This is a genomic window from Caballeronia sp. ATUFL_F2_KS9A (assembly GCF_023630765.1).
In the GTDB taxonomy this organism is placed as follows: Bacteria; Pseudomonadota; Gammaproteobacteria; order Burkholderiales; family Burkholderiaceae; genus Caballeronia; species Caballeronia zhejiangensis.
This window is the reverse complement of sequence record NZ_JALQEK010000012.1, coordinates 1-112378: the sequence shown is the minus strand read 5'-3', so window position 1 is coordinate 112378 and position 112378 is coordinate 1. Positions and strand designations below refer to the sequence as shown.

The window sequence follows — 112378 nt, the reverse complement described above, 5'->3', positions numbered from 1 at the left end:
GGCGTCGGCCCGGAACTGACGGCGGCGGCGCTACGCGAGGCGCGCGAGCGCTGGCCATCGGCGCGCTTCACGGTGCTCGGCGATCGCGATCTGCTCACGTCCCGCGCGGGCGGCGCATGGCCCGACTCGGCCGACATCGAACATCACGCGCTCGCCGTTCCCGCCGAAGCGGGCAAACTGAATGCGGCGAACGGGCGCTACGTGCTCGGTCTGCTCGATGCCGCCATCGACGGCGCGGTCTCCGGCCGGTTCGACGGCATCGTCACCGCGCCGCTGCAAAAGAGCACCATCAACGATGCCGGCGTGCCCTTCACGGGCCACACCGAATACCTCGCCGAGCGCACGCATACGCCGCGCGTCGTGATGATGCTCGCGGGTTCCAGCGAACGTCCGTTGCGCGTCGCGCTCGCGACCACGCATCTGCCGCTGAAGGACGTGTCGGCGGCGCTCAGCATCGACGGTCTCGTCGAAACGCTCACCATCATCGATCACGATCTGCGCGCGCATTTCGGCTTGCCCGCGCCGCGCATTCTCGTCACCGGGCTCAATCCGCACGCGGGCGAAAACGGCTATCTGGGCCGCGAGGAAATCGACGTCATCACGCCTGCGCTCGAACGCGCCCGTGCGCTCGGCATCGATGCGCCCGGTCCGTATCCCGCCGATACGCTGTTCCAGCCGCGCTATCTGAAAGACGCCGATTGCGTGCTCGCGATGTTCCACGACCAGGGCTTGCCGGTGCTGAAGTACGCGACCTTCGGCGAAGGCATCAACGTGACGCTCGGCTTGCCGATCATCCGCACGTCGGTGGATCACGGCACCGCGCTCGATCTCGCCGGCACGGGCCGCGCCGATCCGGGCAGCATGATCGCCGCCATCGATGCCGCCGTTACGATGGCGCGCCACAAGCGCAGCGCCTGAACTCGCGCGCATTCAATTCGAATCAGTATGTCGACCAAACACCAAGGCCATTTCGCGCGCAAGCGCTTCGGGCAAAACTTTCTCGTCGATCAGGGCGTGATCGATTCCATCGTCGATGTGATCGCGCCGAAGCGCGGCGAGCGCATGGTCGAAATCGGGCCGGGCCTCGCGGCGCTCACCGAGCCCCTGATCGAGCGGCTTGCCACGCCCGAGTCGCCGCTGCACGCCGTCGAACTGGATCGCGATCTGATCGGCCGTCTGGAAAAGCGTTTCGGCGACAGGCTCGTCGTGCATTCCGCCGATGCGCTCGACTTCGATTTCGCTTCGCTCGCGCTCGAAAGTGAGAAGCCGACGCTGCGCATCGTCGGCAATCTGCCGTACAACATTTCGAGTCCGCTGCTGTTCCATTTGACGACGTTCGCGCACAAGGTCATCGACCAGCATTTCATGCTGCAGGACGAAGTGGTCGAGCGCATGATCGCCGAACCCGCGAGCAAGGACTACGGGCGTCTTTCGGTGATGCTGCAATACCGCTACGTGATGGACAAGCTGATCGACGTGCCGCCCGAATCGTTCAATCCGCCGCCGAAGGTGAATTCCGCGATCGTGCGGATGATTCCGCTCGCGCCGCACGAGTTGCCCGAAGTCGACGAAACCGTGCTGAGCGACGTCGTCAAAGCCGCGTTCGCGCAGCGCCGCAAGGTATTGCGCAACAACCTGAGCGCGTACCGCGACGCGATCGATTTCGACGCGCTCGGCTTCGATCTCACGCGCCGCGCCGAGGAAGTGCCGGTCGCGGAATTCGTCGCGCTGGCACAAGCCGTTCAGCGCTCGAAGGGCTGAACGCGGCCCGCATCCGACAGCAGTTTCATCAGCCGTTCCAGCCGCACGCGCTGCTCGTGAAGCAGGCCACGCGTCGCGCTCACCTGCTGCACGCGAGTGCGCCAATAAGTCTGGCCGAACAGCGAATTCGCGCCTTCCGCCGACAGCACGCGTTCCAGATGCCCGATTGCGGCATCGACGTTTCCCGGCGTGTAAGGGCTCGTGATCGTGGCGTCTCGTTCGAGTGTTGCGTTCATCGTCTTGTCCTTGTTCGCGTTGAATCCGGACGAGTGATTCTGCGAGCGGGGCGGGACATATCGCGTCCCGAAGACGCATCGTCGATCGGGACACGATGTGTCTTGACCGGCTGCTATGATCGTCGGTCCCATTGAAAGGAGCGAGCGCCATGCGCTTCATACACGCGGCGGACATCCATCTCGACAGCCCGTTGCACGGCCTCTCCGCCTACGCGGACGCGCCCGCGGACATGCTGCGCAACGCCACGCGCGAGGCCTTCTCGAAGCTCGTGTCGGTGGCGGTCGACGAGCAAGTCGACTTCATGGTGATCGCCGGCGATCTCTACGACGGCACCTGGCGCGATCACAACACGGGCATCTTCTTTTGCCGTGAAATGGGGCGGCTGCGTCGCGCGGGCATTCCGGTGTACGTGCTCTTCGGCAATCACGACGCCGAAAGCGAAATGACGAGCCAGCTTCAGTTGCCCGACAACGTCCACACGTTCTCGACGCGAAAGCCGCAGACCTTTCTCATCGAGGATCTGAAGGTCGCGCTTCACGGCCACAGCTTCAAGGAAAAAGCGGTCACGACGAATCTCGTCACCGCGTATCCGGCGCCGGTCGCGGGATATTTCAATATCGGCGTGCTGCATACCGCGCTCGAAGGCGGATCGATGCACGCGAGCTACGCGCCGTGCTCCGTCGCCGAACTGCACGCGAAGGAATATCACTACTGGGCGCTCGGCCATGTGCACGATTACGCGATCTGGCAGGACGCGTCGACCATCGTGTTTCCGGGCAATCTGCAAGGACGCAATATCCGCGAGACGGGACGGCGCGGCGCGGTCATCGTCAATGTTTCGGACGCGGAAGAGGTGAGCGTCGAGCGGCTTTTCATCGACGTGCTGCGTTGGGAAGCCGTGACGGTCGACGCATCGCAGGCGGGTACGCTCGATGAAGTCGCGCTCGCGGTCGGACGTGCGCTCGAAGCGCTCGTCGAATCGTCCGCGGCGCCCGTGCCGCACGCCGTGCGCGTGACGATCGCCGGCGCGACCGCGGCGCACGGCGAACTCTTCGGGCTGGAAGCGCAACTGCGCGCGGAAGTCCTCGCGCAGATCGCCGCGATCAGCCACGACCGGCTCTGGCTCGAAAAAGTGAGGATCGCGACCGAGCCGCTCGCGCACAGCGAGCCCGCCACCGGCCGCACCGATGCGCTCGCCGATCTTCACGGTCTTCTCATCGAAGCGGAATCCGACCCGGAGTTTCTGAGCATGTTGAAGGAAAGGCTGATCGCACTGGCGTCGCAGGCGCCGAGCGAGTTGCAGAAGTCCGTGCCGGAGCTCGAGCGCGTGCGCAATGGCGAAATCGCTAAGCTCGTCGCCGAAGTGCGCTCGGGGCTGATCGCGCAATTATCGGACGCGGAGTAAGGCATGCGTATCGGCAAGCTCGAACTCATCCGCTACGGCAAATTCACCGATCACACGGTGGAGTTTCCGGCGGCGGAACACGATTTTCACTTTGTCGTCGGTCCGAACGAGGCGGGCAAATCCACCATCAAGAATGCGATTTCCGAGTTGCTCTTCGGCATGCCGCATAGCTCGCCGCTTGCGTTCGTGCATCCGCAAAGCGATCTGCGGCTCGGGGCGTCGATCGAAACGGGCGGCGACGCGTTCGCGTTCCATCGCACGAAGAGCCGCAAGTCGTCGCTTTGCACGCCGAACGGCGATGCGCTGCCCGCCGACGCGCTGGCGACGTTTCTGGGCGCATCCGATAAAGGCTTCTTCGAGCAGATGTACTGCCTGAATCACGAGGCGCTGCGGCGCGGCGGCGAAGCCATTCTCGATGCATCGAGCGATGTCGGGCAGGTGCTGTTTCAATCGGCGGCGGGCATCGCGAGTCTCGGCGACGTGCGCCAACGTCTCGCTGACGAGGCCGATCGACTGTGGGCGAAGCGCAAGTCGGGCGATCGCGCGTATTACATCGGCCTGAAGCAATACGACGAAGCCACCGCCGAGCTGAAGACGGCGAGCGTGAGAACGGCGCAGTGGCGTCGCGCGCACGGCGCCGTGGAAGAGGCGGAGGAGAAGCGTCGCGATGAAGACGCGCGCCGCACGGAGTTCGAAACGCAGCGCGCCAAGCTGGAGCGCGTGAGGCGCGTGGCGCCGTACTTGAACGTGTGGCGTGAGAAGGCCGCGGAATTGCGCGAACTGGGCGATGCCGTCGATCTGCCCGCGAACGCCGAGGCGACGCTGCAAAACGCGCTGAAGCGGCTCGCGGCGGCGCAAAGCGCGCTCGACGTCCACACAAGAGCCGCCGCGCAGTTGCAAGCCGATCTCGACGCGATCGTGATCGACGACGCGGTCCTCGCCGCGCAAGCGCGCATTCGCGCGCTCGACGCCACGCGACAGCGCTGTGCCGATCACGCGAACGAAATCGCGCGGCTCGAACAGGAAGTCGCGCTGCGGCTGCGCCAGATTGCGCAGGACGGCGCGCAGCTCGGCTGGCCGCTCGACGAAGCGGGCGTGCGCGGCGCGATGCCCGGCGCGCTCGCGCTTCAGACCGTCACGAGCCTGATGCTCGAACGCGGCGAACTCGAACTCGCCGCGCGCAATGCGGAGCAAGCCGCCGACGCATGCGCCGCGCAGATCGTCACGCTGCAAACGAAGCTCGCGGCGATCGCGAACGGCGATGTGTCGCCGGGTCTGCGCGCTGCATTGCGTGCCGCGCAGAAGTATCGCGATGCGAGCGCGACGCAGCAGCGCCTCGAAGATGCGAAGCGCGACGCGCAACAGTTGCTCGAAGCGGGCATGGCGTCGCTCGGGCGATGGTCGCGTCCGATCGGCGAACTCAAGTCGATGACGCTGCCGGCGGCGGAGCGCATCGCCGCATTGCGCGCGCAGCGGCAGGATCTGTCGTCGCGGCTGACGCTCGCGGCCGATCGCGCGAAGGAAGCGCAGGACGCGCTGCACGCCGTGCGATCGGAACTCGACAGTCTGGTCGAGACGCACGATGTCGTGACGGGCGATCAGGTTCGGGACGCGCGTACGTCGCGCGATGCAGCGTGGCGCGCGATCCGGTCCGGCGACGTCGCGCTCGATCGAGGCGCTTCCGGTTTCGAAACGGCGATGCACGCGGCGGATGGTCTCGCCGATCGTCAGTTGGGTTCCGTGAATCACGCGACGCAACTCGCGGCCTTGAAGCGGCGCGTCGCGAACGAAGAATCGACGCTCGCGCGACGCGAGCAAAGCGTGCGCGAAGCAGAATCGGCGCTGACATCGTTCGACGAATCGTGGCGCGCGCTCGCCGCGCAGTCGCAGATCGCGGACATGTCGCTCGACGATGCGCCGTCGTGGATCGCATCGCGTGACAAGGCGCTGGCCGCGTCGCAGACGCTCGATGCGCGCGCCGAAGAACTCGCGCGCGAAGCCGCCGATTCCCGCGCGCGCCGCGACGAACTCGCGCGGCATCTGGACGACGCGGACGCGCGCGCCGATCTCGACGCGCTCTGCGATCGGGCCGAGGCGAAGATCGCGGCCATCGACGAAGCCGCGGTCACGCGCCGCAACGTATCCGCGCAACTCGACGAAGCGCAAGCCGAGCGCATCGCGCGGCAAGGCGCGGCGAAAGCGGCGCGCGAAGCGTTCGAACGCTGGCAATGCGAGTGGTCGGCGGCGATCGCGAAAGCGGGACTCGCGAACGCAGCGGATTCGCAGGCGGCGGCGGAAGCGGCCATCGACATGGTGAAGAAGATCGGCGCGCAACTGACGCACATCGAAACCGTACGCAACGGCCAGATCGACGCGATGCGCGCGGCGCTAACAGCGCTCGACGCCGAGGCATCGCACCTTGCGCGCGAACTCGACGAATCGCTCGCGGCGCTCGGCGCGAACGCGACTGCGACGGCGTTGTCGGCGCGTCTCGATCTCGCTTGCGCCGCGCATGGCGAGCGTGAGCGTTTGAAGAAGGAGCACGCGTCGGCGGGCGAGCACGTGCGTCACGCTCACGCCGATGTCGAGGAAGCGAAGGCGACGCTGCGTCCGCTCTACGATCTGGCGGGTGTCGATACGCCGGACGTGCTTCAGGCACGCATCGCGCAATCGCAGAAGAAGCGCGAACTGGCCGCCGCCGTCGACGACGCGCGCGCCGCGCTCATCAAGGGCGGCGATGGCCTGACGCTCGACGAACTCATCGCGGAAGTGGAGGGCGCGGACATGTCGAACGTGCAGGCGGAGCTCTCGCGCATCGGCGCGGCGCTGTCGGAATCGGTGAGAATCGCGAGCGAAACGGCGACGGCACTCGACGCCGCGCGCCGCGAACTCAATGCCATTTCAGGCGAAGCGAACGCCGCGCGCGCCGAAGCGAAGCGCCAGGAAGCGCTCGCCACGATGTCCGATGCCGCCGAGCGCTTCGTCAAGGTCGAAACGGCGTCGACGCTGCTCAAGTGGGCGATCGACCGTTATCGCGAGCGCCGTCAGGGACCGATGCTGTCGCGCGCAAGCACGATTTTTTCGGCGCTCACGCTCGACACGTTCTCGCGGCTCGTCGTCGATTACGATCGTCAGCCGATGGCGCTGTCCGCGATTCGCGCGAGCGGCGAGCATGTGGATATCGCCGGCATGAGCGAGGGCACGCGCGATCAGCTGTATCTCGCGCTGCGGCTCGCGGCGCTGGAAGAGCATGGCGAGAAGGCGTCGGCGTTGCCGTTCGTCGCCGACGATCTCTTCATCAACTTCGACGATGGCCGCGCGCGCGCCGGCTTGCGCGTGCTCGCGCAGATCGCGAAACGCACGCAGGTGATCTTTCTGAGCCACCACGATCATCTCGTCGATATCGTGCGCGAGGTGTTCGGGCCGCAGGTGAACGTGCGTTATATGGGTTGATGCGTCAGCTCGTCCGATAGCGCTTCGCCAGCTTGGCGAAATCCTCGGCGAACTCGTCACGCAACGCTTGCGGCGCGAGAATCTCGACCCCCGCGCCGAGCGCGCGCAGCCACCAGCGCAGCTTGAGACTTGGCGTGACGGTGCCGGTGACTTTCATGCGGCCGTCGGGCAACGTGTCGATTTTCTGATCCTTCGACATCGGCGATTCGCGCAACTGATTGCCCGCGTTGCCTTCGAACGCAAGTTCGAGCAGCACCGGCGGCTCGGGCAGAAAGTCGAAGACCTGCTGCGTTTCGATGTATTTGCGCAGCTTGAAATCGTCCGGATACGTGAAAGATTCGCCCGACTCGGAAACCGAGCGAATCCGGTCCAGCCGATACAGCGCGCGCGTCCATTCCGTTTCGCCTTTCTCCGGACGCGGCGCGCGACTCGGATCTTGCGCGACCATATACATCACGCCCGCGGATTCGACCAGCGCGAGCGGCCACAGCTTTTTCGTGCGCGGTTCGTCGCTGCGTTCGCCCCGATATGCCGCGCGATACTGCACGAGCAGTTCGCGCTCGAAGAACGTAGCGGTCGCGACCGTCTGAAAGATTTCCGGACGCAGCTTCGGCCGAATCAGCGTGAAGGCGCCATCGACGGAATCGATCTTGTCGGCCCACGCGCGATAGATGCGGCTGTCCGCCGTTTCCTGCGACAGCCGCGATTCGGCGGCCTTGAACAGCGGATCGATGTCGCGCGTGACGGCATTCGGCAGCTTGTTGCCCGCAAAGCGCTGGAGGATGTGAAACGCCACCGCCTCCGATGCGCTCATCAAACCGCTCATGCCTTCCTGCAAGCCGTGCAGCCACGGCTTGCGCTGCCAGAGCAGCTCGCGGCCGTTGAGCATGGATACGACGCGCGCATCGGCTTCGAGCGCCGTCAGATGACGCTGCACCTTCTTCGTATAGCCGACGCGATGACCGCGCTCTTCGAGACGTCTGCGGACTTCGGGCGTCGATAGCCACGCGGTCGCGTCGCGCTCGGTAGGGAGCACGCGGAGGATGGCTTCGTCGAGGCTGGAGGTCATGATGCGCAGGCGAGGAAAGGTTGCTCCTGATTATAGAAACTATCGAGACAAATCGTGTCTTGATCGGACGGGGCGGCCATCAGGCTTTCGGATTTTTCGGGTGACGGTCTTCGACATAAGCGGAAAGAATAGCGGCGCCGGGGGATGAGGCCCCACCATGTCGAGGAGCGAAAACAATGAGTAGAAGGGAACAGGCCAACGAGGAATTTCTCGCGGGTCTCAAGAACCGAACATCGCGCGCGATCCAGCAATATTTCTTTTCGCACGGGGTCTGCGTGGGGCGTTCGGACGTCCGCAAAGCGATGGCGCTTCCCGAGCATGAGCAGACCTTCGCGTCGTTGGCGCGATCCTTCGCGCAAGTCAACGAATCGATCAGCTTGCTGACGGACATCGGTTCCTTGTCGCTTCCGTCGAAAGAGAAGACGATGCGCGCGGTGTATGAAATCGAAGGGCGGTTGCGGGAGCGCGGCGGTTGCGTCGAAGGACTGGAACGGGCGCTCGCGCGAATCGAGATGGCGCGCAATTCGATACCCGCCGAGCCGAAGCTCTGGCCCTACACGTTCTGGGGCGTGTTGTGCCTGCTCGCGGCGTACTTCGTCTGGCCGAGCGCGTTGGTCGGCGTGATGCTGCTGGGCGCCGGGTTCAACAGACATTCGAGCTACAAGAAGCGCAAGGCCGAAGCGGACCGTGCGTTGAGTGAAGCGAACGATATGTTCGAGGCCGTCGCCGCGCTCGAGCTCACGCCGCGGCTAAGGCTGCTGGACCAGTGATGCGAAGGACCGAACGGCCAAAGCAAAAAGCCCAGTCGCAATGACTGGGCTTTTTACCTGATACTTGGTAGGCCGTACGGGATTCGAACCTGTGACCAACGGATTAAAAGTCCGCTGCTCTACCAGCTGAGCTAACGACCCGAAAGAGGCAAAATTATAAACTTCGATTCGCGAATCTGTCAACCCGCTCGGTTGAAGAATCATCAAATCATCGAAAGAAAAACGCCCGCGGCTCCATTGCCCGCGGGCATTCTCCTCGAGAGGCGCGAAACTCCGAACTTCGGCTTCGCTTACTTCACTTGCGACATCTTGCTCTGCGCGGTCTGCGCGACTTCCGTGCCGGCGTACTGCGAGATGATCTGCTGAAGCGTCTGCTTCGCAGCCGCTTTCTGACCTTGCTCGATCTGGTTGTTCGCGATTGCGAGCAACGCCTCGGGCGCTCGCGGATGCGTCGGATAACTCTTCACCAGGTCCTGCCAGATCGCAGTCGATCCCTTGTAGTCGCGCTGCGCATAGAGCGCATTGCCGAGCCAATACCGCGCCGTCGGCTGATACGGGCTCTGCGGGTACTTCGCCACGAACGCCTTGAACGACGCCGCGGCATTCTTGTAGTCACCGTTACGGAACTGAGTCGACGCTGCGTTGAACGCTTCCGTCTCGCCCGGCTGCACCGAACCCGTCACGCCATCGATCGTCTCTTGCTGCGGCTCGAATTTCTTCAAGCGCGAATCGAGATCGGCGTAATAGTCCTTCTGCTGCTTCTGCAGCGTGGCGACCTGGTTGGCCAGATCCTCGTTCTGGCCACGAACCGTCGCGACCTGCTGATTGAGCTGGTCGATACGATTCTGCTGATCGAGGATCGTGCGCTGCGCGGCCTGCAACTGACTGGACAGGCTGTCAGTCTTCGTGCGCAGATCGAGCACGGCTTTACGCGCTTCGTTGTCGTCGAAGACGCCGGCGTGCGCGGGCGCACTCAACATCGTCGAACCGACTACACACGCGGCTGCGGCCGCGCGCAGCAAGGGAAAGCGATACAACATAGGGCGACTCACCCGTGACTGGTTACGTTAAGTAAATTACTGCTGGTACACGAGGTCCGCACGGCGGTTCTGTGCCCACGACGATTCGTCGTGACCCGTTGCAGTCGGCTTTTCCTTGCCGAGCGACACGGCTTCCATCTGCGAATCGGCGACGCCCATCAGCGACATTGCACGACGCACGGCTTCCGCACGCTTCTGGCCGAGCGCGAGGTTGTACTCGCTCGTGCCGCGTTCGTCGGTGTTGCCTTGAATCAGGACGTGACGCTCCGGATGGCTCTTCAGGTACGACGAGTGTTGTTGCAGCAGCGGCTGATAGTCGTCCTTCACGGCATAGCTGTCGAAGTCGAAATAGATGCTGCGCTTGGCGAGCGGGCTGTTCGGATCGTTCAGTGGGTCGATGTTGACCTGCTTCACGTCCGTCGGGTTCGGCTGCGTGCCGACTGCACCCTTGTTCTGGCCTTCGTCGAGCTTCACGCCCGAGTGACACGCCGCCAATGCGCCGACCATCGCAACTGCCAGGCCGATACGAAGTTTCGACATCATGGTACCTCTCCTTGTGTTGTAGCTGAACGTTGTATGTGAAACGTTATTGCTGGACTTATTGCATGAACGGACCCCAGGACGGCTCGCGCACCACACCGCCCTGAACTGACAAGACTTGCCGCGTGCGACCGTCGGTCGAAACGGCTGCCAACACGCCACGTCCGTTCACTTGGGTGGCGTAGAGGATGTACTGACCATTCGCCGCGAAGCTCGGCGATTCGTCATGCGTCGTGTCGGTCAGCCCCGTCGCCGTGCCGGACGCGAGGTCCTGCAGATACAGCTTGAAGCCGCCGCCAGTGCGCGAAATGTACGCGAGTTGCTTGCCGTCCGGACTCACGCGCGGGCTGGTGTTGTACGCACCCGCAAACGTGACCCGCTGGGCCGCGCCGGCGCTTTCACCCGCCGCCGGCATCTTGTAGATCTGCGGTTGGCCGCCGCGATCGCTCGTGAAATAAATCCAGTTGCCATCAGGAGAGTAGAACGGCTCGGTGTCGATGGAACTGCCTTGTGTCAGACGGCGCAGGCCGGAGCCGTCTGCGTTGACTTCGAAAATCTGCGTGTTGCCCGTGCGCGAGAGCGCGACCGCGAGCTTGCGGCCATCAGGCGACCACGACGGGGCACTGTTGTTGCCCTTCTGATTCGACACGACTACGCGACGTCCCGTCGGCAGGTCGTGGATGTACACCACCGGCTTCTTTTTCTCGAACGACACGTATGCGACCTTCGTGCCGTCCGGCGACCACGCCGGCGAAATGATCGGTTCCGGGCTGGAGAGGGCGATCTTCGCTTCCTGACCGTCCGAATCGGAAATTTGCAATTGATAACGGCCGCCCGTCTGAATGACGTAGGACAGACGCGTTGCGAACACGCCGCGGCCGCCGAGCAGCTTCGCGTAGATGTAGTCGGCGATCTTGTGCGCGCTCATGCGCAGGCCGCTTTCGGCGCTGACGAGCGACAGGCCGCCCAGGTTCTGCTGCTTGACGGTGTCGTAGAGCCGGAAGCGCACTTCGTATTGGCCGTTCGGCAGCTTGTTCACGCTACCCGACACGAACGCGTCCGCGCCTTTTGCCTTCCACGCGCCGAGATCGACCGTATCGGATTCCGCGACCGGCGCGCTGCCGGCGTCGATATTCGTGAACTTGCCGCTGCGCTGCAGATCCTGGCGAATGATCGCGCTGACTTGCTGCGGCGAACTCGCTTCATTGGCGAAATTGGCCGTCGCGATCGGAAACTGGGTCGAACCGACGCCGGTCACGAGTACGTTCAACTGGGCGTGTGCAGCGGTGCCGGCTGCGATCAGGCAGGACGCGACCAGCGTTTTCAGGCCAAGCTTCGTCATCAAACTCATGCTGTATAGGTTCCAGATAAAAGCGTTTTCAAGTGTCCGCGGACTGCAGAACAGACCCGCGGTCGCACATTTCGTTCCCGCTGCTTAATGCGAGCTTTCAAGCGCGCTTCACTGCTGACTAGCGCGTTAACCGCCCGCCGGACGCAGCGTGATCGTGAAGCTCGAAGGCGCCTTGCCGTCGATATCCACCGGCATCGGATCCGAGCGCTGTACCGCGCGCAGTGCCGCCTGATCCCACTGCTCGTTGCCGCTCGAGCGCGTGATATTCGCCGACAGCAGCGTGCCCGACGGCGAGCAGCGCACCGACACGACCGTCTCGAGCCCGGCCGTTTCGCCGGCCCACACGATGTTCGGCCGCACGCGACGCTGCACCTTCTCGGCGTAGCCAGGCGAGGTCGCATTGCCGCCCGCGCCCTTGCCGGTGCCGCTCTTGGCCAGGCCTTCGCCGCTGCCCGCCGTGCCGCCGCCCAACTGCCCTTGCAGTTGCGAGAGACGCGCCTTGCGCTCGGCATCGAGCTTGGCTTTCGCTTCCGCGTCGGCCTTGGCTTTCGCTTGCGCCGCGGCCTTCGCTTTCGCGTCGGACTCAGCCTTGGCCTTGGCTTGCGCGTCGGCCTTCGCCTTGGCTTCCTGCTGTTCCTTCTCCTTCTGCTCCTTGAGCTGTTCCTGCTTCTGCGCTTCGGCTTGCTGCTGCTGACGCTGCTTGTCCTGCTGCGCCTTCTGTTGCTGCTTCTGCAGGTCGGCCTGACGCTGCTGCTCGATCTGCTTCTGCTTGTCCTGCATCGCCTTCTGCTGGGCGGCTTGCGCGGCGAGCTGCTGCTGACGCTTCGCTTCCGCTTCCTGCTTCGCCTCTTCCTGCTGACGGCGCTGCTCGGCGAGTTGCGCTTCGCGCGCGGCGGCTTCCTGCTGCTTGCGCTTCTTCTCCTGCAACGCGATGTCCGCGTCTTCGTCCTTCGCCGGCGGCGGCGCGGGCTGCACCTTCACCGGCGCGGGCGGCGGCGGGGCAGGGCGCGGCGTCGGCGCGGGCGTGTCCGGAATCTCGGTCCAGATTTCCGCTTCCGCGCCCGCCGGCGTGTTGTTCTGCCAGTTGATGCCGTGATACAGGAACCAGCCGAGCAGCAGATGCATCAACGCCGCGAGCGCGAACGCCTTACCCGTGCCGCGTTCACGCGGCGGGCGATTCGGTCGCGCGGACGATGCGCGTGTCGGCCTGTGCGAAAGGGTCATTGCGATTTGACGAGCAATCCGACGCGCTTCACGCCGCGCGCCTTCATATCGGACATCACGTTCATCACGACTTCGTACTTCACGGTCTTGTCCGCCGCGATCACGACGGGCTGATCCGGATGTGATTCCTGACGGTTGAGCACGAAGCTGTTGAGATCGTTCATCGTCATCTTCTGCTCTTGCGTCGCGCCGCCTTCTTCCTTGTAGCGCACGTTCATGCTGCCGTCCGCCTTGATGTTGATGACGAGCGGCGGCTGCTGCTCCTGCGGCTGCGCATTGCCGACGGTCGGCAGATTGATGATCGAGGGCGAAACGAGCGGCGCCGTCACCATGAAGATGACGAGCAGCACGAGCATCACGTCGATGTATGGCACGACGTTGATGTCGGCCATCGCGCGGCGCGAGCCGCCGCGCATGCTGGAACGAATGGGGCCTGCCATCGCGGACTCCTTCTGTTAGTGCGCCTGACGCTGCAGGATGTTCGAGAACTCTTCGATGAAGGTCTCGAAGCGGATCGCCAGACGGTCGATGTCGTGCGCGTAGCGGTTGTACGCGACCACTGCGGGAATCGCGGCGAAGAGGCCGATCGCGGTCGCGACGAGCGCTTCGGCGATGCCGGGCGCCACGTTCGCGAGCGTCGCCTGCTGCACATTGGCGAGACCGCGGAACGAATTCATGATCCCCCACACCGTGCCGAAGAGACCGATATAAGGACTCACGGAACCGACCGACGCGAGGAACGCGAGGTTCGCTTCGAGCACGTCCATTTCGCGCTGGAACGCGGCGCGCATCGCGCGGCGGGAACCGTCGAGAATCGCGCCCGGATCGGTGATCCGGCGCTCCTTGCCCTTCAGGAATTCACGCATGCCGGATTCGAAGATACGCTCGAGCGCGCCGATCGTGTGACGGTTGTTCGCCGCGCTTTGATACAGCGCCTGCAGGTCCCCGCCCGACCAGAAATCGCGCTCGAAGCGCTCGGTCTGCGCGCGCGCGCGGCGAATGGCAAACCACTTGCGGAAAATGAAGGTCCACGACAGGAGCGACAGCAGCAACAGCAGCGCCATCACGGCCTGCGCGAGCAGGCTCGCGTGAACGACGAGGGAAATGATCGACAGGTCTTGTGTATTGTTCATAAAGGTCTGCTGTTACGTCCCGAAAGGGGCGTCCGGTCAAAGCGTCATGCTTTCGTGAAATGGATGTGAATCAAACGAAAGCCGTGCCGTGGCCGGCTCATGCTCGTTAATGCTTCCTCTGTTCCCGATGCCCTGTTTCGCTTCGGTGTGCGATGAGTTCATCGTTCAGGCTCGGTCTTGATCTGCGCCGCGCGATGCCGCGGCGAGCGTCGCGTGCGGGCCGCGCTTCAATCCTTCGATCACCGCATCCGGAATGGCGGCCGGGCGAATCGACGCGCGATCCACCGAGGCAACGCGAATGTCGCCGCTCGCGAGCAGCACGCCGTCGCGCCACGCTTCCTGATGAAAATCCACCGATGCACGGCCGAGGCGCTCGATGCGACTTACAACGCGAATGACGTCATCCAGGCGTGCCGGCGACGAATATTCGACGGCCGTGCGTCTCACGACGAACAGGATGTCGCTCGAATCGGCGAGACGCTGCTGATCGATTCCGCACGCGCGCAGCCATTCGGTGCGCGCCCGTTCGAAGAACTTCAGGTAGTTCGCGTAGAAGACGATGCCGCCGGCGTCGGTGTCCTCGTAATACACCCGAATCGGCCACTCGAAAGTCAACGGATCACTCACCTTTGCGCCGCTCCGCTCGCGCAGAGGCTCATAAACACGATCTGGCTCGCATTTTGACAAATATTCATCGGCGGCATTTTACCGGAACCGGAAGCACCCCCGCCAAATCCTTAGGCAGATATCGGAATCAGCCGCGGTGAATTTGCAACGGTGCGAACGTCTGGGCGACCGGCATCATCTCGATCGCGTTGATGTTCACGTGTGCCGGGCGCGTGGCGATCCAGTAGATCGCGTCGGCGATGTCCTCGGGCGTGAGCGCCTGCACATCCTTATATACAGTCGCGGCTTTGCTGTCGTCGCCCTTGAAGCGCACGTTCGAAAACTCGGTGCCGCCGACGAGCCCCGGCTCGATGTCCGTCACGCGAAGGGCGGTGCCGGCGACGTCCGCGCGCAGGTTCAGGCTGAACTGCCGCACGAACGCCTTCGTCGCGCCGTACACGTTGCCTCCGGCGTACGGATACGTGCCCGCCACCGATCCCATGTTGAACACATGTCCGCGATTGCGCTCGATCATGCCCGGCAAGATCGCGTGCGTGACCGTCACGAGACCCGTGCAGTTCGTGTCGATCATGTTCTTCCAGTCGTCGAGATTCGCGCGTTGCGCGGGTTCGAGGCCGAGCGCGAGTCCGGCGTTGTTCACCAGCACGTCGATCTGCGCGAACGCGTCGGGCAGGGCCGCGACGGCGTTGCGGACGGCGTTTTCGTCCCGTACGTCGAGTTCGACTGGCAGAAGCGCGTCGCCGAGTTCGTTCGACAGCGCGACCAGGCGCTCCTTGCGACGCGCGGCGGCGATCACACGATGGCCGCCTTTGACGAACGTGCGGGCGATGGCGGCGCCGAATCCGGCCGACGCGCCGGTGACAAAAACGATCATGAGCGGACTCCGAATGGACTGAGACGGGCAAAGCCGACGCGCGCAGGGCGACGCGTCCGGCAACGGCGCAAAGCGTACTTCCATTGATGCGGCGCGGCAAGCAACCGTGGGCGCGAACGATCGTGCTTTAAGCGTGGCTGCGCGCCCGTCCGATTGCCCTGTAAGCCGGTTGCCTAAAGCATGGCCGGCCATTACACTACAACGCTCAAACCCCGCGTGACTGGCGATAGAATCTTCGGATTCAAGGTGGAGCAACCCACCAGGAAGCGCGGAGCGTCGTTTTGCCGTTCGCCTGGGCAGCTGAGATCCGCACGCCGTCGCTGCGTTGCTGGTGGCTGTCCGTTCCGCGAAACCGGATTCTTCCTCTATCCGCCGCGCCTGGACTCCATCGGTTTCCAGCGTCTTTTGCGTCTGTTTCGAACGTGGCGCACGCGCGATCCGGTCAACCTGTTTTGATCTCACGGAAAACGTATGTTTGACAGAGCCGAAAGTACCCTCGCCAATGTCGATCCCGAATTGCTCAAGGCGATCGAGCAGGAAAACCGCCGCCAGGAAGATCACATCGAGCTGATCGCGTCGGAAAACTACACGAGCCCGGCCGTAATGGCCGCGCAGGGCTCGCAACTCACGAACAAATACGCCGAAGGCTATCCCGGCAAGCGCTATTACGGCGGTTGCGAATATGTGGACATCGTCGAGCAGCTCGCGATCGACCGCGTGAAGCAACTCTTCGGCGCCGAAGCCGCGAACGTGCAGCCGAACTCCGGCTCGCAGGCGAATCAGGGCGTGTTTTTCGCCGTGCTCAAGCCGGGCGACACGATCATGGGCATGAGCCTTGCCGAAGGCGGTCACCTCACGCACGGCTCGCCGGTCAACATGTCGGGCAAGTGGTTCAACGTCGTGAGCTACGGCCTGAACGAAGCCGAGGACATCGACTACGACAAGACCGAAGCGCTCGCCAAGGAACACAAGCCGAAGCTGATCGTCGCGGGCGCGTCGGCGTTTGCGCTGAAGATCGATTTCGAGCGCCTTTCGAAGATCGCGAAGAGCGTCGGCGCATACTTCATGGTCGACATGGCGCACTACGCCGGTCTCGTCGCGGCTGGCGTGTATCCGAATCCGGTGCCGCACGCGGACTTCGTCACGACGACCACGCACAAGAGCCTGCGCGGCCCGCGCGGCGGCGTCATTCTGATGAAGGCCGAGTTCGAGAAGCAGATCAACTCGGCCATTTTTCCGGGCATTCAGGGCGGTCCGCTGATGCACGTGATCGCCGCGAAGGCCGTCGCGTTCAAGGAAGCGCTGTCGCCGGAATTCAAGGCGTATCAGCAAGCCGTGGTCGATAACGCGCGCGTCCTGGCCGAAACGCTCGTGAAGCGCGGTCTGCGTATCGTCTCGGGCCACACCGAAAGCCATGTGATGCTCGTCGATCTGCGCGCAAAGAAGATCACCGGCAAGGCAGCGGAAGCCGCGCTCGGCGCCGCGCACATCACGGTCAACAAGAACGCCATTCCGAACGATCCGGAAAAGCCGTTCGTCACGAGCGGCGTGCGCCTCGGCTCGCCCGCGATGACCACGCGCGGCTTCGGCACGAAGGAAGCGGAGATCGTGGGCAACCTGATCGCCGACGTGCTCGACAATCCGGAAGACCAGGCGAACCTCGAGCGCGTGCGCGCGCAAGTGGCCGATCTGACCAAGCGTTTCCCGGTCTACCGTTAATTCGCGAGCACACCGCCGATGCGCTGCCCATTTTGCCGACACGAAGATACCCAGGTCGTGGATTCTCGCGTGTCGGAGGATGGCGCGGCCATTCGGCGGCGGCGGCGCTGTCCCGCGTGCGACAAGCGTTTCACCACGTATGAACGCGTCGAACTGGCGCTGCCGAGCGTCGTCAAGAAAGACGGCAGCCGCACCGAGTTCGATCGACGCAAGATCGTCGCGAGCATGCAGCTTGCGCTGCGAAAGCGCCCGGTCGCCGCCGATGCGATCGATGCCGCCGCGTCGCGCATCGAGTATCAGTTGCTCGGCAGCGGCGAGCGCGAAGTGCAGAGCGAGCGTCTCGGCGAGCTCGTCATGAACGAGCTGCGACAACTCGATACCATCGCTTACGTGCGTTTCGCCTCCGTCTACAAGCGTTTCGAAGACGTCTCCGAATTCGAAGACGTGCTCGATGAATTCCGGCGCACCGCTCCGAAGAAGTCGAGTTCGCGCAAGCGCTGATCTTTTCCGCATCGTTTCCTTCCCAAGCCTCGTTTCCTGACATTCGCTCGCGCAGTCTGCCCGGTATCGGAGAACGCGAACACTCGGCCATTCGGCTAATGGCGGCGCGCCTGACTTATCGCTAGATTGAGCTTTTCGGCTCGATTCGATCGATAAGGCATGCAGACGATTCCCGCATCAAATCAAGGTTTCACGCTCGTCGAACTATGCGTGGTGCTCGCCGTCATGGCGATCCTCGCGACGTTCGCCGCGCCTTCGTTCGTCGCGTGGCAGGCGCGCGATCAAGTCGATGCACGGGCGCGCGCGCTCTTTTCCACGCTGTCGCTTGCGCGCGCCGAAGCCGTGCGGCGCGGTGCACGCGTCACGCTTTGCAGGATCGATGCGTCTCGTCATTGCCTCGCATCGGGCCGAAGCTGCGAAAGCGGTGTCACCGACTGGTCGTGCGGATGGGGCTTGTTCGTCGAGCGCGACGGTGTTTCGACGCTTTTGCGCATGCAGCCGGCGATGACATCGGTTTCCATCGCCGGGACATCGACCGAGCTTTCGTTCACGCCGCCTTCGGGGCAGGTGATCGGCGGATTCCGCAGCTTCGAATTCGGTCCGCGCGGCGCCGATTCCGCCGCGAATCCGTCGTCACGTCGATGCATACGGCTCGCGGCAGGCGGCCGGGCGCGCATGACTTCAGGCGGCTGCGGAGCGTCGGCATGAAAGACGTTCAACGTGGAGATTCGCTGATCGAAGTGATGATCGCGCTTACGCTGATGGCGGTGACCGCGCTCGGACTCATCGCGACGCAAAGCGCGCTCGCGCGCGGCGAACGCGCGGCGTTGCTGCACGAACGGGCCGCGATGATCGCAGATTCCGTCGCGGAAGGCATTCGCAGCGATGCGGACCGCGCGGCGATCGTGTCGCAATGGCAGGGGAGAGCGGCCTCGATGCTGCCTGCGGGCGACGTGGCAATATCCGATCGCGCCGATGGCGTGCGCATCGCGACCGTGAGCTGGCGCGCGCAAGACCGCTCCGAGCCGTGCCCCGAACCGCAGGCTAAGCCGCTCACGTCGTGCATCGCCGTGGCGTTTGCGCGATGACTCCGCGCTTGCTCTCATCGCGCGGCCATACGCTGCTGGAAATGACGATTGCGCTCGCGCTCGGCATGCTGATCGTGATCGCTTCGCTGTCGCTCTATCGCGGGCAGCGCGCCGCTTTCGACCGCGCCGCCGATGCCGCGCGCATTCACGACGCCGCGTCCAGCGCTTTGGAAATGCTGGCCCAGCAGATCCAGATGGCCGGATTCGCATTGAGCGTGGAATCGCCGGTCGATGCGTCGATGTTCGGTTGCGCGCAAGGCCGCGTGATTGGAGCGGATACAACCGCATCGTGCGAATCGCTCGCAAGCCATTCGGACGGCCTGCAGGTTCGCTATTCAGCCGACGCCGTCTCGACCTGGCCGTCGACCGCGGGGGCGCCGACCGATTGCCTCGGCCAGGCGGTCTCCGACGCCATCGCCACGAACCGGTTCTACGCAAAGCCGAGCAGTTCCACCGGAGAGCCCGAGTTGTACTGCGAAGGCGGCGGCAGACAGGCGCAGCCGATCGTCGAAGGCATCGAGCGAATGCGGGTGATGTATTGGCTCGCGGGGGCGCCGTCCGCATCGGATGCTTCGGCTATCGCGCGCGAACGCTGGCGCGATGTCCATGCTGCGGACGTATGCATCGTCGTGCGCGGTTTCATCGCACAGGCCAAGCGGAAAGCGAACTATGTGGATTGCAACGGCTTGCCCGTAACCGTCGAGGACGGCCGCGTTCGCCAGGTCTTCTGGCGGCGCGTCGCGATACGGAATTCGGTGGCGTCGCCGTCCGGAGGCGCGCAATGAAGCGACGTTCGCTGACACGCGCAAGCACGTTGCCGATCGTGCTGATCCTCGCCGCGATGATGTTGATCACGGCTGCCGCATGGCTGCAAACGTCGCTCGTAGCGGCGAGCGCGACCGTCGCGACGCGCGAGCGCGTCCACGCGTTTCATGCCGCGGACAGCGCGTTGATCCGATGCAGCCGAATGCTTTCCCTCGCGTTGCCAACGCCGAGTTCGAAGGACGAGCCGTCGCGATGGCGCGCGAAATCCTCGTTCGACGGACCGTCCGCTGCCGCGATCGCGCCGTTCGCTTCGTGGCCGTACGCGCGCCGCGCCCCGCAATGCCTGATCGAATCGCGGGCCAACGCGTCGTATTTGATTACCGCGCGGGGCTTCGGCGCGAATGCCGATTCCGAGGCTTGGCTGCAACTTAGGATCGATATCGCCGATGGCGTGAGCACCCAATATTGGCGGCGCGTCGTCGCCAGGCCGTTTTGAGGATCGATATGAACGAAAAGGGCGTCAGTCTGCTTGAACTGATGATCGCGCTGGGCGTTGCCGCGATCATCGCGACTTTCTCGATCCCGGCGTATCGGGCGCACGTGGTGAAGGCGCATCGGCTCGACGCCGCGTCGGCCTTGCTGCGCGCGGTTCAGTTCGTGGAAACCGCGCGTCTTGCGCAAACATCGGAAAGCGGCGAGGTGATCGCGCTCGCTTCCGGGCTCGATCGCGCGCCGTCGAGCGGGGCGGCCGTGTACAGCGTGGCCGTGCTGCCGGAAACGCCGACGAACGGCGGTTATGCGATCGAAGCCGTGCCGGTCGCGGCGGGCGCGATGCAGGACGATGTCTGCGGCGTGTTCGTCATCGACGCCACCGGGCTGCGCTGGAATCGCCCGCCTGACGCGACCACGCCGCTCGATGCGGCACAGTCGGCGTCATGCTGGGCGGGGAAGAGTTGATGCGGGCGTCAGAAAACGGTCGGATCGACGGCGTCGTTGGAGGTTTCGGGCGCGGCGTGCTTCATCTGCGTGTAGATGCGCCAGCCTTCCCATCCGGCGAGCGCGAGACCGCCCCATTTGAGCACCGGCTTCGCGCTGTGCAACAGCTTCGTCCGCACCGGCTTGGTGAGTACGAACGAGGCGAGCGATCCGATGACCGGATACTGCTTGAACAGCAAGCCGACATTGCCCGAGCCGAGCAGCGAAGCGAGCATGCCGCCAATGCCGCCCGCCGAGCCGCCGCGGCCGCGCTTGCCCCAGCGGCGCGAGCCGCCGCTGCCAGGCATCAGGAAGCGCAGCACGCTGAAATGCGTGACCGACGTGCGCAGATCATAGGTGGCTTGCCGCAGCTCCATGCGCTCGACATCCGCGCGGGCGATCAGCAGTTCCTTGCGCAGCGCGCGCATGTGCGGCGTGCGCAGCTTCTGCATCTTGCCGCGCTTGGGAGGCTTGAAGGTGTCGTCGTGTTGGCTCATGGCTTGATTTGGGCGCGGGAATCAACGGAAGGTATCGCGGTCCTTGCGGAATTCGGCGAGCGTGTCGTCGAACATGTTCGGCGCATCGCGCAGATTGCTGCGCGCACGCAGGCCGCATCCGACCGCGATCAGCGCGTACAGAAGGGTGATGCCGCCGAGCGCCTGCCAGCGATACGTGTCCCAGAAGAAGATGGCGATGAGCACCGTCAGGGAGATGAGCGCCATCATCGCGAGCATCATGGCGGCGAGCCCGAGGAAAAGCACGCCGATGAGCCGCTCCTTTTCTTCCTGAAGCTCGATGCCGATGAGTTCAAGGCGCGTCTCGAAGATGGCGAAGGCGGAGCTCAGAATTCGTCGCAACGGTCCGGGAGACGATTGCTGCGTTGGCCGTTCTGTCGTCATGGCTTGAATGCGAGAGGCGCGTTTGGTGCCGCTGTTTGTGGGTCCGGTCGGCGCTCGAGGCAGCCGGCCGGTGCGAGTGTCGAACCGCGCGCCCGGGCGAGGCGCTCGCGGTTCAGTCCAGCGGGGACCGCGACAGAAAGCTGATTAGCAATCTGCGGGCCATTGAATCGAAGACGGGTGCTTTACTTCCGGTTGATCAGAAGTCCGATCACCATGCCGATGCCAGCCGCGATCCCAATGGACGCCCACGGATGCTCGTGCACGTAATCGTCGGTGGCGCGGGCGGCCTTCTTGCCTCGCTCGATCACGACGACTTGCGCGTCGGCGGCTTTTTCCTTGGCTTGCTTGAGACGGGTGAGTGCGGTCTCGCGCAGTTCGGAGGCGCGTTCGCCGGTGGCGGTAGCTGCTTGCTTCAAGAGATCTTCGGCGTCAGCGAGTACTGATTTGATATCCGACATGAATCGCTCCTTGTTGATTTCTGACATTAAAGGCTCCAATCGGTGAGGTTACGCGAATCGTAACCAAAGATGGGATCGCTGACGAGGAGACGTGCGCCCTGCCGCGCTGAATGTCGCAGTTTCCGTTCCAGTCGCATCGGGCCGTGCGCGACCGCCGACGCCTCGTGATTTCATCGACATCGTTTCGAATTGATACGATCTGGCCCGTAAAAGTTTCAGGCGTAGATCGAAAGTTACACACGCCGATGCGCAAATGCACGCGTGAAAACAAAAAGGGCTGGCGCAACATGCGCCAGCCCTTTTCAATTGTGAATGAAGCTTGTTTAGAAAAACGCCTGAATTCCGGTTTGGGCGCGTCCGAGAATCAACGCGTGAATATCGTGCGTGCCTTCGTACGTGTTCACCACTTCGAGGTTCACGAGATGACGCGCGACACCGAATTCATCGGAGATGCCGTTGCCGCCGAGCATGTCGCGCGCGAGCCGGGCGATGTCGAGCGCCTTGCCGCACGAATTGCGCTTCATGATCGACGTGATCTCGACGGCCGCCGTGCCTTCGTCCTTCATGCGGCCGAGGCGCAGCACGCCTTGCAGGCCGAGCGCGATTTCAGTCTGCATGTCGGCGAGCTTTTTCTGAATCAGTTGATTCGCGGCAAGCGGCCGACCGAATTGCTTGCGATCGAGCGTGTACTGTCGCGCCGTGTGCCAGCACGCTTCGGCCGCGCCGAGCGCGCCCCAGGAAATGCCGTAGCGCGCCGAGTTGAGGCAAGTGAACGGACCTTTGAGGCCGCGCACGTTCGGCAGCATGTTCTCTTCGGGGACGAACACTTCGTCCATCACGATCTCGCCGGTGATCGACGCGCGCAAGCCGACCTTGCCGTGAATCGCCGGCGCCGACAGACCCTTCCAGCCTTTCTCGAGGATAAAGCCGCGGATCTCGTCGCGCCCGTCTTCCTCCAGCTTCGCCCAGACGACGAACACGTCCGCGATCGGCGAGTTCGAGATCCACATCTTCGTGCCCGACAGCGAGAAACCGTTCTGCACTTTCTTCGCGCGCGTCGTCATGCTGGCCGGATCGGAACCCGCGTTCGGCTCGGTGAGACCGAAGCAGCCGATCCACTCGCCGCGCGCGAGCTTCGGCAGATACTTTTCCTTTTGCGCGTCGCTGCCAAACGTGTTGATCGGCACCATCACGAGCGATGACTGCACCGACATCATCGAGCGATAACCCGAATCCACGCGCTCCACTTCACGCGCGATCAGCCCGTAGCACACGTAGTTCAGGCCCGGGCCGCCGTACTGTTCGGGAATCGTCGGTCCGAGCAGGCCCAGTTCGCCCATTTCGCGGAAGATCGCCGGATCGGTCTTCTCCTCGCGAAACGCCTGCATGACGCGCGGCTGCAGCTTGTCCTGCGCGTACGCGCGCGCGGCGTCGCGCACCATGCGTTCGTCTTCGGTCAGTTGCTGATCCAGCAAGAGCGGATCTTCCCAGTTGAAACGGGCGGCGTCGGCCATGTGCAATCTCCTGATTTCATCGTGAAGCGCCGTGCGCCGACCGGCTCGCGTGATCGGCCGAAGCGCGTGGCGCTTGACGTGAGTTCCGCTACGCGGAACAATGTTTTGCAAATCAGCTTCGAGTCTATCACCCGATGTCGACAGATTCCAATCGAAATTCCGGGCGCCTCATCTCGTCGGAAGATGTCGACGAGCGCAAGTTCGTCGTCGCGCTCGCTCGCGGGCTCGACCTGCTGCGCACGTTTCGTCCCGGCGAGACGCTGCTCGGCAATCGCGATTTCGTCGACCGCACGGGATTGCCGAAGGCGACGGTCAATCGTCTCGCCTACACGCTGACGACGCTCGGCTATCTGCGTTTCGACGAACCCGCGGGCAAATACGCGCTCGATACCGGCGTGCTGTCGCTTGGCTTCACGCTGCTCGCGGGCGCGGACACGCTCGAACTCGCGCGTCCGCACATGCGCGCGCTGGCGCGGGAGATCGGCGCGGCGGTGTCGCTCGGCTGCCGCGACGGGCTCGACATGATCTATCTGGAAACCATCCGCAGCGAGACGGCGCTGACGCTCGGCCTCGCGCCCGGCTCGCGTCTGTCGATGCTCACGAGTTCGATGGGCCGCGCCTATCTCGCCGTGCAGGACGACGCGGCGCGCGAAGCTCTGTTTGAGGAACTCGGCAGGAACGAAGGCGAAGAGAAGGTCGAAGCGGCCCGCCGCTCGATCGAGGATTTCGCGCGCGACGGCTGCTGCTACTCGTTTCGCGAGTGGCACGACGATGTGAACGCCATCGCCGCGCCGGTCCGCGATCTGCGCAACGGACGCTGGCTCGTGCTGTCGAGCAGCGGGCCGGCGTCTTCGATGGGCGAAGCGTATTTCCGCGAGACGATCGGCCCGAAGCTGAAGGCGCTTGCCGCGCGTCTCGCGTAACGACTCAGAGCACCGTTCGGACGTGCCAAAGCTCCGGGAACAGCACGACATCGAGCATCTTGCGCAGATACGACGCGCCCGCCGTGCCGCCCGTGCCGCCCTTGAAACCGATGATGCGCTCCACCGTCGTCACATGCCGGAAGCGCCATTGCCGGAACGCGTCTTCGAGATCGACGAGTTCCTCGGCCATCTCGTACAAATCCCAGTGTTGCGACGGATCGCGATACACCGCGAGCCACGCCGCTTCGACAGACGGATCGTGCGTCGTCGGCTGCGTCCAGTCGCGGTTCAGGCGCGCCGGATCGATCGCGAAGCCGCGTCGCGCGAGCAGGCGAATCACTTCGTCATAGAAAGAGGGCGCCTCGAGCGTTTCGCGGACCTGCGCGAGAATCTCCGGCCGATGCGCGTGCGGCTTCAGCATCTGCTCGTTCTTGTTGCCGAGCATGAACTCGATCTGCCGATATTGATGCGACTGAAAGCCCGACGACTGTCCGAGATACGGGCGCATCGCGGTGTATTCGGAGGGCGTCATCGTCGCGAGGACGTTCCACGCCTGCACCAGCTGCTCGAAGATGCGCGACACGCGCGCGAGCATTTTGAACGCGGGCGGCAATTCATCGCGATGCACCGCCGCGAGCGCCGCGCGCAGTTCGTATAGCGCGAGCTTCATCCACAGCTCGCTCGTCTGATGCTGCACGATGAACAGCATCTCGTTGTGATCCGGCGAGAGCGGACGCTGCGCGTTGAGGATCGAATCGAGGCCGAGGTAATCGCCGTAGCTCATCGAATCGGAGAAATCGAGCTTGGCGTCGTGCCAGCCTTTTTCTTGCGTCGCGTTCTGCGCGCCGTGGCCGAAAGGGCAGCCTTGTGTAGTGCTCATGTCGACGTTCCTCTCAAGTCACCGATGCGCGCTCGGCGAACTCGGGCGCGCGCCAGCTTTCGGTCGCGAGCACGTCGCGCAGGATTTCGACGGCGTCCCATACATCGACGAAACGTGTGTAGAGCGGCGTGAAGCCGAAGCGCAAGATGCGCGGTTCGCGATAATCGCCGATCACGCCGCGCGCGATCAGCGCCTGCATCACTTCATAGCCGTTCGGATGCTCGAAGCTCGCCTGCGAGCCGCGTTGCGCGTGATCGCGCGGCGTCGCGAGCGACAGCGGAAAGTCGCCGCAACGTTCCTCGACGAGCTTGATAAACAAGTCCGAAAGCGCCAGCGATTTGCGACGCAGAGCCTGCATGTCGGTTTGCAGGAAAACATCGAGCCCGCATTCGACGAGCGACATGGACACGATCGGCTGCGTGCCGCAAAGAAAACGGCCGATGCCGTCGTCCGGCCGATACACCGGGTTCATTTCGAACGGCTTCTTGTGCCCCCACCAGCCGGAAAGCGGCTGCGAAAACGCGTTCTGATGGCGCTTCGGCACCCAGACGAACGCGGGCGAACCCGGCCCGCCGTTCAAATACTTGTACGTGCAGCCAACGGCGTAATCCGCGCCCACACCGTTCAGATCGACCGGCACCGCGCCCGCCGAATGCGCGAGATCCCAGACCGCGAGCGCGCCCGCGCGATGAATCGTCTGCGTGAGCGCGGCCATGTCGTGCATGTAGCCGGTGCGATAGTTGACGTGCGTAATCATCGCGATGGCGGTGTTTTCGTCGATGGCCGTCGGCAATTCGGAAGGGTCATCGACGAGACGCAGCTCGTAGCCGCGATCCAGTTGCTCGATCAAGCCCTGCGCGATGTACAGATCGGTCGGAAAGTTCGAACGTTCGGAGACGATCACGCGCCGCTTCGGATCGCGCTCGTTCGCGAGCTTGAGCGCGGCCGACAGGACCTTGAAAAGATTCGCCGAAATCGTATCGGTGACGACGACTTCGTCCTCGCCCGCGCCGATCAGCGGCGCCAGCTTGTTGCCGAGGCGCTTGGGCAGCGCGAACCAGCCGGCCGTGTTCCAGCTGCGGATCAGGCCTTCGCCCCATTCGGCGCCGATCACATCGGCGGCGCGCGCGGCGGCGGCCTTGGGCGGCACGCCGAGCGAGTTGCCGTCGAGATAGATCACGCCGTCGGCGAGCGCGAACTGGTCGCGCAGCGCGCCGAGCGGATCGTCGCGGTCGAGCGCCGCGGCTTCGTCACGATGTTTCATCGAAAAGTCCATAAATTTGAAGATCATCAGGAAAGCGGACGCAGGACGGCGCGAACGGGACTCGCGTCGAGCGTCGAGAATTTGAGCGGCAGGGCGATCAGTTCAAAATCGCCGGGCGCGGCGGCATCGAGCACGAGGCCTTCGAGAATCGCCATGCCGTGCGCGCGGATGCGCTTGTGGGCATCCATCGTCTTCGAGTCTTGCGGATCGAGCGACGGCGTATCGATGCCGATGAGTTTCACGCCTTTTTCTGCCAGCAAGTCGATGGTTTCGGGCGCGACGGCGGCGAACGCGCTGTCCCACGCGTCGAGCGGCGCGTTCGTGTAGGTGCGCAACAAAACGCGCGGCGGACAGTCGGCGAGATGCGCGGCGACGTGCTCGGGCGTCACGAGCGGCGACGCGCCGATGCAGTGCACGACGCGGCACGCACCGATGTACGTGTCGAGCGCGACTTCGCCGATCGGCGCGCCGTGTTCGTCGTAGTGAAGCGGGGCATCGGCATGAGAGCCGGTGTGCGGCGAAAGCGTAAGCCGCGCGACGTTGACGGGCGAGCCCGCCTCCATGCGCCACACGCGCTCGATGCCGACCGGCGTATCGCCCGGCCAGACGGGCGTGGCGGGATTGATCGGTGGAGAAATGTCCAGAAGCGTCATGACGCGCCCTAGCAGAAAGCGTGGAGATGCGTCAAATCATAGTCGTGTCATCTCGAAAAGTGCTTGCGAAATAACCACCCAAAACTGTCGCGCTTAGAACATAATTCGATGAAACGGGCTAGGGGACTCAAAAATGACCGGATTCACGCTCGATGCAACGGATTGCCGAATTCTGGCGGTACTGCAGGAAGATGGACGGATCAGTAACCTGGACCTGGCGGAGCGCATCTCGCTCTCGCCGTCGGCGTGTCTGCGCCGAATGCGGCTGCTGGAAGAGGAAGGGGTGATCGCGAGCTATCGCGCGTGCCTCGACCGCGAGCGGCTTGGCATCGAACTGGAGGCGTTCGTCCACGTTTCGATGCGCAATGACCAGGAAAATTGGCACGAGAAGTTCGCCGCGGCTGTGCGCGAATGGCCCGAAGTGGTCGGCGCGTTCGTCGTCACGGGCGACACGCATTACGTGCTGCGCGTGCTTGCGCATAACCTCAAACACTACTCCGACTTCATTCTCTCGAAGCTCTACAAGGCGCCTGGCGTGATCGACATTCGCTCGAACATCGTGTTGCAGACGATGAAGGACGACGCGGGCGTGCCGGTCGCGCTGATCGAGCAGCCGGGGCGCGGCCACACGGCGTAAGTTATTCGAGCGGTCCGAGCGTGTGAAAAGCGCCCGCCTGGAAGACGAGCGGCGCGACGTCGCTTGCGTCTTCGCGCACGCCGCATCGCTCCACTTCGCCGACGAAGATCACGTGATCGCCTTCGTCGTAGCGGCTGCGATTGTGGCATTCGAACCACGCGAGCGCGCCGTCGAGCACGGGCATGCCGGTATCGCCGGCGGCGTGCGAGACGCCCGCGAAGCGGTCGCCCTTGACGGTCGCGAAGCGCTTGCACAGGTCGATCTGCGACGCCGCGAGCACATTCACCACGTAGTGGCTATTGGCGCGGAACACCGGCATCGACGCCGATTTCGTCGCGAGACTCCACAGCACGAGCGGCGGATTCAGCGACACCGAGTTGAACGAACTCGCGGTGATGCCGATCAACTGGCCGGATTCGGTGCGCGTCGTGATGACCGTGACGCCGGTCGCAAACTGGCCGAGCGCGGCGCGAAACGCGGTCGGATCGAAATTCGGGGTTTTGGCGCGTGTCATTCGGCAGATCGGCAGGCAAATGGGCGGTCGAGTGTGTCGTGTGCTACCGAGCCGGCCGCGCGTCGCGCTTCAGTCGGAAGAACCTTTTCAGAAGCCATGTAAAAGCTGGAGATTTGTGTCGATTCTATCGGAATCGGCTGCCGCCGGCCGTCGAATGACCGTACTGCGGCAGCAAGTTCTCTGCCGCACGAGGGCTTTCTGCGCGGCGTGCGCAAACCCAGTAAGCTCGATTCATCGCGCCCGGGCGATTGAATAACCGGACGGACGCATCCATATGCATGATCCGCGGCGTGGCCGCATGCACTTGATGAGGAGCTTGCCTTATGACTCAACCCGGACTTGAGACCGCGACACTCGGCGGCGGATGTTTCTGGTGCACCGAAGCCGTGTTTCTCGCGGTGCAGGGCGTGGAGTCGGTCGAATCGGGCTATGCGGGCGGCAAGGTGGTGAATCCGTCGTACGAGCAGGTTTGCAGCGGCGACACCGGTCACGCGGAAGTGGTGAAGGTCGTGTTCGATCCGTCGGTCATCACGTATCGCGAAGTGCTCGAGATCTTCTTCGCGACGCACGATCCGACGCAGCTCAACCGACAAGGCAACGATGTGGGCACGCAGTATCGCTCGGCCGTTTTCACGCATTCGGACGAACAGCGCAAGACGGCGCTCGAAGTCATCGACGAGTTGCAGCGCGAGGATGTCTACGGCGGCAAGATCGTCACGCAAGTCGTGCCGCTCGACGACGATTACTATCCGGCCGAGGCGTATCACCAAAACTACTTCGCGCAGCATCCGAATCAGGGATATTGCGCGGCGGTCGTCGGGCCGAAGATCGCGAAGTTTCGCAAGAAGTTCGTGCATCGCCTGAAGGCGTGATGCGCGTCTAGCCGCTAGTCGATCCGCGCGCGCTCGCATGCCTGCGCGATGCCGCGCGCGAGTTCGAAGCAGGTCAGCGGCGCGGAGCCTTCCGCCTTGTTGTTCGCCGCGATCACGACCGGCTGGCCCGCGATCGCATATCGCGCGGCCAGTTCGGCGAGCGCTTGGCGCGTGTCGAGGTCTTCGTCGACGATCTTGTCGAACGGCTCGTACTTCGCTTTCGCCTGCTCGTATTTGAAGCCGCTGTGCAGACTCCAGCGCACGATGAGCGGTCCCATTTTTTCTTCATCGAGCAGCGCGAGCGCTTTCGCCTGACGGCGCACGTCCGGCATGCGCGCATGAACGCCGATGCAATACCGCACGTTCGCGTCACGCAATGCGCGGATAAAGCGCGGCGTGAGCATCGCGGCGTCGCGGATCTCGACGGCGTAGCACGCGTCGCCTTCGAGCGGCGGCAGCGCTTGCAGAAACGCCGACAGCCGTTCGATGAAGCGCGCCGGCTCGACGATCATCGCGTCGGGCAGCGGCGAGAACTGGAACACGAGCGCGCCCGCTTTTTCGCCGAGACCGCCGATGCACGGCGTCACGAACTCGTCGATGGCGATCTGCGCATTCAGGAACGCGGGATTTTCCGCGTCCGGCGTGCCGCGCTCGCCGCGGATGAAGGCATCGGTGACGGATGCGGGCGCTTTCACGATGAAGCGGAAATGCGCGGGCACTTGCGACGCGTGACACGCGTAATCGGCGAGCGACAGCGGCGCGTAAAACGACCGGTCGATGGAGACGCTCTTCAGGAGCGGATGCGCGCCATAAGCGGTGAGGCCGTCGCGGGAGAGTTTGGTGTTCGAGTAGTCATCGCCATAAACGATGCCGCGCCAGCCGGGAAACGACCACGTCGATGTGCCGAGATGGATCGCGTCCGGAAGACGCTTCGCGAGGGCTTCGAGTTCGGGTTGCAAGGGCGCGGGAAGGACGCCGCGCGGTTTGGGTTGTCTCGGCGGTTTGGCTGCTTCGATAGAAGCTGGCGCGGACTCGCCGAAAAGATCCAACGCTTGATCCGTCGTGATGGTGACTTCGTGCTTTCGAGGTTCGGCTTCGTTGTTCACACGGTTGTGAGTGTTCATGAGTGGCAAGCCGAAATTCAGAAGAATCGATGCGACTTGAGCGACGATGCGCGAAAGAAGTCGCAGTGTAGCGGATAGAATATCCGAGTGTCCGGGCAGGGGATCCGGGATGAGACAGGAGTATGAGATGGGAACGCGCCGTATGGGAAAAAGCGGTCGTGGCAGCCTCGAACGAAACCGGTCTGGAAGATTTTCCGGAAAGCTGTCTCTGGTCGATCGAGCAGATCATGGACGGCGAATTCTTGCCCGGATAGTCGAAAAAACAGGCGCGGCACCGGAAAGCGCTGCGCCTGATTCAAGCATCAGCCCCCGTCTCAGAGCGCCTTCTCATAGATATACCGCCGCGACCACGGCAGCGTCGTCGCGCTGCGTCCCGCCTTGCGGCAGATCACCTGATAGATCGACACGTCGTCGTTCTCGAACGCATACGCACAGCCCGCGAGATACACGCGCCAGATGCGGAAATGCTCATCGTCGACGAGCTTCTTCGCTTGCTCCGCGTTGGCCTCGAACCGCTCGGCCCAGATGTCGAGCGTGCGCGCGTAATGCCGCCGCAGGCTTTCGACGTCGATCGCCTCCAGCCCGCCGCGCTGCATGCATTCTAGCGCGAGGCTGATGTGCGGCAGTTCGCCGTCCGGAAACACATACTTGTCGATGAACTCGCCGCCGCCGAGCGATGTCTCGCCGCTGTCGGCATCGGAAGACGTGATGCCGTGGTTCATCGCGACGCCGTCATCGACAAGCAGATCGCGAATCCTCGAGAAGTATTCCGGCAGATTCTTGCGTCCGACGTGCTCGAACATCCCGACGCTCGTGATGCGGTCGAACTGCCCCGGAATATCGCGATAGTCTTGAAGGCGAATTTCGATCCGGTCGGCGAGGCCCGCGGCTTTCACGCGCTCGGTCGCGAGCTTGAACTGATTTTCCGAAAGCGTGACGCCGACGCAATTCGCGCCGAACTTCTGCGCCGCGCGGATCACGAGCGCGCCCCAGCCGCAGCCGATATCGAGCAGGCGCTGGCCCGGCTGCAACTGGATCTTCGTGAGAATGTGGTCGATCTTCTTCAACTGCGCGGTGTCGATGTCTTCGTCGCCATTCTCGAAGTAGGCGCAGGAATACACCATGTTCTTGTCGAGCCAGAGCTGATAAAACTCGTTCGACACATCGTAGTGGTACTGAATGGCTTTCTTGTCCGACGTCTTCGAGTGATTGAAGTAGCGTCGCACGCGGGCGAGCTTGCTCGCGCTCGTCACCGTGCTTTTCGCGAGCGAGTAGCCGATGTTGATGATGTCGGACAGCTTGCCTTCGATGTCGATCTTGCCCTTCACGTAGGCTTCGCCGAGATTGTCGAGACTCGGTTCGAGCAGATAGGGCAGCGCGGTCGCGCTCTTTACGTGCAACGTCACCTGAGGCGCGGCGAACTGGCCGAAATCGTGCTGCTGGCCATCCCATAGCACGAGACGCGCGGGCAAATTGGCCCGCGCGCGCACTTCCTCAACCCACTGCGTCAGCTTCTTCTCCCAGAACATGCTTGTTTCTCCGCGCTAAAGAAAATCAAGGTGAAGGCTCGCGCCTTCATGTTCGTTGCCGTTGCGATCTCGGTTGCTGCCAATGCCCGCGTTTTATTGACTTACGGCGCGAGTCTCATGATTTGCCACGGATCGCCGGCGCCGTCCCGCGTGTACACGATGCGGTCGTGCAGGCGCGATGGGCGTCCCTGCCAGAATTCGACGGTGTCCGGCACGAGGCGATATCCGCCCCAGTGCGGCGGGCGCGGCGGCGCGTCGCCGTACTTCGCGATCATCTCGCGCTCGCGCGCTTCCAGCGCCTCGCGGCTTTCGAGCGGCTGACTCTGATCCGATGCCCACGCGCCGATGCGCGAGCCGAGCGGACGCGACGCGTAATACACATCGCTCTCCTCATCGCTCGTCTTTTCGACGCGGCCCTCGATGCGCACCTGACGCTCGAGCTCGATCCAGTGGAACAGCAGGCTCGCGGCCGGATTCGCGGCGAGTTCGCGGCCCTTGCGGCTATCGTAATTGGTAAAAAAAACAAATCCGCGTTCGTCGACGCCCTTAATGAGCACGATGCGCGCGGACGGACGGCCTTGGCCATCGACGGTCGCAAGCGTCATCGCATTCGGTTCGGGCAGCTTCGCATCGAGCGCCTGGGCGAACCAGGTTTGAAACTGGCTTATCGGATTCGGGTCGACGTCGGATACATCGAGCGCGCCGCGCGAATAGTTTTTGCGAAGGTCTGCGAGGGTCGTCATTTTTTATGCAAGCGCTACAGTCGCGTCAGTATAGCCAAGGTGAAACGATCTTGCCCTGATTACCCATGCCCGCACCGCGTGCCGGGAGCGCGGCAGTCGCGGCTATCACGTTCATGGTTTCGATAAGGCAGAATACGCAATTCGACCGCATTTTGCATGATCGAACTACCACGTTCGCGAACTCGATAGCCGTCTGTAAGCGTTGCTTGACGCCGCACAACGTGCGGTGCATTTCGGCAGCTTTTAGTTTGCTTTCAATGCATCCGATTTCATCCATCCGCACGACATGAACGCTTCATCCGAAACCACTGCGACGCCCAGCGTCCACGAACTCGCCGATCGCGACCGGCGCTTCGGCGGCATCGCGCGCCTCTACGGCGCGCCCGCGCTCGCCGCGTTCGAGCGGGCGCATGTCGCGGTGATCGGCATCGGCGGCGTGGGTTCGTGGGTTGCCGAGGCGCTTGCGCGCAGTGCTGTCGGCCGGCTTACGCTGATCGATCTCGATAACGTCGCCGAAAGCAATACGAATCGTCAGGTTCACGCGCTCGACGGCAACTACGGCAAGGCGAAAGTCACGGCGATGGCCGAGCGCATCAAACTGATCGATCCGGCGTGCGACGTGCGGCAGATCGAAGACTTCGTGGAGCCGGGCAATTTCGATGAAACGCTCGGCGGCGGTTTCGACTATGTGATCGACGCGATCGACAGCGTGCGTACGAAAACCGCGCTCATCGCGTGGTGCGTGGCGCGCAAGCAGGCGCTCATCACGGTCGGCGGCGCGGGCGGGCAGCTCGATCCGACGCGCATTCGCATCGACGATCTCGCGCTCACGATTCAGGATCCGCTGCTCTCGAAAGTGCGCGGCCAGTTGCGCAAGCTGCACGGTTTTCCGCGCGGACCGAAGGCGCGATTCAAGGTCAGCGCGGTGTATTCGGACGAGCCGCTGATCTATCCCGAAGCGCCCGCGTGCGACATCAGCGAAGGCGCCGAACATCTCGAAACCGGCGCGAATTACGCGGGGCCCGTCGGGCTGAATTGCGCGGGCTTCGGTTCGAGCGTGTGCGTGACGGCGAGCTTCGGCTTCGCGGCGGCCGCGCATGTCTTGCGGGAATTGGCGAAGCGCGCCGCGTGAAAGGAAAATGGCCAGCTTCGATAGCTGGCCATTTTTTCATCCAAAGCCGGCGATCGATCGACGATCAGTTGATCGCCGCGCTTAACTTGCGCCGCCACTGCGAAACGAGATCCGGCTGATTCGCGGCGAGTTCGAACACCGACAGCATCGTCTTGCGGCCGACGTCGTCCATGAAGGCGCGGTCGCGCACGACGATCGCAAGCAGATGTTCGAGCGCGCCAGCGTAATCGCGGCCCGCGATCAGCCGATTGGCCAGGGCGAAGCGCGCATCAAGATCGTCGGGGTTCGCGTTCACGGCGTCGATGAGCGCGTCGGCGGGCGGCAGATCGGCGGCTGCATCGGCGGCGTCGAGCTCGGTCTTCAACGCGTTGTAGCGCGCGTCGATGCCTTGCGTCGTCTTCGGCGACAACAGCTTGTCCTCTTCCTTCGCTTCGTCGATGCGGCGTTCCGCGATCAGCCATTCGATCAGATCGAGACGCGCGTCCTCGTAACCGGGATCGAGCGCGAGCGCGGCCTTGATGGTGTCGATCGCGAGCTGGCGATCGCCCGCGGCCCACGCGCTCTGCGCGGCGCGGCGCTCGGCATCGGCGCCGGCGGGCACGAGACGGTCGATGAACTCGCGCAACTGGCCTTCCGGCAGCACGCCGATGAACTGATCGACCGGCCGTCCTTCCGCGAACGCAATGACGTGCGGAATGCTGCGCACCTGGAAATGCGCGGCGAGTTCCTGATTCTCGTCGACGTTCACCTTGACGAGATTCCAGGCGCCCGCCGCTTCGACTTCGAGCTTCTCGAGCATCGGGCCGAGCGTCTTGCACGGGCCGCACCAGGGCGCCCAGAAATCGACGAGCACGGGCGCGAGCATCGACGCGTTGATGACATCTTTCTCGAATGTGGCGAGGGTCGTATCCATGCGTTTTCTCCTAATGCTTTCGGTCGATCCCGATTACGTGGGGACGACACAGCCGGTTCTCAAGCGCGTCAGGCTTCGGGCGCGCGATTCTCGCGGCGCTGCGGCGGCAGCGGAATGAACTCGGTCTCGCCGGGCACGTGGCCCATGCGCTGCTCGCTCCAGGCGATCTTGGCCGCGTCGATCTTCTCGCGCGAACTCGACACGAAATTCCATTCGATGAAGCGCGCGCCGTCGAGCGGCGCGCCGCCGAGCAGCATCGTGACCGCGCCGTTCGCGCTCGTCAGCTTCGCGTCGGCGCCGGGCGCGAGCACGGCCATCTGCTGTTCGGGCAGCGGTTCGCCGTCGATCGACAAATCGCCGCTCACGAGATACACGCCGCGCTCCTCGTGCTCCGTATCGAGCGTGATCGCGCTGCCGGGCGTGAACTGCGCGGCGACATAAAGCGTCGGCGAAAACGTGCGCGTGGGCGCTTTCGCGCCGAACGCCGTGCCCGCGATGATGCGCAGCGTGACGCCGTCGCGCTCGATCTGCGGCAACGCCGCCGCCGCGTGATGCTCGAATGCCGGCTCGATGTCCTCGCTCGCGGCGGGCATCGCGACCCACGTCTGGATGCCGTGCATCGTCTGGCCGGATGCGCGTTCCTCGTCGGGCGTGCGCTCGGAATGGACGATGCCGCGGCCCGCGGTCATCCAGTTGACGTCGCCGGGAACGATCTTCTGCACGGAGCCGACGCTATCGCGATGCATGATCGCGCCGTCGAACAGATACGTGACCGTCGCGAGCCCGATATGCGGATGCGGACGCACGTCGAGGCCGTTTCCGGGCACGAGCGTTGCGGGACCGATATGGTCGAAAAAGATGAAGGGTCCGACGGTGCGCGCCGCGAGGGCGGGCAGCACGCGCCGCACCATGAGGCCGCCGACGTCATGTTGGTGTGGCTTCAGCAATGCGCGGATCGTCGAAGGCATGGCGGGTTCCGGAAGGAAGATCGCGCGCCGTAATGGCGCGTGGATCAGCCGATTCTACCGGCCGATGCCGCGCGGCGCAGGCGTTGCCGCCGAGACTTTCGTTTTTTTGGTGCCGCGTGGGTTCCAGGCACGCGGCTTCGCGCAACTTTCGCAACGTGACAATTTGGATAGGGAGTCGAAATGAGCAAGAACAAGCTTTTGATCGCCATCACCGCTGGCCTTTTCACCGCCACCGCCGCAACGAGCGCGTTCGCGCAGACCTCGTCGGGCAATTCGTCTGCGGCGATGGGCAACGACACCGCCGGCGCCACCACCGATAATTCGGCCGCGACCACGCCGAAGAAGCACAAGACGCACAAGCACACGACGAAATCGACGGCGACCAAGAAGACGCCGGCCGTCGAAACCGGCAACGATGCGGGCACGGAATCCGGCCAGACGAAGTAAGCGCCGCTTCGCATCGCCGCAGCGAAAGCGCTCGCGCCTTTCACGAGGCGCGGGCGCTTTTTGCGTGCATCGTCATGCCGCGCAGGATTTGACAAGCCTGCCGCCGCGCCCTCGGCTACACTTTACGGCTCGCCAACGACGCACACGACACAAGGAAGAGGGCGATGTCGCCAAAGGATTTGCTGATCGCATCGGTGGTCATTCTCGCGTGGGGCGTGAATTTCGTCGTCATCAAGCTGGGACTGCACGGTGTTCCGCCGATGCTGCTCGGCGCGCTGCGCTTCGCGCTCGCCGCCGTGCCCGCGATCTTCGTCAAGCGCCCGCAGATACCGCTGCGCTGGCTCTTCGCCTACGGCCTCACCATTTCTCTCGGGCAGTTCGCGCTGCTTTTCTACGGCATGTACGTGGGCATGCCCGCCGGTCTCGCGTCGCTCGTGCTGCAGGCGCAAGCATTCTTCACGCTCATCTTCGCGTCGATGTTCCTCGGCGAGCGCATCCGCGCGGCGAACGTCGCCGGCCTGCTGATCGCGGCGGCGGGGCTTGCGCTCATCGGCATGCGCGGCGGTCACGCGATGACCGTCACCGGCTTTCTCTTCACGCTCGCCGCCGCCGCGATGTGGGCGCTCGGCAATATCGTGACGAAGCGCATGGGCAAGGTCGATCTGCTCTCGCTCGTGGTGTGGGGCAGCCTGATTCCGCCGCTGCCGTTCCTCGCGCTCTCGCTCATCTTCGAAGGCCCGGCGCGCATCGAATCCAGTCTCGCGACGATTCCGCTCATCTCGATCTTCGCGATTCTCTATCTTTCGTTCATCGCGACGATCGTCGGCTATAGCTTGTGGGGAAAGTTGCTCGCGCGCTATCCGGCGGGAAGCGTCGCGCCGTTCTCGCTGCTCGTCCCGGTGATCGGGCTGGCGTCGGCGGCGCTGTTTCTCGGCGAGGGTTTGAATTCGGCGCAGGTGGCGGGCGCGGCGCTCGTGATGGCGGGACTCGTGGTGAACGTATTCGGCGCGCGGCTCGTTCAGCGCATTCTGCCGGCGCGCTGAACGAAACCCGGCCGGATTTTCACGTCATGCGGCTCTTCGCGAGCGGCGGATTCGCCGCGAAGTAGCGCTTGATGCCCTTCATGATCGCGTTGGCCATCTTGTCGCGATAGGCGTCGTCGTTCAGGCGTGTTTCCTCGTCCGGATTGCTGATGAACGCGGTCTCCACGAGAATCGACGGAATGTCCGGCGCCTTCAGCACGGCGAAACCCGCCTGTTCGACCGAACCTTTGTGCAGCTTGTTGATGCCGCCGATTTCGTTCAGCACGAAGCTGCCGTAGCGCATCGAATCGCGGATCTGCGCGGTCGTCGACATATCGAAGAGCGCGCGGTTCACGCTCGCGTCCTGCGACTTCACGTTGATGCCGCCGACCTGATCCGACGAGTTTTCCTTGTTCGCCATCCAGCGCGCAGCCGCGCTCGACGCGCCATGCTCCGACAGCGCGAACACCGACGATCCACGCGCTTCGGGCGACGTGAAGGCATCGGCGTGAATCGACACGAAAAGATCGGCGGAGACGCGCTGCGCCTTTTGCACGCGCACGTTGAGCGGCACGAAGAAGTCGGCGTCGCGGGTCATCATCGCGCGCATGTTGGGCTGGGCGTCGATCTTCGCGCGCAGCTTCTTCGCGATGTCGAGCGCGATGTGCTTCTCGTAGGTGCCCTGGCCGCCGATCGCGCCCGGATCTTCGCCGCCGTGACCGGGATCGATCGCGACGGTGAGCAGCCGCGTCGTGCCGGCGCCTTGCTTGGGCGTGGAGAACGCGTAGGCGTCGTTGTCGTCGTCCTTCTTCGCGATGACGGGCGGCGGCGCCGGCACGCGCGGCTTGACCGCCGGTTTCGGCGGCGTTTCGGCGGGCGTTTCGTTCTGCGCGTACTTTTGGAAGAACTCGTCGGTGGAATCGGGCGTCGTCGGTTTCTGCGCGGTCGCCGGCCCGGAAAGCGTCGCGGGCGGCGGCGCGGACGGATTCGGATTGGCGCGGTCGAGCGCTTCCTGCTTGCGCTCGGTCTGCGCGAGCAGTTCCATCAGCGGATCGGGCGCGACGGCCGGATACAGATCGAACACGAGCCGATATTTGTAGCTGCCGATCGGCCCGAGCGTGAACACCTGCGGCTTCACCGATCCTTTCAGATCGAACACCATGCGCACGACATGCGGCTGATATTGCCCGATGCGCACCGCCTGAATCTGCGGATCGTTCGGCGTGATCTTCGAGACGAGATCGCGCAGCGCCTGATCGAGATCGATGCCGGAGAGATCGACCACGAGCCGGTCCGGCCCCTGCAATAGCTGATTGGCGTTCTGAAGCGGCTGGTCCGATTCGATCGTCACGCGGGTGTAGTCGCGCGCGGGCCACACGCGCACGCCGAGCACGCTGCTCGCATGCGCGAGCTTCGGTCCGACGAGCGCGAGCACGAGCGTCGAAGCGCCTGCGCGCAACACCTGACGGCGACGCCAGTTGTGCGGCGCTTGGGCAGCCGATTCGATCGAATGAAATGGCTTGATCAACATCTTTCGAGACATGACTTTCCTGTTTCGCTAAATGCCCGCGCGGTCAGCACGCGGCCTTCATCGTTCGACGTTCCTTCGTCCGGCAGAGACAGCGCAAACACGAGATCCGGCACGCCGAGCAGGCCGCCCGCCTGTTGCGGCCATTCGACGAGGCACACCGCGCCCGCATCGAAATATTCGCGAAAGCCGGCATCGGCCCATTCGGCCGGATCGGCGAAGCGATAGAGATCGAAGTGATAAACGTCGAGCGGACCGCTTTCGGTGACGAGCGAATACGGCTCGACGAGCGTGTAAGTCGGGCTCTTCACGCGGCCGACGTGGCCGAGCGCGCGCAAGGTCGCGCGCACGAGCGTGGTCTTGCCCGCGCCGAGATCACCGATCAACTGGACTTGCAGACCGTGAAAACGTTCAGACGAAGCGTGCGATATGGACAGACGCGTAGCGTCGATGGCGCGCGCGAAGCGTTCTCCGAAAGCGAGCGTCGCGGCTTCGTCGCGCAGGTCGAAGCGGCGTTCGAGAAGCGCGGCGGATAAGTCTTGCGTCGTTCGTGCGGGGCTTTCGGGCATTCTCGTAAAATGTCGTGATGAACCGATTGCCGGAACATTCCGTTGAAATCACGACAGCGTCCAGCGACGCCGCCGCTGAATCCGATTCAGAGTCTCGCGTCTTCGATCTCGATGAAAACGCGCTGGCAGAACTCGCGCAGCGCATCAAGACATGGGGGCGCGAGTTGGGGTTCGGTGCGGTCGGCATCAGCGATATCGACCTGACGGATGCCGAGAAGGGCCTGACTGATTGGCTCGAAGCAGGCTATCACGGCGAAATGGATTATATGGCCAAACATGGGATGAAACGCGCAAGACCGGCCGAGCTTGTGGCCGGCACGCGACGTGTCATCACCGCGCGCATGGCCTATCTTCCTGCGGAAACGCTCGCGAAAAAGGGCGATGAAAGTGTCGCGACAGCCGACGGTCAGAAGAACGACTGGCGCGCGATCGAATGGTCGCGGCTCGCGAAGCCGTCGCAGGCGATGGTCTCCATCTACGCGCGCGGCCGCGATTATCACAAGGTCATGCGCAATCGCCTGCAGCAGCTGGCGGAGCGCATCGAGCGCGAGATCGGGCCGTTCGGGCATCGCGCGTTCACGGATTCAGCGCCGGTGCTCGAAGTCGCGCTCGCGCAGAAAGCGGGCGCCGGCTGGCGCGGCAAGCATACGTTGCTGCTCGATCGCGACGCCGGATCGCTGTTCTTTCTCGGCGAAATTTTCGTCGATGTCCCGTTGCCCGTCGATCCGCATCCCGAGCACGAAGGCGCGCATTGCGGGCAGTGCACGCGCTGCATCGGCGCGTGTCCGACGGGCGCGATCGTGGCGCCGTATCGCGTCGACGCGCGGCGCTGCATCTCGTATCTGACGATCGAACTGCACGGCAGCATTCCCGAGGAGATGCGTCCGCTGATCGGCAATCGCGTGTATGGATGCGACGATTGTCAGCTCGTCTGTCCGTGGAACAAGTTCGCGCAGGCCGCGCCGGTCGCGGATTTCGACGTGCGCCACGGACTCGATCGCGCGACGCTCGTCGAGCTGTTCGGATGGAGCGCGGCGGATTTCGACACGCGCATGCAGGGCAGCGCGATCCGGCGCATTGGGCATGAGCGCTGGCTGCGCAATATCGCGGTCGCGATGGGCAATGCGTTGCGCGATCCGTCGCTCGATGCGGAAGAACGCGAAGCGATCGCCGATGCATTGCGCGCGCGTGCGGACGATTCCTCGGCGTTGGTGCGCGAACATGTGCTGTGGGCGCTCGAACAAGCGACAAGAACGTGAAGCCATTCGATGCCGTGATCGACGCGCCGTTCGGCAAGGTCGGCATTCGCGCCGATGCGCAATGCGTGCGCGAGATCGTCTATCTGCCGGACGATGTCGGCAGCATTGAGCCTGAAACGCCGCTCGCGAAGGAAGCCGCCGCGCAGATCCGCGCGTATTTTCAGACGCCTTCGATGCGCTTCGACCTGCCGCTCGCGCTTCGCGGCACCGCGTTTCAGCAGCGCGTATGGCGCGGCATCTCGGGCATCGCGGCGGGCCAAGTCTGGACCTATGGCCAGCTCGCGCGCGAGATCGGCAGCGTGCCGCGCGCGGTCGGGCAGGCGTGCGGCTCCAATCCGCTGCCGATCGTGATACCGTGCCACCGGGTAGTGGCCTCGGGCGGGATCGGCGGTTTCGCGCATCATCCCGGCGAAGGTTTTTATCGCAACGTGAAGCGCTGGCTGCTGGCGCATGAAGGTGTATCGATCGCATGACGAGCGCAACGACTGAAGCAATACAAGCACCGGGACTCGTCGCGAGTCAGGACGCGATCGATCTCTTTTGCGATGCGCTCTGGCTCGAACACGGCCTCGCCAAGAACTCGCTCGAAGCGTACCGGCGCGACCTCAAACTCTTCGCGGAATGGCTCGGCAAGACGCGCGGCGCGTCGATCGATGCCGCCGTCGAAGCCGACATGAACGGCTACATGGCCGCGCGCCGCGGCGACAAGGCGACGTCCGCGAACCGGCGTCTGTCGGTCTTTCGGCGCTATTACGCGTGGGCGTTGCGCGAGCATCGCGTGTCCGCCGATCCGACGCTCAAGCTGCGCTCGGCCAAGCAGCCGCCGCGCTTTCCGTCGACGCTCAACGAGTCGCAAGTCGAAGCGCTGCTCGGCGCACCCGACATCGAGACGCCGCTCGGCTTGCGCGACCGCACGATGCTCGAACTGATGTATGCGAGCGGCCTGCGCGTGACCGAGCTCGTCACGCTGAAGACGGTCGAAGTCGGCCTGAACGAAGGCGTCGTGCGCGTGATGGGCAAAGGCTCGAAAGAACGCCTGATTCCGTTCGGCGAAACGGCGCACGACTGGCTCGAACGCTATCTGCGCGATGCGCGTCAGGTGCTGCTCGGCGCGCGCTCCGCCGATGCGCTCTTCGTCACCGCGCGCGGCGAAGGCATGACGCGCCAGCAGTTCTGGAACATCATCAGGCGTCATGCGCTGAACGGCGGCGTGCACGCGCCGCTCTCGCCGCACACGCTGCGGCACGCGTTCGCGACGCATCTGCTCAATCACGGCGCGGACCTGCGCGTCGTGCAATTGCTGCTCGGCCACTCGGACATTTCCACGACGCAGATCTACACGCACGTCGCGCGCGAGCGGCTGCAGAAGCTGCATCGGGAGCATCATCCGCGCGGATAGCGTCATCTGCGAACGATCGTGCCACGGCCGCGTTGCGCTGCATACTCGGCCGAATGGCCGATGGTGAGCGCCACGGCGCGCCGCTACAATGCGTGGCATGTCGAAAGCCAAACACGTGTCCGAAACGCCCGCGACGCAATTCCTGCGTCGTCACAAGGTTGAATTCGGCGAGCATCCTTACGATTACGTCGAGCACGGCGGCACGGAGGAATCCGCGCGTCAGCTCGGCGTGGACGAACATATCGTCGTCAAGACGCTCGTCATGGAAGACGAGCACGCGAAGCCGCTGATCGTCCTCATGCACGGCGATCGCACGGTATCCACGAAGAATCTCGCGCGTCAGATTGGCGCGAAGCGCGTCGAACCGTGCAAGCCCGAAGTGGCGAACCGGCATTCGGGGTTTCTCGTGGGCGGCACGTCGCCGTTCGGCACGAAAAAAGCGATGCCGGTGTACGTCGAATCGAGCATTCTCGAACTCGATCGCATCTATCTGAACGGCGGGCGGCGAGGGTATCTCGTGAGCATCGATCCGAGCGTGCTGACCGAGTTGCTGGGCGCGAAACCCGTGCAGTGCGCGAGCGTCGATTAGAATGCGTTCCGCTCTCGCCATAACCGAAAAGACACCATGATTTTTCTGCTCGTCGCCGTCGCGTCCTATCTGGTCGGATCGATTTCGTTTGCCGTCGTCGTGAGTCACGCGATGGGACTGGCCGATCCGCGCTCGTACGGCTCAGGCAATCCCGGCGCGACGAACGTGCTGCGCACCGGCAACAAGAAGGCTGCGATCCTGACGCTGATCGGCGATGCGTTCAAGGGCTGGCTGCCCGTGTGGATCGTCGCGCACTTCGGCGCGAGCTTCGGCTGGGATCAAACGGGCATCAACACGGCGACGGCGCTCGCGGCCATCGCCGTGTTCCTCGGGCATCTGTACCCGGTTTTCTTCAAGTTCCAGGGCGGCAAGGGCGTCGCGACGGCGGCGGGCGTGCTGCTCGCGATTCATCCGGCGCTCGGTATCGCGACGCTGCTCACGTGGCTCATCATCGCGTTCTTCTTCCGCTATTCGTCGCTCGCGGCGCTCGTCGCGGCCGTGTTCGCACCGTTCTTTCAGGTGTTTCTGTTCGGGCCGAGCCGCATCTCGCTCGCCGTGCTGGCGATGAGCCTGCTGCTCATCTGGCGGCATCGCGCGAATATTTCGAAGCTGCTGGCGGGCAAGGAAAGTCGCATCGGCGAGAAAAAGAAGGTCGCCGAATAATGCAAAAAGCCGTTCCGGCGCGAACCGGAACGGCTTTTTCGTTTCTGAAACAATCAGGAATCAGTCGCGGAAGTTGTTGAAGTCGAGCGGCGTGTCCGTGACTTCCTTCTTGAGCAGCGCGATGGCGCTTTGCAGGTCGTCACGCTTCGCGCCTTGCACGCGCACAGCGTCGCCCTGAATGCTCGCCTGAACCTTGATCTTGCTGTCCTTCACGATCTTGACGATCTTCTTCGCCAGATCGCCCGAGACGCCTTTTTTCACCGTGACGACTTGCTTCAATTTGTCGCCGCCGATTTTTTCCTGCTTGCCGTAGTCGAGGAAACGCACGTCGACGCCGCGCTTGGCCATCTTGTTCAGCAGAACGTCCTTCACCTGGCCGAGCTTGAAGTCGTCGTCGGCGTAGAGCGTGAGTTCGCGCTCCTTCTGCTCGACGCGTGAATCCGAACCCTTGAAGTCGAAGCGCGTCGAGATTTCCTTGTTCGATTGCTCGATCGCGTTCTTCACTTCGATCATGTTTGCTTCGCTGACAACGTCAAACGATGGCATCTGTCTTTCTCCTTCATTGAGGCGACGAGCGCGCCGGGCAGGCGTGGCTCGCGCAATCGCTATAATCACGGACCTGTCGTCATTCTACCGACGCGCTTCGTTCATGTCGCTCCAGCTCCTCTCCGATTTCTCTCTGCTCGCCCACAACACGTTCGGCTTCGACGCGCGCGCGCGTCACGCGATGCGTATCGATTCCGTCGATGCGGCCGCCGCGCTCGCCACCGATGCGCGCATCGCCAACATGCCGCAACTCGTGCTCGGCGGCGGCAGCAATATCGTGCTGACGCGCGATTTCGACGGCGTCGCGCTGATCGTCGGCATTCGCGGCAAACGCGTGATCGGCGAAGACGACGATGCGTGGCTCGTCGAAGCCGGCGCGGGCGAGAACTGGCACGATTTCGTCGCGTGGACGCTCGCGCAGGGCATGCCGGGGCTCGAAAACCTCGCGCTGATTCCCGGCACGGTCGGCGCGGCGCCGATTCAGAACATCGGCGCGTACGGGCTGGAAATGGGCGAGCGCTTCGAGCGGCTGACGGCGGTAGAACTCGCGACCGGCGCACGCGCGGAATTCGATCGCGCCGCGTGCGCCTTCGGTTATCGCGACAGCTTCTTCAAGCGGGCAGGGCGCGGGCGCTTCATGATTACGTCGGTCACGTTCCGGCTGCCGAAAGCGTGGACGCCGCGCGCGGATTACGCCGACGTCGCCCGCGCGCTCGACGGCGCCGCGACGCCGGATGCGCAAGCCATTTTCGATGCGGTCGTCGCCGTGCGCCGCGCCAAGCTGCCCGACTGGACCGCGCTCGGCAACGCGGGCAGCTTCTTCAAGAATCCGGTCGTGAGTGCGCAGGCGTTCGAGGCGCTCAAGCAGCGCGAACCGGGCGTCGTTTCGTACCCGCAAGCCGACGGGCAAGTGAAGCTCGCGGCGGGCTGGCTGATCGACCAGTGCGGATGGAAAGGGCGCGGCATCGGCGGCGCGGCGGTGCACGATCGTCAGGCGCTCGTGCTCGTGAATCGCGGCGGCGCGACGGGCGCGCAGGTGCTGGAACTCGCCGAAGCCATCAGGCGCGACGTGCTGGCACGTTTCAATGTCGAACTGGAGATGGAGCCGGTGCGCGTCTGAAAACGAAAAAACCCGCCGCGGCGGGTTTTTTCTCGAGCCTGATTCCAACGAAAGATCAGTCCCCGCGCTGACGGCGCGCGTTCTCCGCGATACGCATGCGCAGTGCGTTCAGCTTGATGAAGCCGCCGGCATCGGCCTGGTTGTAGGCGCCGCCGTCGTCATCGAACGTCGCGATGGTCTTGTCGAACAGCGTTTCCTTCGAATCGCGCGCGACGACCGACACGCTGCCCTTGTAGAGCTTCACGCGCACCCAGCCGTTGACCTTCTCCTGCGTGTGGTCGATCAGCACCTGCAGCGCGCGGCGCTCCGGGCTCCACCAGTAGCCGTTGTAGATCAGCGATGCGTAACGCGGCATCAGATCGTCCTTCAGGTGCGCCACTTCGCGGTCGAGGGTGATCGACTCGATACCCCGATGCGCCTTCAGCATGATCGTGCCGCCCGGCGTTTCATAGCAGCCGCGCGACTTCATGCCGACGTAACGGTTCTCGACCAGATCCAGACGGCCGATGCCATGCTTGCCGCCGAGACGGTTCAGCTCGGTCAGCATCTCGGCGGGCGACAGGCGCCTGCCGTTCAGCGCGACCGGATCGCCCTTCTCGAATTCGATATCGACATATTCCGCCTGATCCGGCGCCTCTTCCGGCGACACGGTCCAGCGCCACATTTCGGCTTCGGCCTCGGCCTTCGGGTCTTCCAGATGGCGGCCTTCGAACGAGATGTGCAGCAGGTTCGCGTCCATCGAGTAGGGCGCGCCGCCTTGCTTGTGCTTCATTTCGATCGGAATGCCGGCCTTTTCCGCATACGCGAGCAGCTTTTCGCGCGAGAGCAGGTCCCATTCGCGCCACGGCGCGATCACCTTGATGCCGGGTTCGAGCGAGTAGTAACCGAGCTCGAAGCGCACCTGATCGTTGCCCTTGCCGGTCGCGCCGTGCGAGACGGCCTGCGCGCCGGTCGCGCGCGCGATCTCGATCTGACGCTTCGCGATCAGCGGACGCGCGATCGACGTGCCGAGCAGATACTCGCCTTCGTAGATGGTGTTCGCGCGGAACATCGGAAACACGAAATCGCGGACGAACTCTTCACGCAGGTCTTCGATGAAGATGTTTTCCTGCTTGATGCCGAGCTGGAGCGCCTTCTTGCGCGCGGGCTCCAGCTCCTCGCCCTGACCGATGTCGGCGGTGAAGGTCACGACTTCGGCGTCGTAGTTGTCCTGCAACCATTTCAGGATGACGGAGGTGTCGAGACCGCCCGAATAGGCGAGCACGACTTTCTTGATATCGCTCATGGTGAACTCGTGTGCGGAAAAGCCGGTGCGGCGGTTGTGCGCCGCTTCGCGTCCGCCGGGCGCGCGACGGGCATGAAGTGCGCGGAAAAACTACTATTCTGACATTAAAAAGCCGCGCCTCCGCAAATTTGGGATGCGCGGCGAATCGGCAGCGCAGATTCGCTCAGTGATTCAGCTTGCCGAGCAGGAGATACTCCATCAGCGCCTTCTGCACGTGCAGACGGTTCTCCGCCTCGTCCCATACGACGCTTTGCGGACCGTCGATGACTTCCGCGCTCACTTCCTCGCCGCGATGCGCGGGCAGGCAGTGCATGAAGAGCGCATCGGGATGGGCGCGCGCCATCATCTCGGCATCGACGCAGTAGTCGGCGAACGCCTTCATGCGCGCTTCGTTCTCGGCTTCGTAGCCCATGCTGGTCCAGACGTCCGTCGTGACGAGATCGGCGCCGGCGCAGGCTTCGTTCGGATCGTCGAATTCTTGAAAAAACGGCTTGCTTTCCTCCGCAACCAGCGCGGGATCGAGCTTGTAGCCGAGCGGCGTGGAGAGGCGCAGTTTGAAGCCGAGAATCTGCGCCGCTTCGATCCACGTGTACAGCATGTTGTTGGCGTCCCCGACCCACGCGACGGTCTTGCCGGAAATCGGACCGCGATGCTCGTAGAACGTGAAGATGTCCGCGAGCACCTGACACGGGTGATATTCGTTGGTCAGCCCGTTGATGACCGGTACGCGCGAGCTTTCCGCGAAGCGCCGGATGATGTCCTGGCCGAACGTGCGGATCATGATGATGTCCACCATGCGCGAGATGACCTGCGCCGAATCCTCGATCGGCTCACCGCGGCCGAGTTGCGTATCACGCGTGTTCATGAACACCGCATGGCCGCCGAGCTGGAAAATGCCCGCTTCGAACGAAAGGCGCGTGCGCGTCGAGCTCTTCTCGAAGATCATCGCGAGCGTGCGATCGTGCAGCGGATGATAAGTCTCGTAGTTCTTGAACTTGCGCTTCAGGATGCGCGCGCGTTCGAGCACGTACTCATAGTCGTCGAGGGAAAAATCCTTGAACTGAAGATAGTGGCGAATTTTCTTGGCGGTCATGAAACGCAAGCGGCGGCTTCGAACCGGCCGCCGCGCGTGAGCGTCGAGGCCGGACGGCGCCGCCGTCGGGAGTGGGTATCGCTTTTGAGCATAAAGGATTTTGCGATGTTTGACGAGGCTGGCCAAAAGGACGAGGATGCGCGCGCAGGCCCGTCTCACGGCCTCGGGCTGTCCCTGATGGACGCATCCCATGTCTGTGTGCGCTGCGGAAAACAGGCCGCTGCGGTATAATCACGCTCGCTCGTTTCAACAGTTCTGCAACATTCAGCACCGTTTCACGCGCTTCTGCGGCGAAGGGTTCGCAAGAATCCGGTCGGCGTGACTTTGCGCGTTCCGATTTCGCGGTGGATTGCCCAGTGCTGTCGAGTCCGCCATTTCCTGTCGCGGGCGCGGACGATTCCGCCAGAATCGACCCGCGCAAGACCGCCCGGCGCTTTTCGCTAGCCGGCTCCTGCGGTTCCTGCGTCAGGCATGTGCGTTCCGGTGCGCGTCACCGGCCGTCAAAAGGTATTGCTACATGGCTGAATCATCCCCTACCGAGTACTTCATTCAAGGCATCACCAAGAGCGGGAGGAAATTTCGGCCGAGCGACTGGTCCGAGCGTCTCGCCGGCGTGATGTCGGGCTTCGGCCCAAAGGCGAAAGGGCCCAACGCCCGCCTGCAATATTCCATCTACGTGCGTCCGACGATGATCGGCGACATCAAGGTCGTGATTGTCGATTCCCGCCTGCGCGACATCGAACCGATGGCGTTCGACTTCGTTCTGAACTTCGCAAAAGACAATGATCTGGTCGTGACCGAGGCGTGCGAATTGCCGCCGCATCACGGCACGCAGACGCAGCAGCCTCAGTCCTGACCTCCGCGCGACGAAAGCCACAGACGAAAAGCGACAGACGCAAAAAAGCCCGCCGAAGCGGGCTTTTTCGTTACTGCGCAGCGGAAACAGGAAGCTGCTTCGGCGAACGCCCCGAACGCGAAACTCGCGAAACCGGAAAGCGCCCGCCGGAAGCGAGCCGGAATTACTGGGCAGCGGGGGCTTGCAGGCCCTTGATGGCTGCAGCCAGGCGGCTCTTGTGACGAGCTGCCTTGTTCTTGTGGACGATCTTCTTGTCCGCGATGATGTCGAGCGTCTTGACCGACGTCTTGAACACTTCGGCGGCCTTGGCCTGATCGCCGGCTTCGATAGCCTTGCGAACTGCCTTGATGGCCGTGCGGAACTTCGAGCGCAGCGCCGAGTTGTGCGAGTTGGCTTTGGCGGCCTGACGGGCGCGCTTGCGAGCTTGTGCGGAATTTGCCATGACGGTTTCCCTTTTCCTGTTTCGCTGTTACTTGTCCGGAGCGCGCGGGGCCGGCGAAGGCCATGAAAGCCCTGACGCGGGCGATCGAGCGCGCTGCCTTTGATCTGAAATCCCGGGAACGATTGCCCGAGAACCTCTAAAACATCGCCGGCCGGGGCCGGAAAAGACGCGAAGCCGCAAAATCGGAGCGATTTTTGGAGCTTCGAAACCCGCGATTATAGCAAGGGAATATGAGACATGACAAGCGCGGCGTGGATCGCGCCGGCACGGGGCGGCTGCCTTGTCATCGGTCAAACGTGCGGCATTGGCCGCCAGCATTGCCCCGAGTCTCGTGGGCGCGCCGCTCGCGGCCCGTATAATAAGCGCCCCATGAATCTATTCCGAGCCCTGCTGACGGTCAGCGGCTTCACGCTGCTGTCGCGCGTGACCGGCCTGATCCGCGAAACGCTGATCGCCCGAGCCTTCGGCGCCAGTATCTATACCGACGCGTTCTACGTCGCGTTCCGAATCCCCAACCTGCTGCGGCGTCTCTCCGCGGAAGGCGCGTTCGCGCAGGCGTTCGTGCCGATCCTCGCCGAGTTCAAGAACAGCAAGGGCCACGATCCGACCAAGGCGCTCGTCGACGCGATGTCGACGGTCCTCACCTGGTTCCTCGTCGTGCTGTCGCTTTTCGGCATGCTGGGCGCGAGCTGGGTCGTGTACGCGGTCGCGTCGGGGTTGTCGCACGAGGGCGCGGCGTACGGCCTCGCCGTCTCGATGACGCGCATCATGTTCCCGTACATCGTCCTCATTTCGATGACGACGCTCGCCTCGGGCGTGCTCAACACGTACAAGCAGTTCTCGCTGCCCGCGTTCGCGCCCGTGCTGCTGAACGTGTCGTTCATTGCCGCGGCGGTGTTCGTCGCGCCGCATCTGAAGATTCCGGTTTATGCGCTCGCGTATGCGGTGATCGTCGGCGGCGTGCTGCAATTGCTCGTGCAACTGCCCGGCCTGAAGAAGATCGACATGACGCCGCGCATCGGGCTGAACTTCCGCGCCGCGCTCGCGCATCCCGGCGTCAAGCGCGTGCTGCTGAAAATGGTCCCGGCGATGTTCGCAGTGTCGGTCGGGCAACTGAGCCTCATCATCAACACGAATATCGCGTCGAACATCGGGGCGGGCGCGGTGTCGTGGATCAACTACGCCGACCGGCTGATGGAATTCCCGACCGCGCTGCTCGGCGCGGCGCTCGGCACGATCCTGCTGCCGAGCCTCTCGAAAGCGCACGTCGACGCCAATCACGACGAATACTCCGCGCTGCTCGACTGGGGCCTGCGCATCACGTTCCTGCTGGCCGCGCCGAGCGCGATCGCGCTGTTTTTCTTCGCCGAGCCGCTCACCGCGACGCTCTTTCACTACGGCAAGTTCGACAATCATTCGGTCGTGATGGTCGGCCGCGCGCTGTCGGCATACGGGATCGGGCTGATCGGCCTCATCCTCATCAAGATTCTCGCGCCGGGCTTCTACGCGAAGCAGGACATCAAGACGCCGGTGAAGATCGCGATCTTCGTGCTCGTCATGACTCAGGTGAGCAACTACATCTTCGTGCCGATTTTTTCTCACGCGGGCCTGACGCTCTCGATCGGCCTCGGCGCGCTCGCCAACGCGCTGCTGCTGTTCGCGGGGCTGCGCCGCCGCAAGATCTATGAGCCTTCGGCGGGCTGGCTGCGCTTTTTCGTGCAACTGATCGGCGCGTGCCTGATTCTTGCGGGGACGATGCATTGGGTGGCGATCAATTTCGACTGGATCGGCATGCGCGCGACGCCGGTCCTGCGCATCGCGCTTCTCGGTGCAAGTCTCGTCGTGTTTGCCGCGTTATATTTCGGTATTCTTGCCGCAATGGGCTTCAAGTACGCCTATTTCAAGAGACGCACGCTTTGATGACGACAACGCGTATCCTCGACTACTTCTCCTCGCTGATGGCGGACGACGACAGCCTTCCGCTCACGGAAGCCGCCTTGTCGCTCGCGCAGGACGCGTATCCCGATCTCGACATGCAGGCCGCGCTCGCGGAGATCGACGAACTCGTCGTGCGCGCCCGTCGCCGCATGCCCGATGACGCCGACGCGAAGCAGAAAGTCGATGCGCTGAATCGCTACTTTTTTCGCGAGCTGGGCTTCTCCAGCAATCTCAACGATTACTACGATCCGGATAACAGCCATCTGAATGTGGTGCTGCGTCGCCGGCGCGGCATTCCGATCTCGCTTGCCGTCATCTATCTGGAAATGGCCGAGCAACTCGGCCTGCCGGTGCGCGGCGTATCGTTTCCGGGGCATTTCCTTTTGCGCGTCGCGACGCCGGGCCACGATCTGATGCTCGATCCGACGACCGGCCAGACGCTCTCCGAAGCGCAGATGGTCGAGATGCTGGAGCCGTATGTGCAGCGTGTGGGCGAGTCGATCGGCAGCGCATTGCGCGTGCTGTTGCAACCCGCGACGCGGCGCGAAATCGTCGCGCGCATGCTGCGCAATCTGAAGGGTATCTATCTGCAAACGGAGCGGTGGCAGCGTCTGCTCGCCGTTCAGCAGCGGCTGGTGATCGCGTTGCCGAACAGCATCGAGGAAGTGCGCGATCGCGGTTTCGCGTATGCGCGGCTCGATTATCTGCGACCGGCGCTGGAAGATTTGCAGCGATACATCGAGACTCGTCCGGATGCCGAGGACGCGACCGTCGTCGAAACCGAGCTGCACGAGTTGCGGCAGCGCACGCAGCAAGGCGACTGAACCACGCCGCGCGCGCCGTGCAGAGCGTTACTTAGGCTGCATGCGGATCGCGCCGTCGAGGCGGATCACTTCGCCGTTGAGCATCGGGTTATCGAAAATCGACTTGACGAGCAGAGCGTACTCGTCGGGCTTGCCGAGGCGCGGCGGGAACGGCACCATCGCGCCGAGCGCGTCCTGCACGTCCTTCGGCATGCCGAGCAGCATCGGCGTTTCGAAGAGGCCCGGCGCGATCGTCATCACACGGATGCCGCTCTTGCTCAGATCGCGCGCGATCGGCAGCGTCATGCCCGCGACGCCGCTCTTCGATGCCGCATAGGCCGCCTGGCCGATCTGTCCGTCATAAGCCGCCACCGACGCCGTGTTCACGATCACGCCACGTTCGCCCGCCGCGTTCGCTTCGTTCTTCGACATCGCGTGCGCCGCGAGCCGGATCATGTTGAACGTGCCGATGAGATTCACCGACACCACCTTCGAGAAGAGATCGAGCGCGTGCGGACCGTCGCGGCCGACCGTCTTCGCCGCCGGCGCGATGCCCGCGCAGTTCACGAGGCCGCGCAATGTGCCGAGACTCAACGCGGCATCGACGGCGCGTTGGCCATCGCTTTCCTGGCTCACGTCGCATTTGACGAACGCGCCCGACAGCTCTTTCGCGAGCGCTTCGCCTGCCGCGTCGTTCATGTCGGCGAGCACGACCTTGCCGCCTTGCGCCGCGATGAGCCGCGCGGTCGCCGCGCCGAGGCCCGACGCACCGCCCGTGATCAGAAAGGTGTTGCCTTGCATCTCCATGTCTCTTCTCCTTTTGTGCGATTCGTGCGCGCGAGAGCAGGGTTGAGCCGCTCGCGCCGATGTCATTCCTTTTGGGAAACGCGTCGATTGTAGCGAAGCCGCATGCTGCAAATTCGCACGACGGTCATGCGATTTCACGGACACAAAAAACCCGCTCACAGGGAGCGGGTTTTCGTCGAACGCGAATCAGGCAGCGCGTTACTTGAGCGCGTCGAACACGCGCGTGCGGATTTCATCGACGGCGCCGAGGCCCGAAATCTTGCGATATTCCGGCGCCTTCAGGCCGTTCGGCGCTGCGCCGCTCTTCGCCCAATCGTTGTAATACGCGATCAGCGGCTTGGTCTGCGCGACGTACACGTCGAGACGCTTCTTCACGGTCTCTTCCTTGTCGTCGTCGCGCTGGATCAACGGCTCGCCGGTGACGTCGTCGGTCATGTCGACCTTCGGCGGATTGAACTTGACGTGATACGTGCGGCCCGATGCCGCATGCACGCGACGACCGCTCATGCGCGTGATGATTTCGTCGAAGGGCACATCGATTTCGAGCACGTAGTCGATCGCCACGCCGGCGTCTTTCATGGCTTCGGCTTGCGGCAGCGTGCGGGGGAAGCCGTCGAAGAGATAGCCGTTCTTGCAGTCGTCGGCCTGCAGGCGTTCCTTCACGAGATTGATGATGAGCGAATCCGGCACCAGCTCGCCCGCATCCATGAAGCGCTTCGCCTCGACGCCGAGCGGCGAGCCTGCCTTGACGGCCGCGCGCAGCATGTCGCCGGTCGAAATCTGCGGAATGCCGAATTTCTCCTTGATGAAGTTTGCCTGGGTGCCCTTGCCCGCACCGGGTGCGCCCAACAGGATCAAACGCATGGTGATCTCTCCGAATCGTCTATAAACCGCTTCAAGCCGCGAGGCTGATTTGACATCCGGTGGCCAGGCTCGTGCGGCGTCGACGACAGGGCGCGCAGCCGAAAAGGAGACGGCGGGCACCTGCGGACAGCGGCGCAACGTTGAGCGTGGCGCTGACCGGAAGGCTCGCGCAATCGCTTGATTATGCCACGCCGCTTTACGATTGCGACCGTAATAACGCGGATAGAAAACGCCAGAAACCCCGCCGAATGGGCCATCCGGCGGGGTTTACACGGGTTGTCGAACAGAGATAGAGATCAGTCCGCTTCCGGGAAGAGCGCCTGAACGCGCGCGAGATCGGCGGGCGTGTCGACGCCGGGCGGCGGTGCGTCTTGCGTCACGCGCACCGCGATGCGCTCGCCGTGCCACAGCGCGCGCAGTTGTTCGAGCGCTTCGGCTTCTTCGATCGGCGCTTGCGCGAGGTTCGGGAAGTCGCGCAGGAATTTCGCGCGATAGGCGTAGAGGCCGATATGCCGCAGCACGTTCTTCGGCACGGACGGCAGTGCCCCAAGCGCGGCGACATCCGGCCAGTGCGGTTGCCAGAGATCGCGCGTCCACGGAATCGGCGCGCGCGAGAAGTAGAGCGCGCGGCTCTGCGCATCGAGCACGGCCTTCACGACGTTCGGATTGAACACGTCGGCGGGATCGTGAATCGGATGCGCGGCCGTCGCGATCGCGCATTCGGGATGCGCCGCGAGGTGATCGGCGACATCGCGCACGAGCTGCGGATCGATGAGCGGCTCGTCGCCCTGAACGTTGACGACGATGGCTTCGTCGGCCCAGTTCAGACGCGTCGCGACCTCGGCGAGCCGATCCGTGCCTGTGGGATGATCCGAGCGCGTCAACATGACTTCGACGCCGTGATCGCGCGCGGCCTCGACCACGCGGTCGGAGTCGGTCGCGACGAGCACTTGCGAAGCGCCCGATTCGCGCGCGCGCTCGGCGACGCGCACGACCATCGGCTTGCCGCCGATATCGGCGAGCGGCTTGTTCGGCAGGCGCGTGGAAGCGAGGCGCGCGGGAATGACCGCGATGAACGGAACGGACATTTCCGCGTGCTCAGGCGTCGCCGACGGGTTTGAGCGGCTCGACGGGCGTGCCCTCGACGGTCTGACGCGCTTCGTCGACGAGCATCACGGGAATGCCGTCGCGGATCGGATAGGCGAGTTTGTCCGCGCTGCAGACGAGTTCCTGCGCGGCGCGGTCGTAACTGAGCGGGCCTTTGCAAATCGGGCAAACGAGGATTTCAAGCAGACGTGCGTCCACGGAGTTTCTCCACAACAAGAGCGATGAGGCGCGGCCGCAGCACGGCTTGCACCGGGACGACCCAGATGCGTGCATCGCGCCAGGCGCCCAATTTTACTGCATCCTTTTCGGTGATCAGGATGGCATCGGCGTCGACGCCGGCGAACGGATTTTCGCGATACGCGTAGTGATCGGGAAACGCGCGCGTCGCCGGCGCGATGCCCGCCGCGCGCAGCGTCGCGAAGAAGCGTTCCGGCGAGCCGATGCCCGCCGCCGCGACCACTTTCTCGCCGGCGAACTGATTGAGCGGGCGGCGCTGATGCGGATCGTCGAGCAGCCACGCGTCGCCGGATTCGAGTTCGAGCGCGAAGGTGTTCGGCCACGGCGGCAGCGTGCGCTCGTAGGGACTGTTGATGAGCGTCGCGTCGCGGCGGCGCGACATCGGCTCGCGCAACGGACCCGCGGGCAGCAGAAAGCCGTTGCCGCCGAGACGGTCGTCGAACACGACGAGCTCGAACGCGCGCGCGAGGCGATAGTGCTGCAGGCCGTCGTCGGAAACGAGGACATCGACGTTCGGATGCGCTTCGAGCAGCGCCTTCGCCGCCGCGACGCGGTCCGGGCAGACGAACACCGGCGCGTGCGTGCGCCGCGCGATCAACAGCGGTTCGTCGCCGACCTGCTCGGCGGCGGAGCTTGCCGTGACGCTCGTCGGCTTGGCGATCTTCGCGCCGTAACCGCGCGAGATCACGCCGGGCTGGAATCCGGCGGCGCGCAACGCCTCGACGAGCGCGATGACGGTCGGCGTCTTGCCCGTTCCGCCGACGGTCACGTTGCCCACGACGACCACCGGCGCGCCCACTTCGACGCGCTTCATCCAGCCGAGGTCGTAGAAGGCGCGCCGCGTGGCAGCGATCGCGCCGAAGATGCACGCGAAAGGCGTCAGCGCCCACGCGACGGGGCCGCGCCGGCGCCATTCGCGGGCGAGGAAGTTTTCGAGCGGCGGTTTGAAATCAGACATGGACCGCCTTCGCGATGAACGCTGGCGGGCGGCAAGTCGGGTACGGCATGGCGTGCAACGGCAGCTCCTTGGATGACGGTCGGCGTTGGACGATGCCCGGCTTCTCGCGGCCCGGGACGAGCAGGTTTCGGCCGCGCCAGCCGGTGCTGGAACCCGGCACTCTAGCGCGCGCGGGGCGTGGGCGCCAGTCAGGAGCGCGGGAGAAAGGGCGACGCCATCCGCTCCGCACGCCTGTGGATAACTCTGTGAAGAACTTCCAGCCGACACACCGCGATCGCGCGTCAGGAAAGAGTTGCTCCGGGGCTGACAGTATCCATAAAAATTTAACCTCGAAAAATCAACGGCTTGAAACGAACTCACCAGCCTCTGGCGATGCCGCTCCGCACGCGGCGGTAAGTCTTTCTGTGTGGACACTTGTTACACTTGCGTACCTCGTTCAGCGGCGTTTGTCCATCGCGCACAGCGCCGCGCCTGAAGATTTTTCTCGTCCAGCCATGACTCCCGATTCACTGCAGTCGCAAAGCGGCGATGCCGTCATCCCCGTTTCCGCGCTCAATCGCGCGATCAGTTCGATGCTCGAACGGTCATTTCCGCTCGTGTGGGTATCGGGCGAGGTGTCGAATTTCACGCGCGCGGCGAGCGGCCATTGGTACTTCTCGATCAAGGACGCGAACGCGCAAATGCGCTGCGTGATGTTCCGCGGCCGCGCGCAATACGCCGAATTCACGCCGCGCGAGGGCGACAAGATCGAAGTGCGCGCGCTCGTCACGATGTACGAGCCGCGCGGCGAACTGCAGCTCAACGTGGAAGCGGTGCGGCGCACGGGGCAGGGTCGGCTCTACGAAGCGTTTCTGCGGCTGAAGGCGCAGCTCGAAAGCGAAGGGCTCTTCGCGGCCGAGCGAAAGCGCGCGTTGCCTTCGCATCCGCGCGGCATCGGGATCGTCACGTCGTTGCAGGCGGCCGCATTGCGCGATGTCCTCACGACGCTCGCGCGCCGCGCGCCGCATGTGCCGATCGTCGTGTATCCGGCGCCGGTGCAGGGCGCGGGCGTCGGCGCGAAGCTGGCGGCGATGGTCGAAGCCGCGAACGCGCGCCGCGAGGTCGATGTGCTGATCGTGTGCCGCGGCGGCGGCTCGATCGAGGATCTCTGGGCGTTCAACGAGGAAGTGCTCGCACGCGCGATCGCGGCGAGCGCGGTGCCGGTGGTGAGCGGCGTCGGGCATGAGACGGATTTCACCATCGCCGATTTCGCCGCCGACGTGCGCGCGCCGACGCCGACCGCCGCCGCCGAGCTCGTCAGTCCGCAGCGCGTGCTGCTGTTGCGCGAGCTCGATCATCGACATGCGGCGCTCGCGCGCGGCTTCGGCCGGATGATGGAGCGCCGCGCGCAGCAACTCGACTGGCTCGCGCGCCGGCTCGTGAGCCCCGCGGAACGGCTGGCGCGGCAGCGCGCGCATCTGCGGCAACTGGCAAGCCGGCTCGCCGCGGCGGGCGTGCGCCCCGTGCGCGATGCGCGCGCGCACTTCGCGCTGGTGCACTACCGCTGGCAGCGCAGACGTCCGAATGTCGCCGCCGAGCGCGAGCATCTGCTGCGGCTCGCGCAGCGTATCGGCAGCGCGCATGAGCGGCGCGCCGACCGTGAGAAAGCGTGCGTTTCGGAACTGGCGGCGCGCTTGCAGGTGCTGAGCCCGCAGCGCACACTCGAACGCGGTTATGCCGCATTGATCGACGCGCAGACGGGCCGCGCCGTGCGTGCACCGAACGCATTGAAACCCAAGCGGCCGCTCACGGTGCATCTCGCGGAAGGATCGGCGGATGTGCTGCTCGCCGATGTCCAGGCGCGTCTGTCGGACGAATTCTGAGCCCGGCGCGGCGCGCGGAATCGGCGTACATTTGACGTGCCTGACGAGGCTCCTCAGAGCACTTTTTACGCCGCGTGAGGCGATTGGAAAGCAATCTTGCTCATAAAGAGCACACGGTTTGCTGGGTTATCCCAACTCGCCTACAATCCAGTGCTCCACTGCTGGACGCCACACAATCCCACAATCCACATAGAAAGGAAGCTCGCATCATGGAACATACGCTCCCGCCGCTGCCGTTCGACAAGAACGCGCTCGCTCCGCACATGTCGGAAGAAACGCTCGAGTATCACTATGGCAAGCACCACCAGACCTATGTGACGAACCTGAACAAGCTGATTCCCGGCACCGAGTTCGAAAACCTGCCGCTGGAAGAAATCGTCAAGAAGTCGTCGGGCGGCGTGTTCAACAACTCGGCGCAAGTATGGAATCACACGTTCTTCTGGAACAGCCTGTCGCCGAACGGCGGCGGCGCTCCGACCGGCGCGCTGGCTGATGCGATCAACGCAAAGTACGGTTCCTACGACAAGTTCAAGGAAGAATTCGCCAAGGTCGCGACCGGCACGTTCGGCTCGGGCTGGACGTGGCTCGTGAAGAAGACCGACGGCACCGTCGATATCGTGTCGACGAGCAACGCCGCCACGCCGCTCACGACGGACGCGAAGGCGCTCCTGACCATCGACGTGTGGGAGCATGCGTATTACATCGACTATCGCAATGCGCGTCCGAAGTTCATCGAGGCTTACTGGAATATCGTGAACTGGGATTTCGCGTCGAAGAATTTCGGTGCGTAAGTAAGCGCGCGTGAAACTCGATTGCCGCATTCCGAAATGAATTCCGAATGCCGCAATCAAAGTGAAAGCCCTCGGGAGAGGGCTTTTTTCGTTGAAGCGTCCGGCGTGGGCTATTTTTGGGGAACGTCGAAGTCTCACTTGGTCTAACGGGATTCTGGTCGCCCAATCGGCTTCCGATTTCCATGTTGGCTTTGCCAACACAGACGCGAGCTGAATAATGACGACACGCTATCATCAACTGGATTCGCTGCGCGGCATTGCCGCTTTGACAGTCGTATTCAGTCACTATTCACAGATCACGCTCACGCATTGGCTGCAGCACGTTCCATGGCGCGCAATCGCCGAAGGGCATTCCGCCGTGATCCTGTTCTTTGCGCTGAGCGGTTTCGCCTTGGCCATGCAGATTACCGGCGATAGTAAACCCGGCTTCGCCGAGTTCATCGTGAAGCGCGTGTGCCGCATTTACATCCCCTATCTGATCGCGGTTCTGGCCGCTTATACCGCGTATTGCTTGCTCTACCGCTCGAATCTCTCCTGGACCGGCGAATGGGTCAATCAGGCATGGCACGCGGGCATCGATCGGCATGATTTGCTGGATCACCTCTACTTTGTGATTCCGTTCAGCAACAGCACGCTCGATCCGGTGCTCTGGTCGCTCGTCTACGAGATGCGTATCTCGCTGATCTTCCCGCTTCTCGTCGTCGTGGTATTTGCCACGCCCGTCTGGTTTTCCGTAGCACTAAGCATGTGTTTCTCTCTCGCTGCATTCGGCTATTACCATCATTTGCAGCGGACCCTCCTGGACGCGAGCATTCAGGGCGAATGGATGCCGACCATCCATTACATGTCGATGTTCGTCCTCGGCGCCCTGATTGCGCGATATCGCGAAGCCATTTCGTCGAAACTCGGCGCCTATTCCGCACGAACGCTTTTCGGCGCATTGCTGATTTGTCTCGCCCTTTACGTCCTCGTCGGTTCGATCACTCGCCATTCGATATCCAACGACGTGCTGCGCAGTTTCGCCGACGACTGGATCATTCTTCCAGCCGTGACCGGCATTCTCGTTCTGGCGATTGCGCTCAGGCCGTTCGCCGCGTTTCTGACCGCGCGGCCATTGATTTTCCTCGGCGAGGTTTCATTCAGCCTGTATCTGCTGCATTGCGTCGTGTTGCTGGGCGTGCTGCATTATTTTGGCGAAACCTATCAAGGCATGTCGCTGATCATTGCCGCCGTGCTGATTCTTCCCGTCAGCATCGCGGGATATTACGCGGTCGAAAAGCCGTCGATTCGACTGGGACGATATCTGACGCGCGGAAAGCAGCGGAGCAGAGTGACGCAGCGTGCGTGACGATAAGCCGTCGCTGCGCGCATCGGAGCGCGGGCCTAAAATATCGGCTCGCCGCAACGATCGAAATCGCATCGCCATCATGAAACGCTTCGCAGGCTTGTGCCTCGCGGCCTGGTCGGCCGCCGCATTGCTCTATTTCGGCCGCCATTCTGCCGCGCTCATCGTGCTCTCCGGCGTGCTGGTGCTTGCCGGCTTCGATCTGGTCCGTCCGGAATCCGAAAACAGCGCGTAGCCTACCGCTGCTTCGCGCCTTCCCAGTTGATATCGACGCACAGCACCTGTAAGCCATAAGGCGTCTGCGCGGCGATCGACGCCGTCACGCAAAGGTGCGCCTCGTTGATCGACAGATACGGCGCCGTCAGATGCATGCGCCCCGGCGCGCGCAGCGCCTCGATGAAGTACGGCCGGCGCTCCCAGCTTGCGCCCTCCGAATGCAGCAGCGGACTGAAGCGCTTCGCGCGCTGCGATGTACGCACGATCGGCACGACGTTGTCGCCGATCTGCCGCCCGGCCTGATCGAGCAGGAAGCAGCGCGCGGTGTCGGCGAGTTGTAGCAGTTCGCTCGTCGCGGCCGTGAGCGTCTCGCCTTCCATCAGCTTGACCGACGCGCGCTCCAGCCCGCTTACATACGGCTCGAGGCGCGCGACTTGCGCCCGTTCGCGGCCCGCGACGCGTTCGCGCGATGCCGCCGACAACGCATCCATCACGCCAGCGGCGACTTCGCTGTGCACCGCCTCGACGCTCGGCTGCGCGAAGTACGCGCCCTGCACGAAATCGACATTGCACTCCAGCGCGATGAGCGCGTCGCGTTCGGTCGCGAGGCCGCCCATCAAGACGAGCTGGCCGGACTCATGGAGCAGCGAGACGAGGCGCGGCAGCACGCGCTCGATATGCGAATGCTCGGTCGCCTGCTGAAGGATGCAGCGGTCGAGCGTCACGATATCCGGCCGCAGATGCCACACGCGATCGATGTTCGAATGCTTCACGCCGAAGCCGTCGAGCGCGATCAGAAAGCCCGACTTGCGCAGCGAATCGATGATTTCAGCGAAACGCGTCGTCTCGCCGCCCGCCTGCTCGGGCACTTCGAGCACGACGCGCTGCGGCGACAGACCGATGTCCTTCAGCGACGCGAGCAGCGCATCGCCGTAGCTCGTGTCCATCAGCGCGGCGGGGTGCAGGCTCAGGAAGAGCCATTCGTCGTGGCTGTCGAAGGCATTGAAGTTGCCCAGATGCAGCGATTCCGCGAGCCGGCCGAGTTCGAGCAGATCGCCGCGCCGCGCGGCCTGCGTGAATACCTCGTGCGACGGCACGTGACGATGTGAATCGTCGCGCGCGCGCAAGGACGCGTGATAGCCGATCGCGCGCCGGTGCGACACCGAAAACACGGGCTGGAACACGCTGAAAACGGTGTACTCGCCGTACAACACGGTGCGACGCGATCCATCGTCACCGGCGACGGGGCGCGGCGGCTGGAAGCGGGGAGGGTCGAGATCAACCATGCTCATGGTGTCGGGGCGCAGGGCAAGTAACTTTATCGAGATAGTTTACCGGATCGGCACCCGACCGTTCGAGCAAAAAGCGTGCAAATTCAATATCCAAGCGGCGCTCGCCGGGTATCGCGCGCTTCGTTGCGCCTATTCGTGTGCGGATTGAAGCTCGCATGCCGCAGACGCGGGAGCGCGCGCCGTCCAAACGTGCGTGCGGGCACCGGCGCGGTGCGTCGTCCGGGTTCTCAGTTCGATTCGGACGGGTCGGGCTTTCTCGCGGCCGCGCGCACTTCGGGCGCGAGCTGTCCGAAGATCCACGCCGTCGCGGCCGTGATGATGCCGACGCACAGGAACGTCGCGTGGAAGGCGGGCAGCGAGTTCGTCTCCGTGACCTGCGGCAGCAGTCCTGTAAACGTCGACAGGATCGCGCCCGCGACGGTCACGCCGAGGCTCATCGACAGCATTTGCACGAGCGAGAACAGGCTGTTGCCGCTGCTCGCGCCGCCGGTGCCGAGGTCCTTCAGCGTGAGCGTGTTCATCGCGGTGAACTGCATCGAATTGAAGGCGCCGAAGATCGCGAGCTGCACGAGCCGCAGCCAGAGCGGCTGATGCGCGCTCACGAGCGCGAAGCTCGCCATCATCAGCCCGACGAGCACCGTGTTCACGACCAGCACGCGCCGATAACCGTGCTTTTCGATGAGCCGCGTGACGACGCGCTTGGACGCCATGCCCGCGGCCGCGACGGGCAGCATCATCATGCCGGCCTGAAACGGCGTGTAGCCGAGGCTCACTTGCAGCAGGAGCGGGATCAGATAAGGCATGGCGCCGCTGCCGATACGCGCGAAGAGATTGCCCAGCAAGCCGACGCTGAAGGTGTGGATCTTGAAGAGATCGAGGGAAAAGATCGGCTGGGCGGCGCGCGTCGCGTGCAGACCGTAAGCGACGAAGCAGCCGAACGAGAGCACGAGCAGCACGATCACGATCGCGTGCGCGAGGCCGAGATCGGCGAGTCCGTCGAGCGAAATCGTGAGCGCGACCATGCCGATCGCGAGCAGCAGGTAGCCCGCCAGATCGAAGCGCGCGGTCGCCGGATTGCGGCTGTCGGGCATGTACAGGTTCGTCGCGATGCAGCCGATCACGCCGACCGGCACGTTGATCAGAAAAATCCAGTGCCACGACGCGATCTGCACGAGCCAGCCGCCGAGCGTCGGGCCGATGAGCGGGCCGATCAGCCCCGGAATCGCGACGAACGCGAGCGCGGAAAGATAGCGCTCCGCCGGGAACACGCGCAGCACGGCGAGGCGTCCGACCGGCAGGAGCATCGCGCCGCCGACGCCCTGCACGACGCGATACGCGACGAGCGCCGTCAGCGATTGCGCGTTCGCGCAGAGCAGCGAGCCGATCGTGAACACGAGGATCGCGCTGAAGAACACGCGCTTCGTGCCGAGCTTGTCGGCGAGCCAGCCGGAGACGGGGATCATCATCGCCATCGTCAGCGAGTAGGCGATCACCACGCCCTGCATACGCAGCGGCGCCTCGCCCAGACTTCGTGCCATCGCGGGGAGCGCAGTGTTGACGATCGTCGAGTCGAGCGTCTGCATGAAGAAGCCCGTGGCGACGAGCCACAGCATGATGGAGAGCGATCGGTCGGACGTCTGGGCTGTGGGCGTGTCGGTCATTGGGCGGGTTACTTTCGCAGCTCGGCGACGAAGTCGTAGTAGTCGTTGCGGCAGTAGGTATCGGTGAGCTCGATGGCGCGCTGATCGGCCGTGTAGCCGACGCGCGTGATGAGCAGCAGCGCGTCGTGTGGCGCGATGCCCATCTGCTCGGCAATCTCCGGGCTCGCGTTCACGGCGCGGAAATGCTGAAGCGCGCGCACGATGGAAAGCCCGCGTGCATCGAGATAGCTGTAGAGCGAATCGCCGATGGTCTGCGGATCGGGAATGCACGACGCCGGAAAGGTGGAATTCTCGACGGCCATGACGATGTCATCGGCGAGACGCAGGCGTTTCAGGCGCGTGACGGTCGCGGCGGGCGAGAGGCCGAGCTGGATGACTTCCTCGCGATTGGCCGGCTCGATGCTGCGCGAGAGCCATTTGGAACTCGGTTTGAAGCCGCGGCGCCGGAGCATTTCGGAGAAGCTCGACAGACGCGAGAGCGGGTCTTCGTAGCGCGGCGTGATGAAGCTGCCCGCGCCTTGTTCGCGGCGGATGAGCCCTTGTTCGACGAGCAGCGCGATCGCTTTTCGCGAGGTGATCCGCGAGACGCCGAGTGCTTCCGACAGCACGCGCTCGGAGGGCAGCGCTTCGCCTGCGTTCCAGCGATTGTCGTGGATAGCGTTGGCGAGCTTGCGGGCGAGTTGAAGGTAGAGCGGAGTGTCGCTGTCCGGGTCCGGGCGCAAATCGCGCCAGCGGTCTTCCGAGGTCGGGTTCATAAAGCGGACGCTAATGGGCCAAGCGGGGATTTTAAGACAAACGCTGAAGACGAAGGGGCGTTCTGTTTCTTATCTTGGTGAGACTCGCAAGGCCGGAAGGCGCGCCTGCTTCAATTTAGTCGTGTGAACTGTGGTTTACACGCTGTGAACCATGGACTACGATCAACGATGTTGAACATCCGCACGACCGAGGTTTTCGACGACTGGTTCGCCTCGCTGAAGGACCGGATTGCGAAGCGCCGCATTCAGGTCCGAATCGACCGGCTCGCGTTGGGAAATCCCGGCGATACGAATTCTGCCGGGCATCCCATTATCGAGTTGCGTATCGATCACGGGCCGGGGTATCGCGTGTATTACGTGCAGCGCGGCGATGTCCTCGTGATTCTTCTGTGTGGCGGCGATAAGTCGACGCAGGAACGAGACATCAAATCGGCTCACGCGATGCTTCGACATCTGAACATGGAGTGAATGATGACGTCAGCCAGAATCAAGACGCGGCCGTGGGATTCGGCCGAACATCTGCAAACGGAAGACGATATCGCTGAATACTTCGATGCGTGTCTGCAGGAAGGCGGCGACGATCCGGCGTTTATCGCGCATGCGTTGGGCGTGATCGCACGCGCGCGGGGTATGGCGCAAGTGGCGCGCGATAGCGGCATCAGCCGGGAAGGACTCTATAAAGCGTTATCGGAGGATGGCAACCCGAGCTTCGGCACGATCCTGAAAGTGGTCAAGGCGCTGGGGCTGCAATTACACGGATCGAAAGCCGGCACGTAAAGGGCGACGCCGTAGCCGGCGCAGCGGGCCGGAGCCAACTCGTGCTGATCCGGTGGCTCGGCGCGATGAGACAGACCGTGCGCGATTCCAGCACGGTTGGTCCTTTGAGGGCGACACTTAGGCGAGTGCCGCCTGGGACGAGAGTACTACTCAACGTGCGTGTGACCGCGGGCCTGAGAGCTGCTTTCTTTGCACAGGACCAGAGTAAGCGCTAAAGCGCTAACTCCGGTCGACGGCAAAGAAATCAGGTGCCGCCCCGCACAGGGGCAGTGCCGATCGACCGACACGAAAACGGGATCCGGCAAAACGCGCCCGACGCGACGCTACGAAAGCACCGAGCTCAAGCCGTAGCCGCCCCACCCACGCCACGTCCACCGCGCATATAAAGCGCCACCGACAACGCCACCGCCGCCGCCGCCGCCAGCGCGGCAAACAGAAACACCGACCCGTACCCCAACTCACCCGCGACATACCCAGCGAGCGGCCCGGTCAACCCGAGCGACAGATCGAGAAACACCGAATACGCCGACAAAGCCGCGCCCCGGCTGGCCGGCGGCACGAGCCCGACCGCCTCGACGCCGAGCGCCGGAAACACGAGCGCGAATCCGAAGCCGGTCAGCGCCGCGCCCGCGAGCGCGAAAGTCGGCTCGGCGGCGAGCCACAGCATCAGCAGACCCGCGCATTCGAACGCAAACGACACGATCGCCACGCGAAACCCGCCATACGCCTTGATCGTGTTGGCGAACAGAAGCCGCGCGCCGATGAACATCGTGCCGAACACCGTGAGCGAAAGCGCCGCATTCGGCCAGTTGTGCGCGGCATAGTAAAGCGTGATGAACGTCGCGATGGAGCCGAATCCCGCCGATCCGAGCGCGAGTCCCAGTCCATGCGGCAACACGCGGAAGAACACGCTCCGATACGACATGCGCTCGCCGTGCACGATCGGCACGCTCGCCATGCGCGTCGCGAGCCAGTAGCCGAAGCCGCCGAGCGCGATCACGATCAGCCCGAGCGACGCGAATCCCAGCGAATGATCGATCGCGACGCCGAGCGGCGCGCCGATCGCGAGCGCGCCGTAAGTGGCGATGCCGTTCCACGAAATCACCTTCGCGTTGTTGTTCACGCCGACGCGCCCGATGCCCCATGTGATCGATCCCGTCCCGACCCAGCTCTCGCCGAAGCCGAGCACGAGCCGCGCGATCCCCAGCAGCACGAGACTCACCGCGTGCCACTGCGCGGCGAGCGCCGAGGCGAGCAGCAGCACGCCGCTTGCCGCGCACGCCGCGAGACCGTAGAGCACGGTTTTCTTGGGGCCGAGCGTATCGGCGGTGCGGCCCGCCAGCGGCCGCGACAGCAGCGTCGCGAAGTACTGGACGCTGATCGCCGCGCCCGCCATCACCGAGCCGTAGCCGAGATCGGTGTGCACGAAGCCCGGCAGCACCGCGAGCGGAATGCCGATCGTCAGGTAGCAAAGGAACGTGTACAGCACGACGGGCAGAATCCGCAGCGTGACGGCGAAGTCGCTTTGCGGCTTGATGCGGGACTCGGTGGACATAGGGAAATTGCGGGGTTGAATTCGGCGCGAGGGCGTGATTGTCCCATATGTTGCGGCGCAACGTCGCAGTCGTTTTGTAACCAGCTAGGACAAATCGCCTGTCCGAGTCATCGGGCGCCGCCGACGCAGGCCTTGCTGGATAAGGCCTGCAGCAAATATCGGACGAAGAATATGTCGTTCATGCAATGCCGCCTATGGGTTATCGATTTTGGCGGTGATAGCTTTTGAACCATCGAAGCGACAGGACTAATCTGAAAAGGTCCGAAATCGCGAATGCCACCGGCTGCGCATCCCGCGCAACCAGCGAAAAGCATCGAAGAGCCCCGAGACATCCATGACTGAGCCGATCCGCTTCTATCACCGCAACGCGATCCAGGAAGTGAGCGGCGCGTCGACGACGCGCACCGTCCTGCAATATCTGCGCGAAGACGCGCGCTGCACCGGCACCAAGGAAGGCTGCGCGGAAGGCGACTGCGGCGCGTGCACGGTCGTCATCGGCGAGCCGGACGGCGCGGGCGGCGTCGCGTTCAAGGCCGTCAACGCGTGCGTGCAGTTTCTGCCGACGCTCGACGGCTGCGCGCTCTTCACCGTCGAAGACCTGCGCCAGCCGGACGGCGCGCTGCATCCGGTGCAGCAGGCGCTCGTCGATTGTCACGGCTCGCAATGCGGCTTCTGCACGCCCGGCTTCGCGATGTCGATGTTCGCGCTCTACGAAAAGCACGGTCATGCGACGACCGGCTGCCCGGGAACGTGCGAGAAGACGAAGCCCTCGCGCCAGGAGATCAGCGATGCGCTGACGGGCAATCTGTGCCGCTGCACGGGTTATCGGCCGATCATCGACGCTGCCGAGCAGATGTTCGACCGCGCGCCGCTCGCGCCCGTCAACGTGCCGGCGCTCGCGCGCACGCTCGAAAGCCTGAAGCGCGACGACACGTTCCACTACGAGCACGCCGGCCGCCAGTTCGACGCGCCGCGCACGACCGAAGCGCTCGCCGCGATCAAGGACAAAAACCCGAACGTGCGGATTCTCGCGGGCAGCACGGACGTCGGTTTGTGGGTGACGAAGCAGTTGCGCGATCTGGGCGATATCGTCTATGTCGGGCAGATCGACTCGTTCAAGCGCGTCGAGACGACGGACGAATGGATCGAGATCGGCGCGGGCGTGTCGGTCGAGCGCGCGTACGACGAACTCGTGAAGCTCTATCCCGAACTCGAAGAGACGCGTCTGCGTTTCGCGTCGCTGCCCATCCGCAACGCCGGCACGCTCGGCGGCAACGTCGCGAACGGCTCGCCGATCGGCGATTCGATGCCCGGCCTCATCGCGCTGAATGCGCGCGTCGTCCTGCAAAGCGTCGATGGTCTGCGCGAGATGCCGCTCGAGGATCTGTACATCGCGTATCAGAAGAAGGACATGCGCGAGAACGAGTTCGTCGCCGCGATCCGCGTGCCGACGCGCACGGGCAAGCGCGCGAACCTTAAGTTCCGCGCGTACAAGCTGTCGAAGCGTTTCGACTCCGATATTTCCGCCGTCTACGCCGCGTTCAGTTTCATCGCCGATGGCGACACGATCCGCGAGCCGCGCCTCGCCTACGGCGGCATGGCCGCGACGCCGAAGCGCGCGGAACACGCCGAAGCCATTCTCAACGATGCGCTTTGGCACGAAGCCACCGCGCAGGCCGCGATGATCGCGCTTTCCAAGGATTACCAGCCGCTCACCGACATGCGCGCGAGCAGCGACTATCGCCTCGACACCGCAAAGAGCCTGCTGTATCGCTTCTGGCTGGAGACGCGCCCGCACGATCCGCTGGACAAATCGAAGCTGGATGTGCGCGCAATCGAACTCGTCGAAGCGAAGTAAGCGAAGGAGCAAAAAAACATGAATCAGCAAGCAGAAGCATTCATCGCCGACGCTCAGTCGCTCGCGAACGAAATCGACGCTTTCAAGCAGGTCCACGTATCGCGTCCGCATGAGTCGGCGCATCTGCACGTGAGCGGGCGCGCGAGCTATACCGACGACATTCCGCTCGTCGCGGGCACGCTGCACGCCGCGCTCGGCACGAGCCCGAAGGCGCACGCGAAGATCGTGTCGATGAACTTCGACGCCGTGCGCGCGACGCCGGGCGTGGTCGCCGTCTTCACCGCCGAGGACATTCCCGGCGTGAACGATTGCGGCCCGATCATCCACGACGATCCGGTGCTGGCTCAGGGCATCGTGCAGTTCGTCGGCCAGCCGATGTTCATCGTCGTCGCGACGTCGCACGATACCGCGCGCTTGGCGGCGCGTCGCGCGACCATCGAATTCGAAGACCTCGTGCCGATTCTCACGCCCGAAGACGCGCGCAAAGCGGAATCGTACGTGCTCAATCCGCTGAAGCTCGCGCGCGGCGACGCCGAAAGCCGCATGTCGAAAGCCGCGCATCACGAGCGCGGCGCGATGAAGCTCGGCGGCCAGGAACAGTTCTATCTCGAAGGCCAGATCGCCTATGCCGTGCCGAAGGAGGACGACGGCATGCACGTCTACTGCTCGACGCAGCATCCGACGGAAATGCAGCATCTCGTCGCGCACGTGCTGAACGTGCATTCGCATAACGTGCTGGTCGAATGCCGTCGCATGGGCGGCGGATTCGGCGGCAAGGAATCGCAGTCGGGCATTTTCGCGTGCTGCGCGGCGCTCGCCGCATGGAAGTTGCTGTGCCCGGTCAAGCTGCGTCCGGACCGCGACGACGACATGATGATCACTGGCAAGCGTCACGACTTCGTGTACGACTTCGAAGTCGGCTACGACGACGACGGCAAGATCGAAGGCGTGTCCGTCGACATGACGTCGCGCTGCGGTTTCTCCGCGGATTTGTCGGGCCCGGTGATGACGCGCGCCGTCTGCCATTTCGACAACGCGTACTGGCTCTCGGACGTGAAGATCGCAGGCTATTGCGGCAAGACCAACACGCAGTCGAACACCGCGTTTCGCGGCTTCGGCGGGCCGCAGGGCGCGTTCGCGATCGAATACATTCTGGATAACGTCGCGCGTGCGGTCGGAAAGGATTCGCTCGACGTGCGCCGCGCGAATCTCTACGGCAAGACGGAAAACAACAAGACGCCTTACGGCCAGACGGTCGAGGACAACGTCATCCACGAACTGATCGCCGAACTCGAAGAGACGAGCGAGTATCGCAAGCGCCGCGCGGCCATCGACGAATTCAACGCGAACAACGCAATCCTGAAGAAGGGCCTCGCGCTGACGCCGGTGAAGTTCGGCATCGCGTTCAACGTGACGCACTTCAACCAGGCGGGTGCGCTGGTTCACATCTACACCGACGGCTCGATGCTCGTGAATCACGGCGGCACCGAAATGGGCCAGGGCCTGAACACGAAGGTCGCGCAAGTGGTTGCGCACGAACTCGGCGTGAACTTCGAGCGCGTGCGCGTGACGGCGACGGATACGAGCAAGGTCGCGAATACATCGGCGACGGCGGCATCGACCGGCACCGATCTCAACGGCAAGGCCGCGCAGGACGCCGCGCGCCAGTTGCGCGAGCGGCTCGCGAAGTTCGCGGCGGAGAAGTTCGGCGGCGGCACCGTCACGCCGGCGCAAGTGCGCTTCGCGAACGACCGCGTGATCGTCGGCGACGATGCCATTCCGTTCGGCGAAGTCGTCCAGAAGGCATATCTCGCGCGCGTGCAGTTGTGGTCCGACGGCTTCTACGCGACGCCCAAGCTCCACTGGGATGCAGCGACGATGCAAGGCCGTCCGTTCTACTACTACTCGTATGGCGCGGCAGTGTCGGAAGTCGTGATCGACACGCTCACCGGCGAAATGCGCGTGCTGCGCGCGGATGCGTTGCATGACGTGGGCGCGTCGCTGAATCCGGCGCTCGACAAGGGCCAGGTGGAAGGCGCGTTCGTGCAGGGCATGGGCTGGCTGACGACGGAAGAGCTGTGGTGGGACGACAACGGCAAGCTGATGACGCACGCGCCGTCGACCTACAAGATTCCGACGACCAACGACATGCCCGCCGATTTCCGCGTCGATCTCTTCAAGAATCGCAACGTGGAGGACAGCATCCATCGTTCGAAGGCCGTCGGCGAACCGCCGTTGCTGCTGCCGTTCTCGGTGTTCTTCGCGATCCGCGATGCCGTTTCCGCTGTCGGCGATCACAAGATCAATCCGCCGCTCAACGCGCCCGCGACGGCCGAAGAAATCCTGAAGGCGGTGAATGCGGTGAGGAGCGCGCGCTCATGATGCACGTCGTCCTGTTCGGCGCGGGCCACGTCGGCCACGCGCTCGTGAAGGTGCTCGGCACGTTGCCGTGCGTCGTGCAATGGGTCGATGCGCGCGACGAACTTTTCCCCGACGAAGTGCCGGCGAACGTGCAGATCGAAGCGACCGATCTGCCCGACGCGATCGTCGACGAAGCGCCGCCGGGCGCGTACTTCATCGTGATGACGCACGATCATTCGCTCGACTTTTCGCTGACGCAACGCATCATGCGGCGCGACGACTTCGCTTACTTCGGGCTGATCGGCTCGAAGACGAAGCGCGTCAAGTTCGAGCGGCGATTGATGGAGCGTGGCGTGGCGGCGGACCGGCTGCCGGAGATCACGTGTCCGATCGGCGTGGAAGGGATCGTCGACAAGGCGCCGTGGTCGATCGGGCTCGCCGTTGCCGCGCAACTGCTGCGCGTGCGGGAGATGACGGCGAGGCTCGGAACGCCGGCGGTGAACGCAGCGCATCTTTCCGCCTGAGCCACAATGACGCTTCAAGCGATGCCGTTGGTCTGTCTGAAGCGTCCCGGCGCGACGCCATAAAGCTCCTTGAACCGCTTCGAAAACGCCGCTTCGGACTGATACCCCACATCGGCCGCGACATCCGCGATGCTCTTTTTCGTATGCGTGAGCATCGTGCTGGCGAGCTGCATCCGCACGTGACTCAGCAACGCGAGCGGCGAGTTGTCCGAATGCGCCGAGAACGCGCGCATGAACGTGGCGCGCGACATCGCCGCTTCCTTGGCGAGCATCTCCAGCGTCCACGGTTCGGCAGGGCGCTCGAGCATCGCGATGATCGATGCGCCCAGCCGCCGGTTCGCCAGCAAGCCGAGCACGCCCGCCAATGACGGCTGTCCGTCGAGCCACGCGCGCAGCACCATCGTGAAGAGCGCGGTCGATAGCGCCGTGACGATCGACGGCGCGCCCAGTTGCGCATCTTCCGCTTCGCGGCGCATCGTCTGGACGAGCGGCGCGAGATAGGAAGCCGACGCGTTCGAGAACGATACGTGCACGACATCTGGCAGGACGTCGATCAGAAGCGCGCGCGGCGCGTAGAGAAAGCGCCCGCACAGCAAGTCCACGCCCGGCGGCTGCCCGCCGCAATTGCTTCTTACCGTGACCGCGCCGTTGTCGCGCGCTTCCATCTCGACTTTGGACGAGCCGCCTTCGCGCGCCTTGATGCTCAGCACATGCGCGTCTCCGCGCGGCAGAAAGAAGATGTCGCCCGCCGTCAGTTCGAGCGGCGCGTGACCTTTGCGCACGACGGTGCACGCGCCGTCGAGCACGACGTGATACACCGCTTCGCCGGCGGGCGCGGGCGCGTGATCCAGTTCCAGCGGGCCGCGCAGCAGGCAGCGCAGATCGAGCGCGCCGGCAAGGCTCGCAAGCTGAATCAGTTTGTCGAGAGCATCCATGTGAGCGGGCGGGCAGAAGGTGTCGTTCGGATAGTACCGAAGTCCCGCCGCGCGTGCGTTACTTCGCCGCTTCGCCCAGTTCGGCGGTTTCATCGCCCGATGCCGCCGCCGCAACTTGCTTCCGGCCCGTGAGCGAGTCGGAAACGGTCGACATCAGCGTGCGCAGCCAGGCGATGTCCGTCGGCTGATCGGGCTGCGGCACCGAAAGCTGATAGCACTTGATGCGCGGAAACGGCACTGGCGAATCGAGCACGGCGAGCGGCAGCATCGCCGCATAGTGCTGCGCGAAGCGGCGCGGCGCGGTGAAGATGAGGTCCGACTGCAACAGCACCTGCGGCACGAGGCCGAAGTACGGAATCGTCGTGACGATGCGCCTTTCGATGCCCGCGCGCGCGAGCCCGATGTCGATCGGATGACGCCGGCCGCCGCTATACGGCGTCGGCGCGAGGTGCGCGGCGAGCGCGTAGCGTTCCGCCGTCAGCGGTTCGCGCGCGAGCGGATGATTCGCACGCATCAGGCAGACGAATACGTCGCTGAAAAGATCCTGGCGTTCGAAGCGCGGCTCGGGCTTCGTCCAGTTCGCGACCATCAGATCGATTTCGCCTTCGTCGAGCATGCGCTCGTGATCGCGCATCGGATTCAGCGACTCGATCTCCAAACGCGCATTGGGCGCGGCGTCGCGAAAAGCGGCGACGAGCGTCGGCATGAAGAAATCGTTCAGATAATCAGGCGCGGCCACGCGGAACGTGCGGCGCGAGCTTCGCGGGTCGAAATCCCCGTGCGGCGTCGCGACGAATTCCACTTCGCGCAATGCGCGTTGCGCGGGCGCGAGCAGCGATTCGCCGTATTCGGTCGGCACCATGCCCTGTTTGCCGCGCACGAGAATCGGGTCGTTCAGGATCTCGCGCAGACGGCGCAGCGCGGTGCTGATCGCCGGTTGCGTCTGGTTCAGCCGCTGCGCGGTCTGCGTCACGCTGCGCTCCAGCAGCAAGGTGCGCAGCACGCGGATGAGCCAGATGTCGAGTGAGTCGGCGGGATCGTTCATGGCAAGCAAGTGAATTCAGGACGCGCGGGCGCGAACTCGCGAGCCCTAAAGCCGAAGTAAACCGCTTATCCAATTTTGACGCCATAGCAGGCGCGCTATGCACGGCATAGGCGCGTCCGCCATCCGGCCGCCGTCAGCTGAAATCGGCGTCTTTCGGCGCGATCGGCAGCGCGCTGATGCGCTTCACTTCCGCGCCGTCGAGCCAGTTCGGCGAGCGCGCGACGTAGAGCACCATCGGCAGCGTGTCTTCGCCCCAGAAGATCTGATCGTTGACGAGGAAAGTCGGCACGCCGAACACGCCCATCGCTACGGCGCGGTCGTTGTTGTCGCGCAGCTTCGCCTTGACGTCCTCATCCTCGATGCGCGTCACGGCCTCCGGCATGCCGACGTGCTCGCACAACGCCTTGAAGCCTTCCGAAGTCGCGGGATCGCGCCCTTCGCGCCAGATGTAGCGGAAGATTTCGCGCACGCGGGCGATGTCGCCGTCGGCGAGCACGGCAAGACGCAGCGCCTTGCTCGTATCGAACGGATGGGCGGGCGGCATCTTGAACGGAATGCCGAGCTGCTCCGCGCGAAACAGCGCGTGCCGGTAGGTGAAGACGCGCTTGGACGGAATCGTCGCGGCGTGCGGCTGGCCCCAGCGGTCGAGCAGTTTCATCAACTGGACGGGCACGAGCTCGAACGGCATGTCGGGCCACTTCTCATGCTGCTCCAGCAGCAAGTACGAAAACGGCGATATGAAGTCGAAGAAAAAGTACGGATGACCGGTGCTGGTCGAATGCGGGGCACTCATGTTCCCTTCTCCCTGAGATTCCGTGGCTTTGCTCGCGCGGCGGCGCGCTCTGAGCCGCATCTGTTCGTTTTTTGTCGTGTCCTGCATGACGGATGCAGCGCGCGGCGTCGCATCCTTTTTTAACGTTTCTCCAACAGATATTACGTGCTGCCTTGCTCCGTGTCTGCTTGGCGAACGACACCGGCCGCATGCTGTTGCGCCATGTCGCGCGCGCGGGTTTGGTCGGCCGGGGCGACCGGCGCGTGCGCGAGACGCTCCCGCACGAAACCGATGTGCTCGCGCAGCACGTAGAACTGATCGGCGAACGCGAGCGGCATCTTCATGCGATTGACGGCCGTTTCGATCGCGTCGATGCGGTCGAGCAGGGCGTCGCGCTGCGCGGTGTCGGGGCCGCTGATCGCTTCCCGCTCTATCGCAATCAGCGCGCCATACCAGCGGTAGATGCGCGATTTCACGCGCCATCGATACAGCCCCGGCACGAGCCGCAAGCCCGGAATCAGCACGACGATCAGCGGCACCAGCACGACCAGCACGCGATCCGCGAGACTCGCGACCCAGAACGGCAGCGAACGGTACAGAAAGCTCTTGCCGGATTTGTAATAGCGCTCGGCGTTGTCGCTGATGCGGAATTCGTGCACGAGCGGCGCGGGGAATTCGTTCGCCCGCTGCAGCAGATTCGCGCGCCCGTGCACCTCGCGCGCGGCTTCGATCAGCAGATCGGAGAGCGCCGGATGCAGGCTGTCGCGCGCGACCAGTTCGGCGGTCGGCGCGATCATGTGGACCGCGCGCGGCGGCAGGTTGCGGGCGAAATCGAAGGCGCCCATCGGCAAGTCGATTTCCGTCAGATACGGAAAGCGGCGCGCGTAGGCGTCGGCCTGGGCGAAATCCATGAAGCGGATGCCGGACGTGCGCAGGAGCTTCGCCATCGTCGGCGGCTGCGCGGAGTCGCCGGTCAGAAAGGCTGCGTCGATCTGGCCGTCTTCGAGCGCTTTCGCGGCTTCGTCGCCGGCGAGCGGCAGCAGTTCCGTGTCGCCGCCCGGCTCGATGCCGTTCGCCTTCAGCAGATTCAGCGCGAGCACGCGCGTGCCGCTGCCTTCCGCGCCGATCGCGAGCCGCTTGCCCTTCAGCTCCGACAATCGGCTGACGACCGTCGCGCCGCGATAGAACACCGCGAGCGGCACGTAGGACACGCTGCCGAGCGATTCCAGATTGTCGTGCGTCGCGCCCGGCTTGGTCAGGCCGCCCTGCACGAAGCCGACGTCGACGTTCGATTTCGGGTCTTCGAGACGCGTCAGGTTATCGAGCGAGCCTTGCGTCTCGAGGATGTTCAGCGTCACGCGGTTGCGCGCGAGGATCGTCTTGTATTTCTGCGCGCTCGTCCAGAACGAGCTGCCTTTCGGGCCGGCGGCGATGGTCAGCGTGCTCGGCGGCGCGGGCTGGATCAGCCGCACGGCGGCATAGAGCGCGGCCGCGCACACGAGCAGGATCGGGCCGAAGGTGAGCGCGAGATCGCGCCATGAGATCGCGACGAAGCGCGCGCCGATTCTCGGCAAGGGCTTGCGTTTGGGCGGGACGTCCGGATCGTGGCCCGGATTGTTTCCTGAAGGGTGGGTCATCTCGTCGGTAATCTTGAAACTTCGTGCCTGCGAGCTTACCCGATCGCGATGCGCCCACGTCTGCCCGAACGTGTTCGGCGAGGCGCGCGAGCGGCGCGTCCGGACGGCCGGCATGGCGTCGATGGTACATGAGATCGCGCGTCGCCCGGATGACCGCGGGCCCGGCGCGCCGTGTGACAGGCGTGTGTAGAAAGCGCGCGCGCTGTTGCTTGCGAACGGCGTCGCATATGGCCGCATTGTTAAATGCTTTGCGCTAATGGCCGCGCTGGGCTAAATTGACGTTCGCCGCCGCACGACAAGGCTCCTCGCGCGCCGCAGCCCGGAATGTGGGTTCGCGGACCGCCAAGCAGGCGCCATGCGGCAGGTCATATTCGAGCCGGCGGGCGTCATCGCCCGAAAAAACCGGCCGTGATTTGTTTCGATCGCCAGTCTCTCGCAGCACCGTGAGCCGCATCCGCCGGCTTGCCGCCGCTATTCCCGCGTCAGTTTCAGGCGCCGGGCGCGCGCGGTCACGGTCAGCCGCTCGATGTCGTTGCCCAGCCGCTGGGAATGCGGCCCGCTTTTGAAGTGCAAAACGAGCGAAGTAGCAACTGTGCGAAGTCAACAAGCGAAACAAAAGGAGAAATCATGAAAGCAGTCGATCTGTTGAAGGCGCTGGGCGTGGTGGTGTGCGTGGCCGTGGCATCGAGCGCCTATGCGCAATCGAGCGACGCGGCGGCCACGAGCACCGACTCGGCAGCGGCGGCCAAGGCTCAGAAATCCGCGACCAAGAAAACCGACCGCAAGCTCGGCTACGACGTGCGCCGCGCGCTGTCGAAGGCACAGGGCTTCGACGTGTCGAACGTGTTCGTGCGCGCGCGCAGCGGCGCGGTCACGCTGACCGGCACGGTGCCGGAAGGCGGCCAGATCGCTCAGGCCGAAGAAGTCGCGAAGGGCGTGCCGGGCGTGAAGTCGGTCTCCAACAAGATTACGCTCGGCGTTCAAGGCGGCGGGCAATAACACGCATCACAGGCAGTGGGCGGCATCTCGCGATGCCGCAAGCTTCGCTCGTCTGGCGGGCGTTTGAACGGGCTCCGGCGTCGCCGCCGGGGCCCGTTGTCGTTTGGAGCTTTTGCAGCCGGCGCGCGTGAAATCGGCTGTGACTGGCGTTCGATCGGCGCGATACTCGCATTGTCGATCGCTTGAAAATCGCATCACTCAATCGGAACCGATGGCGGAGATTCAAATGAAAAGACTCGCGCGTTTCCCGAGGTTGCAGGCTTTGCAGGACGTGCCGCGAACGGCCGCGCTCGGCGCGCTGGCGTTACTGGCGGCGGCGACACTAGCCGCATGCCACGGCGGCGATGACGACAACGGCGGCGGCGGCCAGCCGGCCAACAGCTTGCCGAGCTTCATCTCGGGCTCGGTGAACACCCAGACTTACGACGGCGTCTCCGACGATTTGCTCACGGCCGGCCTCGGCAAGACGGGCCTCGCGTCGGCGACCGCGCCGACGTTCGCGAAGCCCGCCGCGCCGACGGCAGCCGAATTACGCCGTCTCGCGATCTATTCGAACTACCGCGCGCTCGTCGACATGTCGGCGAACGGCGGCTACGGCCGCTTCTGGGGGCCGAATGTCGATCTGAACGGCAACGACTCGCTCGGCGAAGGCAAGATCGCGGGCAAGGAGTACATCGCCTACGCGGACGATGGCAGCGGCAGGCAGAACGTGAGCCTGCTCGTGCAGATCCCGACGAGCTTCAATCCGGACCAGCCGTGCATCGTCACGGCGACGTCATCGGGATCGCGCGGCGTCTACGGTGCGATTTCGGCGGCGGGCGAGTGGGGCCTCAAGCGCGGCTGCGCGGTCGCCTACACGGACAAGGGCAGCGGCAACGGCGCGCAGGAAATTTCGACGACGCTCGTGACGCTCATCGACGGCACGCTCGCCAGTGCGGACATCGCCGGAACCAAGGCGATTTTTAAGGCGAACGTGAGCGCGTCGGCGCTGTCGTCGTTCAATTCGGCGTTCCCGAATCGCTACGCGTACAAGCACGCGCATTCGCAGCAAAACCCGGAGCAGGACTGGGGCAAGAACACGCTGCAGGCGATCCAGTTCGCGTACTGGGCGCTCAACGACATGTTCGGGCCGGTCAGCGGATCGACGCATCAGGTGCGCTACAGCAAGGGCAGCATCACGACGATCGCGGCATCGGTGAGCAACGGCGGCGGCGCATCGCTGGCGGCGGCGGAACAGGACACCGACGGCTGGATCACGGCGGTCGTCGTCGGCGAGCCGCAGATCAATCTGAATTTGCCGTCGCAGGTTTCGGTGCGGCAGGGCGGCGTGCCGGTCGGCTCGTTCGGCAGGCCGCTCGCGGATTACATGACGCTCGCGAACCTGCTGCAGCCGTGCGCGGCGCTCGCGCCCGCTGCGGCAGGCGCGCCGTATCTGACGACGCTTCTGCCCGCCACGACCAACGCGATCCGCACGGCGCGCTGTGCGACGCTTGCCGCCAACGGCTTCGTCTCGGGCGGCACGACGACGGAGCAGGCGACCGATGCGCTGAACCGTCTGCATCAGGCAGGCTACGAGAGCGATTCCGACACGCTGCACGCGCCGATGTGGGATTCGCAGGCGGTCCCGGCCGTCGCCGTCACTTACGCCGATGCGTACATGAAAGCGAGCGTCCTCGACAATCTCTGCGAGTTCAGCTTCGGCACGACCAGCGCGGCGACGGGCGCGGCCGGCGTCACGCCGCTCGTCTCGCCGATGCCGACGATCTTCGGCAACGGCAACGGCGTGCCGCCGACCAACGGCATCAACCTGGTCTACAACGCGGGAACGACGGGCGCGGCGGATCATCGGCTGGCGACGCCCGATGCCAGCTACGCGGGCGCCGCCTGCCTGCGCGCGTTATGGACGAACGGCAACGCGACGATGGCGGGCAGCGTCAATGCGATCCGCGTGAACGCGAATCTGCGCGGCAAGCCCGCGATCATCGTGCAGGGCCGGGCGGATGCGCTCGTGCCGATCAATCATGCGTCGCGGCCGTATCTGGGTGCGAATCGCGTGGCGGAGGGAAGCAAGAGCCAGCTTTCGCTGTATGAGATCACGAACGGTCAGCACTTCGACGCGTTCCTGAGCGTGGCAGGCTTCGACACGCGCTTCATTCCGGTCCACTACTACGACATTCAAGCGCTCAACCTGATGTGGAACCACCTGAAGAACAACGCGCCGCTGCCGCCGTCGCAGGTGGTGCGGACGGTCGCGCGCGGCGGCAAGGCGGGTTCGGCGCCCGCCCTCACGACGTCGAATCTGCCGCCCATCGCGACCGATCCCGGCGCGAACGCGATCTCGGTGGCGGGCGGCATCGTCAACGTGCCGAACTGACGGTTCAGTGCGTCACGGTGGCCGCGGGCACTGCGGCCGCCGACGCCGCCGGGACGTCCGATGCGCCAGCCGCAGCCGCAGCCGCATCGGCATTCGGCCTCTGGATCGCGGTCGCGGCGGCGGGCGCCTGCACGACGATCGGTGTCGGCGTCAGCTCGGGCGAGCTCACGATGATCGACGGCGCGAGCGGCTTGCTTTTCACTTCGTCGCCGGCGACGGGCGCGCTGCGCGGCACCGTGTTCAGATAGTGGCCCATCAGACCGAAGAAGCGGTCATAGAACTTGCCGGCGGGCACGGTCTCGCTGGAAATCTTGACCATCGCGTCGCTGTTCGAGCGGATCGGCAGCGACAGCGAGCCGAGCACGCTCAAGCCCACGCTCGCGGACGTGTCGCTCTTCTTGAGCGCATAGCCGTCCTGCACGGCGTTCACGTACGCGATGCTTTGGTTCGTCGCGTTTTCGCCGGGCGTGCAAACGACGTGGAACGAGACGACGACGTGCGTTTCGGCGCTCGGCTGGAAATTCTTGGTCGCGTCGACGGTGTCGGGCTGGCCCATCGTCGTGAGAAACCCTTGCGACAGCAGCGCGCGGCGCGCGGCCTCGCAGGTTTCGTTGACGGTGGCGTCGAAATTGTGCGCGAACGGGCTCACGCCGGTGCTGAACAGCTCCTGCTGATAGCTCGGCGTGGTGGCGGCGCGGCCGCCGCACCCGACAAGGGCGATCAGCGCGAGCGACACGAACACGAGACGCGACGATGCGAGAGATGACATGAGCGGCTTAAGACGGAGAGCGAGAGGAACGAAGGGAGGCAGGTGAAGATTGTAGTGCCAGCGGTATCACCGACGAAAAAGCATAGGTCTTAGTTCCTTCAGCAAGCGAAAAGCCCGGCATGCGAGGCCGGGCTTCGTCGGATGCGGCGTCGCGCGCCGCTTTGCGTTTCGCTTACGGGCGATTGAAGTCGACCGGATTGGCATCGGCGGCGGGACGGACGATACGGCTCAAAAAGCCGACGCGCGCCGGTTTCCCCGATGCCGACGCGCCATCGCTCACGCCGCCAAACGACGCGTTCGATGCGCTTTGTTGCGCGGCCACGCGCGCTTCGGCAGCCTGAATCTCGGCGGGATACGTGGCTTGATCGGCCATCGGCTTGTAGCCGGCGCGTTCGAGTTGAACGAGTTCGGCGCGCACTTGCGCACGGGTGGCAGGGCCGTCTTCGCGCGCTTGCGCGAAAGCCGGCGCGGCGAGTACGGCTGCAATGGCGATGGCGGGAACGATTGATTTGAACTTGAACATGATGACCTCCGGATGCTGTTTTAAGGAACGTCGCGGCGGAGTGTGTGTCTTTCCGTTGCTTCGTCGTTGAGATGCAGTCTAGGCTCCGGACGACCTAGGAAAAACCCTAATCCGACGAAATCACTTTTGTCGAATCGGCATTAATTCTGTCAATCGGTTTTTGGTTTCCATTGATCCGATTTTCCGCTTATGGACGCAGTGCCGTTTTTCAAGAGTCAAGTGTCGAAATTCGCCGAACCTTGAACAGGGTACGGCCAACCAGCACGGTTTTCCGCCCGACTCGCTCATCCAGCGTTGAACCCCAAATTCGCGTGGATTTGAACTTCTTACGGACGGGTTCGCCTAGCGTTGAACTCCTGTGTCGGATAAGCAAAACTCCCTGTGCGCTGTCAGCACGCGCACGTCATGATGTAGGAGCGCTGCCGCTGAGGAGGGCGGGTCCGCAGTTCGGCCTTTGCCGACGTTCACCGATCCACTCTGGGACGGCTGTTGAACGAAAGAGACCGGCCATTCATATCGCCGCCGCATTGAACCCCCGCCACACTTCATGTGAACGGGAGAAGTCGTTTAGGTTTATTCGATGCCTGCCATCGGCCGCAGGCATGTGAATGCTTCCGCGCGTGCCGGCAGGCGTCGAATAAACCCGACGGAGGAAACCGCGGAGTGCTCCGGTGTGATCGGAACTCACCGCTATGGCGATTGATAGGTCAAGATGCTCAGCGATGTCGGATGCGCTGCGGACAGGCGGGATATTGGACGGGCGCTGATGCCATAGCAAGGCGGTGCTGTCGTGCAATCACGATGGTGAAGCAGACGCGGGAGGCGCTTTGCGAAGCGCCAGGCGCAACCGTCCGCTCGTAAGCCGCGTTGCCGCAAAGCCGACGGTCGGTTCAGGTATCGGGGAACCGTTGTGCTCATGTTTGCCCCCGGCACATCGGCGGTGCGCGGATCGGGGCGCTGCGCGCGAGGATGTACGCCCAGTGCCGCTGTGCGGCGCCGTTCGATGGCCGACATGACCTTCAGCTGCCCGAGGCTCAGGCGTGTCTTGGCTCGCCACGCTGGCCCGTGGCTGCGGAAGATGTCCGCAACCTCCAGCATGAGGTGTTACAGCGCTCGGGCCTACTCGGAGGGCAGACGGTCCAGCGGACTGGTGACCTCGTGTAGCAGATCGGTGGCTACCTGGACGTAGAGCGCGGTGTTCTCGAGCTTCGCATGGCCGAGCAGCACCTGGATCACACGAATATCGACCTTCTGTTCGAGCAGGTGGGTGTCCACCTTGTACAATCATTGCGACCACAACCCGAAGTCAACTTAATCGAGTCAACTTGGCAACCTCACAGCATCCGACGAGTTCTCGAGGCATCTCCAGTGGTGGCGCCGCAGCAGCAGGGGGTATTGGGTTTCAGGCCCAGCTTGGGGCGCTTTTCGGTCTGCAGTTGCTTGCCCAAGTTCCAGTCGACCACGTACTGGAACTGGGGGCAGCCGTTCCTGTCTGGATTCGCTTCGAGACCGAGGCACCTGTGGACGACATCCTGGTGGCAACCTCGAAAGGCGGGTTCATCGCGGTGCAGGCCAAGACGACTGTGAACCTCTCGTCCGCGGCTGACGGCGGCTTGGCCAAGACCGTCCAACAGTTCATTCGACACTGGCTTGTCTGCCGCGAAGGTCAGGGCGAACAACTTTGGGATCGCTGCCTCGATCCAAATAAGGATCGACTCGTGCTGGCAGTAGGCCCCACGGCACCCGCTTCGATTCGTGTGGATCTCCCGGCTGCGCTTAGGTCTCACTCGCAGCCATCGCCAAGTGCGCTGACGCAGGGCCAGCAAAGGGCACTGGAGGTGTTCGAGACATGCATGCGGGAGGCGTGGGGCAAGACCACGGCCGAACCATGGAATCCGACCGTGCTTCGAAGCGTTGGGCAGCTTGTGAGGGTGATGACGTTTGACCCGGCTGGCGCGTACGCCAACGTCATGGAGGGGCTAGCGGCAAGGGCGACGACAACGGATCAAGCTCGACCTTTGATCACCGCGCTGGCACAGATCAGCCAGCGATGGATGACCGAGCGGAGCGGTGGCGACCTACCCCAACTGCGGCAAGCCGTCATGCATGCACGAGTGCCGTTGTCTGCGCCACCACGCTTTGAAGACGATATCCGCAAGCTTAGGGAACATTCGGCGCAAATTGCCGTCGACTTGCAGCCCTACGAACAGATCGAGAGAGCCGATGGCGTCATCCGAATCCCCCGGGAATGCCTGGCGGCCGCATTAGCCGCGGCTCAAGAAGGATCGCTCCTCTTGATTGGCGAGCCGGGTGCGGGCAAGAGCGCTGTCATCAACGCGCTGGCTCGTGAGTTGAGGGGCCATGGCGACGTCGTCGAGCTCGCCGTCGACCGCTATAGTGTTCAAGACCTCGTTGGACTGAAGAACGAACTGGATCTCGAACACGACCTCGTCAAAGTGCTCGAGGCCTGGGACGGCCCATCGGGCGGATGGCTAGTCGTCGACGCCCTTGACGCTACTCGTGGTGGACAGGGAGAGGGCGCATTCCGAACACTTATCGAGCGCGTTCTCGCTTTGAAGGGACGCTGGAAAGTCGTGGCCTCGATACGGACGTTCGACCTGCGCATGGGCGTCAGATTCCGTCAGCTGTTCGCAGGTAGTCCGGCCGACCCGGACTACAGAGATGCCGCGTTCCCAACGGTGAGGCATCTGCTTGTGCCTCCTTGGTCGGAGGGAGAATTCGACCAGGTACTGAACCAAGCGCCAGAACTCCGTACCGCCCTCGATGGCGCGCCGACGAAGCTTCGGCAACTTGCGCTTGTGCCTTTCAATACGCGTCTCATCGGCGAGTTGCTCCGTACAGGAATGGGGGCTGAAGCACTTCGCGAGCTCGCTCACCAAGCGGGCCTGCTTAGGCTGTATTGGGAGCACCGGGTGACGCCGTTGGGGTCGCGCGCCGATGCCTGCATGCGCCTCGTTGTTCAGGCGATGGTCGATAGCCGGGCGCTGCGGGCCCAGGCGCTTGTCATCGCTGCCACGGCACCCGATGCCTTGGATGCACTTCTTCTCCAGGGTGTGTTAGCCAAGGTCGAGAACGAGCGCTTTATCCAGTTCCGTCACCACCTTCTGTTCGACTATGCCGCCTCGCGACTTCTTATGGACGTCGACGGGCTCGTCTCAGGCGAGGTACAGTACCTGAAAGTTCAGACAATTGGTCTGATGCTTGCGCCGGCGATGGGCTTCTTGCTGCAGGAGCTCTGGGGGTCACAGCCGGATCACGAACGCTATTGGACCGCCGTCGAAAGAATGGTAGCCAATCCAGAGGGAGACCCAATCCTGCGCAGCGTGGCCGGAAGGCTCAGCGCCGAGCTGCCGGAGAATGCTGCAGACACTCATGCCGTCGCAAAGCATGTCGCCGACGGTCGAGAGATAGCGCCTACGGCACTTTGGCACGTGGTATCTGCGTTGGCGGTGCGCCTCGAAGACCATCCGGATGTGAGTCTCGCGCCATGGGTCTCGCTTGCCGGTAAGCTCGCTGCCAGCGTAGAGCGAGTCCCTTTCCCATTGAGGACGCTGCTTCACCTCTTGATCAACATGGCGCGCCCGTCTCAGACCGGTGTTGCCGTCGGTCTTGCCGCAAGGGCACTGTTGGGATTCGTTTTCGATCATCCTGACTCGAGGATCGATGCTGCGCTAGTCATCCCCCATGTCGTCGCCACTTACACGACTGCGCCTTCCGAGTCTCGAGCGCTCTTAGAACGAATTTTCGAACCTGTGCGCGCCGATGCACACAACTGGGAGGACGTCCCGGCGCTGTGCCGTGATATTTCCAAACTGACCGACGCCGATCCGGATTTCGCTGCGACCGTGTATTCGAAGACGTACGCAGGCACCGTCAAAGACGATGTCACTACCAGCATGGGCGGTCGAAGTCAGATCCTATCTCTGACGTCGAATTCCGGGCAGGACTACAGCATGGCGCTGTTCTCGCTGTGCGAGTTCTTCCCGACGTTTCTGCAGAATCACCCTCAAGCGGCCGCTCGAGCGTTTGTGGAATCGGTAGACCGCTACATTCGGCGGGAACACGACCCGACAGAGCGCGAGATTGTCACCCGAACGATTAATGGCCGGACTTTTCGACTTGAAACGGACCTGAGTCACATTTGGGGCCACGACCCTGATCAAAATTATGGCCGGGATGGCGAAGCGTTGATTGCTAAGTTCCTGCCCGCGTTTGTTGCATTGCCTGAGTCCGATGCTTGCTTGGTTGCGGACCAGATTTCGACTTCGTCGGCATGGGCATTGACATGGGCAAGGCTCTTTCTTGCGGCAGTGCGACGCAACGATAGCTTGATCGACCGGCTTTGGCCGATTGCGGCAGATGAAGCATGGCTCTCCAATATCGATACCCAGAAGGATGCCATCGACCTCGTGGCCCGCGGGTATGGGCGGCGCAGCATCGCTGAGCGGGAGGCGCTCGAAATTTCGGTAACGACCTTCTCAATGGAAGGGTACAAAACTCCGGAATCGGCCAGGGGCCATCTGATCCAGCGTCTGTTTAGCGTCATCGGGTCTGACCAACTCGTCACCGAGAGTGCACGTGCCGTTCTCGCGGCCACGCCAGCAGAATCAGCCGAGCGCAGCCTTCGAAATGAGCGACCATTTCGCATCACGAGTGGATTCGGTCAGCCTGAGCCCTTCTTCTGGATCGAAGGTCTGGACAGGGATAGACCTTCGAATATCGCCGTTATGCAGGCCATAGAGGCGGCCCGGGACTACATCGAGGCCAAGCCCGGTCGTCCGTCGACCGACGAAATCGACACGGCGCGCACGCTTGAGTTGCTCGAGGCAATCGTTCGTGGCCTAGACGCTCCGGACCTGGACGAAGCGCTGCGTAGCCACGGTGAAGGCGTCATCGGCCAGGGATGTGGGCGACTTGCGCAGGGGGAGCGCTTGGTTGTCAGGAAGGACTTCGATCCAACTGATCGTTATCTTGCGCTCTTTCGGATAGCGGCCATTTCTGGCAACCCGGAGGTCACCGGCGAGACGGAGTCTCAGTACGAACGGTCCCAGTCGTGGGGCGGGCCTGCCGCTCGCATCGAGGCCGCAACGGCGGTGCTGGACGTTTGCCTGCAGCGGACCGATCTGTACCCGCGGCTTGCGGAGGATATCGATCGTTTACTGGATGATCGCCATCCTGCGGCACGGTCTCAGTCGCTCGGGCATCTGGTTCGATTGTGGGATCTCGATCGCGCTGGTTTCTGGCGGCGCCTCGAACTCCGTCTTGAACGAGAGGCGAACTTTGCGGTCTTGGGCTCCGCCGTCAACGTGCTGCGGATGGTCATCCATGTCGAGCCCGACCGAAGCGAACGACTGATCCTCGCGCTCCTTGCGCGGTACAGCGGCACGGCGAAGCAGGCTGATCTTGAGAACTCTCTGGCTGACCTCGTCGCGATTCTTTCGGTGACCCATCAGAGAGCCTCAGCGGAGGCCGTTCTGTCGAGGTGGTTGGACGACCCGTCTGTGCACAGCGGACAGCTCGGAACGATTCTTTTCACGCTGCGCGATGCAGTCGTGCTGGGCCTGCATCCTGGACAATCAGAGGAAGGTGCGCTTCGGCATCGTGCTCAGGCCGTCCTTCATCGAATCGTCGTTGCCGCGAGCAGACCACTTGCAACGTACGACCCGAGCGTCGCTGTTCCCGACGACCAGGTGCCGAGGTTGAAAGCGTGCGTCGGGCTCATCGACAAGGCAGCCATGCAGCTCTATTTCGCGACCGGTCGAGTCAACGGCGGAATGGGAATCGACGAGGCTGGGTGTGAGATTTACTTGCGCGAGGTAGCGTCAACGCTCGACCTTATCGCAGATCAAGCACAGCCGCACACCATTTATCAACTCCTGCAATTGGTGGAGATTCTCGCTCCGCAGAACCCGGAGCGTGCGTTCGATCTGACCGCGCGTGCGATTCGGGGGGGCGCGAAGGGGGGCTATCAATACGAACCGTTGGGCACCGAGCTGATGGTGCGACTGATAAGCAGCTTCCTGGCGGACAGCAAGGAGATCTTTGGGGCTGAAGAACGGCGGCAGGCGCTCGTAGACTGCCTCGAGATTTTCATGGAAGCAGGGTGGCCGTCGGCAAGAAAGCTGCTCTATCGTCTGCCGGAGCTGCTCCAGTGATTCGCGAAGTCACGGAGGCAGAGTTCATCGAACGATTTGCCAATCTGATCGATCGCTTCGATGCGTCGATCGCTGCAGGCGCGCGCCCGGAGTTCGCCGGCGCGGAGGCAGGCGATCCTCACGAACACACGACTCGCGTTCACTTTCTAGATGAGCTCGTGGAACTGCTTGGTTGGTCGCTGGGATTGGGTGGGGACATGGCGGAAGAGGCCCGTCTCAAGGGCGAGACGACCACGTTTATGGACTATCTTGGCGTCAGAGCAGACACCAATGCTCCGGCCCTACTCATTGAGGCCAAAGCTTGGGACAAGGCGTTTCTGCAGCCGCGAAAGAACGTTGCTTTTGAAGCCCCAACCCTGTTGGGTGAAGGAATCAATCACTGGAGAAGCGGTGGGGAGGCGAAAGACTCTCCGGTGGCGGGGCAATGGCATGCCTACATCGATCAGGTGGGCGGCTACGTTAAAGGTCTGAAGGACAGACACGGGCACACGCTGCCCAGAGCCGTAATCACAAGCGGGCAATGGATCGTCGTGTTCGTTGACCCAGTGCAGGCGTTCGTCGAGGGCACCGTCGAAGACGTCAAGATCAAGATCTTTCAAAAGCAGAATTTCAAGGTTCAGGCCAGCGAACTGTTTTCGCTGATATCCAAGAGGGCTCTCGCCGCCGAGACGCCCTTCAACGTTCGACCTACACAGGTCTTGAACTACCTCACAAAGGACTCGATCGTCGCATGTTTTCACGCGGTTCACGTGAGCTACGAAGCAAGCGGATCACCTGTCTTCGGGCGAAAGCCGCGTGTATTGGTCTATCCCGCGCTGGTGCTGCGTGGAGCGGACAACATGCTCCTGACGGTGCTGGAGGAATCTGAGGAGTCCTTGCTCGAGTACACGAAGGACGAGACAACTGACGAACTTTCTCTGGGTCCTCACGTCGACAAGCTCGCTGCCGGTGCCGCGGCGCTACTAGCGCGAACGGGAGAGCAGCTCGACCTTGAGCTTCGGCCCGCGCCGATTGTCGATTTTCCTGGGTTTCCGCGCGAGCCGATGCACAAACCGGCGGTCACACGGCCGCTGGCGCGTTCGAATCCCAGAGAGCGCGATAACTGGATCATCGTCACTGGCTATGCGCCCCACTTTGTCAAAACTGACCCGGACGTTGACTGCAGGTTCCATAGATGGAGCGTCTGCAATGTTGCTCGCATGGCGGCAGGACCATCTGCTATCTCTAGGCCGGTGTTGTCGATGCCGAGGGCCCTCTTCATCGACGAAACGCCTCACCACTGCGCCCACCGTGATGTCATGGACCGCAGAGAGCCCCGTTGTCAGATACACATGATCGATGCGAGCCTTTGTTGCCGCGGGTGCACCTTTGTCTCAGATTGTTGGCCCGGCAATACCCGCCCGCCGCTGCCGTGTGGTACCTAGCAGGCTGTTGCGATGGCAAGACTGGGACCGCTCGTGAAGCGAGCAGGATGTGCGAGAACGTCTAGCCTGAAAGTTCCGCGACATCCTTCGCACGTTCGACGTGTCTTTCGCAAATCTGCGAACCTCAATCCGCCCACGCCCGCCACGCCGAGATACACGCCCAAGGCGTCAGTCGAGTTCCAGACCCGTGCAACCGTTGAAGTGGGGGAACTGCTGCACTAGCTGGTTGACCGTCGCGAGGGCCTGAAACCTGCCATCACGAGCGTTTCACTCTAATTCGGTCACACGAGACAACGTCTGCAGGGAATTTTTTGACTCCCGGAAACAGCAGGTCTTTGCTCTTTCTTGCCTGATAGAACGCTTCGGCTCCTTCGCTCCAGGTGTCAAAAAGTAACATTCCGTCGGGGCCTACTATTACAGCTTCGATAATCCGCCCCTCGCCGGAGAAACCTCCGATATAACAATCCGGAGCTAACCAGTGCTCGCCATCGGGCTCCATCGCGGGAATTTGAACAGGATAAAAGACGCCTGGCTTGGTTTCCCACCGCCGTAACAGCTGCAGCCGAAAGCCATGGGGAATCGGTTTCTTCAGTTTTCCATACACCCGCACCGTAGAGCCGACCGAGACATCAGGCTTCGGATCCAAAATTTTGATTCCGTACTCGGCCACGTTTAATCGTTCCAGCGCTTTGCCAGCCGTGTATTGGACCCAGAAGTAGCTACCAACCGCTGCACAGAAACAGAGCCCCGCACCTGTGTAAAGTGCTATTCGGTCGCTAGGAGAAAATATGAACCCCTTGATGGTCAATGAGCCTGCAGCGCCTCCTACCAAAAGTAGAAACCCAAAAAGGAGGGGCAAGCCCCACGGCGACTTCACTAGCTCAAGCAGGGATTCTTTCATGTCGTGTTGCTCCTTGAGTTATTCGAGGACAATGAACGACAGCCATACAGCAGCAAGTGATTTATCACACTTCGTAAGGGTGCGCGCGATTTGCGCACACGGGGCAGCGATCCTCGTGCTGATGACCGCGAGGGAACCGGTCGATCAAGTTCAAGCACGCAACCGAGGCATCTCCAGCGGCCTGAGCTTGAGTATGGGCGATGTTCCACGGAACCATAAAGATGCGCTGAGGACTCTAGGAGTGGATCCAGGCGATTGGTAGCGAGATGACGAGAGTACACTGTCGATCAACGGAGGGCACCTTATAGGCCGGCGAGCGCCTGCTTACCAGCCACCAGCGATGAGGCTTCGGTTTGCTAGTCTGTCGGAAGCGCGTCGTTTACTTGCGATGAGCCGGCGTATCGGGCGGCCCGGGAAACAGCAGTCGAATTTAGTCTGTCGAATAGACGTTGCCGCAGCGCTCCGGGACCCATCATCGTCGGGCGCGAAAGATATGCGGACCCCCGAACGAACCGCCTACTCGTACCCGGCCAAACGAGCCTTCGACAGCCTCCGCCTCGGACCACGGGGCATGTGGTTTCTGGAAACGAACGGTTCCGATAGGGGACACCCCCTCGCAACCCGTCATGAGACCAAGGGCACACGCTAGCTCGCTAAGACGGCCGCGCTGTCTCGTCTGTTGCCTTTCTGGTTGCTTGTGCCCTCTGTAACCTTGACGCGCCCAACCGGTGCACGCAATCAGTATTGCCCTAAAGTTTCGCCCACGCTTGCCGATGTCTTGCTAGACCTCGCGTTCTATCCGCGAACAATAACGCCGCAAATGTAAAGGATTGGCCGTATGGACGTTTCTGCCGCAATCATCGATCAGCGCGTGACCGCTCTCATGGAAAAAGTCCGCGAACCGGCGCGCGAGCAACTGAAGATCTACGAAGACGGGAAGCTCAAGTCACTGAGTTTCGTTTTCATGTGTGTTCAGACGTTGCTCCTACTGGACGACGATGAGGCGTTCGACTGTCTCACCGAGGGCGGCAATGATTTTGGCGCCGACGCGCTTTACGCCAGCGACGAGCAAGACGGCGAATTCGTAGTGACTCTGTTTCAGGGGAAATACAAGCATAACTTAGACGGCGACAGTGCCTTCCCCGAGAACGGAGTCAAGGCCGCTATCAATGCCGTCCGCTATCTCTTTGATCCTAGCGCAGAGATCGCTGTGAACAAAAGACTTCTTGCAAAAGTTGAAGGCGTGCGTTCCCGTATACGCGATGGATTCATCCCTCAAATTCGGGTGGTCCTGTGTAATAACGGTGCAACCTGGTCACAGGAAGCGCAGTGTCAGATCGATCTACTCGGCGCAGGTAACCAGGTTACTTGGGAACACGTCAACCACGATCGCGTTCTTTCGATTATGCAGGCAGCTAAACCAGTGAATGATTCGCTCAAATTCACAGGTAAGGCTCTGGTAGAGGACTTCGACTTTAATCGTGTGCTTGTCGGAAAGGTAGCGGTAAGCGAGATAGCAGCGCTGGTCGAGCGTCATGGAGACCGTCTACTGGAACGAAACATTCGTCGCTATCTCGGACTTACCGGAAATCGTGTCAACGAGGGCATTAGGAACACATTAGCTCGCGATGAGGACCGCTCTAATTTCTATTTCTATAATAACGGAATTACTTTGACTTGTTCGAAGTTCGAGTACAACGCGCTTCAACAAACCGATTATCAAGTCCGAATAGAAAACCTTCAGATCATCAACGGCGGACAGACGTCAAACACCATTTTCCGAGCGATCCGCGCGATGAGTGAGGCGGAACGGCAGGGCATCGAAAAAGCGACGGTCCTTGTACGCCTCTATCAGTTGTCCGAGGCGCGAGCCGACTTCGTACAAAACATTACGTACGCGACGAACAGTCAGAATCCCGTTGATCTTCGCGACCTGAAGTCGAACGACGCAACTCAGCTTCGCTTGGAAACAGACATTGCTCAACTTGGCTATACATACCGGCGAAAGCGTAACGAGGCGTCAACTAGGCCCGATGATATAACCATCGGCACCGCCGCAGAAGCCGTGCTGTCCGTTTGGCTGCGACGGCCGCATCAGGCTAAGTATTTCAGCCGCGAGCATTTTGGAAAGCTGTACGATACCATCTTCTGCGGCGAACTTACTGGCGCGGAGGTCATCGTTTCAACGTTGCTTTACCGGATTGCGGAGAATAGACGCAAGCGGCCGGCAGCCGATGCGCCGGATTTTGTTCCTTATGCGTCGTGCTTTCTCGCAATGAGAATGGGGCAGTATTTGCGGGTGCTCCTTAACATACGAGATGGCGTAGCGTTTGACCATAAAACATTCCCTGAGGCGCGTCGACTGATCGAAGAAGAAGGTGAAACACTGTTTGATAACTCTGTGTCTGACGTCAAGAAGGCCCTAGCCGGGTTGTATAATCGAGAAGAACACTCGCTTCAGCGTCTTGCGGGAACGTTCAGACGTGGTGACCTCATTGAGGAACTGGCTCGCATTCCATTTGCATACGTTTGAGTCAAAAGGTTCTTAGTCGCCGAGCGTCGAGACTGAAATGCTACTAATGAGGTTTTCCCACCCGCAATGCCGAGTTGTTGTAACGAGGCCGAGCGCGGTCCGATACGCCCCAGATGAGCCCTCCGCGATCAGAAGGAGATAGCGACGCTAAGACGTTCCGGGGGCAGAGATGTTACGACATTGAGCGTAGTGATTCCGGACGACGGCAGCGCCTGGTCCGGTAGTCAGGTCCATCTCAAGTACGTCGCCAACTCGCCAACCTTGGGCCACTAGTTCATTCCACAAGTCGTCGGGAAGGCAAAACAAGCCGTCGCCACTTGAATCGGCGGTGTCCCGAAGTTCGAGTATCCAACGCTTCTGAGAGGCCAATTTGCGATCTCCACTCCACGGGCATCAAGGCCGGATACTTGATATGCGCCTTGGCCACACCTCAACAGCTAGGCTGCCGAAGGCGGCCGACCCGGGCCCAAATTCATCGTACATCAGATTCGCGTACTTACCCAACCAAGCTGCGGTTAGGGCGGCGAGAGTCGGCGCGAGAGTGACGTCTGCTCGAGCCCCTGTTGTCCGGCGTCCAACTGTCGGCTCGACCCGAAGTCGCCACTATCCAACGCCAAAGGGCCTGCGCTCATCTTCCCGGCATGCACGCTCACAGCAGCACCGCGATCGGAGAACAACGGCAAGAGATGGCCGCTGCGAGGTCAACGAAAGTATGATTGTTGAACCACCACGGGACGGCCGACGGACTTTTTAGTCAACAGCCCTTCCGACGACGTCGAGCATTCGCGGATTTTGCCCGGCGCACGAAACAGCGTACTGCGCTAAGGTCGCCTGCGCCTAGCTCCTGCCTTCCTTCGTTATACTCTTTTTATATTAAGTTGACTTGCTACATGGAATCCATCTTTCTAACAGCGTTTGTTGGCTTCGCAGGCGCGATTTCTACATTGTTAGGCGTTTCCATTACCAGCCGAACCCAAATAGCAAATCAGAAAAATAACAATCAATTTCAAATCGAACTAGCAAGAGAGAAAGCGCGGCACGATGCATTGGCTTTAGCGAACGCGTCAGCGGCTGATAAGCTAGCTTACGCGCACAAACTCCTCAGCTACATTGGTAGGGAATTTTCTGTGACCGGCCTCAACATCATGTGGACGGCGACGATGTCTGTAGACGACTTCAATTCGAAATACCTGGCATTGTGCGAGAAGGCCGACGAGCTTATGATGATCGTCGATTTTCACGCCCCCGAGGCTTCTGAAGTATGCCGCGTGATATACGGCCAGATGAATATATTTTGGGGGAGCTTTAAAAATGTCCTGTATCTAACGGGCGCCGGAAAACCTGTCGATCATGATACCCCTTGTTTTGGTAAAGCGCATGACGCCGCTAGGGAAATTAGCGAGAAAACTGTCTTTGCGAAAAGCTTCTTGCGACGTAGCTATCAGACCCTCTGCGTCGCCAGCTAGCTTTAAGCGGGCAGAGATATAGGATCCTGCGTCGGGCCTACCGTCGGCAAGGCAACGAATTAGAACCCAGTCGGGACAGGCATGCATCCCAGGTGCCACCATAGGCATGGGCACGTGACCCTCCGCTACGCCCGAAAACCCGAGAGTGGAAGCGTGAGCCGAATAGTTGAATCGCGCTCAGTTTTTTGAATTCTCATACCTACGGTAACGGCGCGAGCATCGCCTCAATCCTCTGTTCGACTTCGTCGAACTCGCAGGCAAGCTCGCTTACGTGATCGTCAGAATCGTCGTCCACCTGGCTCGAAGAGCAAACCTGCGAGGTCAATCCACTGCCGTCACGCTCCGTATGACGCAGCGACCGTGTCGAAGCGTTTCTCAGCCGCGTGGCAGCGTTAGGGTGCGTGCAATACGCGATGTCTGCGACTTGAAAAAAAATCGTCTTGATTGCGGCAATAAGCGCTGAAGTGGTTAGGGCATCGGAAAGTTGGCCGTTTGAGGATGTCTTTCCGATCAGAGCAGCGTCCCGTGGCCACGAAGCAACGTCATCACCGAAGCCTCGGCTTGCCATGTATTCAACAAGATGTGACATCAGATGGTCTGACACATTTTCGCACGTCGGCTTGCCTTTGCTGTTTTTTCGACCGCGAACGAGAAGCACTTGCGCTACCCTCGATCTCGATGAGCAGAAGTATTCATGTAAGTCACCAAGTCTCGCATCGGCAATCTCATGCACACTGAGTTCCGTCCAATACGTGAGCGAGACGATCGCTTGAGAGCGTAGCCCGCCCGTGGTCTGCTTGGCGTGTCGATTGAGAAGCCACCATTGCGTCTTCGTCAGATGTGGCGTACGCGTTGCATCTGGCTCCGGCAGCAGTTCGCTCAACGGCGCGGCAAGCGGATCGCAGACAAGGTAGCCTCGCTCGACCAGCCAAGCGCAAAGCGCCTTCAGTACTAACGTTGCGGTTCGTGCGCTGCTCAAAGACAGCGGCCCCGAAAATGGACGCCATGCCGGATCCCATCTTTGAATATGACGCGGAGCGACCCAACGGTGCGCCGGTGACGGATCACGAATGAATTTGAGATAGTCCACGCAATCCGACGACGTCAAACTCGAAAGAGCCTTGCGCCGTTCGAGTGTTGCCCAAAGAATAAGTCGTTCGGATTCCTTTTGATACATTCGTTTCGTAGAGGTGTTGTTCCCAATGGTACCTATCCATTTCTTCACAGCCTCGTAGTCGCAATCTGCGCCGCTGCGGTTCAAATATCTCGCAGCGCGGTTGTACCCATTCGATCCGTCGACCGTCGCCGGTGGTAGAAAGTGCTCAAACGGAACAATGTCGCTTTCGAAAGACCGCATACTTCGTAGGGTGCTTGCGACTTTCCTACTCGGCATCGTCGCTGCAATGTCAAGCTTGCATGCGCCTATTTCTGCATTGAACAACAGCCAGCCCCGGATGTCGGTCGCTGCCTTTGCGCCAAGCCCTTGGATTTCTTGATCGAAACGGAATCCATGGGTATTGACGAATGAGATGAGTTCGCCGACAGTGCATACTCCGGCAATGGCGAGCCTCTGCGCCAAGGAGGGAATCAGCCAGTCATCAAGCGCCTGGTTGGGCAGGAGCGGGGCAGTCACGTGGGGCGTTAGCCTAACGAGAGCAGCGTTAGCTCGACGCAGCAACCCGCAAGTTTGCCGCTTTCGCTTTTCGATCAATTCGTGGAGGTCGCCGAAGTTCTGGCGGAACTCGCTCAGCAGCCGCGATCTTGTTCGCCTATCTTTCTCGTCGGACGCTGGGTCTCCCGATGATTGTCGGTCGGTCTGCAGACTTGGCTGGAGCTTTAACCTGAGAAGGCGAGCGTCTGAAAACCATAATCGCGCCTCTGCGGCCGCCGATAATCTGCGCGCTAGAGAGTCGTAAATCTCGCCTGTCGCACGGCCTCCCTCCACCGCGCGAAGGTACTGATCAGCGAAGGGCAAAAGTGGATCGCCATTGAGGCCGCGGCGAAAGTATTCGATTTGACACGCACCAATCAGGCGAGGCGGCGCATTCTTTCCATCGATGGGTCTTCGCATGGTCTGAAGCTCATTTTCATTTGTGTAGATGGGATGCGAACGCGCTGCGTGGCTTTGTCATCGCTTCCATCCATTGAGCAAAGAGATCCGATCTAATCTCAATTTCGGATCCCGGTTGGAGCACCGACAAATGGGTCCTCATCCGTTTCGTCGTTGCAGAGTTCCAGTATCGACGGAGCATCCGGAAGCGTCATCCTTACGTGCCTGTGCGCGTCGATAGCGTCGCGCGGAGATGCTCTTGAAGCTAAGGAATCGAGCGATTTCTTCGGCGAGTAGCACGTCGCTATCCGGTTCGTTAGGCGGGCTGACGCCGTGCTGTATCAAGTTGACAAAGAGGCGTTGAGTTTCGAACTCTTGGCGATCAAAATGATTGACGGGCGGTGACAGCGCATCAGTCACCACATGCTGACCGCAGCGTGAACACTCCAAGCCATCGAGAGCAATCGAACTCGAACGCGCGGCCTTAGTTCGAATGGGTGCACCACAAGATTGACACGAATCACGCATTCTGACGAGGTGAATCGGGCAGATTGTCCATAGCTCGAAGCGCCACAGCGCGCGCAGGTAAGGTACTTCGTCGCTTTGCAAGCACGAAGGACAGTATTGGTAGGCTGGAAGGCCATCGGTACAATGCACGAGGTTTTGCTGCGCGTGGTCTCGACGCACAGATCGGAAACTGTCTGTGAGCTTGAAGAGATGGATCGGGTCGACGTTTGTTCCGTATGCAACGGCCCGTAGTGAGTCCATGCAAAGATCAAGGTCGGGATCGAAGCATAAGCGAACGCCTAAAGCTCGCAGTAGTTTATTAGTCGGCACGCCGTGCGTCATTGAAACTCGGGAAAGCCACGAAGCAGGTGATTCGCCGCTGATCGGAACAGGGACATATAGCAGCGACCTTGAGGGGTTCATCACTCGACGTCTCCAAAGAGAGGAAGTTGCACGGTGTGAGCTTCGGACCTACGACGTCGACGACGAAGGTTGCTAGCGTCCAGTCGCTGAAGAATCGACTGAACGATACGTTGATCCGCCGCACGTGTGACTTCCCTTCCGAGAAGCTCGAGTGATTGGCGCCAGATCTTCGTAATCGGGAACCGTCGACTACAGACGAGCTCCCCCATCCTCTGATATGCGCGTTCGAGGATGAGTAATGTCTCGAAAGTACTAGGTATGGCGTTCGCCGTTTTTGGATGCATGGCGGATTGCTCATCGTTAAGCACGCCAAAAGCCCAGACGACCCTCAGGAATGTGTCAAGGCTGACTTCGTCGAACAAACACAGTACCGTTTCGTCGGGACGTCTCAGCTTGAAATGTGCGCCACCAAGAAGATATTCAATTTGCTCGCATATAGCGAGCGCGCCTGCGGTTGGCGCTCGCGCACCCAGCATCTCTGGACCGAATATACGGTTACAGCGGCAGGTTTCCAGATCGATCCGCCTCCACGAAATCAGGCGGTTACATGCGCAGTGATCGATCAACATGGTTCCGCAGGATGTGCAGCAGCACATCATTGTTAAGGACCATGAGGCGAGCGCTCTATGCTCCGACACGAGACAATTCGGGCACAGTTGCGGACGGGTTTGGCGAAGATGCTGAGGCCGGTAGAACGTGTGTCCGATGTAGTCCGCGATGGTAGAGCCGTCTGAGAAATATCGATGAACGATCGCTCGCGACAGCCGTTGAGGGGTCGCACCAAACATAAATGCTAGCTCCGACGACTTCGCGTAGGGAAGGTATAAGTGGCCGGGCGAAGCGAGGTTTTCAGCGAGCTGATTGAATGCGATAGCGTTGTCGCTAGCTAAGCGAAGACTGTAACCGATGCCGTCCTCATCCGGGCCGATCTCGTCAGTGTATGCACACGGATGCAGGTCCTGGTGAGCAAACATCATGCAAACGGATTCTCGCGGCTGCACGCGTTGCCGAAGACGCGTCGGAATGCGAGTGACAAATGAGCGCGATCGACGATCTTCTTATGATCGTCAACCGCGATCATTGCTGCTTCGACAACCAGTTGTTTGAGGTTGCGAAACACTCCCTGGCTTGCGCAGTGCAACTCGCGAGACGATGCCGCGTGCATTGGGCTGAGGTCGACTTCTCCGCAACTTTCGACAAAGCCTCTAATTACGCCTTTCCACTCGGAGTCGTGTTTGAATGGACTGAGTCTGAAGGTGCTCGAGATGCGCGTACTAATTTGTGGGTCTCCGTTTTGGAGGGCAGCGAGTTCTTCAGTGCCGGCTAGGAGGATCGGTATCGCAGCAACGGTCATGTAGCGCTTGAGCCAATCGTTCATCGCGCGCCGCATCCCATCAGTCCGCGTAAGGAAAACATGATGGTACTCATCGAACGCGGTCAATTGGATCTTGTTGTGTGCGATCGCGTGTACAAGCACCTTGTTGATCTGCGAGTTAGTTCGTTCAGACGGTTTCGGGTTGATCGCATACTTGAAGTGTTCGAGAAGTTCGCTTTGAACATGTCCGACCGTAGGATTTTCCTTCAGGGACGCAACCAACACCGATTGGGGATTGAGGAACGACCAACCGGCGGCGTTAGTCCGCAGTAGTTCGATAAGCAGCGATTTGCCACAACCTGCCGGTGCGATTAAGCACATACCGCGCGGGGACCCGAGTTCATTTCCGAGCTGTATGACTCGACCTATGCCCTCCAACGCCTGCAGAAACGACGAGTGACTCACTACGACCGTATTCAATCGGCGGCCAACCGTTAAGGCATCCTCTGTATAAGGCATCCCGTTCTCCCTGCATAGTGTTGATCGGTCAAGCACAGTCAGGTATCTGGCTCAGGAATGATGTCCGATGTGAAGATTGGAAATTAGAGGTCGTCAAGAGAGAAAGTTTCGAATGTCGGTGTCTCAGCCGACACATCCTCTTGATGATCGTCTACAAACGCGCCGGAGGGGAGCATCTCCTCTTCATGAGAAATCGAAGGTGAACTATGGCCGCGTAGTTGCCGATAGGTCTTCGTGGAGGTCCTCAACTTTTTGCCTGCTAAGACTTTCTCGGCGAAAAAGTCCTGCAACGCCAGTTTGCTTTCTCGCAACACGCGTTCGGCATTCGATACGGAGAGTTTTTCTTTCGCTGCCGCGCGAATCGCCTTGTGCTGCGTTTGACTGAGCCCCGCTGCGTACTTTTGATCCTTCGCTTGTACGCGAAACCATAGCTTTCTTTTCGGATGTAAGACGTATATTTCTCCAAGATCGTGGGGATCGAATTTGACCGTCGTTTTGAAATTAACGTTGACTTCGTTACGTAATTCGAATAGTGCGTCATTAGTATAGGTTATGTAAGATAGCCAGACTCCGTTCTGACGCACTGTGACCTCCCTACTGATACCTGCAATCACGTTTAAACTGCTGTAATTGTCCACGAATGACGGAGCTGGGCACTTCTCCAAACCTTCAAGGAAGAGGTCGATGGGGCGGGAAAGCTTCTGGCAATGTATCTGGAACGGATGAACGTCGACGACCCATCGTAGAATTCCTTCACAAAGGTCATTGAAGGTTACACACGCCGTCACATTAGGGTCGATCGGATCGGCATTTCGTCCAGCAGGCCTTGGTCGTCCTTGCGGCGGAAGCTGTCGGCAAGCTTCCCCAATATAACGCTCGACTACTGGCTTGAACCAAGGCATTCGAACCGGACAGTTTTCGACGTTGATGCCAAGGTCGTTCGCTATCTCCTTGAGTTTAGACGAGTGATATGCCGCCGCGTTATCCACAACCAAGGTTTCCCAGAGCCCCTCGGCATGCCAGCGATTTTTTAGCTTTGCCGCAGAAGTTATCGCATCTTTCGGTTGTATGGCAATCTTGATCGTCCGGACTATACGTGCCAGTGACTCGCCTTCGAAGGAGATGTAGAAACCCGTTATGTACGCACTATAAGTGCAGACCATCAGTGTGAGGGTGGGCCTGCCGAGCGGTATGCCATGCACGTCGTCAATTACATAGAGGTCAAGAGGGGTATGGTCCATCTCTACGCGTTCCAGCGGCCGAGTCGCAATCAAACCGGGCTTCGAAAGACGCCACTTTGCCCTTGCTTCTGCTGTACCTAGCCTTGCTCGGTCGCGGTAAAAGGGAGGCGTCTCCAACGCGATTCGACGCACCGTGGACAAGCTGATTACCGAGCGGGTAGCGATGTGTTCCTTTTTTTCGACGGTGAGACGTTCGAGCGCTTGCAAGACGCGGTCATGCGCGGTTTTAATCGTGCAACCGTTTCGAATGAAATAGTACCGTCGCAGCACCTCTGCAACGACTGTTCGAACGTCGTCGCCGATGACTTTGGAGCGCTTTCGAAGAGGGGTTTTTGGAACGAGCGACAAGTGATCTCGATCATTCCGATCGTAAATTCGCATCCACCGCATAACAGTCGATGCTTTGGGCGGGTGACTATCGCGAAGCGCCTCACTTACAGCCGCAAGCGCTTCAGCGATGCGTTTTCGCTGGCCAAGGCTAATGCCGCGCTTATGCATCGCTCTGACATAATCATTCGCACGTATATAAGCCGCACGATGCCGCTCTGGCAATGAGTCTGCGCAAAAAACGACTCTCCTGCCGTCGGCATGGCAAATCGGTGCAGTGGAAGCTCGTCCGCTGATTACCTGAAGATTTCCGCTTGCGATGTCGTCGCAAAGTTTCGAGATTCGTTCTTTGCGAATTCTACCGGTGGAAAGGTTCTCGAGTTGCACATAACGGTCATCAAGTATTCGCTGGACTGCCCATTGCGCTTCGCCCAGTCGCAAAACCAAGTCTTTGTCCAATTTATAGACGCCCACGGTTCACTCCCGGAGAGTAGACTACGGTTTCGTTGGAGCATCTAAGTGATCGAGTAATGCGCAGAAGTCTTCGTCCGATCAATGCTAAAACCACTGACGTCGGAACTTCAGCAAGGGCCGCAAGCGAGGAAATTGTGATGCCGCTCTGGAAGTTGGCGGCCATCTTGACGATTTTGCCTGAAATATCGCTCGGTATGTGACTGCGAGCATGCCGTAAGAGGATAGCGGCGCGCTCGTGGCGATCGTCTTCGCGAATGACCTTTTCAGTTGCGACTAGGAAACGATAGTTCTTATCTTTGAGAACTTGAGCGGCTTTGATCAAGCGGGGACCATTTCTCGCATTGAAGCAGAATTCTGACGGCTTCACTTCGACAACGATCGTGGACTGCATTCCAGTCAGTAAGAAGTCGGGTGTGTAGCGTCCAAGATCACCCAAATCAATCACGAAAGGTTGGTGAGTGATCGAGGTAAGCGTGTGCTCAAGCAATGCTAGTTGAATGAAGTCCCGCTCCAGCAAGCTCTCGTATTCGACTGGATGAGACTGAAACCACGGACATGCGACAAAACCCACGCGCCGATGTGGCGAGCGAGTGACGACCTTCCGAGCATTTGGCATTTTGCCTCTCCTGGAATGAGTCCGCGCGTCCACAAAAGGACGGGGAGAGGAGGGCTTGACATGCCGACAGGCGTCGCCGATACTGAACTTGTCTAGGGTGCGTATCGACAGATACCACGGCGCCGTCAGTCCCTCCGGGATTTGACGGCGTTTTTATTTATTCATCGCAAACCTCCTTCGATAGATGTTCGACGAGGTTCAAGTCATTTGAGCGGTTCGTTTGCTCTCGTTGGATCTCAGCGAGTACAGTCTTGATTGCCTCGACGTCCGACATCGTGAGCTTGGGCATCACGTCGGAGATCTGCGGGCATAAATCGTATGCAAAAAATGGCGTACCCGGGGGTGGAAGTTCAGATGGCTGGGACAATCGAAACGCCTGTCTGAGCTTGATTTCACTGTTCGCGTCCAGGCGGAGCGCCAAAATCGCTGCGTCGACCAGCTTCTCGTCCTTTGGTAACCTGCCACCTCTTTCGATTGCAGAGATGTAGCTTTGACGGTAGCCCAGGCGCCGGGCGAACTCGCCTTGTGCCAACCCGAGATCGTACCGAAAAGCCCGGAGCAGCCGTCCGAATGGAGTCATTGCGGCCTCGCTTTGTGCTTTCCCGACAGTAGTAAATTTTTATCTACTTTTCAAGCAATATTTTGAATTAACGAGTGAACGGCGCGGCTCCGTGTATAACATGTGCTATACATTGCACCTTCGTGGATAGAATCGATAAGCGCCGTCCCTGTTGCGGGGGGCATGCAACTGACGCTTACGTGGCTTGCCATGCGGACTTTGCGCAACCCGCGACTACGCTTTGGCACTTGTTCGATCGACGAAGACCTCTACAGCTAGGATTGGCGCCACGTCGAGAGCCTGCATCGCTTGAAAGCCGTTGTGCCTGTCGGACGTCTTGCAACGGATCATTTGTCGGCGTCACACGCTTTCGCCCACAGATCAGCCGGTACGGGCGTATGCAGACCAAGCTGTTGAGCAGTATGCACAGGCAAGCGAAGCACGACGGTGCCAAGTCCGTGCTCCGCGTCAGCAATCGTCGTGAAGTCGATCGCAACGCCTTGTAATTGTAAGTAGACGACTCCTGTCTCAAATACATCTTCATACAAGTGCCAAGATGGCTCCTTGGAGCCTTCAGATTTGTACCGCGCAAGGGTTGCGTTGACGCTCATAAGTCACTCCAGTGCGATTCTCAGTATCGTCGTGAAACGGCATAAGGTGGATGAAGCAAGCCATACGCGGGTGCAAAGCATAGTGAGGCAATTGCGGTGGCAACCCGTTCACTTGGGACAGCCCTGCTGTCATTAATTCAACATTGAGAGCCTGTAGCTGTTTGATTAGCAGTTTTTCGCTGCAACTTCCCATCCACCCAGTCACACCAGTCGCGAAAGAAGGCCAATTCGCCTTCGCTGTCTATTGCCGGACGGCCAAGGTCACGTAACGCAGTCTTGAACGCTGTTCTGTGCGGCTCGGGAATGTCCGAGACACGCACTACGACAGGCCCATTCGGATGCTCAATCGCTTGAACACCGGCAAGAACCTCGCGAAAGAGCGTCGGACGCTTTCTCGTGTCGTTGCTCGCTCGAACGAGCAAGTTTGGGGTGAACGGCAAAGCGAGATCATGCTCGTTCATATCGGCGCTCCGGCTGTGACGTGCATTCTTGATCTTGAATTCGACTATCGCAGTCGCCCGCATTGCGCAGCGACCGGTGACAGTCTGGAGGAGTTACCCAAAGACAACGTCCATGAGGAACTATACACTCCGGGCCTTGCTGATCACGAGCGTTATCCCCCGCCGATCTCTTGGCGGCTACCGGCCAAAAGCGGTCCTCGAAGAATCCTTAAAAGCTGACATTGATAGGGCTGGAATTTCGTTCAGAGCGGCCGTTCGCGCCGCTGGTGCGACCACGGCTGCACCGTTGTCGAAGGTCTTCAAAAGCTTGGTGGTAGAAAGACGAGATCATCTTGTGGATTAGCATGTCGCATCCTGGGCAAAACCACACGCGGGAAGGGTCTTGAGCTTAGGTGCAGACGAAATCTCACGGTTTTCGAAGTTTGCCAGTCAGAAATCTGTTGGCAAGTGAGCCAGCACCACGTCCGGCCGCTAAACGCGTAGTTGGTCCATCGGCCCGAGTCCAAGCGCATGAATCTGACTCTGGGAGCGAAAAATGGATGTCTTCCGTCGCTGCAGGAGTTGCAAAGGACGATTCAAAGTACGGCCGCAATCCCCCAATCAGCGGTACTGCTCCAGTCACGAATGTCAGCTCACGCGGCGAAGGCTCTGGCAGAAAGAGCGCCTGCGGTCTGACAGCGACTATCGGGAGAATCAGCTGCGGGCTAGTGCAGACTGGCGAGCGCGCAATCCCGATTATTGGAAGTCTTATCGGCAGAAAAATCCGTTATATGTCGTTCGCAACCGTGAGAAACAGAAGAAGCGCACATCAGATCGTGCCGGCGCAAAGATGGACGTGTGGGCGCTCGACTCCGACTTACGATCGGGCACCTACATATTGACGGCCGTCTCCAACTCGTTGCGTTCAAAGATGAACGCGTGGATCGTCCAACTCACAGTGCTGAAGGCCACGGAGGGACCTCTTGCGGATAGATTGTAAATAGATGACTCGTGCCGGCTAACGTTACGCGCTGTTACTCTGAGTCCGACGCGAGGCGCTCGGGTCCGTAGGGCGTCAATTAACAGTTCGCTCGGACGAACTCTACGGCACACATGAAGCGGGTCATCGGACTGGTGGCAAGAATGGCAGGCGATTCTAAACCAACGGTGTTTGAAGGCGGCCCCCACACAAGAGCTGCCGAGTATGTTCGCATGTCGACCGAACACCAGCAGTATTCGACAGAGAACCAGCGATCGAAGATTCGAGACTACGCAAATCAGCATCGTCTCAAGATCGTTGCGACCTATGCAGACGAGGGCAAGAGCGGTCTTAGGTTAGACGGGCGCGCAGCACTGCAGCGACTGATCTATGACGTGGAAACACGCGCTGCCGACTTCCAAGTGATACTCGTATACGACGTCAGCCGCTGGGGACGCTTTCAAGATGCAGATGAGAGTGCCTATTACGAGTATGTGTGCAGACGCGCTGGCATCAATGTTGTTTACTGTGCCGAACAATTCGAGAACGACGGATCTCCTGTATCGACCATCGTCAAAGGTGTCAAAAGGGCCATGGCCGGAGAGTACAGTCGGGAGTTGTCAACGAAAGTGTTCGCCGGTCAGTGTCGATTGATCGAGCTCGGCTTTCGACAAGGAGGGCCGGCCGGCTTCGGCCTAAGAAGAGTTCTCCTCGACCAAGGTGGACTGGTCAAGTCGGAACTTGCACGCGGCGAACGTAAGAGCTTGCAGACCGACCGTGTCGTCTTGATGCCAGGCCCTGAAAGCGAGACCGGAATCGTTCGCTTGATCTATCAGTGGTTCATCGAGGAATCTCTGTCCGAAGCCCATATCGCGGCGAGATTGAACTCGATGAATGTCCGGACCGATCTCGATCGTGTGTGGAGCAGGGCCACGGTACACGAGGTCCTCACCAATGAAAAGTATATCGGCAACAATATCTACAACAGGGTTTCATTTAAACTCAAAAAGCTTAGGGTGGCCAATCCGCCCGAAATGTGGATCAGGAAAGACGGGGCGTTTAAGCCGGTGTTGTCACCAGACATATTCTACGTAGCTCAAGGAATCATGCGAGCCCGTGCGCATCGGTACTCCAGCGACGAATTGTTGGAGCGTCTAAAGGAACTCTATCAATCACGCGGCTTTCTTTCTGGAATGGTGATTGATGAAACCGAAGGAATGCCGTCTTCTTCTGTCTACTCTTACCGTTTTGGCAGTCTAGTTAGAGCGTATCAAGCGGTAGGGTTCACGCCGGACCGAGACTATCAATACGTTGAGATAAACCGACTTCTTCGCAAACTGCATCCGGAGATAGTAAATGAAACGGAGCGATTGATCGCCGAGATTGGCGGCGAGACTGTACGGGATCCTGCCACCGATGTGCTGTACATCATTCGAGAATTCACCGTTTCGATTGTCTTGGCGCGTTGTCAGCACATAGGCTTGGCGAAACGTAGATGGAAAGTTCGATTCGATGCAAGCTTGCTTCCCGACATAACGGTTGCCGTAAGAATGAAAGACGGGAACGAAACACCACACGACTATTATCTACTGCCGCGGGTTGACTTTGGACAACGCGACATCCAACTAACCGAACGAAACTCCGTGGAGCTCGAAACGTATCGCTTCGATACACTCGATTATCTTTATCGCATGGCTGAACGTGCGCGCCTACGGAGAGTAGCATGAATACATGCGTGCATCCACTCGAAATTCGGGCAATCCCGATCGACCGGATCGAGATAATCAATCACCGTGAGCGTAACAGTCGGATATTCGAAGAAATCGTCGGGAACATTCAGGCAATTGGACTCAAGAAGCCGATCGTTGTTACGTCACGGATTGCATCAGACGGCACTGAGCGCTTCATTCTCATTTGTGGGGAGGGACGCCTGACCGCGTTCACCTCGTTGGGAGAGCGCGAGATTCCTGCTCTAGTGGTCGATGTCGACGATGAGGACGCGCTTATCATGAGTCTTGCGGAAAACATCGCGCGTCGCCAATACCGTCCACTTGAACTTCTTTTCGGTATCCGACAATTGGCTGAAAGAGGATATGCAGCGAAAGCGATCTCCGAAAAAACGGGTTTAACTGCATCCTACATCCAGGGAATCTTGACATTGCTCAAGTACGGCGAGGAGCGGCTGCTCGTATCGGTGGAGAGTGGCGCGATTCCGCTGAATGCTGCGCTGTCGATCGTCCGTGCGGGCGACGATGATAACGCTGTCCAAAGTGCGCTTCAGGAAGCTTACGAGAACGGGCAGCTTCGCGGAAGGCAACTAGTCCGAGCTCGTCATGTGATTGAGAAGCGGCAATTACTCGGTAGGTCCATTGTTCATAAACCCCCAGGAAAAAGATCGTCGCTGACGGCGAGTGGACTAGTCAGAACGTATCAAAACGAGGCAAAACGCCAGAAGGCGCTCGTGAGAAAGGCAGACTTCACGCAGCAGCGACTGCTTTTCATTGTCGGAGCGCTGCGTCAACTATTCGCGGAAGAGAATTTTGTGAATCTGTTGCGCGCTGAAGCAATCAGTTCTTTACCCAAATACTTGGCAGACCGAGTATGGCCCGGGAGTGCAGCATGAGCCGAATTCAACTGGGTTTCATTCCGGAGCCGATAAGTGCTCCGTTAGAATCGGTCTTACCTTCGAGACAGCCAAGTGCTGGACTTGCAAATTCAAGGAAGTTCAAGCAGATTGTCTCATCAATCCAAGAGGTCGGCCTCATTGAGCCGCTGTCAGTCATGCCCGAGGACAAGAACCTCGGTGGCTTCGTTCTTTTAGACGGGCATCTGCGACTTATAGCGTTGCGAACGCTTGGTATTTCTCATGCGGCGTGTTTGGTATCAACCGATGACGAAGGTTACACCTATAACAATCGGGTGAATCGGCTATCTGCCCTACAAGAACATTACATGATTAGACGAGCGATGGAGAGAGGTGCGTCGCCCGAGCGCTTAGCTAAGGCACTTGGCGTCAATCTGTCTCATATTATCAGCAAGGCGACCTTGTTGGACGGAATCTGTCCTGAGGCGATCGACCTTCTCAAAGACCAACAATTTTCTCCAAGCCTCTCCCGCGTGATTCGGAGAATGAAGCCAACGCGACAGGTGGAGTGCATTGAGCTCATGCTAGCTGCAAACAATATTACTGCTGCCTATGCAGAAGCTCTGCTGGCCGCGACGCCGACCGATCGGCTGGTCGAAGGGAAGCGACGTCCTCGCCGCGTTATGGCGAGCGAGGAGCAAATCGCGAAGATGGAGCGCGAAATGAGCAATCTGCAAAGCAGGTATAAGCTCGCAGAACAGAGTTTCGGGCAGGACGTATTGAACCTGGTGCTGGCTCGCGGTTACCTGGCAAAACTGCTCGAGAATGAAGGAATAATGCGGTATCTGTTAACTCATCATCCAGACTTGGTCAAGGAATTCGAGCTGATCCTAGAGTCGGTATCGCTTGAGCAAGCGTAAACGTGCGTGGCCCGCGAATGGGCCGGTCATTGTTCTTTATGCGTGCCCTTATCATTACTATTGCGGTCGGATCGCGTCACGACAGCGTGCCCACAACTCACCCACGTCGGCGCTCGTTAAATCCAACGCAAGTGTTTCAGTGAAAACATTTTCGACTTGGAGGCAGCGTCGCCGTTGTTTGACGTGTTGTCTGCAGAGTTTCAATGCGAGTTGGCCGAGCTGAATGCGGGTCAGCCAGTCAAAGGATGTTGTCGATCGTGCCTGCCACAGGCGCGTAGATTCGACTAAGTGGGGAAGTGACCATGATTGCGTCAGTCCGTACGACACTAGCGTTGCACAAACTAGGTAGCAGACGCAGTGGACCCGGGTGTCGTCGGTGTCAAATTGAACGTTGAATTCGCGCATGACCATCGCACAGGAACTGGCATTGAGGTACGGCGCGCCAGCGATCAGACGGCGGGCTGGCTTCGCCGCTTTAGCAGAGAGGTTACGGCATTCTGCAAAGTCGATCTACGTTCGAGTTTGAAATGCAGCGTTTCGCGGACGACGACGCGCGCACCAAGGGAAGACTCAGCAGTTGCGAGGTTCAGGAAATGGTCGATCGGAATTTGGGGCGAATGCGGATTGCCACGTCCGCGTCGAGAAACATGCCGAATTTTCGCGCGCAAAGCGCTCGCATAGGAACGCGAACCTTGTCGCGGGCCGCCCCAAAGTTTCTGATCGCTCCGGACGCGTTGCTGGCTAACAAAGTTCGACGTGGGCGGATCTCGCATTGAAGCACCGATGCATCGGGTCTTCGAACGTCCGCTCCGCTGACAATGCCGGCCAACAAGGCGTCCGATTGGCGAACGGCGGCAACGGGTCGCGTAGCGACGTTCGATCCATCGAATCCGCACTTCGTGACGCTCCCGATTCTCCAATGATGCCGACTGCGTTGGAGTTACCTTCATATCTTTGATGGCAAACGTCAATGGATGAGACGGCTCGAGGAAGGGTAAACACCTAAGTTTGAAGGAACATCTCTTCGCGTGGGCGAGTCGTTTCATTTTGGTTCTTCAGCGGGTCCGCACGCAGTGATGGCCCGGGCTGGAAGTCGCGTCCCGCCATCCTAAGCCGCTGATCTGTTGGAAGTTCTGCGCCGTAAGAAACGGTGTGCTCGCGGTTTAGCGGTTCAACGTTCGACGAACGCAATTCAATGTTGGGTGAACTTCGACATCAAGCTGCTTAAGCGTTTTCCCGGCCTTTGCGTCCTTGAAATTGTCAAAGTCGCTCCATATAATTGGCACTCACTGCACGAGAGTGCTAACAAGATTGCCGTCCGGCGAGATCCTTCTCAAAGGACGGGTTTTCCCGCGTTTTCAGTCTCAATCAAGAGAGGAGTGTGTATGAACCTTCGTCCTTTGCACGATCGCGTCATCGTCAAACGTCTGGACCAGGAAACCAAGACCGCATCGGGCATCGTGATCCCTGAAGCAGCCGCTGAGAAGCCGGACCAAGGCGAAGTCCTGGCCATCGGCCCGGGCAAGCGCGATGACAAGGGCTCGCAAATCGCCCTGGACGTGAAGGTCGGCGACCGTGTTCTGTTCGGCAAGTACGCTGGCCAGACCGTCAAGGTCGACGGGCAGGAACTGCTCGTCATGCGCGAAGAAGACATCATGGCCGTTCTGGTCAAGTAAGCATCCTTCCTGCACGTTCGGCTTCGTCTGCCTGAGCCGCTCCTCCGAGCGCCGCAGCGAAGCCAGCAAACCGAATCGAATCAAGGAGTTTGGATATGGCAGCTAAAGAAGTCACTTTTGGCGATTCCGCACGCGCCAAGATGGTCGAAGGCGTGAACATCCTGGCCAACGCGGTCAAGGTCACGCTGGGTCCGAAGGGCCGCAACGTCGTGCTCGAGCGCTCTTTCGGCGGCCCGACGGTCACGAAGGACGGTGTGTCGGTCGCGAAGGAAATCGAACTGAAGGACAAGCTCCAGAACATGGGCGCGCAAATGGTCAAGGAAGTTGCTTCCAAGACCAGCGACAACGCAGGTGACGGCACCACGACCGCTACCGTGCTCGCGCAATCCATCGTTCGCGAAGGCATGAAGTACGTCGCATCGGGCATGAACCCGATGGACCTGAAGCGCGGCATCGACAAGGCCGTGGCTGCAGCAATCGAAGAACTGCGCAAGATCAGCAAGCCCTGCACGACGAACAAGGAAATCGCGCAAGTCGGCTCGATCTCGGCGAACAGCGACACGTCGATCGGCGAGCGCATCGCTGAAGCGATGGACAAGGTCGGCAAGGAAGGCGTCATCACCGTCGAAGACGGCAAGTCGCTGCAAGACGAGCTGGACGTCGTCGAAGGTATGCAATTCGACCGCGGCTACCTGTCGCCCTACTTCATCAACAACCCGGACAAGCAAGTCGCCGTCCTCGAAAACCCGTTCGTGCTGCTGCACGACAAGAAGGTTTCGAACATCCGCGATCTGCTGCCGGTTCTGGAACAAGTCGCGAAGGCTGGCCGTCCGCTGCTGATCATCGCTGAAGACGTCGAAGGCGAAGCGCTGGCTACGCTGGTCGTCAACAACATCCGCGGCATCCTGAAGACGGTTGCTGTCAAGGCTCCGGGCTTCGGCGACCGCCGCAAGGCCATGCTGGAAGACATCGCGATCCTGACCGGCGGTCAAGTCGTCGCGGAAGAAACCGGTCTGACGCTCGAGAAGGCAACGCTGGCTGAACTGGGCCAGGCGAAGCGCATCGAAGTGGGCAAGGAAAACACGACGATCATCGACGGCGCTGGCGAAGCCGTGAACATCGAAGCGCGCGTGAAGCAAGTGCGCAAGCAGATCGAAGAAGCGACGTCGGACTACGACCGTGAAAAGCTGCAAGAGCGCGTGGCCAAGCTGGCCGGCGGCGTTGCGGTGATCAAGGTCGGCGCTGCGACCGAAGTCGAAATGAAGGAAAAGAAGGCACGTGTCGAAGACGCACTGCACGCAACGCGCGCAGCTGTGGAAGAAGGCATCGTGGCAGGCGGCGGCGTTGCGCTGATCCGCGCACGCAAGGCGATCGACGGCCTGAAGGGCGCGAACGCGGACCAGGACGCCGGTATCAAGATCGTCCTGCGCGCCATGGAAGAGCCGCTGCGCCAGATCGTCACGAACGGCGGCGAAGAAGCTTCGGTCGTGGTGGCAGCAGTTGCTCAAGGTACGGGCAACTACGGCTATAACGCGGCAACCGGCGAGTACGGTGACCTGGTGGAAGCCGGTGTCGTCGACCCGACGAAGGTGACGCGCACGGCGCTGCAAAACGCGGCATCGGTGGCTGGCCTGCTGCTGACGACCGACGCAGCTGTCGCCGAACTGCCGAAGGAAGATGCTCCGATGCCTGGCGGCATGCCCGGCGGCATGGGCGGCATGGGCATGGACATGTAATCTGGCGAAAGCCGATTACATCGGCGCGGGCTTCGAAAGAGGCTCGCGTCATGCCGAAAGAAGAAACCCGCAGCGATGCGGGTTTTTTTTCGTCCGGACTATTTGTTCATTTCCTCGCGCAACTTCTGCGCGGCGGCCTTGTAGTCGTACGTCGGATAGAACTCCGTCCGATATCCGCCCCATGCGGTGCTTTCGATCGCGCGGTTGACTTCGCGCAACCGGTCGGCGGGTACGCGCAACGTGACGACCTGACCGATTCCCATCATCACGTACCACGACACCACTTCGACGCCCGGCGGCGGAAACTGCTTGAAGTAGCCTTGCTCCTTCAACTGCTGATTGATCTGGGGCAGCGTCTTCGATTCGTCGTGCTTGAGGAAGATCGTCAGCAGGAACGTGCCATCGCCGGCGGGCGTGGCGTTCTGAGCGTGTGCCGGCGTGGCCGTGAAAATGCAAGACGCGGCGAGCGTGGCCGCAAGCAGCTTGAGCATCTGAGGAACCTCCAAAAAGAACTTCAGACCTTGTGATGAATCCGCAGCCGCTCCATCAGATGCAGCGCGTTGGGCTGCGCGTGGCCCTCGGCGGTGTTGTCGAAGATGCACCAGACTTCGGCCGTCTTCTTCGCGCGGTTGTGCAGCGTGCGCGCGAGTTCGTCGAGATACGTGTAGTCGTACGAAGACCTGTATAACTCGGGCGAGCCGTGCAGCCGCACATACACGAGCGATGCGTCCGCGCGATGCTTGATCTCGCATTCGTCGGGAATCGGGTCGGCGTCGACGTATGCAATGTGATGCGACTTCAGCAACGCTGCCGCGTGCGTCGTGAACCAGCTATGTTCGCGCGCCTCGCACGCGACCGGCAACGTCGTGCGCTCGCGCAGCGCCCTGAAAAACGCGTCGGCGATGTCGTGATCGAACGGCAGGCTCGGCGGCAATTGCACGAGCCAGCATCCGAGCTTGTCGCCCAGTTGGCCGGCCGCGCGGAGAAAGTCGTCGAGCAGCGATTCGATATCGACGAGACGCGCGTCGTGCGTGATCGCCTTCGGCAGCTTGACCGAGAACCGGAATGACTCGGGCACGCTGTGCGCCCAGTTCGCGTAGGTCTGCTCGCGATGCGGCTTGTAGAAACTGGAGTTGATCTCGACGCACGTCAGAACGTGCGAGTAGCGTTCGAGATGAGTGCCTTCATGCGGAAAGCTCGCGGAGACACCGCTCGACAGGCCCCAGCCCGCGCAGCCGATGCGGATCGCGCCTTGCGGGCCGGGCTTGTGCAGATGGGGCAGTCGGTATGGCATGCGCTCGCGTCGCCTCCCTTCTTGTTGTGTGTCAGTGTCGGGCTTCTCCGGGCAATCCCGTTGGATCGTCGGGCAGCGCGGATGCGTCGCCTTCTTCGTCTGCATCGTTCGAGCGCGCCCAGAAAAAGCGATCCGGCAGATACGCGCCCATGCCGGGCCGGAACGCGGCGCGCGCGGCCTGAAACACATACTCTTGCGCCTCACGCGCGGCCTCGGCAGGTTCCTGACCGTTGGCGAGCAGGGCGGCGACCGCCGAGCCGAGCGTATCGGTGAGGCCCATGATGCGTTGCACGCTGCGCTCCCACGTGTCCTGTCGCACGAGCCCTTCTTCGCTGTAGAGCGTGTTGACGTGACGATGCGTGCCGGTTTCCATCGCGAGCACGTACTCGCAGCCCTGCGCCAGAATGTGGGAAATCGCGGAATCGAGCGTCGGCGATTCCGCGTCGCTGTCGGGCTGCGCGAGTTGCAGTAGCGTGGCGTGATCGGCAATCAGCATGGTGGTCTGCGGCACGAGCAGATCGGCGAGCGATTCGCGCAGTTCATCGGCGGACAGGACGTGTTCGTCGTCGAGCGTGAAATCGGGCGCGAGGATCAGCGGCACGTCGTCGTAATCGGAGACGACTTCGGCGATGGCGGACACGAGCTCCGCGCGCGTCGCCGCGCCGATCTTGAAGGCGGCGACCGGCATGTCCTCTAGCAACATGCGCGCCTGGGTCGCGACGGTGTCCGGATCGAGGCCCGTCACTTCATCGCAGGTCGCGGAATCGCGCACCGCGTAGCCCGTCAGCACGGTCGCGCCGTGACAGCCCATGCTGGCGAGCGTCAGCAAGTCGGCCTGCAGGCCGGAGCCGCCCGTGGGATCGGAAAGGCCGAAGGTGAGTACGATCGGTGGGGAATCGCCGGTCATGGCAAAAACGGACATTATGGTATTGGATTGCTTGGATGGACGATCGGCTCTAAGCGAACTCGTGCGCGCCTCGGCGCGTGAGCGAATGCCCGCTCGGTCATGTCTGATTATGCGGCCTAACGCCGCCAGGAATGTTTCTTTGCGCACTTTTTTCCGGTGCGCTAGCCTTCTTCACCGGACCCGGCGTGACGGCCGTTTCGACCCATGTCACGATGCGCGCACCGCAGGCGGGCGGCTTGCTAGGCATCGGCACGGCAACACGGTACCATCATGTCCTATTTTTAAACGACCAATCGACTCGGCATAAGTATGGAATACAGAAGCTGGATGTGCCTGATCTGCGGCTGGATCTACGACGAGGAGGCGGGATTGCCTGACGAGGGCATCGCGCCGGGCACGCGCTGGGAGGACGTTCCGATCAACTGGACCTGTCCCGAATGCGGAGCCCGCAAGGAAGATTTCGAGATGGTCCAGATCTGATCTTGTCGTTCTGCCGCGCCGCATGACTCGCGTCATGCGGCGCGCGTTTTTTGCGGACCGCGTACGTCGCTGACGGCGCGTGCCACGCATGGGCCGCCGTCGGGCGGCCCGTCCGATTTTTCGGATTTTGCAGCGTCAGATGAGTTCGTTGCGGCGATTCCGGCGTCGACCGACGTTGGCGAACAAAGATGCGAAAAGCCTTTGCAGGTTCGGTTCCCGCACCGGCCCGTTAAGGCATACGCTTGAAGCAGGCGCGGCGACGCCGTCTCCCGCCTGTCGATGACGCATTTAAACGGCGGGTGACGGCGGCCTTCCATCGCCGCGCCCGCGAACCGGCTTGTGAGCGCTTGTTATGACATCTCGTCCCGATCTGCCCGTTCCGTACGAAGCCTTGCCCAATCCGCGCGGCGGATCGGTGCGACTCGCAGAAATGGCGCTGACCGACGCGCTGCACGCGTTCCAGCGTCAGGGCGAAACCGGGGCGGCGCTCAAGCGCGCGATCGCCGCGCTGCATTCGGCGGGGTGGCTTCCCGCGCAGCGCTTCGCCGAGGCGCTGACGCTCGTCGCGCCGCTCGGCGAGGAATCGGAAGGTAGCCACGCACGCATCGCCGATGCGATCACGGTTTTTCGCGGCGCGGTCGAGCGGCGCAATCTGCGCGAACTCTCGTGCTCGACGGCGCTCTTCGATCACTATCGCGGCCTGCATGCGTTGCTTGCATCGCATACGCGCATCGCGCCGGTTTCCTACGATGACCTCGCCCTCGCGGGCCGCGCGATCGCGCCGGCGACGCTGCGCGGCATCGCGCCCGAGCGGCTCGCGCATACGCGGGCGCGCTATGAGGAAACGTTGCTGAAACTCTTGCGCGGACCGGCCGAAGGCTCCGCCGACACCTTCGCGCGCCTCGACGCCTGCCTCGACGAACTGCGCGGCCCGGATCCCTACGATTTCTGGCGGCTCGCGTCGTCGGCGGTCGTGGGGGGGGGGGGGGGGGGGGGGGGGGGGGGGGGGGGGGGGGGGGGGGGCCCCCCCCCCCCGGGCGGCGCGGGGGGCGCGGCGGGGCGGCTGGCGCTCCGGCGCGGCG

106 protein-coding genes, 1 tRNA gene, 3 pseudogenes and 1 riboswitch (1 of these 111 cut by a window edge) are annotated in these 112378 nt (G+C 61.9%); of the genes and pseudogenes, 50 read left to right on the top strand and 60 right to left on the bottom strand.

Features of this window, described 5'->3' with window-relative positions; genetic code table 11:
- Both pdxA and rsmA read left to right on the top strand, forming a co-directional pair.
- On the top strand, window positions 1–918 hold the 3' portion of the coding sequence (pdxA, locus tag NCS67_RS10580) for a 4-hydroxythreonine-4-phosphate dehydrogenase PdxA (protein WP_250435158.1). It extends 54 nt beyond the left edge of the window; 918 of the gene's 972 nt are visible here — the last part of the coding sequence; the start codon falls outside the window, past its left edge; the stop codon is at window positions 916–918.
- Window positions 919–945: 27 nt separating this feature from the next.
- On the top strand, window positions 946–1761 hold the full coding sequence (gene rsmA, locus NCS67_RS10575) for a 16S rRNA (adenine(1518)-N(6)/adenine(1519)-N(6))-dimethyltransferase RsmA (RefSeq protein ID WP_008342822.1): 816 nt from the start codon (window positions 946–948) through the stop codon (window positions 1759–1761).
- Here rsmA and NCS67_RS10570 read toward each other — a convergent pair.
- On the bottom strand, window positions 1743–1997 hold the full coding sequence (locus NCS67_RS10570) for a hypothetical protein (RefSeq protein ID WP_175980481.1): 255 nt from the start codon (window positions 1995–1997) through the stop codon (window positions 1743–1745). The two genes, rsmA and NCS67_RS10570, sit on opposite strands and share 19 nt — an antisense overlap.
- Window positions 1998–2146: 149 nt before the next feature.
- On the opposite strand from NCS67_RS10570, the gene NCS67_RS10565 reads away from it, so the two are divergent.
- Window positions 2147–3403, top strand: a complete 1257-nt coding sequence (locus NCS67_RS10565; protein WP_034471513.1) for a metallophosphoesterase family protein — start codon at window positions 2147–2149, stop codon at window positions 3401–3403.
- A 3-nt stretch (window positions 3404–3406) separates the two neighbouring features.
- Complete coding sequence (locus NCS67_RS10560) at window positions 3407–6856, top strand: ATP-binding protein (protein WP_250435156.1); 3450 nt, start codon at window positions 3407–3409, stop codon at window positions 6854–6856.
- A 4-nt stretch (window positions 6857–6860) separates the two neighbouring features.
- Here the strand turns inward: NCS67_RS10560 and NCS67_RS10555 are convergent, their stop codons facing one another.
- Window positions 6861–7925: a helix-turn-helix transcriptional regulator gene (locus NCS67_RS10555; protein ID WP_008342813.1), complete on the bottom strand. Its 1065-nt coding sequence runs from the start codon at window positions 7923–7925 to the stop codon at window positions 6861–6863.
- Between the two features lie 176 nt (window positions 7926–8101).
- On the opposite strand from NCS67_RS10555, the gene NCS67_RS10550 reads away from it, so the two are divergent.
- Window positions 8102–8695 (top strand): hypothetical protein, encoded by a 594-nt coding sequence (locus NCS67_RS10550; RefSeq protein ID WP_250435155.1) that lies wholly within the window; start codon window positions 8102–8104, stop codon window positions 8693–8695.
- Window positions 8696–8760: 65 nt separating this feature from the next.
- Here NCS67_RS10550 and NCS67_RS10545 read toward each other — a convergent pair.
- From NCS67_RS10545 to ydfG, 9 genes are all read right to left on the bottom strand, one after another.
- Window positions 8761–8836, bottom strand: a tRNA-Lys gene (locus NCS67_RS10545).
- Window positions 8837–8985: 149 nt separating this feature from the next.
- Window positions 8986–9735: a tol-pal system protein YbgF gene (gene ybgF / locus NCS67_RS10540; protein WP_008342809.1), complete on the bottom strand. Its 750-nt coding sequence runs from the start codon at window positions 9733–9735 to the stop codon at window positions 8986–8988.
- 36 nt (window positions 9736–9771) lie between these two features.
- Window positions 9772–10278 carry a peptidoglycan-associated lipoprotein Pal gene (gene pal / locus NCS67_RS10535; protein WP_008342807.1) on the bottom strand — a complete coding sequence of 169 codons (507 nt, stop codon included), beginning with the start codon at window positions 10276–10278 and terminating at the stop codon, window positions 9772–9774.
- A gap of 55 nt (window positions 10279–10333) precedes the next feature.
- Window positions 10334–11626, bottom strand: coding sequence for a Tol-Pal system beta propeller repeat protein TolB (gene tolB, locus NCS67_RS10530; RefSeq protein WP_250435154.1), 1293 nt, complete (start codon window positions 11624–11626; stop codon window positions 10334–10336).
- A gap of 126 nt (window positions 11627–11752) precedes the next feature.
- Window positions 11753–12850: a cell envelope integrity protein TolA gene (gene tolA / locus NCS67_RS10525; RefSeq protein ID WP_175980476.1), complete on the bottom strand. Its 1098-nt coding sequence runs from the start codon at window positions 12848–12850 to the stop codon at window positions 11753–11755.
- Window positions 12847–13290, bottom strand: a complete 444-nt coding sequence (gene tolR, locus NCS67_RS10520; RefSeq protein ID WP_008342802.1) for a protein TolR — start codon at window positions 13288–13290, stop codon at window positions 12847–12849. Before tolR ends, tolA begins: the two co-directional genes overlap by 4 nt.
- 15 nt (window positions 13291–13305) lie before the next feature.
- Window positions 13306–13983 (bottom strand): protein TolQ, encoded by a 678-nt coding sequence (tolQ, locus tag NCS67_RS10515; protein ID WP_008342801.1) that lies wholly within the window; start codon window positions 13981–13983, stop codon window positions 13306–13308.
- Between the two features lie 165 nt (window positions 13984–14148).
- Window positions 14149–14610, bottom strand: a complete 462-nt coding sequence (gene ybgC, locus NCS67_RS10510; RefSeq protein ID WP_250435153.1) for a tol-pal system-associated acyl-CoA thioesterase — start codon at window positions 14608–14610, stop codon at window positions 14149–14151.
- Between the two features lie 127 nt (window positions 14611–14737).
- Window positions 14738–15484: a bifunctional NADP-dependent 3-hydroxy acid dehydrogenase/3-hydroxypropionate dehydrogenase YdfG gene (gene ydfG, locus NCS67_RS10505; protein WP_034471528.1), complete on the bottom strand. Its 747-nt coding sequence runs from the start codon at window positions 15482–15484 to the stop codon at window positions 14738–14740.
- Between the two features lie 206 nt (window positions 15485–15690).
- Window positions 15691–15789, top strand: a riboswitch (ZMP/ZTP riboswitch).
- A 166-nt stretch (window positions 15790–15955) separates the two neighbouring features.
- Here ydfG and glyA point away from each other — a divergent pair.
- From glyA to NCS67_RS10470, 7 genes are all read left to right on the top strand, one after another.
- Window positions 15956–17203 (top strand): serine hydroxymethyltransferase, encoded by a 1248-nt coding sequence (gene glyA / locus NCS67_RS10500; protein WP_034471530.1) that lies wholly within the window; start codon window positions 15956–15958, stop codon window positions 17201–17203.
- Window positions 17204–17221: 18 nt separating this feature from the next.
- Window positions 17222–17704 carry a transcriptional regulator NrdR gene (gene nrdR / locus NCS67_RS10495; protein WP_008342795.1) on the top strand — a complete coding sequence of 161 codons (483 nt, stop codon included), beginning with the start codon at window positions 17222–17224 and terminating at the stop codon, window positions 17702–17704.
- Between the two features lie 159 nt (window positions 17705–17863).
- Window positions 17864–18412, top strand: a complete 549-nt coding sequence (locus tag NCS67_RS10490; RefSeq protein WP_250435152.1) for a GspH/FimT family pseudopilin — start codon at window positions 17864–17866, stop codon at window positions 18410–18412.
- Window positions 18409–18792, top strand: a complete 384-nt coding sequence (locus NCS67_RS10485; RefSeq protein WP_051996481.1) for a type IV pilus modification PilV family protein — start codon at window positions 18409–18411, stop codon at window positions 18790–18792. The genes NCS67_RS10490 and NCS67_RS10485 overlap by 4 nt, the downstream gene beginning before the upstream one ends.
- Complete coding sequence (locus tag NCS67_RS10480) at window positions 18789–19577, top strand: PilW family protein (RefSeq protein ID WP_250435151.1); 789 nt, start codon at window positions 18789–18791, stop codon at window positions 19575–19577. Before NCS67_RS10485 ends, NCS67_RS10480 begins: the two co-directional genes overlap by 4 nt.
- Window positions 19574–20053, top strand: coding sequence for a pilus assembly PilX family protein (locus NCS67_RS10475; RefSeq protein WP_250435150.1), 480 nt, complete (start codon window positions 19574–19576; stop codon window positions 20051–20053). The genes NCS67_RS10480 and NCS67_RS10475 overlap by 4 nt, the downstream gene beginning before the upstream one ends.
- A gap of 8 nt (window positions 20054–20061) precedes the next feature.
- Complete coding sequence (locus tag NCS67_RS10470; RefSeq protein ID WP_250435149.1) at window positions 20062–20514, top strand: type IV pilin protein; 453 nt, start codon at window positions 20062–20064, stop codon at window positions 20512–20514.
- An 8-nt stretch (window positions 20515–20522) separates the two neighbouring features.
- Here the strand turns inward: NCS67_RS10470 and NCS67_RS10465 are convergent, their stop codons facing one another.
- The 4 genes from NCS67_RS10465 to NCS67_RS10450 form a co-directional block, all read right to left on the bottom strand.
- Window positions 20523–21029 carry a DUF3318 domain-containing protein gene (locus NCS67_RS10465; protein ID WP_250435148.1) on the bottom strand — a complete coding sequence of 169 codons (507 nt, stop codon included), beginning with the start codon at window positions 21027–21029 and terminating at the stop codon, window positions 20523–20525.
- Between the two features lie 21 nt (window positions 21030–21050).
- A complete protein-coding gene (locus NCS67_RS10460) occupies window positions 21051–21431 on the bottom strand; it encodes a phage holin family protein (RefSeq protein WP_034471543.1) in 381 nt (126 codons plus the stop codon).
- Between the two features lie 182 nt (window positions 21432–21613).
- Window positions 21614–21916, bottom strand: a complete 303-nt coding sequence (locus NCS67_RS10455) for an ElaB/YgaM/YqjD family protein (protein WP_008342781.1) — start codon at window positions 21914–21916, stop codon at window positions 21614–21616.
- 296 nt (window positions 21917–22212) lie between these two features.
- Window positions 22213–23403, bottom strand: coding sequence for an acyl-CoA dehydrogenase (locus tag NCS67_RS10450; protein ID WP_250435146.1), 1191 nt, complete (start codon window positions 23401–23403; stop codon window positions 22213–22215).
- 134 nt (window positions 23404–23537) lie between these two features.
- Between NCS67_RS10450 and NCS67_RS10445 the strand changes: the two genes are divergently transcribed.
- Window positions 23538–24326, top strand: a complete 789-nt coding sequence (locus tag NCS67_RS10445) for an IclR family transcriptional regulator (protein ID WP_250435144.1) — start codon at window positions 23538–23540, stop codon at window positions 24324–24326.
- Between the two features lie 4 nt (window positions 24327–24330).
- Here the strand turns inward: NCS67_RS10445 and kynA are convergent, their stop codons facing one another.
- The 3 genes from kynA to kynB are packed head-to-tail and all read right to left on the bottom strand — an operon-like array spanning window position 24331 to window position 27123.
- Window positions 24331–25206: a tryptophan 2,3-dioxygenase gene (gene kynA, locus NCS67_RS10440; protein WP_008342777.1), complete on the bottom strand. Its 876-nt coding sequence runs from the start codon at window positions 25204–25206 to the stop codon at window positions 24331–24333.
- A gap of 13 nt (window positions 25207–25219) precedes the next feature.
- A complete protein-coding gene (kynU, locus tag NCS67_RS10435) occupies window positions 25220–26470 on the bottom strand; it encodes a kynureninase (RefSeq protein ID WP_250435142.1) in 1251 nt (416 codons plus the stop codon).
- A gap of 26 nt (window positions 26471–26496) precedes the next feature.
- A complete protein-coding gene (gene kynB / locus NCS67_RS10430) occupies window positions 26497–27123 on the bottom strand; it encodes an arylformamidase (protein WP_034471554.1) in 627 nt (208 codons plus the stop codon).
- Window positions 27124–27256: 133 nt separating this feature from the next.
- On the opposite strand from kynB, the gene NCS67_RS10425 reads away from it, so the two are divergent.
- On the top strand, window positions 27257–27760 hold the full coding sequence (locus tag NCS67_RS10425; RefSeq protein ID WP_008342772.1) for an Lrp/AsnC family transcriptional regulator: 504 nt from the start codon (window positions 27257–27259) through the stop codon (window positions 27758–27760).
- Between the two features lies 1 nt (window position 27761).
- Here the strand turns inward: NCS67_RS10425 and NCS67_RS10420 are convergent, their stop codons facing one another.
- Window positions 27762–28274: a flavin reductase family protein gene (locus tag NCS67_RS10420; RefSeq protein ID WP_239295111.1), complete on the bottom strand. Its 513-nt coding sequence runs from the start codon at window positions 28272–28274 to the stop codon at window positions 27762–27764.
- A 323-nt stretch (window positions 28275–28597) separates the two neighbouring features.
- Between NCS67_RS10420 and msrA the strand changes: the two genes are divergently transcribed.
- Window positions 28598–29146: a peptide-methionine (S)-S-oxide reductase MsrA gene (msrA, locus tag NCS67_RS10415; RefSeq protein WP_250435140.1), complete on the top strand. Its 549-nt coding sequence runs from the start codon at window positions 28598–28600 to the stop codon at window positions 29144–29146.
- Window positions 29147–29160: 14 nt separating this feature from the next.
- On the opposite strand, the gene NCS67_RS10410 is transcribed toward msrA, so the two are convergent.
- Window positions 29161–30270 carry a DUF72 domain-containing protein gene (locus NCS67_RS10410; RefSeq protein ID WP_250435137.1) on the bottom strand — a complete coding sequence of 370 codons (1110 nt, stop codon included), beginning with the start codon at window positions 30268–30270 and terminating at the stop codon, window positions 29161–29163.
- Window positions 30271–30392: 122 nt separating this feature from the next.
- Between NCS67_RS10410 and NCS67_RS10405 the strand changes: the two genes are divergently transcribed.
- Window positions 30393–30524 carry a DUF29 family protein gene (locus NCS67_RS10405; protein ID WP_284504067.1) on the top strand — a complete coding sequence of 44 codons (132 nt, stop codon included), beginning with the start codon at window positions 30393–30395 and terminating at the stop codon, window positions 30522–30524.
- 60 nt (window positions 30525–30584) lie between these two features.
- Here the strand turns inward: NCS67_RS10405 and NCS67_RS10400 are convergent, their stop codons facing one another.
- Complete coding sequence (locus NCS67_RS10400) at window positions 30585–31799, bottom strand: class I SAM-dependent methyltransferase (protein ID WP_008342762.1); 1215 nt, start codon at window positions 31797–31799, stop codon at window positions 30585–30587.
- A gap of 101 nt (window positions 31800–31900) precedes the next feature.
- Window positions 31901–32542, bottom strand: a complete 642-nt coding sequence (pdxH, locus tag NCS67_RS10395; RefSeq protein ID WP_034471562.1) for a pyridoxamine 5'-phosphate oxidase — start codon at window positions 32540–32542, stop codon at window positions 31901–31903.
- Window positions 32543–32828: 286 nt separating this feature from the next.
- Here pdxH and NCS67_RS10390 point away from each other — a divergent pair, with 286 nt between their 5' ends.
- Window positions 32829–33674 carry a tRNA threonylcarbamoyladenosine dehydratase gene (locus NCS67_RS10390; protein ID WP_250435133.1) on the top strand — a complete coding sequence of 282 codons (846 nt, stop codon included), beginning with the start codon at window positions 32829–32831 and terminating at the stop codon, window positions 33672–33674.
- A gap of 64 nt (window positions 33675–33738) precedes the next feature.
- On the opposite strand, the gene trxA is transcribed toward NCS67_RS10390, so the two are convergent.
- Window positions 33739–34587 carry a thioredoxin gene (gene trxA / locus NCS67_RS10385; protein WP_175980465.1) on the bottom strand — a complete coding sequence of 283 codons (849 nt, stop codon included), beginning with the start codon at window positions 34585–34587 and terminating at the stop codon, window positions 33739–33741.
- Between the two features lie 68 nt (window positions 34588–34655).
- Window positions 34656–35555, bottom strand: a complete 900-nt coding sequence (locus tag NCS67_RS10380; protein WP_239295106.1) for a pirin family protein — start codon at window positions 35553–35555, stop codon at window positions 34656–34658.
- Window positions 35556–35735: 180 nt separating this feature from the next.
- Here NCS67_RS10380 and NCS67_RS10375 point away from each other — a divergent pair, with 180 nt between their 5' ends.
- A complete protein-coding gene (locus NCS67_RS10375) occupies window positions 35736–36002 on the top strand; it encodes a hypothetical protein (protein WP_250435132.1) in 267 nt (88 codons plus the stop codon).
- A gap of 164 nt (window positions 36003–36166) precedes the next feature.
- The gene (locus NCS67_RS10370) at window positions 36167–37045 is read left to right on the top strand and encodes an EamA family transporter (RefSeq protein ID WP_239295105.1); all 879 of its coding nucleotides are present in this window, start codon (window positions 36167–36169) and stop codon (window positions 37043–37045) included.
- 19 nt (window positions 37046–37064) lie between these two features.
- Here the strand turns inward: NCS67_RS10370 and NCS67_RS10365 are convergent, their stop codons facing one another.
- Window positions 37065–38567 carry an N-acetylmuramoyl-L-alanine amidase gene (locus NCS67_RS10365; RefSeq protein WP_175980461.1) on the bottom strand — a complete coding sequence of 501 codons (1503 nt, stop codon included), beginning with the start codon at window positions 38565–38567 and terminating at the stop codon, window positions 37065–37067.
- A complete protein-coding gene (tsaE, locus tag NCS67_RS10360; protein ID WP_250435130.1) occupies window positions 38549–39121 on the bottom strand; it encodes a tRNA (adenosine(37)-N6)-threonylcarbamoyltransferase complex ATPase subunit type 1 TsaE in 573 nt (190 codons plus the stop codon). Before tsaE ends, NCS67_RS10365 begins: the two co-directional genes overlap by 19 nt.
- 17 nt (window positions 39122–39138) lie before the next feature.
- Here tsaE and queG point away from each other — a divergent pair, with 17 nt between their 5' ends.
- The 5 genes from queG (at window position 39139) to plsY (ending at window position 43031) form a co-directional block, all read left to right on the top strand.
- Window positions 39139–40380 carry a tRNA epoxyqueuosine(34) reductase QueG gene (queG, locus tag NCS67_RS10355; protein WP_250435128.1) on the top strand — a complete coding sequence of 414 codons (1242 nt, stop codon included), beginning with the start codon at window positions 39139–39141 and terminating at the stop codon, window positions 40378–40380.
- Window positions 40377–40853, top strand: coding sequence for a methylated-DNA--[protein]-cysteine S-methyltransferase (locus NCS67_RS10350; RefSeq protein WP_034471573.1), 477 nt, complete (start codon window positions 40377–40379; stop codon window positions 40851–40853). Before queG ends, NCS67_RS10350 begins: the two co-directional genes overlap by 4 nt.
- Entirely contained in the window at window positions 40850–41779 is a 930-nt protein-coding gene (gene xerD, locus NCS67_RS10345) for a site-specific tyrosine recombinase XerD (RefSeq protein WP_250435126.1), read from the top strand. Before NCS67_RS10350 ends, xerD begins: the two co-directional genes overlap by 4 nt.
- A 97-nt stretch (window positions 41780–41876) precedes the next feature.
- Window positions 41877–42368, top strand: coding sequence for a Cys-tRNA(Pro) deacylase (gene ybaK, locus NCS67_RS10340; protein ID WP_239295102.1), 492 nt, complete (start codon window positions 41877–41879; stop codon window positions 42366–42368).
- Window positions 42369–42404: 36 nt separating this feature from the next.
- Entirely contained in the window at window positions 42405–43031 is a 627-nt protein-coding gene (gene plsY / locus NCS67_RS10335; RefSeq protein WP_250435124.1) for a glycerol-3-phosphate 1-O-acyltransferase PlsY, read from the top strand.
- 60 nt (window positions 43032–43091) lie between these two features.
- Here plsY and NCS67_RS10330 read toward each other — a convergent pair whose 3' ends face one another.
- A complete protein-coding gene (locus NCS67_RS10330; protein ID WP_008342740.1) occupies window positions 43092–43577 on the bottom strand; it encodes a YajQ family cyclic di-GMP-binding protein in 486 nt (161 codons plus the stop codon).
- A gap of 103 nt (window positions 43578–43680) precedes the next feature.
- Between NCS67_RS10330 and murB the strand changes: the two genes are divergently transcribed.
- Window positions 43681–44697 carry a UDP-N-acetylmuramate dehydrogenase gene (gene murB / locus NCS67_RS10325; protein WP_250435121.1) on the top strand — a complete coding sequence of 339 codons (1017 nt, stop codon included), beginning with the start codon at window positions 43681–43683 and terminating at the stop codon, window positions 44695–44697.
- Window positions 44698–44752: 55 nt separating this feature from the next.
- On the opposite strand, the gene NCS67_RS10320 is transcribed toward murB, so the two are convergent.
- Both NCS67_RS10320 and argF read right to left on the bottom strand, forming a co-directional pair.
- Entirely contained in the window at window positions 44753–45982 is a 1230-nt protein-coding gene (locus NCS67_RS10320; RefSeq protein WP_250435118.1) for an argininosuccinate synthase, read from the bottom strand.
- A 163-nt stretch (window positions 45983–46145) separates the two neighbouring features.
- On the bottom strand, window positions 46146–47075 hold the full coding sequence (argF, locus tag NCS67_RS10315; RefSeq protein ID WP_008342737.1) for an ornithine carbamoyltransferase: 930 nt from the start codon (window positions 47073–47075) through the stop codon (window positions 46146–46148).
- A gap of 517 nt (window positions 47076–47592) precedes the next feature.
- On the opposite strand from argF, the gene NCS67_RS10310 reads away from it, so the two are divergent.
- Window positions 47593–47931 (top strand): DUF3579 domain-containing protein, encoded by a 339-nt coding sequence (locus NCS67_RS10310; RefSeq protein WP_008342735.1) that lies wholly within the window; start codon window positions 47593–47595, stop codon window positions 47929–47931.
- A gap of 163 nt (window positions 47932–48094) precedes the next feature.
- On the opposite strand, the gene rpsT is transcribed toward NCS67_RS10310, so the two are convergent.
- Window positions 48095–48373 (bottom strand): 30S ribosomal protein S20, encoded by a 279-nt coding sequence (rpsT, locus tag NCS67_RS10305; RefSeq protein WP_008342733.1) that lies wholly within the window; start codon window positions 48371–48373, stop codon window positions 48095–48097.
- A gap of 369 nt (window positions 48374–48742) precedes the next feature.
- On the opposite strand from rpsT, the gene murJ reads away from it, so the two are divergent.
- Window positions 48743–50293, top strand: coding sequence for a murein biosynthesis integral membrane protein MurJ (gene murJ, locus NCS67_RS10300; protein WP_008342730.1), 1551 nt, complete (start codon window positions 48743–48745; stop codon window positions 50291–50293).
- A complete protein-coding gene (locus NCS67_RS10295) occupies window positions 50293–51135 on the top strand; it encodes a SirB1 family protein (protein ID WP_250435116.1) in 843 nt (280 codons plus the stop codon). The genes murJ and NCS67_RS10295 overlap by 1 nt, the downstream gene beginning before the upstream one ends.
- A 27-nt stretch (window positions 51136–51162) precedes the next feature.
- Here NCS67_RS10295 and NCS67_RS10290 read toward each other — a convergent pair whose 3' ends face one another.
- The 5 genes from NCS67_RS10290 to lpxK all read right to left on the bottom strand — a co-directional run bounded on the left by NCS67_RS10290 (window position 51163) and on the right by lpxK (window position 55087).
- Window positions 51163–51921: a 3-hydroxyacyl-CoA dehydrogenase gene (locus tag NCS67_RS10290; RefSeq protein WP_239295099.1), complete on the bottom strand. Its 759-nt coding sequence runs from the start codon at window positions 51919–51921 to the stop codon at window positions 51163–51165.
- A gap of 198 nt (window positions 51922–52119) precedes the next feature.
- Complete coding sequence (gene adk / locus NCS67_RS10285) at window positions 52120–52785, bottom strand: adenylate kinase (RefSeq protein ID WP_008342724.1); 666 nt, start codon at window positions 52783–52785, stop codon at window positions 52120–52122.
- 296 nt (window positions 52786–53081) lie between these two features.
- A complete protein-coding gene (kdsB, locus tag NCS67_RS10280) occupies window positions 53082–53873 on the bottom strand; it encodes a 3-deoxy-manno-octulosonate cytidylyltransferase (protein ID WP_250435114.1) in 792 nt (263 codons plus the stop codon).
- 10 nt (window positions 53874–53883) lie between these two features.
- The gene (locus tag NCS67_RS10275) at window positions 53884–54090 is read right to left on the bottom strand and encodes a Trm112 family protein (RefSeq protein WP_008342720.1); all 207 of its coding nucleotides are present in this window, start codon (window positions 54088–54090) and stop codon (window positions 53884–53886) included.
- Window positions 54071–55087, bottom strand: a complete 1017-nt coding sequence (gene lpxK / locus NCS67_RS10270) for a tetraacyldisaccharide 4'-kinase (protein WP_250435112.1) — start codon at window positions 55085–55087, stop codon at window positions 54071–54073. The genes NCS67_RS10275 and lpxK overlap by 20 nt, the downstream gene beginning before the upstream one ends.
- A gap of 494 nt (window positions 55088–55581) precedes the next feature.
- On the opposite strand from lpxK, the gene xseA reads away from it, so the two are divergent.
- The 4 genes from xseA (at window position 55582) to NCS67_RS10250 (ending at window position 59320) form a co-directional block, all read left to right on the top strand.
- The gene (xseA, locus tag NCS67_RS10265) at window positions 55582–56949 is read left to right on the top strand and encodes an exodeoxyribonuclease VII large subunit (RefSeq protein ID WP_250435110.1); all 1368 of its coding nucleotides are present in this window, start codon (window positions 55582–55584) and stop codon (window positions 56947–56949) included.
- A gap of 209 nt (window positions 56950–57158) precedes the next feature.
- Entirely contained in the window at window positions 57159–57740 is a 582-nt protein-coding gene (sodB, locus tag NCS67_RS10260) for a superoxide dismutase [Fe] (protein ID WP_008342714.1), read from the top strand.
- Between the two features lie 217 nt (window positions 57741–57957).
- Window positions 57958–59088, top strand: coding sequence for an acyltransferase family protein (locus NCS67_RS10255; protein WP_250435108.1), 1131 nt, complete (start codon window positions 57958–57960; stop codon window positions 59086–59088).
- Between the two features lie 79 nt (window positions 59089–59167).
- Window positions 59168–59320 carry a hypothetical protein gene (locus tag NCS67_RS10250; protein WP_250435106.1) on the top strand — a complete coding sequence of 51 codons (153 nt, stop codon included), beginning with the start codon at window positions 59168–59170 and terminating at the stop codon, window positions 59318–59320.
- 1 nt (window position 59321) lies between these two features.
- Here the strand turns inward: NCS67_RS10250 and NCS67_RS10245 are convergent, their stop codons facing one another.
- The 3 genes from NCS67_RS10245 to NCS67_RS10235 all read right to left on the bottom strand — a co-directional run bounded on the left by NCS67_RS10245 (window position 59322) and on the right by NCS67_RS10235 (window position 63009).
- Entirely contained in the window at window positions 59322–60593 is a 1272-nt protein-coding gene (locus tag NCS67_RS10245) for an EAL domain-containing protein (RefSeq protein ID WP_008342708.1), read from the bottom strand.
- Window positions 60594–60820: 227 nt separating this feature from the next.
- The gene (gene mdtD / locus NCS67_RS10240; protein WP_241814291.1) at window positions 60821–62254 is read right to left on the bottom strand and encodes a multidrug transporter subunit MdtD; all 1434 of its coding nucleotides are present in this window, start codon (window positions 62252–62254) and stop codon (window positions 60821–60823) included.
- A gap of 8 nt (window positions 62255–62262) precedes the next feature.
- A complete protein-coding gene (locus NCS67_RS10235) occupies window positions 62263–63009 on the bottom strand; it encodes a GntR family transcriptional regulator (protein ID WP_008342704.1) in 747 nt (248 codons plus the stop codon).
- A gap of 168 nt (window positions 63010–63177) precedes the next feature.
- Here NCS67_RS10235 and NCS67_RS10230 point away from each other — a divergent pair, with 168 nt between their 5' ends.
- Together NCS67_RS10230 and NCS67_RS10225 are read left to right on the top strand one after the other, a co-directional pair.
- Window positions 63178–63477, top strand: a complete 300-nt coding sequence (locus tag NCS67_RS10230) for a type II toxin-antitoxin system RelE/ParE family toxin (protein ID WP_239295092.1) — start codon at window positions 63178–63180, stop codon at window positions 63475–63477.
- A 3-nt stretch (window positions 63478–63480) separates the two neighbouring features.
- Window positions 63481–63786, top strand: a complete 306-nt coding sequence (locus tag NCS67_RS10225; RefSeq protein WP_239295091.1) for an addiction module antidote protein — start codon at window positions 63481–63483, stop codon at window positions 63784–63786.
- A gap of 340 nt (window positions 63787–64126) precedes the next feature.
- Here NCS67_RS10225 and NCS67_RS10220 read toward each other — a convergent pair whose 3' ends face one another.
- Entirely contained in the window at window positions 64127–65341 is a 1215-nt protein-coding gene (locus NCS67_RS10220) for an MFS transporter (protein WP_250435104.1), read from the bottom strand.
- Between the two features lie 334 nt (window positions 65342–65675).
- Here NCS67_RS10220 and xdhA point away from each other — a divergent pair, with 334 nt between their 5' ends.
- From xdhA to xdhC, 3 genes are read left to right on the top strand one after another with little or no spacing between them, the layout of a single operon-like run.
- A complete protein-coding gene (xdhA, locus tag NCS67_RS10215) occupies window positions 65676–67199 on the top strand; it encodes a xanthine dehydrogenase small subunit (protein WP_250435102.1) in 1524 nt (507 codons plus the stop codon).
- An 18-nt stretch (window positions 67200–67217) separates the two neighbouring features.
- On the top strand, window positions 67218–69581 hold the full coding sequence (gene xdhB / locus NCS67_RS10210) for a xanthine dehydrogenase molybdopterin binding subunit (RefSeq protein ID WP_034471603.1): 2364 nt from the start codon (window positions 67218–67220) through the stop codon (window positions 69579–69581).
- Window positions 69578–70084, top strand: coding sequence for a xanthine dehydrogenase accessory protein XdhC (xdhC, locus tag NCS67_RS10205; RefSeq protein ID WP_239295087.1), 507 nt, complete (start codon window positions 69578–69580; stop codon window positions 70082–70084). Before xdhB ends, xdhC begins: the two co-directional genes overlap by 4 nt.
- Before the next feature lie 14 nt (window positions 70085–70098).
- Here the strand turns inward: xdhC and NCS67_RS10200 are convergent, their stop codons facing one another.
- From NCS67_RS10200 to NCS67_RS10185, 4 genes are all read right to left on the bottom strand, one after another.
- On the bottom strand, window positions 70099–71019 hold the full coding sequence (locus NCS67_RS10200; protein ID WP_250435100.1) for an AraC family transcriptional regulator: 921 nt from the start codon (window positions 71017–71019) through the stop codon (window positions 70099–70101).
- Window positions 71020–71077: 58 nt separating this feature from the next.
- The gene (locus tag NCS67_RS10195; protein ID WP_250435098.1) at window positions 71078–72064 is read right to left on the bottom strand and encodes a LysR family transcriptional regulator; all 987 of its coding nucleotides are present in this window, start codon (window positions 72062–72064) and stop codon (window positions 71078–71080) included.
- 133 nt (window positions 72065–72197) lie between these two features.
- A complete protein-coding gene (locus NCS67_RS10190; RefSeq protein ID WP_250435096.1) occupies window positions 72198–72857 on the bottom strand; it encodes a 2-hydroxychromene-2-carboxylate isomerase in 660 nt (219 codons plus the stop codon).
- Window positions 72858–72997: 140 nt separating this feature from the next.
- On the bottom strand, window positions 72998–74473 hold the full coding sequence (locus tag NCS67_RS10185) for a TAXI family TRAP transporter solute-binding subunit (RefSeq protein ID WP_175980446.1): 1476 nt from the start codon (window positions 74471–74473) through the stop codon (window positions 72998–73000).
- Window positions 74474–75100: 627 nt separating this feature from the next.
- Here NCS67_RS10185 and NCS67_RS10180 point away from each other — a divergent pair.
- Window positions 75101–75472, top strand: a complete 372-nt coding sequence (locus NCS67_RS10180) for a BON domain-containing protein (protein ID WP_061162774.1) — start codon at window positions 75101–75103, stop codon at window positions 75470–75472.
- A 226-nt stretch (window positions 75473–75698) separates the two neighbouring features.
- Window positions 75699–77846 carry a D-(-)-3-hydroxybutyrate oligomer hydrolase gene (locus NCS67_RS10175; RefSeq protein ID WP_250435094.1) on the top strand — a complete coding sequence of 716 codons (2148 nt, stop codon included), beginning with the start codon at window positions 75699–75701 and terminating at the stop codon, window positions 77844–77846.
- Window positions 77847–77850: 4 nt separating this feature from the next.
- Here the strand turns inward: NCS67_RS10175 and NCS67_RS10170 are convergent, their stop codons facing one another.
- The 4 genes and pseudogenes from NCS67_RS10170 to NCS67_RS10155 form a co-directional block, all read right to left on the bottom strand.
- Window positions 77851–78615, bottom strand: coding sequence for a DUF2242 domain-containing protein (locus NCS67_RS10170; protein WP_250435092.1), 765 nt, complete (start codon window positions 78613–78615; stop codon window positions 77851–77853).
- A gap of 172 nt (window positions 78616–78787) precedes the next feature.
- A complete protein-coding gene (locus tag NCS67_RS10165; RefSeq protein WP_034471613.1) occupies window positions 78788–79138 on the bottom strand; it encodes a DUF4148 domain-containing protein in 351 nt (116 codons plus the stop codon).
- A 969-nt stretch (window positions 79139–80107) separates the two neighbouring features.
- Window positions 80108–80236, bottom strand: a pseudogene (locus NCS67_RS10160) (IS91 family transposase); the annotation flags it as partial.
- 21 nt (window positions 80237–80257) lie between these two features.
- A pseudogene (locus NCS67_RS10155) lies at window positions 80258–80407 on the bottom strand (tyrosine-type recombinase/integrase); the annotation flags it as partial.
- Window positions 80408–80463: 56 nt separating this feature from the next.
- Between NCS67_RS10155 and NCS67_RS10150 the strand changes: the two are divergent.
- Complete coding sequence (locus NCS67_RS10150) at window positions 80464–85314, top strand: DEAD/DEAH box helicase family protein (RefSeq protein ID WP_250435090.1); 4851 nt, start codon at window positions 80464–80466, stop codon at window positions 85312–85314.
- Window positions 85311–86738, top strand: coding sequence for a hypothetical protein (locus NCS67_RS10145; RefSeq protein ID WP_250435088.1), 1428 nt, complete (start codon window positions 85311–85313; stop codon window positions 86736–86738). The genes NCS67_RS10150 and NCS67_RS10145 overlap by 4 nt, the downstream gene beginning before the upstream one ends.
- 256 nt (window positions 86739–86994) lie before the next feature.
- On the opposite strand, the gene NCS67_RS10140 is transcribed toward NCS67_RS10145, so the two are convergent.
- The gene (locus tag NCS67_RS10140; RefSeq protein WP_250435087.1) at window positions 86995–87639 is read right to left on the bottom strand and encodes a hypothetical protein; all 645 of its coding nucleotides are present in this window, start codon (window positions 87637–87639) and stop codon (window positions 86995–86997) included.
- Between the two features lie 838 nt (window positions 87640–88477).
- Here NCS67_RS10140 and NCS67_RS10135 point away from each other — a divergent pair.
- Complete coding sequence (locus tag NCS67_RS10135; protein ID WP_250435086.1) at window positions 88478–90172, top strand: AIPR family protein; 1695 nt, start codon at window positions 88478–88480, stop codon at window positions 90170–90172.
- Window positions 90173–91062: 890 nt separating this feature from the next.
- The gene (locus tag NCS67_RS10130) at window positions 91063–91638 is read left to right on the top strand and encodes a hypothetical protein (protein ID WP_250435085.1); all 576 of its coding nucleotides are present in this window, start codon (window positions 91063–91065) and stop codon (window positions 91636–91638) included.
- 199 nt (window positions 91639–91837) lie between these two features.
- Here NCS67_RS10130 and NCS67_RS10125 read toward each other — a convergent pair whose 3' ends face one another.
- The 9 genes from NCS67_RS10125 to NCS67_RS10095 all read right to left on the bottom strand — a co-directional run bounded on the left by NCS67_RS10125 (window position 91838) and on the right by NCS67_RS10095 (window position 100741).
- Window positions 91838–93709, bottom strand: a complete 1872-nt coding sequence (locus NCS67_RS10125) for a phage integrase family protein (RefSeq protein ID WP_250435083.1) — start codon at window positions 93707–93709, stop codon at window positions 91838–91840.
- A 138-nt stretch (window positions 93710–93847) separates the two neighbouring features.
- Window positions 93848–94618, bottom strand: a complete 771-nt coding sequence (locus tag NCS67_RS32010; protein WP_350029133.1) for a TniQ family protein — start codon at window positions 94616–94618, stop codon at window positions 93848–93850.
- Window positions 94618–95592, bottom strand: coding sequence for a TniQ family protein (locus tag NCS67_RS32005; RefSeq protein WP_350029132.1), 975 nt, complete (start codon window positions 95590–95592; stop codon window positions 94618–94620). Before NCS67_RS32005 ends, NCS67_RS32010 begins: the two co-directional genes overlap by 1 nt.
- Window positions 95592–96452 carry a TniB family NTP-binding protein gene (locus tag NCS67_RS10120; RefSeq protein WP_250435081.1) on the bottom strand — a complete coding sequence of 287 codons (861 nt, stop codon included), beginning with the start codon at window positions 96450–96452 and terminating at the stop codon, window positions 95592–95594. The genes NCS67_RS32005 and NCS67_RS10120 overlap by 1 nt, the downstream gene beginning before the upstream one ends.
- A gap of 83 nt (window positions 96453–96535) precedes the next feature.
- On the bottom strand, window positions 96536–98494 hold the full coding sequence (locus NCS67_RS10115; protein WP_250435079.1) for a TnsB C-terminal domain-containing protein: 1959 nt from the start codon (window positions 98492–98494) through the stop codon (window positions 96536–96538).
- Window positions 98481–99110, bottom strand: coding sequence for a TnsA endonuclease N-terminal domain-containing protein (locus NCS67_RS10110; protein WP_250435078.1), 630 nt, complete (start codon window positions 99108–99110; stop codon window positions 98481–98483). Before NCS67_RS10110 ends, NCS67_RS10115 begins: the two co-directional genes overlap by 14 nt.
- A 157-nt stretch (window positions 99111–99267) precedes the next feature.
- Complete coding sequence (locus tag NCS67_RS10105; protein ID WP_250435077.1) at window positions 99268–99690, bottom strand: helix-turn-helix domain-containing protein; 423 nt, start codon at window positions 99688–99690, stop codon at window positions 99268–99270.
- A gap of 326 nt (window positions 99691–100016) precedes the next feature.
- Window positions 100017–100280: a hypothetical protein gene (locus NCS67_RS10100; RefSeq protein ID WP_250435076.1), complete on the bottom strand. Its 264-nt coding sequence runs from the start codon at window positions 100278–100280 to the stop codon at window positions 100017–100019.
- Between the two features lie 137 nt (window positions 100281–100417).
- Window positions 100418–100741, bottom strand: coding sequence for a hypothetical protein (locus tag NCS67_RS10095; RefSeq protein WP_250435075.1), 324 nt, complete (start codon window positions 100739–100741; stop codon window positions 100418–100420).
- A gap of 1122 nt (window positions 100742–101863) precedes the next feature.
- Here NCS67_RS10095 and NCS67_RS10090 point away from each other — a divergent pair.
- The 5 genes from NCS67_RS10090 (at window position 101864) to groL (ending at window position 108615) form a co-directional block, all read left to right on the top strand.
- A complete protein-coding gene (locus NCS67_RS10090) occupies window positions 101864–103426 on the top strand; it encodes a recombinase family protein (RefSeq protein WP_250435164.1) in 1563 nt (520 codons plus the stop codon).
- Window positions 103423–104322: a plasmid partitioning protein RepB C-terminal domain-containing protein gene (locus NCS67_RS10085; protein WP_250435074.1), complete on the top strand. Its 900-nt coding sequence runs from the start codon at window positions 103423–103425 to the stop codon at window positions 104320–104322. Before NCS67_RS10090 ends, NCS67_RS10085 begins: the two co-directional genes overlap by 4 nt.
- Entirely contained in the window at window positions 104319–105203 is an 885-nt protein-coding gene (locus NCS67_RS10080; protein WP_061165134.1) for a plasmid partitioning protein RepB C-terminal domain-containing protein, read from the top strand. Before NCS67_RS10085 ends, NCS67_RS10080 begins: the two co-directional genes overlap by 4 nt.
- 1385 nt (window positions 105204–106588) lie before the next feature.
- Window positions 106589–106879: a co-chaperone GroES gene (locus tag NCS67_RS10075; RefSeq protein WP_250435073.1), complete on the top strand. Its 291-nt coding sequence runs from the start codon at window positions 106589–106591 to the stop codon at window positions 106877–106879.
- A 95-nt stretch (window positions 106880–106974) separates the two neighbouring features.
- Entirely contained in the window at window positions 106975–108615 is a 1641-nt protein-coding gene (groL, locus tag NCS67_RS10070; RefSeq protein WP_008342681.1) for a chaperonin GroEL, read from the top strand.
- Window positions 108616–108713: 98 nt separating this feature from the next.
- Here groL and NCS67_RS10065 read toward each other — a convergent pair whose 3' ends face one another.
- The 3 genes from NCS67_RS10065 to thiD are packed head-to-tail and all read right to left on the bottom strand — an operon-like array spanning window position 108714 to window position 110816.
- On the bottom strand, window positions 108714–109106 hold the full coding sequence (locus tag NCS67_RS10065; protein ID WP_175980444.1) for a hypothetical protein: 393 nt from the start codon (window positions 109104–109106) through the stop codon (window positions 108714–108716).
- A gap of 23 nt (window positions 109107–109129) precedes the next feature.
- Window positions 109130–109909, bottom strand: coding sequence for a DUF72 domain-containing protein (locus NCS67_RS10060; RefSeq protein ID WP_250435072.1), 780 nt, complete (start codon window positions 109907–109909; stop codon window positions 109130–109132).
- A gap of 31 nt (window positions 109910–109940) precedes the next feature.
- Complete coding sequence (gene thiD, locus NCS67_RS10055; protein WP_250435071.1) at window positions 109941–110816, bottom strand: bifunctional hydroxymethylpyrimidine kinase/phosphomethylpyrimidine kinase; 876 nt, start codon at window positions 110814–110816, stop codon at window positions 109941–109943.
- Between the two features lie 309 nt (window positions 110817–111125).
- Here thiD and NCS67_RS10050 point away from each other — a divergent pair, with 309 nt between their 5' ends.
- Window positions 111126–111296 carry a rubredoxin gene (locus tag NCS67_RS10050; protein ID WP_008342674.1) on the top strand — a complete coding sequence of 57 codons (171 nt, stop codon included), beginning with the start codon at window positions 111126–111128 and terminating at the stop codon, window positions 111294–111296.
- Window positions 111297–111648: 352 nt separating this feature from the next.
- Window positions 111649–112378 (top strand): annotated as a pseudogene (locus NCS67_RS10045) (hypothetical protein); the annotation flags it as partial.

Coding starts and splice junctions, on each gene's coding strand:
- xseA (WP_250435110.1), top strand. CDS start 55,582: ATGACTCCCGATTCACTGCAGTCGCAAAGCGGCGATGCCGTCATCCCC.
- ybaK (WP_239295102.1), top strand. CDS start 41,877: ATGTCGAAAGCCAAACACGTGTCCGAAACGCCCGCGACGCAATTCCTG.
- rsmA (WP_008342822.1), top strand. CDS start 946: ATGTCGACCAAACACCAAGGCCATTTCGCGCGCAAGCGCTTCGGGCAA.
- NCS67_RS10555 (WP_008342813.1), bottom strand. CDS start 7,925: ATGACCTCCAGCCTCGACGAAGCCATCCTCCGCGTGCTCCCTACCGAG.
- NCS67_RS10370 (WP_239295105.1), top strand. CDS start 36,167: ATGTCGCCAAAGGATTTGCTGATCGCATCGGTGGTCATTCTCGCGTGG.
- murJ (WP_008342730.1), top strand. CDS start 48,743: ATGAATCTATTCCGAGCCCTGCTGACGGTCAGCGGCTTCACGCTGCTG.
- NCS67_RS10225 (WP_239295091.1), top strand. CDS start 63,481: ATGACGTCAGCCAGAATCAAGACGCGGCCGTGGGATTCGGCCGAACAT.
- xdhA (WP_250435102.1), top strand. CDS start 65,676: ATGACTGAGCCGATCCGCTTCTATCACCGCAACGCGATCCAGGAAGTG.
- NCS67_RS10125 (WP_250435083.1), bottom strand. CDS start 93,709: ATGCGAAGACCCATCGATGGAAAGAATGCGCCGCCTCGCCTGATTGGT.
- NCS67_RS10310 (WP_008342735.1), top strand. CDS start 47,593: ATGGCTGAATCATCCCCTACCGAGTACTTCATTCAAGGCATCACCAAG.
- NCS67_RS10195 (WP_250435098.1), bottom strand. CDS start 72,064: ATGAACGATCCCGCCGACTCACTCGACATCTGGCTCATCCGCGTGCTG.
- pal (WP_008342807.1), bottom strand. CDS start 10,278: ATGATGTCGAAACTTCGTATCGGCCTGGCAGTTGCGATGGTCGGCGCA.
- NCS67_RS10085 (WP_250435074.1), top strand. CDS start 103,423: ATGAATACATGCGTGCATCCACTCGAAATTCGGGCAATCCCGATCGAC.
- NCS67_RS10390 (WP_250435133.1), top strand. CDS start 32,829: ATGAACGCTTCATCCGAAACCACTGCGACGCCCAGCGTCCACGAACTC.
- NCS67_RS32005 (WP_350029132.1), bottom strand. CDS start 95,592: ATGTTTGCTCACCAGGACCTGCATCCGTGTGCATACACTGACGAGATC.
- NCS67_RS10490 (WP_250435152.1), top strand. CDS start 17,864: ATGCAGACGATTCCCGCATCAAATCAAGGTTTCACGCTCGTCGAACTA.
- NCS67_RS10180 (WP_061162774.1), top strand. CDS start 75,101: ATGAAAGCAGTCGATCTGTTGAAGGCGCTGGGCGTGGTGGTGTGCGTG.
- ydfG (WP_034471528.1), bottom strand. CDS start 15,484: ATGATCGTTTTTGTCACCGGCGCGTCGGCCGGATTCGGCGCCGCCATC.
- NCS67_RS10420 (WP_239295111.1), bottom strand. CDS start 28,274: ATGACACGCGCCAAAACCCCGAATTTCGATCCGACCGCGTTTCGCGCC.
- NCS67_RS10295 (WP_250435116.1), top strand. CDS start 50,293: ATGACGACAACGCGTATCCTCGACTACTTCTCCTCGCTGATGGCGGAC.
- argF (WP_008342737.1), bottom strand. CDS start 47,075: ATGACCGCCAAGAAAATTCGCCACTATCTTCAGTTCAAGGATTTTTCC.
- NCS67_RS10560 (WP_250435156.1), top strand. CDS start 3,407: ATGCGTATCGGCAAGCTCGAACTCATCCGCTACGGCAAATTCACCGAT.
- mdtD (WP_241814291.1), bottom strand. CDS start 62,254: ATGACCGACACGCCCACAGCCCAGACGTCCGACCGATCGCTCTCCATC.
- lpxK (WP_250435112.1), bottom strand. CDS start 55,087: ATGTCTGATTTCAAACCGCCGCTCGAAAACTTCCTCGCCCGCGAATGG.
- NCS67_RS10450 (WP_250435146.1), bottom strand. CDS start 23,403: ATGGCCGACGCCGCCCGTTTCAACTGGGAAGATCCGCTCTTGCTGGAT.
- NCS67_RS10200 (WP_250435100.1), bottom strand. CDS start 71,019: ATGGATGCTCTCGACAAACTGATTCAGCTTGCGAGCCTTGCCGGCGCG.
- NCS67_RS10165 (WP_034471613.1), bottom strand. CDS start 79,138: ATGTTCAAGTTCAAATCAATCGTTCCCGCCATCGCCATTGCAGCCGTA.
- NCS67_RS10175 (WP_250435094.1), top strand. CDS start 75,699: ATGAAAAGACTCGCGCGTTTCCCGAGGTTGCAGGCTTTGCAGGACGTG.
- NCS67_RS10095 (WP_250435075.1), bottom strand. CDS start 100,741: ATGAACGAGCATGATCTCGCTTTGCCGTTCACCCCAAACTTGCTCGTT.
- NCS67_RS10455 (WP_008342781.1), bottom strand. CDS start 21,916: ATGTCAGAAATCAACAAGGAGCGATTCATGTCGGATATCAAATCAGTA.
- rpsT (WP_008342733.1), bottom strand. CDS start 48,373: ATGGCAAATTCCGCACAAGCTCGCAAGCGCGCCCGTCAGGCCGCCAAA.
- NCS67_RS10290 (WP_239295099.1), bottom strand. CDS start 51,921: ATGGAGATGCAAGGCAACACCTTTCTGATCACGGGCGGTGCGTCGGGC.
- adk (WP_008342724.1), bottom strand. CDS start 52,785: ATGCGTTTGATCCTGTTGGGCGCACCCGGTGCGGGCAAGGGCACCCAG.
- NCS67_RS10185 (WP_175980446.1), bottom strand. CDS start 74,473: ATGACCCACCCTTCAGGAAACAATCCGGGCCACGATCCGGACGTCCCG.
- msrA (WP_250435140.1), top strand. CDS start 28,598: ATGACTCAACCCGGACTTGAGACCGCGACACTCGGCGGCGGATGTTTC.
- NCS67_RS10425 (WP_008342772.1), top strand. CDS start 27,257: ATGACCGGATTCACGCTCGATGCAACGGATTGCCGAATTCTGGCGGTA.
- xdhC (WP_239295087.1), top strand. CDS start 69,578: ATGATGCACGTCGTCCTGTTCGGCGCGGGCCACGTCGGCCACGCGCTC.
- NCS67_RS10090 (WP_250435164.1), top strand. CDS start 101,864: ATGGCAGGCGATTCTAAACCAACGGTGTTTGAAGGCGGCCCCCACACA.
- groL (WP_008342681.1), top strand. CDS start 106,975: ATGGCAGCTAAAGAAGTCACTTTTGGCGATTCCGCACGCGCCAAGATG.
- NCS67_RS10140 (WP_250435087.1), bottom strand. CDS start 87,639: ATGAAAGAATCCCTGCTTGAGCTAGTGAAGTCGCCGTGGGGCTTGCCC.
- tolQ (WP_008342801.1), bottom strand. CDS start 13,983: ATGAACAATACACAAGACCTGTCGATCATTTCCCTCGTCGTTCACGCG.
- NCS67_RS10465 (WP_250435148.1), bottom strand. CDS start 21,029: ATGAGCCAACACGACGACACCTTCAAGCCTCCCAAGCGCGGCAAGATG.
- NCS67_RS10480 (WP_250435151.1), top strand. CDS start 18,789: ATGACTCCGCGCTTGCTCTCATCGCGCGGCCATACGCTGCTGGAAATG.
- NCS67_RS10365 (WP_175980461.1), bottom strand. CDS start 38,567: ATGTCTCGAAAGATGTTGATCAAGCCATTTCATTCGATCGAATCGGCT.
- kynB (WP_034471554.1), bottom strand. CDS start 27,123: ATGACGCTTCTGGACATTTCTCCACCGATCAATCCCGCCACGCCCGTC.
- pdxH (WP_034471562.1), bottom strand. CDS start 32,542: ATGACGACCCTCGCAGACCTTCGCAAAAACTATTCGCGCGGCGCGCTC.
- NCS67_RS10470 (WP_250435149.1), top strand. CDS start 20,062: ATGAACGAAAAGGGCGTCAGTCTGCTTGAACTGATGATCGCGCTGGGC.
- NCS67_RS10375 (WP_250435132.1), top strand. CDS start 35,736: ATGAGCAAGAACAAGCTTTTGATCGCCATCACCGCTGGCCTTTTCACC.
- NCS67_RS10170 (WP_250435092.1), bottom strand. CDS start 78,615: ATGTCATCTCTCGCATCGTCGCGTCTCGTGTTCGTGTCGCTCGCGCTG.
- thiD (WP_250435071.1), bottom strand. CDS start 110,816: ATGACCGGCGATTCCCCACCGATCGTACTCACCTTCGGCCTTTCCGAT.
- NCS67_RS10445 (WP_250435144.1), top strand. CDS start 23,538: ATGTCGACAGATTCCAATCGAAATTCCGGGCGCCTCATCTCGTCGGAA.
- nrdR (WP_008342795.1), top strand. CDS start 17,222: ATGCGCTGCCCATTTTGCCGACACGAAGATACCCAGGTCGTGGATTCT.
- NCS67_RS10320 (WP_250435118.1), bottom strand. CDS start 45,982: ATGAGCGATATCAAGAAAGTCGTGCTCGCCTATTCGGGCGGTCTCGAC.
- NCS67_RS10230 (WP_239295092.1), top strand. CDS start 63,178: ATGTTGAACATCCGCACGACCGAGGTTTTCGACGACTGGTTCGCCTCG.
- kdsB (WP_250435114.1), bottom strand. CDS start 53,873: ATGTCCGTTCCGTTCATCGCGGTCATTCCCGCGCGCCTCGCTTCCACG.
- NCS67_RS10190 (WP_250435096.1), bottom strand. CDS start 72,857: ATGAGTGCCCCGCATTCGACCAGCACCGGTCATCCGTACTTTTTCTTC.
- NCS67_RS10080 (WP_061165134.1), top strand. CDS start 104,319: ATGAGCCGAATTCAACTGGGTTTCATTCCGGAGCCGATAAGTGCTCCG.
- NCS67_RS32010 (WP_350029133.1), bottom strand. CDS start 94,618: ATGAACCCCTCAAGGTCGCTGCTATATGTCCCTGTTCCGATCAGCGGC.
- NCS67_RS10485 (WP_051996481.1), top strand. CDS start 18,409: ATGAAAGACGTTCAACGTGGAGATTCGCTGATCGAAGTGATGATCGCG.
- xdhB (WP_034471603.1), top strand. CDS start 67,218: ATGAATCAGCAAGCAGAAGCATTCATCGCCGACGCTCAGTCGCTCGCG.
- NCS67_RS10105 (WP_250435077.1), bottom strand. CDS start 99,690: ATGACTCCATTCGGACGGCTGCTCCGGGCTTTTCGGTACGATCTCGGG.
- NCS67_RS10065 (WP_175980444.1), bottom strand. CDS start 109,106: ATGCTCAAGCTGCTTGCGGCCACGCTCGCCGCGTCTTGCATTTTCACG.
- NCS67_RS10135 (WP_250435086.1), top strand. CDS start 88,478: ATGGACGTTTCTGCCGCAATCATCGATCAGCGCGTGACCGCTCTCATG.
- tolB (WP_250435154.1), bottom strand. CDS start 11,626: ATGAGTTTGATGACGAAGCTTGGCCTGAAAACGCTGGTCGCGTCCTGC.
- tsaE (WP_250435130.1), bottom strand. CDS start 39,121: ATGCCCGAAAGCCCCGCACGAACGACGCAAGACTTATCCGCCGCGCTT.
- NCS67_RS10075 (WP_250435073.1), top strand. CDS start 106,589: ATGAACCTTCGTCCTTTGCACGATCGCGTCATCGTCAAACGTCTGGAC.
- plsY (WP_250435124.1), top strand. CDS start 42,405: ATGATTTTTCTGCTCGTCGCCGTCGCGTCCTATCTGGTCGGATCGATT.
- NCS67_RS10130 (WP_250435085.1), top strand. CDS start 91,063: ATGGAATCCATCTTTCTAACAGCGTTTGTTGGCTTCGCAGGCGCGATT.
- glyA (WP_034471530.1), top strand. CDS start 15,956: ATGTTTGACAGAGCCGAAAGTACCCTCGCCAATGTCGATCCCGAATTG.
- xerD (WP_250435126.1), top strand. CDS start 40,850: ATGACGAGCGCAACGACTGAAGCAATACAAGCACCGGGACTCGTCGCG.
- sodB (WP_008342714.1), top strand. CDS start 57,159: ATGGAACATACGCTCCCGCCGCTGCCGTTCGACAAGAACGCGCTCGCT.
- kynA (WP_008342777.1), bottom strand. CDS start 25,206: ATGAGCACTACACAAGGCTGCCCTTTCGGCCACGGCGCGCAGAACGCG.
- NCS67_RS10570 (WP_175980481.1), bottom strand. CDS start 1,997: ATGAACGCAACACTCGAACGAGACGCCACGATCACGAGCCCTTACACG.
- NCS67_RS10110 (WP_250435078.1), bottom strand. CDS start 99,110: ATGCCAAATGCTCGGAAGGTCGTCACTCGCTCGCCACATCGGCGCGTG.
- NCS67_RS10120 (WP_250435081.1), bottom strand. CDS start 96,452: ATGCCTTATACAGAGGATGCCTTAACGGTTGGCCGCCGATTGAATACG.
- tolR (WP_008342802.1), bottom strand. CDS start 13,290: ATGGCAGGCCCCATTCGTTCCAGCATGCGCGGCGGCTCGCGCCGCGCG.
- NCS67_RS10060 (WP_250435072.1), bottom strand. CDS start 109,909: ATGCCATACCGACTGCCCCATCTGCACAAGCCCGGCCCGCAAGGCGCG.
- NCS67_RS10330 (WP_008342740.1), bottom strand. CDS start 43,577: ATGCCATCGTTTGACGTTGTCAGCGAAGCAAACATGATCGAAGTGAAG.
- NCS67_RS10100 (WP_250435076.1), bottom strand. CDS start 100,280: ATGAGCGTCAACGCAACCCTTGCGCGGTACAAATCTGAAGGCTCCAAG.
- NCS67_RS10410 (WP_250435137.1), bottom strand. CDS start 30,270: ATGAACACTCACAACCGTGTGAACAACGAAGCCGAACCTCGAAAGCAC.
- NCS67_RS10400 (WP_008342762.1), bottom strand. CDS start 31,799: ATGTTCTGGGAGAAGAAGCTGACGCAGTGGGTTGAGGAAGTGCGCGCG.
- NCS67_RS10255 (WP_250435108.1), top strand. CDS start 57,958: ATGACGACACGCTATCATCAACTGGATTCGCTGCGCGGCATTGCCGCT.
- NCS67_RS10235 (WP_008342704.1), bottom strand. CDS start 63,009: ATGAACCCGACCTCGGAAGACCGCTGGCGCGATTTGCGCCCGGACCCG.
- NCS67_RS10550 (WP_250435155.1), top strand. CDS start 8,102: ATGAGTAGAAGGGAACAGGCCAACGAGGAATTTCTCGCGGGTCTCAAG.
- NCS67_RS10460 (WP_034471543.1), bottom strand. CDS start 21,431: ATGACGACAGAACGGCCAACGCAGCAATCGTCTCCCGGACCGTTGCGA.
- kynU (WP_250435142.1), bottom strand. CDS start 26,470: ATGAAACATCGTGACGAAGCCGCGGCGCTCGACCGCGACGATCCGCTC.
- queG (WP_250435128.1), top strand. CDS start 39,139: ATGAACCGATTGCCGGAACATTCCGTTGAAATCACGACAGCGTCCAGC.
- NCS67_RS10050 (WP_008342674.1), top strand. CDS start 111,126: ATGGAATACAGAAGCTGGATGTGCCTGATCTGCGGCTGGATCTACGAC.
- ybgF (WP_008342809.1), bottom strand. CDS start 9,735: ATGTTGTATCGCTTTCCCTTGCTGCGCGCGGCCGCAGCCGCGTGTGTA.
- NCS67_RS10405 (WP_284504067.1), top strand. CDS start 30,393: ATGAGATGGGAACGCGCCGTATGGGAAAAAGCGGTCGTGGCAGCCTCG.
- NCS67_RS10380 (WP_239295106.1), bottom strand. CDS start 35,555: ATGCCTTCGACGATCCGCGCATTGCTGAAGCCACACCAACATGACGTC.
- NCS67_RS10475 (WP_250435150.1), top strand. CDS start 19,574: ATGAAGCGACGTTCGCTGACACGCGCAAGCACGTTGCCGATCGTGCTG.
- trxA (WP_175980465.1), bottom strand. CDS start 34,587: ATGGATACGACCCTCGCCACATTCGAGAAAGATGTCATCAACGCGTCG.
- NCS67_RS10565 (WP_034471513.1), top strand. CDS start 2,147: ATGCGCTTCATACACGCGGCGGACATCCATCTCGACAGCCCGTTGCAC.
- NCS67_RS10250 (WP_250435106.1), top strand. CDS start 59,168: ATGAAACGCTTCGCAGGCTTGTGCCTCGCGGCCTGGTCGGCCGCCGCA.
- NCS67_RS10245 (WP_008342708.1), bottom strand. CDS start 60,593: ATGAGCATGGTTGATCTCGACCCTCCCCGCTTCCAGCCGCCGCGCCCC.
- tolA (WP_175980476.1), bottom strand. CDS start 12,850: ATGACCCTTTCGCACAGGCCGACACGCGCATCGTCCGCGCGACCGAAT.
- murB (WP_250435121.1), top strand. CDS start 43,681: ATGTCGCTCCAGCTCCTCTCCGATTTCTCTCTGCTCGCCCACAACACG.
- NCS67_RS10220 (WP_250435104.1), bottom strand. CDS start 65,341: ATGTCCACCGAGTCCCGCATCAAGCCGCAAAGCGACTTCGCCGTCACG.